This is a genomic window from Halomonas saccharevitans, from assembly GCF_900116405.1.
GTDB lineage: Bacteria > Pseudomonadota > Gammaproteobacteria > Pseudomonadales > Halomonadaceae > Halomonas > Halomonas saccharevitans.
This window is the reverse complement of sequence record NZ_FPAQ01000001.1, coordinates 20293-132379: the sequence shown is the minus strand read 5'-3', so window position 1 is coordinate 132379 and position 112087 is coordinate 20293. Positions and strand designations below refer to the sequence as shown.

Below are 112087 nucleotides of genomic sequence, written 5' to 3'. Positions count from 1 at the left end.
CCCTCCATGCGGGCGGTTCCGCCGGTCAGGACGACTCCGGCGGCGACGAGATCCTCGTAGCCACTGCGCCGAAGCTCGTCGCGCACCAGGGTGAAAAGTTCCTCGTAGCGCGGCTCCACCACCTCGGCCAGCGACTGGCGGGAGAGGTCCCTGGCCGGTCGGTCGCCGACGCTCGGTACCTTGATCATCTCGTCGCTGGCGGCGAGCTGGGTCAGCGCACAGGCGTACTTGACCTTGATCTCCTCGGCATGCTGCGTGGGCGTGCGAAGCGCCATGGCGATGTCGTTGGTGACCTGATCGCCGGCAATGGGGATCACCGCCGTGTGGCGAATGGCCCCTTCGGTGAATACCGCGATGTCGGTGGTGCCGCCGCCGATGTCGACCATGCAGACGCCGAGCTCTCGCTCATCCTCGGTCAGCACCGCATGGCTGGATGCCAGCTGCTCGAGGATGATCGAATCCACCTCGAGCCCGCAGCGCCGCACGCATTTCTCGATATTCTGAACGGCGTTAAGGGCGGCGGTGACCAGGTGCACCCGCGCCTCGAGGCGAACCCCGGACATGCCAAGCGGTTCGCGGATACCGCCCTGGGTATCGATGGCGAACTCCTGGGGAAGGACGTGCAACACCCGCTGCCCCTCCGAGATGGCGCGCGCCCTTGCGGAGTCAATGACGCGATCGATATCGGTGGAGGCAACCTCGCGCTCCTTGATCGCCACCACGCCATCGGAATTCATCGAGCTGATATGACTGCCGGCGATGCCGACGTAGACCGAGTGGATATCACAGCCGGCCATCAGCTCGGCTTCTTCCACGGCGCGCTGAATAGACTGCACCGTGGACTCGATATTGATCACCACGCCTTTCTTCATGCCGCGCGACGAATGTGAGCCGATACCGGCGATTTCGATCCCGCCATCGTCGGTGGGCTGCCCCACGATCGCCACGACCTTGGATGTTCCGATATCCAGCCCGACTACCATATTGGACGCATTGGATGGACCTGCCATGAGTCGGGAAGTCTCCTAGAACCTGACCCCGAAGGGGAAGATTAATCCTGAAAAGTTGGCCTGGGGCAATTATAGGAACAACATCGCGTGCTCCACCAGCCCGATTGTTAAAACACCGGACACGATACGGCGATTTTGCCGCGAAAGAAACACCCAAAACACCCCCCTAAAGGGGTGGTTATTCCATCGATCGTTTACCCGTCGTTTGCCGACTTACCCTCGAGCGGTTCGGTTTCACCGTGCCATGCCACGGCGACACCGTTGGGGTAACGCAGATCGATATAGCGGATATGCGACGCCAGAGGGCCCAGCTCGCGTTGCCAGGCGGCGACAAGACGCCCCAGGCGAGAGGCCCGGTCGTTGCGCCCCAGCATCACCCAGACGCCGCTATCGAGCTGAAAGCGCCATGCCCCGCGCGCCTCGAGGCGCAGCTGGCGCACCTCGAGGCCCAGAGGGGCGAACTCCCGAGCCAGTCGGGCCCGGTACTCCAGGACCTCGGCACCGCTGTCGGGCGGGCCGGCCAGATCCGGCAGGTCGCCGGGCGGCGACACCGATCCGGCGGCGAAGGGGGTACCCGCTGGATTGAGCAAGCGCCCGTCGCTCCAGCGCGCCACCGGCACCTGCTCGACGAGCGTGAAGGTCAAGGCATCGGGCCACTCGCGGCTGACGCGCACCTCCTTCAGCCAGCCGATCTCCCGTGCCTCCCGGCGCAGCACCGAGAGATCGACGGAGAGCCAGCTCTGACCCTGGATCAGCGGCGCCAACCGGCTGCGCAGGTAGTCGGCACTGACGTACGTGAGCTCGCCGCGCACCGAGACCCGCTCGATGGGGCGATCCAGCCAGACCCACAGGGCCCGGCCTCCGGCGCCCAGCAGGAGCGCCAGCAGCAGCACCCCGACGAGGCTTCCACGCGCCGCCATGGGCTAGCGTCGCTCCCCGGCCGTGGCGAGGATACGCAACACCAGGGCATCGAAATCGATGCCGGCATGGGCCGCCGACTGAGGCACCAGGCTGTGGTCGGTCATGCCCGGCACGGTATTGACCTCAATCAGCCAGAAGCGACCTGTTCCATCGCGCATCACGTCGATGCGCCCCCAGCCTTCGGCGCCGATGGCCGCGAAGGCGTCGCGACAGAGCATGGCGAGTTCGGCCTCTTCGTCGGCGGAGAGGCCGCACGGCAGGTGGTAGCGCGTATCGTCGGAGACGTACTTGGCCTCGTAGTCGTAGAAGCCGCCGGGCACCTCGACGCGGATGGCCGGCAGGACCTCGTCGCCGAGCAGCGACACGGTGTATTCCGCCCCCTCGATGAAGCGCTCGGCCATCACCCGAGCATCGAAACGCGCCGCGTCGCGGTAGGCCGCCTCGAGGGCATCGCGGCTGTCGACGATGCTGATCCCCAGGGTCGAACCCTCGTGGACCGGCTTGACGATCAGCGGCAGGCCGAGCCGATCGACCACCGCCTGCCAGTCGGCATCGGGGCCGAGCATCACGCTCTCTGGGGTCGGCAGGCCCAGCGCCTGCCAGACCAGCTTGGTGCGCTGCTTGTCCATGCCCAGCGCCGAGGCCAGCACGCCACTGCCGGTGTAGGGAATATCCAGCAGTTCAAGCGCCCCCTGCAGGGTGCCGTCCTCGCCACCGCGGCCATGCAGGGCGATGAAGACGCGGTCCGGCATCAGCGCCTCGAGGCCCACCAGCCCGCCGTCGGCGGGATCAAAGCCGATGGCATCCACGCCCTGGCGCTTGAGGGCCGCCAGCACGGCGGCCCCGCTCTTCAGCGACACCTCGCGCTCAGCGGACTCGCCGCCGAAGAGCACCGCAACGCGGCCCATGTCGCGGTTCATAGCGTCACCTCGTCGAGATTCAGGGCGGCATCGCTCAGGCGCTGGGCGATGCCGCCCACGTCACCGGCTCCCTGGGTGATCAGGATATCGTCGGGACGCAGCACCCGCGCCAGCAGTCCCGGCAGCTCGCTCTTGTCCTGCACGAAGATCGGATCGACCGCGCCACGCTGGCGAATCGAGCCGGCCAGGGTGCGGCCATCGGCGCCGGCCAGCGGCGTCTCCCCCGCGCTGTAGACATCGAGTAGCAGCAGGGTATCGACCCCGGCCAGCACGCGCACGAAATCCTCATAGAGGTCGCGGGTGCGCGAGTAGCGGTGCGGCTGGTAGACCATCACCAGGCGCCGGTCGGGCCAGCCCGCCCGAACCGCGTCGATCACCATCTCCACCTCGCGGGGGTGGTGGCCGTAGTCGTCGACCAGCATCACCTGGCCCTCGCCCTCGGGGGCGAGATAGTGGCCATGCACCTGGAAGCGACGCCCCACGCCCTCGAAATGCCGCAGCCCGCTGAGGATGGCGTCGTCGGAGACGCCGGCGTCGCTCGCCACGACGATCGCCGCCATGGCGTTGAGCGCGTTGTGGCGGCCCGGCATGGCCAGGCGCACCTCGAGGGGCGCCAGCCCCTCGGGGCGCACCGCGGTGAAACGCACCTCGCCGGCCCGCTGATCGAAGTCCTCGATACGGTAGTCAGCGTCCTCGCTGAAGCCGTAGGTCACGAAGCGTCGGCTGACCCGGTCGAGCAGGCCGCGCACGTGGGGATCGTCGATGCACAGGATCGCCAGGCCGTAGAACGGAAGGTTGTGCAGGAACTCGATGAAGGCGCCCTTGAGCCGCTCGAAGTCGCCGCCATAGGTAGCCATGTGGTCGGCGTCGATGTTGGTGACGATGGACACCATGGGCTGCAGGTGCAGGAAGGAGGCGTCCGATTCGTCGGCCTCCGCCACCAGATAGTCGCCCTCGCCCAGCCGTGCGTTGGTACCGGCGCTGGTCAGCTTCCCGCCGATCACGAAGGTGGGATCGAGCCCACCCTCGCCGAGCAGGGTCGCCGTGAGGCTGGTAGTGGTGGTCTTGCCGTGGGTGCCGGCCACGGCGATGCCGTGGCGAAAGCGCATCAGCTCGGCAAGCATCTCGGCGCGACGCACCACCGGCACGCGGTGCTCGTGGGCCCAGCGAATCTCGGGGTTGGTCTCGTCCACCGCGGTGGAGACCACCACCACATCGGCGCCCGCGGCATTGTCGGCGGCGTGGCCGAGGGCCACGCGGATGCCGCACTCTCGCAGCCGGGCCACCACTGGCGAGGCCTTCAGGTCGCTGCCGCTGACCGCATAGCCTTGGTTGGCCAGCACCTCGGCAATGCCGCACATGCCGGCCCCGCCGATGCCGACGAAGTGGATGCGTCGGATCCGACGCATGCCAAGCCCACGGCCGGGGTGCGGGGGTGTCGCCTGGCCGGGAACCGGCCCGAGGGTCTCATCACTCAAAACCTGTCTCCATGCAACCGGCCACCAGGCGCTCGACGGCGTCGAGATGGGCACCGGCTCGGGCCCGTGCCGCCATGGTGGCGAGAGTGTCGGGGTCCAGCAGCGTCGCCAGGCACTCGGCCAGCGTCGCTGCGCTCATTTCCTGCTGGGGCATCAGTCGGGCCGCCTGCTGCTCGACCAGGGCCCGGGCGTTGGCCGTCTGGTGATCGTCCACCGCGTGGGGGAAGGGCACGAAGAGCGCCGGCTTGGCCGCGGCGGCGAGCTCCGCCACGGTCAGGGCGCCGGCCCGACAGACCACCAGGTCGGCCCAGTCATAAGCCGCCGCCATATCATCAATGAAGGCCGACACCTCGGCCTCGACGCCCTGCGCCTCGAAGGCCTCGCGGGTCGCCTGATCCTTGTCGCGCCCGGCCTGGTGACGCACCTCGGGCCGGCGCTCTTCGGGCAGGGTAGCCAGCGCTTCGGGCAGGCACTCGTTGAGGGCCTTGGCGCCCAGCGAGCCGCCCACCACCAGCAGGCGCAGGCGCCGTCCCACCATCTCGGCGGCGTTTCTCGGTACCCGGCCAAGCTCCGCGATCTCGGCGCGCACCGGGTTGCCGATCACCTCGGCCCGGCCGGGAAAGGCCTGGGGAAAGGCGGCGTAGACGCGGCGCGCCAGGCGCGAGAGAGCGCGATTGGTCAGGCCGGCCACAGCGTTCTGCTCATGGATCACCAGCGGGAGGCGCATCAGCCAGGCCGCGAGCCCGCCGGGGCCGCTGGCGAAGCCGCCCAGGCCGACGACCAGCTGGGGGTCGACCTCGCGGATGACTTGCCGCGCCTGCCAGACCGAGCGCGCGAGGTTCAGCGGCGCCAGCAACCAGCCGGCCAGGCCGTTGCCGCGCAGGCCGCTCACCGCGATCCGCGACAGGGGTATGCCGGCCTCGGGAACCAGGCGATTCTCGATGCCGCGCGGGCTGCCGAGCCAGGCGACCTCGATGCCCTCCTCGGCAAGTCCACGGGCCAGCGAGAGCGCGGGAATGACGTGGCCGCCGGTGCCGCCGGCCATGATCAGGACACGACGTCCTGGCTGTCGATTCATGAGGTACTTCCTTGTGTCTTGCCGCCGCGGGGTGTCTTGCCTGACGAGGTCCGCCGGGCCGTGGGACGCCCACGCCGGCGGACCTCGCGGGTCTCGATGTCGGCGCGCAGCAGCAGGGCGACCATCGCGCTGCTCACCACCAGGCTCGACCCCCCGTAGCTGAGCAGCGGCAGGGTCAGCCCCTTGGTGGGCAGCATACCGGTGCTCACGGCAATATTGATGAAGGCCTGGGCGCCGATCACCAGGGCGAAGCCGTAGCTCACGTAGGCGGCGAAGGCCAGGCCGGCGAGCTCGGCGCGGCGCCCCACCGCCATGGCGCGCCAGATCAGCAGGGCGAATAGCCCCACCACGGCGATGGCGCCGACCAGGCCGAGCTCCTCGGCGAGCACCGCGAAGACGAAGTCGGTATGGGCCTCGGGCAGGTAGAAGAGCTTTTGCACGCTGTTGCCGAGCCCCATGCCCAGCCAGTGGCCCCGCCCGAAGGCGATCAGCGCCTGGGTCAGCTGGTAGCCGCTGGCAAACTGATCGGCCCAGGGGTCGGCGAAGCTCGTCAGGCGCGCCATCCGGTAGGGCTCGGCCACGGCGGCCAGGGCGCCGAGCAGGCCCACCAGTAACAGCAGCACCAAAAAGCGTCCCCAGGGCGCGCCGGCCATCAGCAGCATGCCCATCACCGCGCCGGTCATCACCACCACGGCACCGTAGTCGGGCTCGAGGATCAGCAGCCCCGCCACCGCGGCCATTACCGCCAGGGGGCGCAGGAAGGCGCCCCACTCGCGGCGCACCAAGGGCAGGAAACGCTCCAGATAGCCGGCCACATAGATGATCAGGCAGAACTTGGCGACCTCGGAGGCCTGCAGGTTAACGGGCACGCCGGGCAGCGAGAGCCAGCGACGGCTGCCGTTGACCTCGCGGCCCACCAGCAGCACCAGCACCAGCAGCGAGAGCCCCAGCAGCAGCAGCAGCGGGCCGTTGGCCTTCCACCAGGCCAGCGGCACGCGCAGGGCCAGCGCCCCGACGGCCAGCGCCGCCAGCAGGAAGGTCCCGTGACGCAGGCTGAAGTACCAGGCGTTGCCGGTCAGGCTCGAGGCGACCTCGCTGGAGGCCGAGGTCACCATCACCCAGCCGATCAGCAGCAGCGACAGCGCGGCCAGCACCAGCCAGCCATCGAAGGGCTGGTCGGCGGTACTCAGGCGCTGGCGAACACGCGCGAGCCGGCTCATGGCGTCGCCTCCACCCGCTCGAGCACCGCGCGTCGGAAGGCCTCGCCGCGGGCCTGATAGTCGCGGAACTGGTCGAGGCTCGCGCAGGCCGGCGAGAGCAGCACGCAGTCGCCCGGCTCGGCGATCTCGGCGGCACGGGCCATCGCCGCCTCCAGGTCGTCGACCCGCGTCAACGGTAGGCCACCCGCCAGCACGGCCTCGAGGCGCGAGGCATCCTCACCGAAGAGGATCGCCTCGCGACCGTGCCGGGCCAGCGGTGCCGCCAGGGGTCGGAAATCGGCGCCCTTGCCTACCCCGCCGGCCAGCAGGATCAGCCGTCCCTCGAGGGTCGGCCCCAGGCCCGCGATGGCGGCCAGGGTCGCCCCGACGTTGGTGCCCTTGGAGTCGTTGATCCAGCGCACGCCGTCAAGCTCGGCGATCAGCTCGCCGCGGTGGGGAAGGCCCGGAAAGCGCCGCAGCACCTCTATCATCGCGGCATGCGGCAGCCCGAGACGGGTACCCATCGCCATGGCGGCGAGTGCATTGGCCTGGTTATGGCGACCCGGCAGTCGCATCTCGGCGGCGGGCATCAGCAGCGTGTCACCGTACATCAGCCAGTCGGCCCCCTGGTGGCGACCGATCCCCCACTCCCCCTGCTCGGGGTCTCCCGTGGTAAAGCGCGCCTCAGCAGGCAGCGTTGTGGCCGGCCAGGTCATGGGGTCCTCGGCGTTGACCACGCCGTGTCGGGCGCCGCGGAAGATACCTAGCTTGGCGGCGCGGTAGCCGGCCATGTCGCCGTGACGGTCGAGGTGATCCTCGGAGAGGTTGAGGAAGGCCGCCGTCTCGGCGCCGAGCCGCGGCGTGGTCTCGAGCTGAAAGCTGGAGAGCTCCAGCACGAAGAGCTCGGCATCGGGCGCCTCGAGCAGCAGGTCCAGGGCCGGGGTGCCGAGGTTGCCGCCCACGGCGACACGGCGTCCGGCCTCGCGGGCCATCTCGCCGACCAGGGTGGTGACCGTGGACTTGGCGTTCGAACCGGTGATGGCGGCGATGGGCGAACGGGCCGCGCGCACGAAGAGTGCGATCTCGCCGACCAGCAGCGGCTCGCCGGTGGCCTCTCGAGTTCGCCCGGAAAGCACGGCGAGCCCCGGCGTGGCCGGATCGACCCCCGGGCTCAGCACCACCTCCTCGACCCCTGAGAGGTCGAGGTCGGTGAGCGGCCCGCCGTGGAAGGCGACGCCCGGATGGGCAGCGCGAAAGTCCTCCAGCCCGGGCGGCGCGGCACGGGTGTCGGCGACCATGAAGGGCACGCCGAGCCGGCTCAGGTGACGACAGATGGCCCGTCCGGAGAGCCCGAGCCCGACCACCAGCGTCACTCCGTTCGGTACCTTGAGCATGTTGCGCTCCTTGCGGATGGCGGTTCGGCCCCGAGGGGCGATCAGCGGACCTTGAGGGTGGCCAGGCCGATCAGCACCAGCACCACGGTGATGATCCAGAAGCGCACGATGACGCGCGGCTCCGGCCAGCCCTTGAGCTCGTAGTGGTGGTGCAGCGGCGCCATGCGGAAGATGCGGCGCCCGGTCAGCTTGTAGGAGCCCACCTGCAGGATCACCGAGACGGTCTCCATGACGAAGATACCGCCCATGATGAACAGCACCACCTCCTGGCGCACGATCACCGCCACCACGCCCAGGGCCGCGCCCAGGGCCAGCGCACCCACGTCGCCCATGAAGACCTGGGCCGGGTAGGTGTTGAACCACAGGAAACCGAGGCCCGCCCCGGCGATGGTGGCACAGAACACCGCCAGCTCGCCGGCGCCGGGAATGAAGGGGATCTGGAGGTAGTCGGAGAACACCGTGTTGCCGCTGGCATAGGCGAACACTGCGAGCCCCATGGCCACCAGCACGGTGGGCATGATCGCCAGGCCGTCGAGGCCGTCGGTGAGGTTGACCGCGTTGGAGCTGCCGACGATGACGAGGTAGGTCAGCACCACGTAGAAGACGCCCAGCGGCAGCACGAACTCCTTGAACACCGGCACGATCAGGCTGGTCTCCACCGGCGAGGCCGCCGTGACATAGAGCAGCACGGCCGCCGAGAGGCCGATCAGCGACTGCCAGAAATACTTCCAGCGGGCCGGCAATCCGCGCGGGTTCTTCTCCACCACCTTGCGGAAGTCGTCGACCCAGCCGATGGCGCCGAAGCCCAGCGTCACGGCCAGTACCAGCCATACATAGTGGTTGGTCAGGTCACCCCACAGCAGGGTGCTTACCGCGATGGCCATCAGGATCATCGCGCCGCCCATGGTCGGGGTGCCGGCCTTGGAGAGGTGCGACTGGGGACCGTCGTCGCGTACCGCCTGGCCGATCTGGCGCTCCACCAGGCGACGGATCATCACCGGACCGAGCCACAGGCAGAGCACCAGGGCGGTCAGGGTCCCCAGGATCATGCGCAGGGTCAGGTAGTCGAAAACGTTGAAGGCACTCTGGAATTGCGCCAGGAAGTCAGCCAGAAAGAGCAGCATGTATTGCGTTCACCTTGAAGCATCCGCGCGCAGGGCGGCCACGACGTGTTCCATGCCGGCACTGCGCGAGCCCTTGACCAGCACGCTGGCCCCGGGCGGTAGATGGTGGAGGACGTGGCGCGTGAGCGCCTCCCGATCGTCGAAGTGGGTCCCGCCTTCACCGAAGGCCTGGCTGGCCGGTCGTGCCGGCTCGCCCAGGGTACCCAGGAAGTCGATTCCCCGTTCCCGCGCATAGTGTCCGAGCTCGGCGTGCAGCCGGTCGGACTCACCCCCCAGTTCTCCCATGGCGCCGAGCAGGCACCAGTGCGGCCCGGGCAGCGTCACGAGGACATCGAGCGCCGCCTTCACCGCGCCGGGGTTGGCATTGTAAGTATCGTCCAAGAGTCGGGTGGACTTGAGGCCCTCCACGGCGCTCAGTCTGCCCGGCATCGGCACTACCGCCTCGAGCCCGGCCAGCACCTCGGCCTCGGCAAGCCCCATGGCCAGCGCCGCGGCCGCGGCGGCCAGGGCGTTAGCCACGTTGTGGCGCCCCATCAGGGCCAGCCGCAGCCGACCGATCTCGCGGCCGTCCCGGACAAGCGTGAAAGCATAGCGGCCATGGGCGTCGCAGGCCAGCGCCTCGGCGCGCACCCGCGCCAGGGAATCCAGCCCGAAGTCGAGCACCTCCCGGGGCGCGGCGAGGCACGCCCAGGTGGAGAAGAAGGCGTCATCGCGATTGAGCACCGCCACGCCGTCGTCGGGCAGGCCGGTGAGGATCTCCGCCTTGGCCTGGGCGATGCGCCCCGTGCCGCCGAACTCGCCGACGTGGGCGCCGGTGACGTTGGTGATGATCGCCACCCGGGGCGCGGCCAGCGCCGAGGTCCAGGCGATCTCGCCAAGATGGTTGGCGCCGAGCTCCACCACCGCTTGGCGATGGGTCGCCTCGAGGGCCAGCAGCGTCAGCGGTGCGCCGATATCGTTGTTGAGGTTGCCCTGGGTGGCGAGCGTCGCGCCGCGGCGACTCAGCAGGGTCGCCAGCATCTGCTTGACCGTGGTCTTGCCGCTGTTGCCGGTGACGGCGACCAGGTCCCCGCCCCAGGCCCGGCGGCGTACCCGGGCGAGCAGCCCCAGGGCGAGCCGGGTGTCGGCCACCACCAGCTGAGGCAGCGGGTCGTCCACCGGGCGCTCGACCAGCGCCGCCACGGCGCCGGCCTCGCGCGCCTGGGCCACGAAGTCGTGGGCGTCGAAGCGCTCGCCGACGAGCGCCACGAACAGCGCCCCGTGGGCGAGTCGCCGGGTATCGGTGACGATCGCGCCGATGTCGACATCCTCGACGGGCTGGGGCAGCCCGAGGGCCGCCGCGACCTTGCCCAGCGTGCCCAGGCCGATGCCGCTCATCGCGCGCGCTCCTCGACTCGGCGCTCCAGGGCGCGCTCGGCCTCGGCGAGATCCGAGAAGCCGTGGCGCACGCCTGCCACCTCCTGATAGTCCTCGTGGCCCTTGCCCGCGATCAGCACCACGTCGTCGGGAGCGGCCTCGGCCAGCACCCGAGCGATGGCCGCACCGCGACCGTCGACCTCGAGCACTTCCCGCGACGGCCCGTCGTGAAGGCCCGCGAGGATCTGGGCGCGAATCGCCTCGGGCGCCTCGCCGCGCGGATTGTCGTCAGTCACCACCAGCACATCGGCATAGCGTGCCGCGGCCTGGGCCATCAGCGGACGCTTGCCGCTGTCGCGATCGCCGCCGCAGCCAAACAGGCACCACAGCCGCCCCTCACCCGGCAGGTGTGCGCGCAGCGCCGCCAGGGCATTGTCCAGGGCGGCCGGGGTATGGGCATAGTCGATGACCACCGTGGGGGCGCCCGCACGCGTCAGCGGCTCCATGCGCCCCGGCACCGGGGCAAGCTCGGCCGCCGCCGCGAAGAGCGCCTCGAGGGAGTGCCCCAGGCCGTGCAGGGTGGCGATGGCCAGCAGCACGTTGTCCAGGGTGAAGCGACCCATCAGCGCAAGCTCCAGCTCGCGCTCGCCGTCGGGGGTGGCGATCAGGGCGCGCTGGCCGCCGGGCTGGGCGAGCCAGTCGACGACGCGCAGGGTCACCGCCTCGTCCTGACCGACCGCCAGCACGCGCACGCCGCGGTGCACGCCGGCGAGCATCAGCCGCGCCAGGGGATCGTCGGCGTTGACCACCGCGAGCTCGAGCTCGTGGCGGCGGAACAGCCGCGCCTTGGCGGCGGCGTAGGCCGCCATGCTGCCGTGGTAGTCCAGGTGATCGCGGCTCAGGTTGGTGAACACCGCCGCCCGCACGCTTGCGCCATCGAGACGCCCCTGCTCCAGGGCATGGGAAGAGGCCTCCATGGCGACCCGCGTCACGCCCTCGGCGGCCAGCTCGCCCAGCGCCGCCTGCAGCGCCAGGGGGCCGGGCGTGGTCAGGCTGCCCGCCGTCAGGGCGCCGGGGCGGCCGTGGCCCAGGGTGCCGATCAGGCCTGCATCCACGCCGAGGGTTTGGCTCAGCGCGGCAAGGTAGTGCGTCACCGAGCTCTTGCCGTTAGTACCGGTCACCCCGATCAGCGCCATCTCCTTGGGAACGCCGAAGAGCACCCGGCCCAGCTCGCCCTGCGCCTCGCGCAGCCCGGCAAGCCACAGCACCCGGTCGCTGTCCGGCCCGGGCGTGCCGTCATCGTGGGCCAGCACCAGCACCGCCCCGGCGGCCAGCGCCTGGTTGATGAAGTCGCGACCGTCGACCGTCACGCCGGGCACTGCGACGAAGACATCGCCCGCGGCGACTCGGCGACTGTCGAGGACCAGGCGAAGCGTGTCGGGCAGGCGGACGCCTGCCAGGGCGTGGCGGCAGTCTGGCCAGAGGCCGATCAGGCCCGCTTCGAGTCGCTCGGCACTCAGCTGCATCTCGTCTCTCCTGGCGTTGCCATCATTCATCTTGCGCCCGGGCATCCGGGGGCACGTCGAGCAGGCGCAGGGCGTTGCCGGCCACCCGCGAGAAGACCGGGGCCGCCACCGCCCCGCCGTAATAGCTGTCGCCCCGCGGGTGGTCGATCATCACCACGGTGACGATCCGCGGGTCCGAGACCGGGGCGATACCGACGAACAGGCCGCGATAGGCCTTCTCCTGATACCCCCCGGCGGTGTTCTTGCGCACGGTGCCAGTCTTGCCGGCGACCCGGTAGCCCGGCACCAGGGCCCGCCGGGCACCGGTGCCCGGCGCAACGACCCGATCCATCATCCCGAGTACCCGTCGGGCCACCTCCGGGTCGATGACCGGCTCGCCGGCCGGTGGCTCGGCGAGCTTGAGCAGCGAGGGCGGCAGCCGCCGCCCCTCGTTGGCAATGGCGGTGAAGGCGCTGGCCAGCTGCAGTGCCGAGGTCGACAGGCCGTAGCCGTACGCGAGCGCCGCCCACTGACTGCTCGACCAGCGCACGGGCGCCGGGATGCTGCCGGTGGCCTCGCCGGGAAATCCGGTACCCGGGCTCTGCCCCAGGCCCAGGGCGCGATAGGTAGCGGGGATCACCGGCTCCTCCAGGCGCAGGGCCAGCTTGGACATGCCGACGTTCGAGGATTTCCTGAGGATGCCGGCCAGGTCCAGCTCACCGTAGTTGCGGATGTCCTTGATGGTAAAGCGGTCGATGACCATCCAGCCGGGCGAGGTGTCGACCACCGTGTCCGGCGAGACCGCGCCGTGCTCGATCATCGACGCCATGGCCAGCGGCTTCACCACCGACCCCGGCTCGTAGGTATCGACGATGGCCCGGTTGCGCAGCCCCTGGGGATCGAGCCCGGCCCGGTCGTTGGGGTTGTAGGAGGGCTGGTTGGCCATGGCCAGCACCTCGCCGCTGCGGGCATCGAGCATCACCACGCTGCCGCCGTCGGCATCGTGCTCGGCGACCGCGGCCTTGAGCTCGCGATAGGCCATGTACTGCAGGCGCTGATCCAGCGCCAGGGTCAGATCGCCGCCGGGCTGCGCCTCCTGCAGCAGCTCCAGGTCACGCACCAGACGACCGCGACGGTCCTTGAGCACCCGGCGCTTGCCGGGCACGCCGGCAAGGTAGGACTGATAGGCGAGTTCGAGGCCCTCCTGACCCAGATCATCGATGTTGGTCACCCCCAGCAGCTGGGCGCTCACCTCGCCCGCCGGGTAGTAACGCTTGTACTCCTCGCGGGCGTGAACGCCGGGCACGCGCAGGGCGAGCACCCGCTGGGCCGCCTCGGGGGTCATGCGGCGCCGCAGGTACATGAACTCACGTGTCGAGTAGCGCGCGATACGCTCGTTGAGGGTGTCGAGCTCCTGCCCCAGGGCGTTGGCCAGCATCAGGCGCTGGATGTCGTCGTCCGGCAGGTCCTGAGGATTGGCCCAGAGGGTCACCACCGGCGTAGAGATGGCAAGCGGCTCGCCGTGGCGGTCGGTGATCATGCCACGATGGGCGGGGATGGTATCGGTGCGCAGGGTGCGGGCATCGCCCTGCCCCTGCAGGAAGGGGCGGTCGAAGACGTGCAGGTCGACGATGCGCCCGGCCAGCAGGGCCAGCCCCAGCAGCACCAGGGTCATCATCACCCGATAGCGCGCCTTGCCCATGGGGGCCGTGGGCGGGGGGCGACGCGGCGTCACGCCGCTGCGCGCGTCGGCGCTCATGGCTGAATGACCTCGACCTCGTCGATATCGGGCAGGCGCATCTCGAGGCGTTCCTGGGCCAGGCGCTCGATGCGCGCCGGTGAGGACCAGGCGCTCTCCTCGAGCAGCAGCTGTCCCCACTCGGTCTGCAGCTGCTGCTGCTCGCGCTCGAGCTCCTGCAGGCGGGCGTACTGATCGCGGGTCAGGTGGCTGGTGGTGATCACCGCCAGGGCCGAGACCAGGCAGACCGCCATCAGCAGCGCGACCAGCACCAGCGCCGGCGACGCGCCGAGGCGCAGGGGCCACCCGAAGGAAGAGGTTACCGCGAAGCGTCCCGGTGCCATGGCGAGCCTCAGTATCGCTTGCGCGCTACACGCATCACCGCGCTACGCGCCCGGGGATTCTCCTGAACCTCCTCGGCGGAGGGGCGACGCGCCTTGCCCAGCGACTCGAGGCGCCGCTTGAGCTGATCGTCGCGGACCGGGATGCCCCGCGGCAGGTCGGTATCACCGCGCACGTGGTCGCGGATGAAGCGCTTGACTCGCCGATCCTCCAGCGAGTGGAAGCTGATCACCACCAGATGCCCACCCGGTGCAAGGGCCTCGAGGGCCGCATCGAGAGCGGCATCAAGCTGGTCGAGCTCGCCATTGACCTGGATGCGCAGCGCCTGGAAGACGCGGGTCGCGGGGTGCTTGCCCTTCTCCCAGGCGGGATGGGCGGACTTGACCACCTCGGCGAGATCCGCGGTGCGCTCGAAGGGACGCTCGACGCGCCGCGCCAGGATGGCTCGGGTCAGGCGGCGAGCGAAGCGCTCCTCGCCGTAGCTCTTGAAGACGCGCACGATCTCACTTTCACTGGCGCGCGCCAGGAAGTCGGCGGCACTCTCGCCGTGCTCGGGATCCATGCGCATGTCCAGCGGGCCGTCGCGCAGGAAGCTGAAGCCGCGCTCGGGGTCGTCGAGCTGGGGCGAGGAGACGCCGACGTCGAGCAGCACCCCGGAGAGCCGACCGTGCAGGCCACGGTGTTCGGCGATCTCGTCGAGTCGGGCGAACTCGCCGCGCTCGATGGCGAAGCGGGGATCGGTGATGGTGCCGGCCTCGGCGATCGCCTGGGGATCGCGGTCGATGGCCAGCAGCTGCCCCGCGGGGCCGAGCCGCTCGAGGATGGCGCGGGAATGGCCGCCGCGACCGAAGGTGCCATCGAGATAGATCCCGTCGGCATCGTGGATCAGCGCCTCCACGGCGCCATCGAGCAGCACGCTGGCATGGCAAAAGCCGCGGACGGGCTGTTCAGGGGCGGATGGCGGCATGCACTTCTCGATGGTGGGATGCTTGAAGGGCCGTTCGCGACGGCAATGTTCGGAGTGGGAGTCGGCCGATAAGCCGGGTTCTGTCGTGGACAGTCATTCCTCTAGGGACCGCGTCACCACGGCCCTCCAGCAACCTACCCGAACCCAGCGCGGGCCACGCCATGGGGTTCCTATTTGGTCTTGCTCCGAGTGGGGTTTACCGTGCCACGCACTGTTGCCAGGCGCGCGGTGCGCTCTTACCGCACCCTTTCACCCTTACCGGCCTCCCGAAGGAGACGTAGGCGGTCTACTCTCTGCTGCACTTTCCGTCGGCTCACGCCGCCCAGGCGTTACCTGGCACTCTGCCCTATGGAGCCCGGACTTTCCTCCCCCACCGCCGACCCGGAGATCGGCGATGGCGGCGACTGTCTGGCCAACTCCCGCGGCAAGGATACCAGCGCCTGGGCGCCGCCTCAATGACCGTCCTTGAGCGCCTGGGCCCTGGCATACCACTCCTTCTTCACGCCGCCCAGCACCCGCGAGGCCACCGCGGCGACCTGTTTGACCCCCACCCCCTCGGCGAGCAGGGCCTTGAGCAGGGCCTCGGCCTCCACCGCCGTCTGCTCGGCATCATCGCGGCGAGCGGCGCCAGCGATCATCACCACGAACTCGCCGCGGGCCTGATCCGGGTCCGCCTCCATGCGGGCGAGCAGCTCCCGGGCACTGCCATCGAGGAAGGTCTCAAAGGTCTTGGTCAACTCCCGGGCCAGCACCACTCGGCGCTCGCCCAGCACGCTTCCCAGATCGGCCAGGGTGTCGCGGATCCGGTGGGGCGACTCGTAGAACGCCAGGGTCTCCTCCCGGTCGGCGAGCGCCTCCAGCCGCGCACGCCGAGCCCCTCCCTTTGCCGGCAAGAAGCCCTGGAAGAGGAAGCGGTCGGTGGGCAGCCCCGCCGCACAGAGGGCCGCGACCAGAGCACAGGGCCCCGGCAGCGGGACGATACGGCGCCCCCGCGCCCGGAGCTCGCGCACCAGCACGAACCCCGGATCGCTGATCAGCGGCGTGCCGGCATCAGAGATCAGGGCGACGTCCTCGCCAGCCGCGAGCCGGGCGTCCAGGGTGTCCACTCGCGCCGCCTCATTGTGCTCGTGCAGCGAAAGCATCGGGCGCGACAGCCCCAGGTGGCGCAGCAATCGACCGCTGTGACGGGTATCCTCGGCGGCAATCAGCGCCACCTCGCCGAGCACCCGGGCGGCCCTCGGGCTCAGGTCGTCCAGATTCCCAATCGGCGTGGCGACCACGTACAATGAACCGGCAGGCGTATCGGACATCTCGACTCCTCGATGCTCTGGTGGGATGTTCTGGATCATGGAAACAAGGGAAGGAATCATGAAGATCTCGTTACGCGGCCCGCTGGCCGTTGCGCTGACCGCGCTGCTCCTCGCGGGCTGCAGTTTCCAGCCGGGCATCATCGAGCGACAGCCCGACGTCGATCCGCAGCGCCTGCTCGAGCAGGCCGCACAGCAGACCCCCGAGCAGGCAGCCGCGTCGCGCCTGGAAGCGGCCGATATCCTAGCACGCCGGGGCAATCGCACCCAGGCGCTGGAGGTCGCCAAGCAGATCGACGACAGCCGCCTGAAACGCCAGGCCCGTGTGCGCTGGGCCCTGCTGCTCTCCGAGCTGGGCGAGACCGAAGGCGACCCCTGGGCGGTCATCCAGGCCGGGCAGCTTCTCGATGAGATCGAGCTGCCCCGCGAAGCCTCGCTGACCCTGCGCGAACGCCTCGGCCTGGCGCTTGGCGAGGCAGACGAACCCCTCGCCGCCGCCCGGGCGCTGCTCCGGGTCCAGGCCGAGACCGAGCGCGAAAACCTCAACGATCCGATCTGGGCACAGCTCTCCCGGCTGGATCGTCGCGAGCTCGGCGCGCTGCGCGACGACGGCGACGACCTGACTGACGGCTGGATCGCCCTGACCGAGCTGGTGCGCTCCACCGGCAGCGACATACAGCGTCTGTTCGCGCGCCTGGACGACTGGCGCGAGCGCTACCGCGGCCATCCGGCGGCGCGGCGCCTGCCCGCCGAGATCACCGCCTTGAGCGAGCTGCGCGGGCAGCGAGTGGATCATATCGCCGTGCTGCTGCCGGAGTCCGGCCCCCTCTCGAGCATTGCCGAGGCGACCCGCCAGGGCATCCGCACCCACCATCTGGCGGGCGTCGACAGCGGCGCCCAGTTGAGCTTCATCGACAGCAGCAGCGGCAACATGGAAGCCTTGTATCAGGAGGCTTCCGCCCTCGGTGCCCAGGTGGTGATCGGCCCGCTGGACAAGGACGTCGTCAGCCGACTCGAGCAGCGCGAGCGGGTAGCGATGCCGACCCTTGCGCTCAACTATGGTCGCAGCGAGCGCAACAGGGCCAAGGGACTCTTCCAGTATGGCCTTTCCGCCGAGGACGAGGCGCGCCAGGCCGCGCAGCGCGCCTACGGCGACGGCCATCGCCTGGCCTCGCTGCTAGTCCCGAATAACGGCTGGGGACGCCGCGTGGGCGATGCCTTCACGGACAGCTGGCAAGACCTGGGCGGCGACATCGCCAACGCCGTCCACTACAGCCCGCAGGCGCCGGCTACCGAAAGCGCCAAACGAGCGGCCACGAACCCCAAACCCGACATGCTGTTCCTGCTGGCACTGCCGGACTACGCCCGCCAGGTGCCACCCAACCTGGACTACGCCTACAGCGGCGACCTGCCGATCTACGCCACCTCGCACCTCTTCGAAGGCCGACGCCAGCCACGCCTGGACGCCGACCTGAACGACGTGATGTTCGCCGACATCCCCTGGCAGATTCCCGATGCAGCGGTGGGCGGCGTGGAGGCCCTGCCCTTCCTCGCCAGCTACCGCGAGCTGCGCGACGAGTCCGATTCGACGATGTTTCGCCTGATGGCCATGGGCGTGGATGCCTATGAGCTGGCCCTGCGCATGCCACAGCTGCAGGCGATCGGCGGCACCGAACTGTTCGGCGCCACGGGGACCCTGAGCGCGCAAGCTGACGGCCGCATCCAGCGCCGCCTGCCCTGGGCCCGCTTCGTTGACGGCGTGCCCCAACCCGTGCTGAGCCCTGGCGTGTTAGGCGATGACCGGACCCCGTGACGCCCGCGCCCGCGGCGGCGCCATCGAGCGACTCGCCGCCCGCTGGCTTGTCGACCGCGGGCTAGCTCTCGAGGCCAGCAACCAACATGCCAGGGGCGGCGAGATCGACCTGGTGATGCGCGACGGCGAAGTGCTGGTATTCGTCGAGGTTCGCCACCGCGCCGACAGCCGTCACGGCCACCCGCTCGAGACCATCACCCCCACCAAGCAGCGCCGCCTGATCAAGGCGGCGCGTTTTTATCTCCAGCGCAACCGGCTATCATGTGCCTGCCGCTTCGACGTGCTGGCCGTGACCGGCACGCCGCCCGACCTCGAGATCGACTGGGTCGCGAACGCCTTCGAAGCCCCCTGACCGGTCAAGCCACTTTGCCAAAGGACCCGGAACCCGCATGGATTTCCAGCAGCGCATACTCGGCCACTTCAACGCCAGCATCGACACCAAGACCTACGCCAGCGAAGTGCTCCCCCCCTTCATCGAGGTCGCCAGCCAGATGATGGTCCAGTGCCTGGTCAACGAGGGCAAGATCCTGGCCTGCGGCAACGGCGGCAGCGCCGGCGACAGCCAGCACTTCTCCTCTGAGCTGCTCAATCGCTTCGAACGCGAGCGCCCCAGCCTGCCGGCCTTGGCCCTGACCACCGACACCTCGACGCTGACCTCCATCGCCAACGACTACAGCTACAACGAGATCTTCTCCAAGCAGATTCGCGCCCTGGGCCAGCCCGGCGATGTCCTGCTGGCGATCTCCACCAGCGGCAACTCCGCCAACGTCATCCAGGCCATCCAGGCTGCTCATGACCGCGACATGACGGTGATCGCCCTGACCGGCCGCGATGGCGGCGACATGGCCTCGCTGCTGGGCCAGGACGATTGCGAGATCCGCATACCGGCGACCTCCACGGCGCGCATCCAGGAGGTCCACCTGCTGGCCATCCACTGCCTCTGCGATCTTATCGACGAGCAACTCTTCGGCACGAGCGAGTAACCCCATGACCAAGACCTCCCTGCTGACGCCCCTGCTGCTCAGCCTGGCCCTCGGGCTTGCCGGCTGCACCACCGTGACCGGCGTCACCAATCCCGGCACCATCGACGAGAACTACGGTGAGCGCACCTTCGGTACGCAGGTCGAAGATCAGAGCATAGAGACCAAGGTCGCCCACAACCTCGGCCGCACCGATGCCCGACTGAGTGATGCCCGCATCAACGTCGACAGCTTCAACGGCGTGGTGCTGCTGACCGGCCAGGTGCCCAGCGACGAGCTGAAAGCCAAGGCCGAACGCGTCGCCGGCGCGGTACGCAACGTGCGCGAGGTGCACAACGAGCTCGCCATCGCCGCCAATCTGCCGGCCAGCCAGCGCCTCGCCGACACCTGGCTGCGCACCCGTATCAACTCTCATCTGGTCGCCAACCAGGAGATCGACTCGGGACGCCTCCAGGTGATCACCGAGAACGACAGCGTCTACCTGATGGGCATCGTCACCCGCAGCGAGGCCGAGCGCATCGTGCGCTCCGTCGCGGGCCTGGGCGGCATGCAGCGCATCGTCAAGGTCTTCGACTACCTCGACTGAACGCCCCGAATGACTAGGCGTGAAACGCAAGACGGCAGGCCCATGGCCTGCCGTCTTGCGTTGTGTCTCAATTCTGGCTTTCGCTGGACGCTCTGCCCGCGCCGACGGATCGTCCGCCGCGTACGGACGAACGGCCTACTTGACGACGCGCAGGGAGGGGCGCCCCTTGCGCGGCCGCGACGCTTCGTCGCTGGCCGATTCGTCACCGACCTCGTCACCAGACTCGACCGAGCTTTCCACCTCACTGAGGGGAGGCGCGTCTTCCGCCTCGTCGGCCTCGACCGGCATCACCGGCTCGTGACCGAACACCATGCCGACGCCATTCTCGCGGGCGTAGATGGCGATCAGCGCCTCCATGGGCACCATGATTTGCATGGGCTGTCCGCCGAAGCGAGCCGAGAAGCTCACCGCCGCGTTCTCCATGGCGAAGTCACGAATGGCGCTCGGCGCGAGGTTCAGCACGATCTGACCGTTCTGAACGAACTGGCGCGGCACCTCGACACCCGCCTGCTCGGCGTCGACGACGATATAGGGCGTCAGCTCGTTGTCCAGCAGCCACTGGTACAGCGCCCTGGCCATATAGGGACGGCTCGAGTGCATAGTTAGCCCTCCTGGGGTAGACCCCCGGGCATGCCGGGGGATGCAGAGTAGATCAGGCGCGCATCTCGCGCTCGTTCTCACTGAGAGACGCCTTGAAGCCATCGCGGTCGAAGACCCGCTCCATGTAGCCGAGCAGCGGCTTGACCTGCTTTTCTGGCAGCTCGATGCCGAGCGCCGGGAGGCGCCAGAGGATCGGCGCCAGACAGCAGTCCACCAGCGTGAACTCGTCGCTCATGAAGAAGGGCATGTCCTCGAAGATCGGTGAGATGCCGACGAGGCTCTCGCGCAGCTCCTTGCGGGCCTTCTCCACGTCCTTCTTGGCACCGTTCTGAATCTGCTCGACCAGCGGGCACCATTCGCGCTCGATGCGATGCATCCACAGCCGGCTCTTGGCACGGGCCACGGGATAGACCGGCAACAGCGGCGGATGCGGGAAGCGCTCGTCCAGGTACTCCATCATCACCTTGGACTCGTAGAGCACCAGGTCGCGGTCGAGCAGCGTGGGCACGCTGTTGTAGGGATTGAGGTCGGCAAGCTCCTCGGGACGCTGCTCGTCGCTCACCTCGACGATGTCCACGGCGACACCCTTTTCGGCGAGCACGATGCGCACACGATGGCTGAAATGATCATCTCCTCCGGAATAGAAGATCATCGACGACCGCTTGGCCACTACACCCATGAAACAATCCTCGCATCAGTTCGTGCCGGGATGATAACACGATCACCCCCATCTTGAGGCCGATCGTGCTGCCCGGTATCGGGCAAAAAGCATCGGGGCGCACGGCCTGTGACCGTGCGCCCCGAGGTTCACTGTCGCTGGCGGATCAGTGAATGTCGCGCCAGTACTCACGTTTGAGCAGGTAGCCGATGACACCGAAGATGAAGATGAAGATCAGCACCTTGGGCCCCAGTGACTGAGCCTGCAGCTTGGAAGGCTCGCCGGCATAGGCCATGAAGTTGGTGAGGTCGTAGATCGCCTCTTCGAACTCCTCAGGCTCCATCTGGCCGGGCTGCGTCACCTGCAGCGTCTCGCAGGACTGGTACTTGCCGGTCAGCGGATCGAGCTCGGCCCCAGGGACCGGCTTGTCGCTAGCGGCGCAGACCTTCTCCTGCACCCCCTGCAGCGGCTCCAGGACGTTGGGCATGGCCACCAGCGGGAAGACCGTGTTGTTGACCCCGGTGGGACGTTCCGGATCCTTGTAGAAGCTCAGCAGGTAGGTATAGATCCAATCCGTGCCGCGCAGACGCGCCTCGAGGGTCAGGTCCGGCGGCGGCGCCCCGAACCAGCCCTCGGCATCGCCGCTATCCATGGCGATGTGCATCTGATCATTGAACCTCAGGGCATCCGAGAAGATCAGGTTGTCCTCGACCAGCCCCTGGGGCATGTCCAGATCCTCGGCCGCCCGCGAGAAGCGCTGGTGCTCCATGGAGTGGCAGCCCATGCAGTAGTTCACGAAGAGCTTCATGCCGTTCTGCAGCGAGGCCTTGTCCTCGAGGTCCGGGTTCATCTCCTCCAGGTGGACGCCTCCGCCTCCGGCGGCGAACCCGACCATCGGCACCAGCGCGAAGAGCAGTGCGAACAGTTGCTTTTTCATTAGCCAGTCACCCTTTCCGGAACGGGTTTGGTCTTCTCCAGCCGGGTGTAGATCGGCATCAGCAGGAAGAAGGCGAAGTAGAGCGCGGTGCACAGCTGGGCGACCAGGGTCCGGGTCTCGGTGGTCGGCAGCACGCCGAGCACGCCGAGGATCACGAAGCTGATGGCGAACAGCAGCAGCATCACCTTGGAGATCCACCCCTTGTAACGCATGGAGCGCACCGGGCTCTTGTCCAGCCAGGGAAGCACGAACAGGATGGCGATCGCCCCCCCCATCACGATGACCCCCAGGAACTTGGCGTCGAGACCGAACAGGCTGAAGGTGATCGCCCGCAGCATCGCGTAGAAGGGCGTGAAGTACCACACCGGCGCGATATGGTCCGGCGTCTTCAGCGGGTTGGCCGGCTCGAAGTTGGGCTTCTCGATGAAGTAGCCGCCGCCTTCCGGGAAGTAAAAGATCACCACCGCGAAGACGAACAGGAACACCGCCACGCCGACGATATCCTTCACCGTGTAGTACGGATGGAAGGGAATGCCGTCAAGCGGCTTGCCGGTCTCGTCCTTCTTCTTCTTGATGTCGATGCCGTCGGGGTTGTTGGAGCCGACCTCGTGCAGGGCGATGATGTGCAGCACCACCAGCGCCAGAATCACGATGGGCAGCGCCACCACGTGCAGGGCGAAGAAGCGGTTCAGGGTGATGCCGGAGATCAGGAAGTCACCGCGCACCCACTGCGCCAGGTCCGGGCCGATGGCCGGAATGGCAGAGAACAGCGAGATGATGACCTGGGCACCCCAGTAGGACATCTGGCCCCAGGGCAGCAGGTAGCCCATGAAGGCTTCGGCCATGAGCGCCAGGTAGATGGTCATGCCGAAGATCCACACCAGCTCGCGGGGCGCCTTGTAGGAACCATAGAGCAGGCCGCGGAACATGTGCAGATAGACCACGACGAAGAAGGCCGAGGCGCCGGTGGAGTGCATGTAGCGGATCAGCCAGCCCCATTCCACATCGCGCATGATGTACTCGACCGAGGCGAAGGCGCCCTCGGCGGAGGGGTTGTAGCTCATGGTCAGCCAGACACCGGTCAGGATCTGGTTGACCAGCACCAGCAGGGCCAGCGAACCGAAGAAGTACCAGAAGTTGAAGTTCTTCGGCGCGTAGTACTTGGCCAGGTGTTCTTCCCACATCTGAGTGGCGGGGAAGCGGTCGTCGACCCAGCGCATGAAGCCGCGCTCCGCCTTGGCCTTGTTAGGATTACCCATCAGGCAGACTCCTCATCTTCGCCGACAGTGATCAATACATCGCTGTCGAAGCGGTAAGGTGGCACTTCGAGGTTGGTCGGCGCCGGCACGTTGGCGAACACGCGACCTGCCAGGTCAAAGCGTGAGCCGTGGCAGGGGCAGAAGAAGCCGCCGGGCCAGTCTCCGACGTCGACGCTGCCAGGCTCCGGCCGGAACACCGGCGAGCAGCCCAGATGGGTGCAGATGCCGATCAGCACGCCGATCTCAGGCTTGATGGAGCGCAGCGTTCCCTCCACGTAGGCCGGCTGCTGCGGCACGCTGGAGTCCGGATCCGCCAGCTCCGAGGGATCGATTGCCTCGGTTCGCTCGATCATCTCCGACGAGCGATTGAGGATCCACACCGGCTTGCCACGCCATTCGACCGTCATGCGCTGCCCGGGTTCGAGCTTCGACACGTCTGCCTGCACGGGCGCACCCGCGGCTCTCGCCCTGGCGCTCGGCTGCCAGGAAGCTACAAAGGGGACCGCAACCCCGACGGCACCCACCGCACCCACGACGGTGGTGGCACCTACGAGGAAACGGCGCCGACCCTTGTTTACGCCGTTATCTGCCATTTTCAGATTTCTCCCATCGACTTACCCGCTGTTCCATCACGGGCAGTGAATCCCCCGCGACCACGGATATCAAATGCGCACTATCTTAAAAAATCGCGTCGCCCCGCACAAGGAAAGGTTCCCTGCCCTCGGAGCAAACCGGCGACAAATTCTTGATCCGAAACAAGAAACGCCCAGGTCGCAGGACCTGGGCGTATTCGAGCGGCAATACGTGCGTATCAGCGCTTGGAGAACTGCGGACGACGGCGCGCCTTGCGCAGGCCGATCTTCTTACGCTCGACCTTACGGGCGTCACGCGTGACGTACCCGGCTTCGCGCAGCTGACCGCGGAAGTCCTCGTTGTACTCCATCAGGGCACGGGTGATGCCGTGACGAATGGCGCCGGCCTGGGCGCTGCCGCCGCCGCCCTTGACGGTGACGTAGACGTCGAACTGGCCGAGGGTCTCGGTCAACTCGAGAGGCTGACGAACCACCATGCGGCCGGTGACGCGACCGAAGTACTGGTCCAGCTCACGGCTGTTGACGGTGATCTTGCCGGTGCCCGGCTTCAGAAAGACGCGCGCGGTAGAGGTCTTGCGGCGCCCGGTACCGTAATACTGCTGTGTCATGGCGAAGACTCCCTCAGATGTTCAGTTCTTGCGGCTGCTGGGCAGCGTGCGGATGCTCGGTGCCGGCGTAGACCTTGAGCTTCGAGTACATGGCACGACCCAGGGGACCCTTCGGCAGCATTCCCTTGACGGCGGACTCGATGACACGCTCCGGTGCGTGGGCGATCATCTTCTCGAAATTCATGGAGCGCAGACCGCCCGGATAACCGGTGTGGCGGTAGTAGGTCTTGGCGTTGACCTTGTTGCCGGTGACCTTCACCTTCTCGGCATTGATCACGACGATGTAGTCGCCGGTATCGACATGCGGGGTGAATTCCGGCTTGTGCTTGCCACGCAGGCGGCGAGCGATCTCGGTGGCCAGACGACCGAGTGTCTTGTCCGCAGCGTCGACGACGAACCAGTCGCGCTGGACGGACTGCGGCTTGGCAGTGAACGTCTTCATGGGTGAATCACCATTAGGATGTATTGGGTTCTGTTGCCGGATGGCCGGCATCGAACCGTCCCTATTCTTCTTGGTTGCCCGCCCCGAGGGACGACGCAACGGTCGAGCGAGCGCGCATTCTACACGACCCGCGCCCCAGAGGGGAAGGGGCGTCAGCGCTTGCGGGTCAAGGCTTGTGGGGCAGCGCCAGGTAATCGTGGGACTGCATCTCCTGCAGGCGTGAGAGCGTGCGCTGGAACTCGAACTCCAGGCGCCCGTCGCGATAGAGCTCCTCGGCCGGCACCTCGGCGGACATCAGCAGCTTGACGCCGCGGTCGTAGAACTCGTCGACCATGTTGATGAAGCGCCGCGTGCGATCATCGGTGGCCCCGCTCATGCGGGTGACATTGGAGACCAGCACGCTGTGGAATTCCCGCGCCAGTTCGATGTAGTCGTTCTGGCTGCGCGGCCCGTCGCAGAGCTCGCTGAACTCGAACCACACCACGTCGTCGTGTAGCCGGCGGGTATGCAGCACGCGGTGATTGATCTCGATGGGCGCGCCCTCCTCGCCCTCGTGACCGGCGATCTCGCGAAAGCTGCGGGCGAGCTGCGTCTCGGCCTCCGCATCGAGCGGGGCGTGGAAGATCTCGGCGCGCTCCAGCACGCGCAGCCGGTAATCGACGCCCGAGTCGACGTTGACCACCTCGCAGTGACGCTCGAGCAGGTCGATGGCCGGCAGGAAGCGCGCCCGCTGCAGACCATCCTTGTAGAGTTCCCCGGGAACGATGTTGGAGGTCGCCACCAGCACCACGCCGTGTTCGAAGAGCGATTCGAGCAGGTTGGCCAGAATCATCGCATCGGTGATGTCCTTGACGAAGAACTCGTCGAAGCAGATCACCCGCACCTCGGCGGCGAACTTGGCGGCGATCAGCGCGAGCGGATTCTTCTCGCCCTTGTAGTGCTCGAGCTCGTTGTGCACCCGCTGCATGAAGCGGTGGAAATGGGTGCGCATCTTCTCGGGAAAGGGCAGCGTCTCGAAGAAGGTGTCCATCAGGTAGGTCTTGCCGCGCCCCACGCCGCCCCAGAAGTAGAGCCCGTTGACGGCAGGCAGCGCCGGCTCGGCGGGCGCGTCGCTCCTGCCCCGCCCGAACAGCCCCGCCACCCGCGAGGCAAGCCCACCGCCGCGCTTGGGTGGAGCCACCCGCGAGGGCGGGGTGGCCACCAGGTCGTCATAGAGGCGCTGCAGGTGCGCCACCGCCTGCTCCTGGGCGGCATCGTGCTGAAAATCACGGCGCTTTAGATCGGCACGGTAGCGAGTCATCGGCGACTCGCGGTGGGCCTTGGGGGGGTGCGGCTCGCTCATGGGGTTTCCTGATGGCCTGTCCTCGGGCATGGGGATGAGCATTATACGCATCCCGTCGGTCGTTAGCATGCGCACTCGCCCGCATTGACCCGGCACACGGGCTCGCCCCTATAATGGAATCCCCGGCCAGAAGCGGCCTCACGACGGCCCCGGCGGCCCCCACGCCAGGGCCATTGCTCCAGGGAGACGTACAACGTGGATGAGACCAACATCAGCTGGGTACTGGCCGCCGCTTGCCTGCTGGCCGGCATCGGGATCGGGGCGCTGGGCTACCACCTGCTCAACGCCAGCGCCGGCAACACTCAACGGTTGCGCCAGCGCCTCGCCGAGCGTGAGCGGACACTTGCCGAACTCAAGGATGGCCTGGGCGACAGCCTGGAGCGTATCGGCCAGCTGGCCGAGGGCCTGCGCCGGGAGAGCCAGAGCCTCGAGCAGGAGGCCGCGTCGGCCAGCACCACCCTAGGCGCCCCCTCGCTGCGCCGCCAGGCCATGGACGCCGCCACCCCCGCGCCCGCCAAAGATGAGGCCACCGAACCGGCCGTGCCTCGCGACTACGCCGACGGCAACCGCGGCACCCTCTCCGAGGACTTCGGCCTGAAGCAGGCCAACGACAGCGAGGCTCCGCAGCCGCCGCGCTACTGAGCCGACGCGCGCTCGTCGCGCACCTCGGCAACGGACACCCGCCTACGCCCCGGCCCACTGCCGGGGCGTCGTCATTTCGATCAGGCCGGATTATCGATATCGACGAAGCGGTACTCGACAGCGAACTCTGCGGCCAACCGCTCGCCCAGCGCCTGCACCCCGTAGCGCTCGGTGGCATGGTGGCCCGCCGCCAAATAGTGAATACCCATCTCGCGGGCCAGGTGGGTGGTGCGCTCGGAGATCTCCCCGGAAATGAAAGCGTCGGCGCCGGCCTCGACGGCGGTCGCGATCATGTCCTGAGCGCCGCCGGTGCACCAGGCGACCCGCCGGATCTCGCCGCCACCCGGCGCCTCGATCAGCAGCGGCTCGCGCCCCAGGCAATCGCCCACCTTGCGTGCCAGGCCCAGGGCATCGAGTCCGGGCGACGGCTCGCCGAGCCATACCAGCCCCTCGCCGAGCGCGCCGTCGGCGCAGCCGGTGACGGTGAACCCCAGCCGTCGGCCGAGCTCGGCGTTATTGCCAAGCTCGCGGTGGGCGTCCAGCGGCAGGTGGTAGGCCAGCAGGTTGATGTCATGGGCCAGCAGCGTCGCCAGGCGTCGGCGCTTCATGCCGGTGATGGCGACCGGCTCGTTCTTCCAGAAGTAGCCGTGATGGACCAGCAGCAGATCCGCTTGCCAGGCCACGGCCTCGTCAAGCAGCGCCTGACAGGCCGTCACGCCACTCATCACCCGGGCCACCCGGTCGCGGCCGGCCACCTGCAGGCCGTTCAGGGTGTAGTCCTTGAAACGCTCGGGCTCGAGCAGGCGATCACAGGCGGCGACTAGGTCGTCTCGATTCGTCATTCGGCCTCCAGGCGCGGTCGGGTTGGCAATGTTACAATCCGCACAGTGTAACCAGCGGGCGGATGCCCCGCGACCCAGCATCGTCGACAAGGACCCCCGCCGCATGCGACGCACCCTGCTCCCCTACCTCTGGCCCGTGCTCATCGGCGTACTGGGGGCCATCGTGCTGCTCAACGCCTTCCCACAGCTGATCGGACGCCCCCCGCCTCCTGCGCCTGCCACAGCGCCCTATGAGACCGCCCCGCGTGCGCCCGAAGAGCCGGCCGAATCCCGCGACGCCCCCGAGGTGCGCCAGGCCGAGCCGCTGACGAGGCAGCAGGGACCGGTGAGCTACGCCCAGGCGGTGGCAAGGGCCGCGCCCGCCGTCGTCAACGTCTACTCGTCCCGAGTGGTCGAGCGGGAGGAGCACCCGCTGATGTCCGACCCCTTCTTCCGACAGTTCTTCGGCGACGAGACGCCCCGTCGACAGCGCATGCTCTCGAGCCTCGGCTCCGGGGTGATCGTCAGCGAGGACGGCTACGTGCTGACCAACCACCACGTGATCCGCGGGGCTGACCAGATCCAGGTCGCGCTGCGCGACGGGCGCGAGACCCTCGCCGAGGTAATCGGCACCGACCCGGAGAGCGATCTCGCCGTGCTGCGCATCGAGCTCGACTCACTGCCGGTGATCGAGCTGACCGACACCACCCAGATCGCCATCGGCGACGTGTCACTGGCCATCGGCAACCCCTTTGGGGTCGGCCAGACGGTCACCATGGGCATCATCAGCGCCACCGGCCGCAGCCATCTGGGCCTCAACGCCTACGAGGACTTCATCCAGACCGATGCCGCCATCAATCCCGGCAACTCCGGTGGCGCCCTGGTCAATGCCGAGGGCGCGCTGGTCGGCATCAACACCGCGATCTTCTCGCGCTCCGGCGGCTCCCAGGGTATCGGTTTCGCGATCCCCGCCAACCTGGCCCGCAGCATCCTCGAGGAGCTGGTCGTCAAGGGCCGCGTCATCCGCGGCTGGATGGGCATCGAGGCTCAGGAGCTCAATCGTGAGCTCGCCGCCTCCTTCGGGCTCAAGAACCCCATCGGCGTGGTGATCGCCGGCGTGGTGCCGGACGGCCCCGGCGACCGGGCCGGCCTGCAGCCCGGCGACGTGCTGCTGGAGGTGGACGGCGAGCCGGTGCTGGATCCCCGACAGACCATGAGCGACATCGCCGCGGTGGAGCCCGGCACCCGCCTGCCGCTGACGGTGGTGCGCGGCGGTGAGCGCCGCGAGGTGACCATCGAGCTGGGCGAGCGGCCGACGCCGAGGCTGCGCCGCCCCGAGCAGCGCTGAGGGCGACGCGCCCGTTCCGCCTGAGCCAGCGGCCCCAAAACGCCGAGGGCCCCGCCGAATGGCGGGGCCCTCTCTGCATGGTCGCATGGCCGGCGCCTCGGCGCCGCCCGGCCTTTCAAGGCTTGAGGCGATACTCCGCGGAGCGCGCGTGGGCGGTCAGCGATTCGCCCCGGGCCAGGGTCGAGGCGATCTTGCCAAGCTCGCCGGCCCCCTCGGCTGAGCAGTGGATGATCGAGGAGCGCTTCTGGAAGTCGTAGACTCCCAGCGGCGAGGAGAAGCGCGCCGTGCCCGAGGTCGGCAGCACGTGGTTGGGTCCGGCACAGTAGTCGCCCAGCGCCTCGGCGGTGTAGCGCCCCATGAAGATGGCGCCGGCGTGGCGCACATCACCAAGCCAGCCCTCCGGGTTAGCCACCGAGAGCTCGAGGTGCTCCGGGGCGATGCGATTGATCAGCGTTGCCGCCTCGTCGCGATCCCGGCAGCGGATCAGCACCCCGCGACGCGACAGCGACTCGCGCACGATCTCCGCCCGCTCCAGGGTCGGCAGCAGCCGGGCAATAGAGGCCTCCACCGCCGCCAGGTGCGCCTCGTCCCAGCTGACCAGGATCGCCTGGGCATCCTCGTCGTGCTCCGCCTGGGAGAAGAGATCCATGGCCAGCCAGTCGGGATCGGTGCCGCCGTCGGAGACCACCAGGATCTCCGAGGGGCCGGCGATCATGTCGATGCCCACCTGACCGAACACCGCCCGCTTGGCGGTGGCGACGTAGATGTTGCCCGGCCCGACGATCTTGTCGACCCGTGGCACCGTCTCGGTGCCGTAGGCCAGCGCCGCCACCGCCTGGGCCCCGCCGAGGGTGAAGACGTGATCGACGCCGGCCAGATAGGCCGCCGCCAGCACCAGCTCGTTGAGCACCCCGTCGGGGGTCGGTACCACCATAACGATCTCGCGCACGCCGGCCACGTGGGCGGGAATGGCGTTCATCAGCACCGAGGAGGGATAGGCCGCCTTACCGCCCGGCACGTAGATGCCGGCGCGATCCAGCGGGGTGACCTGCTGGCCGAGCACGGTGCCGTCCGCCTCGGTGTACTGCCAGGAGGCCGGCTTCTGATGCTCGTGGTAGACCCGGATGCGCTCAGCGGCCGCCGCGAGCGCCTCGCGCTGCTGCGCCGGCAGGCCCTCGTAGGCCTCGCGCAGGCGCGGCTCGCAAAGCGTCAGCTCGGCCATGGAGGTCACGGCAAGGCGGTCGAAGCGATTGGAGTACTCGATCAGCGCCGCATCGCCCTGCGCCCTCACCGCGGCGAGGATCTCGTCGACGCGTTGCTGAATCGCGGCATCGGAGACGCCCTCCCAGGCCAGCAGGTGATCCAGGCGGGCATCGAAGTCGTCCTGCTCGGTCGACAGCCGGGCGATGTCGACGGCGACAGTGGGGGATTCGCTCATGAGAAGGCTTCCTCTCGCATCAAGGTTCGTCGCATCGGGGTGATCGCAAGAAACGGGGCGCCCGCGGCGGTTCGCCGCGGGCCGGGCCGGCGGGCTACGACGCCGACAGCGGCGCGTCGTCGCGACGCGCCGCCACGGCCTCGTTGAGGCGGGCGAGCAGCGGCTTGAGCCGGGCGTGCTTCATGGTCATCGCGGCCTTGTTGACCACCAGCCGGGTACTGACCGGGGCGATCAGCTCGCGGGGCTCCATGCCGTTGGCGCGCAGGGTGTTGCCGGTATCGACGATATCGACGATCTCGTCGGCCAGGTTCATCAATGGCGCCAGCTCCATGGCGCCATAGAGTTTGATCACCTCGGCCTGGATGCCCTGCTCGGCGTAGTAGCGGCGCGCCACGTTGACGAACTTGGTGGCCACCCGGCGCCGCGCCCGAGCCGGCTCGGCGCCGGTGATGCCGGCGGTCATCAGCTTGCAACGGGCGATCTCCAGGTCGAGCGGTTCATAGAGCCCCTCGACGCCATGCTCGAGCAGCACGTCCTTGCCGGCCACCCCGAGATCCGCCGCGCCGAGCTGCACGTAGGTCGGCACGTCGGTGGCCCGGATCACCACCAGCTTGACGTCCGGCAGATTGGTGTCGAACAGCAGCTTGCGGCTCTTGCCCAGGTCCTCGGCCGGGGTGATCCCGGCATCGGCCAGCAGGGGCAGGGTCTCGTCGAGAATACGGCCCTTGGAGAGGGCCAGGATCAGTTGCTTGCTCATGGGTCTCGCCTGTTGTCGGCTCAGCCGGGAATGCGCCGGATGCGCGCGCCCAGCAGCTGCAGTTTTTCCTCGATGCACTCGTAGCCACGGTCGATGTGGTAAATGCGATCGACCAGGGTCTCGCCCTCGGCCATCATCGCCGCGATCACCAGCGAGGCCGAGGCTCGCAGGTCGGTGGCCATCACCGGTGCGCCGGAGAGCGTCTCCACGCCGGTGATCATCGCCGTATTGCCCTCCAGGGCGATGTCGGCCCCCATGCGGTTGAGCTCCTGCACGTGCATGAAGCGGTTCTCGAAGATAGTCTCGACCACCCGGGAACTGCCCTCGGCGACGGCGTTCATGGCCACGAACTGCGCCTGCATGTCGGTGGGAAAGGCCGGATAGGGCGCCGTGCGCAGGTTGACCGCCTTGGGCCGGCGCCCCTGCATGTCGAGCTCGATCCAGTCGTCCCCGTGGCGGATGGTAGCGCCGGCCTCCTCGAGCTTGGCCAGCACCGCATCGAGAATGTCGGCGCGGGTCCGGCGCACCTTGACCCGGCCCCGTGAGAGCGCTGCCGCCACCAGGAAGGTGCCGGTCTCGATGCGATCCGGCATCACGTCGTGATAGGCGCCGTGCAGGCGCTCGACGCCCTCGACGACGATGGTATCGGTGCCGTGGCCGCGAATGTTCGCACCCATCTTGATCAGGCACTCGGCCAGGTCGACGACCTCGGGCTCCTTGGCCGCGTTCTCAAGCACCGTGGTGCCCTCGGCCAGCGTTGCCGCCATCAGCAGGTTCTCGGTACCGGTCACGGTGACCGTATCGAAGAAGATGGTGGCGCCGTGCAGCCGGCCATCGACTCGGGCACGGATGTAGCCGCCCTCGACGCTGACCTCGGCCCCCATGGCCTCTAGGCCACGGAGGTGCAGGTCCACCGGGCGCGAGCCGATGGCGCAGCCGCCGGGCAGCGAGACGTCCGCATGGCCGAAGTGGGCCAGCAGCGGCCCGAGCACCAGGATCGAGGCGCGCATCTTCTTGACCAGCTCGTAGGGCGCGTGACAGTCGGTCACCTGGGAGCCGTCGAGCTGGATGCACATCTTGTCACCCATCACCGGCTGCACGCCCATGTGGCCAAGCAGCTCCAGGGTGGTGGTGATGTCCTGCAGGTGCGGCAGGTTGCCGATGGTCACCGACTCGTCGGCCAGCAGGGTCGCGCAGAGGATCGGCAGGGCGGCGTTCTTGGCGCCGCTGGCCCAGACCTCGCCGTCGACGGGGCCGTTGCCGGTAATGATCAGCTTGTCCATGAAAGGTCGCCCTCAGGCCCCCTGCTGGTCGGTGGCCGCCTGCCACTGCTGTGGCGTATAGGTCTTGATGCTCACCGCATGCAGGGCGCCGGAGGCGATCTCCTCGGTCAGGGCGCCATAGATCATCTGCTGGCGCTTGACCGGCGAGAGGCCCTCGAAGACCTCGCCGACGGCGATCACCTGAAAATTGCAGCCTTCGCCCTGGATGTGAAACTCGCAGCCGTCGAGTCGGTTCTCGAGCAGCGCCTTGACGTCACTGGGTTGCATGGAACCGGCACTCCTGTGGTTCATCGATTCGTCGCGGACACGCCCGCCGGGCCCGCAAGGGCCGGCGGGGGCGTCCAGTCATGGCAGAACATGGTAAAGAAAAGCACCGCGCTTGGCGATGGGGAGGACGCGGGCCGCCGTCAGGCGGGCTCGACGCTTCCCAGGGGCAGCAGGGTGTCGAGCCCGGCGACCCGGGTCAGGCGCTCCAGCGGTGGCGAGAGGCGCACGCAGGCGACGTGCACCCCCGCCCGGCGGGCCCGGCGCGTCCACTCCAGCAGCACGCTGAGCGCCGCGCTGCTGACGCGGCCGACCCCGCTCAGGTCGAAGGTCACCTCGCTGCCCGCCGGCCGGGCCGCCAGCCAGTCACGGCCGGCCTGGGCCAGCGCCGAGGCCACCCCGAAGCCGACCTCCCCGGTCACCGCCAGACGCCGTTCATCGGCCTCCAGGCGGGAGCCGTGCCGCTCCAGCAGCAGGCTCACGCGCTGCCGCCCTCTTCCAGCTCCTCGACGGCGAGGTCGGGCGACCAGCCGTCGATCACCGCGTCATAGTCGCGGCCGTGGTCGCGCATGGCCTGGTCGAACTGGTTGCGGAAGGTCAGCCCGAGGTTGATGCCGTTGACGATCACGTTGACCACCTTCCACTGGCCGTCGTCGAGGCGCAGCGAGTAGCTGACCGGGTAGACGGTGCCGTCGTTGGCCACCACCTCCATGGCCACGCTGGCCTGGTCCTCGTACCGCGAGGCCTGCTGGTTGTCGAGCACGCGGATCTCGCGGTAGTCGAAGGTCACCAGCCCCTTGGCGTAGGTGTCGATCAGCGTCTTGCGGAAGGTCTCGACGAAGCGCGAGCGCTGCTGCGGGGTGGCGTTGCCGAAGTAGCGGCCCATCACGCTGGCGCCGATGTAGCGGAAGTCGGCCACGTCCTCGAGGCTGTCGTCGACGATGGCCTCGAGCTCATCGAGGTGATCGGCGAAGTACGCCTCGCGCCCCTCGATGCGGGTCATCAGGTCGTCGATGCTGTCGCGGATCATCTGCTCGGGGCGCTGATCGGTCTGGGCGGCCATCAGCGGCAGGGCCGCCAGCAGCAGGCCGAGCCCGAGGAACAGGGCGCGCAGGGGAATCGTCTTCATGTCGTTACTCCTTGACCATGCTGGTCACGAACTGCTGGATGAGTTCCTCCAGCACCAGGGCCGATTGGGTGTCGCGCAGGGTGTCGCCGTCGCCGAGGGTCTCGGGGGCGCCGCCCACCGAGAGGCCGACGTACTGCTCACCCAGCAGGCCCGCGGTGAGGATGGCGGCGGTGCTGTCCTCGGGCAACTGTCCCTCGAGGTCGCCATCGAGCTCCATCACCACCCGCGCATCGTACCAGTCGGTATCCAGTTCGATGCTCTCGACCCGCCCCACGGTGACCCCGGCCATGGTGACCCGGGCACGCGGCTTCAGGCCGCCGATATTGGCGAAGTTGGCCTCGAGCCGAAAGGTCTCGCTGGGCACGCTCAGGCTGAGTCCGCTGACGCGCAGCCCCAGGAACACCAGGCCCAGGATACCGGCCAGCATGAACAGGCCGACCCCGAGCTCCATCGTCTTGCTGCGCTTCATCCGTTTGCTCCGAACATCAGGAAAGCTCTCCGAACATCAGGGCGGTGAGCACGAAATCCAGGCCCAGGACCGCCAGAGAGGAATAGACCACCGTGCGGGTGGTGGCACGCGAGATGCCTTCCGAGGTGGGAATCAGGTCGTAGCCCTGGAAGACCGCGATCCAGGTCACCACCAGGGCAAACACCAGGCTCTTGATCAGGCCGTTGACGACGTCGTCGACGAACTCGACGCTGGCCTGCATGTTCCCCCAGTAGGAGCCCTCGAACACCCCCAGCCACTCGACGCCGACCAGCTGGCCGCCCCACACCCCCACCACGCTGAAGCCGATGGTCAGCAGCGGCAGGGCCACGAAGCCGGCCCACAGGCGCGGGGCGATAATGCGACGCAGCGGATCGACGCCGATCATCTCCATGCTGGTCAGCTGCTCGGTGGCCTTCATCAGGCCGATCTCGGCGGTCAGGGCGGAGCCGGCTCGCCCGGCGAAGAGCAGCGCCGCTACCACCGGGCCCAGCTCGCGCAACAGCGAAAGCGCCACCATCTGGCCCAGCGCCTGTTCGGCCCCGAAGTCGACCAGGATGGTGTAGCCCTGCAGGGCCAGCACCATGCCGATGAAAAGTCCCGAGACCAGCACGATGGCCAGCGACATCACGCCGACGAAGTGCATCTGGCTGACCCACAGGCGCAGCCCCTCGCGGCTCGGCACCCCCACCGCCGACTGGCCGAGGAAGATCCCGGCCCGCCCCAGGGATTCCATCACCTCGCAGCCGCGATGTCCCAGGCGGCGAATTCGCTCGATCATTGCGGCCCTCCGCTGCCCAGGATATCGGCGTGGAAGTCCATCGCCGGGTAGTGGAACGGCACCGGTCCGTCCGGCTCGCCGTGCATGAACTGACTGACCCGCGGGTCGCGATCCGCGTCGAGGCTCGCCGGGGTGCCGTGGGCCATCACCTGGCCGTCGGAGATCACGTAGACGTAGTCGGCGATGCTCAGTGTCTCCTTGATATCGTGTGAGACCACCACCGCCGTCAGCCCCAGCGCATCGTTGAGGCGCTTGATCAGCTGCACCAGCACGCCCATGGAGATCGGGTCCTGCCCCGCGAAGGGCTCGTCGTAGAGGATCAGCTCCGGGTCCAGGGCGATCGCCCGGGCCAGCGCCACGCGCCGCGCCATGCCGCCGGAGAGCTCCGAAGGCATCAGCCCGCGAGCACCGCGTAGCCCCACTGCCTGGAGCTTCATCAGCACCACGTCGCGGACCATCGCCTCGGGCAGGTCGGTATGCACCCGCAGCGGGAAGGCCACGTTCTCGTAGACATCCAGGTCCGAGAACAGCGCCCCGCTCTGGAAGAGCATGCCCATCCGCCGGCGCAGGCCGAACAGGTCCCGGCGCGACAGCGCATGGACGTCCTGGCCGTCGATGCGCACGCGACCGGCGTCGGGAGTGAGCTGGCCGCCGATCATCTTGAGCAGCGTGGTCTTGCCGGTGCCGCTGGGCCCCATGATGGCGGTGATCCGCCCTCGCGGAATGGCCAGGTCGACGCCACGGAAAATCTCCTTCTCGCCGCGGGAGAAGTGCAGGCGCTCCACCTCCACGAAGGGGGAGTCCGTCATTTCGTCAGCTTCCTTCGCAAAATTAGCGTCCTTCGCAAAATTGTCGAACATCGTATCCTAACCCTGCCCCGGCGCGCCAGCGCCCCGACGGCGCCCTTGCACCGCCGGGGCCCGCCATGTTCAATGTGCGCCCTTCATTCCCCGCTCGGATCTCGCCATGCTGGTTCCCCTGCTGATCGTGTCGCTCGGTTTCATCGGCCTGCTGTGGAGCGCCGACCGCTTCGTCGGCGCCGCCGCCGCCACCGCGTGGCGGGCCGGCATGAGCACCCTGCTGGTCGGCATGACCGTCGTCTCGCTGGGCACCTCGGCGCCGGAGATCGTGGTCTCGGTGATGGCCTCCCTGGACGGGGTGCCGGACCTCGCCGTCGGCAACGCGCTGGGCTCCAACATCGCCAACATCGGCCTGGTGCTGGGCGTGACCGCCCTGGTGGTGCCGATCCCGGTACGCTTCTCCATCGTGCGTCGCGAACTGCCGCTGCTGCTCGGCGCCACGGGCCTCGCCGGCTATGCGCTGGCCAACGGCCATCTCGATCGCCTCGACGGCGCGCTGCTGCTGGCGCTGCTGGTGTTCAGCCTGTGGTGGCTGTTTCGCGCCGACGCCCCGGACGACGAGAGCGGCGGCGAGATCCCCGGGATGCCGCTGGGCCAGGCCCTGGCCTGGCTGATCGGCACCCTGGTGATCATGGTGGCCAGCTCTCGGGCGCTGGTGTGGGGCGCCAGCGAACTGGCCCGCGGGCTCGGGATCAGCGAGCTCACCATTGGCCTGACCGTGGTGGCCATCGGCACCAGCCTGCCAGAGCTCGCCGCCTGCGTCGCCAGCGCGCTGAAGCGCCACCACGACCTGGCCATCGGCAACGTCATCGGCTCCAACCTCTTCAACATGCTGACCGTGCTGCCCGTGCCCGCCCTGCTGGCGCCGGGTGCCACCGACCCCGCCGCGGCCGCCCGCGACTATCCGGTAATGCTGCTGCTGACCCTGGCGCTGGGCGCGCTGCTGCTGTGGAATCGGCGCGGCCGGCTGGGACGGCTGCCCGGGGCCCTGCTGCTGCTCTGTTACCTCGCCTATCTGACCTGGCTGGGAAGCGCAGGCCTTTCCCCCGCGGCCTGACCCCTTGAGTGAAACCTCACAACGGGCAACAATCACTGCCATGACCAACGACACACCCTCCGCGGCCGGCACCTCCCTCCTGCGCGACAGTGCCCGCCGCACCCTGGAACTGGAACAGCAGGCCGTGGCGGCCCTGGCCGAACGCCTCGACGACGCCTTCGACCAGGCCTGCCGGCTGATACTCGCCTGCCGCGGCCGCGTGGTGGTCACCGGCATGGGCAAGTCGGGCCATATCGCCGGCAAGATCGCCGCCACGCTAGCGAGTACCGGCACGCCGGCCTTCTTCGTGCATCCCGGCGAGGCCAGCCACGGCGACCTGGGCATGATCACCCGCGGCGACGTGGTGCTGGCGCTCTCCAACTCCGGCGAGACCGCCGAGGTCACCGCCCTGCTGCCTCTACTCAAGCGCATGGGCACGCCGCTGATCAGCATGACCGGTCGCCCCGACTCGACCCTTGGACGCCACGCCGACGCTCATCTGGACGCCGGCGTCGAACGCGAGGCCTGCCCGCTGGACCTGGCGCCGACCTCGTCGACCACCGCCGCCCTCGCGCTGGGCGATGCCCTGGCCGTGGCGCTGCTCGAGTCACGCGGCTTCACCGCCGAGGACTTCGCCCTCTCCCACCCCGGCGGCAGCCTCGGCAAGCGCCTGCTGCTGCGGGTCGCCGACCTGATGCACCAGGGCCACCGGCTGCCCGCGGTGCCGCTGGGCAGCCCGCTGCGTGACGCCCTGCTAGAGATCACCCGCCAGGGCCTGGGCTTCACCTGCGTGGTCGGCGAGGATGGCCGCCTGGCCGGGGTCTACACCGACGGCGACCTGCGCCGCACCCTCGATCAGCACAGCGACCTCTCAGGGCTCACCGTCGATGACGTCATGACCCGCCCCGGCAAGCGCATCGCCCCCGACACCCTGGCCGCCGAAGCGGTGCGCCTGATGGAGGACGGGCGCATCTCGGCGCTGGCCGTGGTCGACGCCGACGGCCGCCCGATCGGCGCCCTGCACATGCACGACCTGCTCGCCAGCGGCGTCATCTGATCCCTTGCGACCATCCGCTACCGCCGACCCTCGACCGGAGACACCATGAGCCTCGTCCCACCCCAGCCACACCGCCCCCTCAACGACGGCCAGCTGGTCGACCGCCTGCGCCATGTCCGCCTGCTGGCCATGGACGTGGACGGCGTGCTCACCGACGGGCGTCTGTACTTCCAGGCCGATGGCGTCGAGATCAAGGCCTTCCATACCCTCGACGGCCACGGCATCAAGCTCGTGCAGCGCGCCGGGATCGTGGTGGCCCTGATCACCGGACGCGACTCGCCGATGGTCAGCCGCCGCGCCGCCGCGCTGGGCATCCAGCACGTCTTCCAGGGCGCCGAGAAGAAGCTCAACGTGCTGCGCGAGCTGTGCGCCCACCTGGAGCTGGAACTCGAGCAGGTCGCCTACTGCGGTGACGACATGCCCGACATGGCCGCCATTCGCCGTGCCGGGGTCGGCATCAGCGTGCCCGGCGCGCCGCTCTATATCCGCGACCAGGCCGACTGGGTCACCGAGGCCGAGGGCGGCCACGGCGCGGTGCGCGAGATCTGCGACACCCTGCTGCAGGCCCAGGGGCACTGGGACGCCGTGCTCGATACCTACCTCCACGGCGTGAGCTGAGCCATGGGCCTGCCGCGCCCCGGCTTTCGCACCGGGCTTCTGCTGCTGCTGCTCGCCCTGGGCGGCGGGCTGGCGCTGCTCGACCTGCAGGACGCACCGGCTCCCGGCCCGGTACCGGGAGACGTCTCCGGCGAGCCCGACTACTACCTCAAGGACGCCCGGCTGACGCGCTTCGATGCCACGGGCGAGCCTCACCAGCGCCTGGACACGCCGCGCCTGACCCATACCCCCCACGACGACGTCACCCGCCTCGAGCAACCCGACGCGCGCCTGGTCGACGCCGCGGGCCGGGTCTGGCTGGCCAATGGCGACCACGGCACCCTGGGCGCGGGAGGCAACCCGCTGACCCTGACCGGTGACGCGCGCCTGCTGGCCCCGGCGGAGCGCTGGCAGCTGGACACCGAGATCCTGCACTTCGACGCCGACAGCGGCCATGCCTGGAGCGAGACCCCGGCGATGCTGCGCCAGCCCCCCCAGCGGATGCGCGGCGAACGCTTCGACGCCTGGATCCATGACAACCGCGCGCGACTGACCGACAATGTGCGCGGACACCATCCGCCCGACACCCGCGAGGATCCCGAGTCATGATGCGAACTCCCTTCGCCCCCCTGCTGACCTTCGGCGTCATTGGCCTGCTGCTCGGCAGCGCTCCGGCCCTGGCCCTGGAGGGTGATGCCAGCGCCCCGATCCAGGTCGAGGCCGACCGCCTGGACCTCGACGACCGCGCGGGCACCGCCGTCTACACTGGCGACGTGGAGATCCAGCAGGGCAGCATGCAGCTGACCGGCGCACGGGTGGAGATCCGCCGCAACGACCAGGGCCAGCTCACGCTCGCCACCGCCACCGGCGAGCGCGCCTACATCGAGCAGCAGCCCGCCCCGGATGAGCCCATGGTGCGCGGCTGGGGGCGTACCGTCGTCTATCATGTCGCCGAGCGGCGCATCGAATTGATCGACCGTGCCGAGCTTCACCAGGGCGGCGACACCTTCGACGGCGGCTACCTCGAATACTTCCTCGATCGCCGCGTCGTCCAGGCGCGCTCCGACGCGCAGGGCGTCGAGGAGCGCCAGCGGGTGCGGATGACCCTCGAACCCGAACAGCAGGACGGTCCGTGATGAAGACCCTGAGGGCCGAACACCTGGCCAAGAGCTACAAGCGGCGCCGGGTGGTGCAGGACATCAGCCTCTCCATCGAGCAGGGCCGGATCGTCGGCCTGCTCGGCCCCAACGGGGCCGGCAAGACCACCTCCTTCTACATGATCGTCGGCCTGGTGCGCGCCGATGCCGGCACGGTACATATCGATGAGCGGGACCTGTCGACGGCGGCCATGCACGAACGTGCCCGGGCCGGCATCGGCTACCTGCCCCAGGAAGCCTCGATCTTTCGCAAGCTGTCGGTCGCCGACAACATCATGGCGATCCTCGAGACCCGCCGCGACCTCGACCGACGTGGCCGCGAGCACCGGCTCGAGGAGCTGCTCGAGGACTTCCACGTGACCCACATCCGCGACAACCTCGGCATGAGCCTCTCCGGGGGGGAGCGGCGGCGGGTCGAGATCGCCCGGGCGCTGGCCACCGAGCCTGCTTTCATCCTGCTCGACGAGCCCTTCGCCGGGGTCGACCCGATCTCGGTAGGCGAGATCAAGGGCATCATCCGCCAGCTCAAGGCCCGCGACATCGGCGTGCTGATCACCGACCACAACGTCCGCGAGACCCTTGATATCTGTGACACCGCGTACATCGTCGGCGACGGCCAGATCATCGCCGAGGGAGATGCCGAGGCGATACTGGCCAATCAGCGCGTCCGCGACGTCTACCTGGGCCAGGATTTCCGCCTCTGACCGCCGCCGCCTGAAAACCATCATGATTCACCAGCGACATCATGCCCGAGAATGGCACGATTGTTGCTAATTCTCCGGTTGCACCCCCCGCGCCCAGCGGCTAGGGTGGAATTTTAGGCACGTCGAGGGAACTCCTCTCATGGCCATGAAGGCTTCCCTGCAGCTTCGCGTCGGCACTCAACTGACCATGACGCCCCAACTGCAGCAGGCCATCGCCCTGCTGCAGCTCTCGACCCTGGACCTGCGCCAGGAGATCCAGCAGGCGCTGGAATCCAATCCTCTGCTGGACGTGGAGGAGGAATTCGGCGAACAGGCGGCGAGCGAGACGCCCGACGACGACTGGGCCAGCGAGATTCCCGCCGAACTCACCACCGACAGCGACTGGTCCGATACCTACCAGGATCTGGGCAGCTCGCCCGCCGGCGGCGAAGCCCCCGACTTCGAGCGCCAGTCCGCGGGTCAGAGCCTCCAGGGCCACCTGACCTGGCAGCTGGCGATGACCGACCTCGACGAGCGCCAGCGGCACATCGCCGAGAGCCTGATCGATGCCGTCAACGGCGACGGCTACCTCACCCAGCCCCTGGAGGAGATCCGCGACGGCCTCAAGGCCCAGGGCCTCGCGGGGCTCAGGAGCCGGGAGGTCGAGCAGGTGCTGATGCGCCTCCAGCAGTTCGAGCCTACCGGCGTCTTCGCCCGCGACCTGCGCGAGTGCCTGCAGCTGCAGCTCGCTGTACTGCCCGACGACACCCCGCTGCTGCCCCAGGCGCGCCGCCTGGTGCGCCAGTTCCTCGAGGCGCTGGCCGGCGATGATCGCCGCCTGCTCAAACGCCGCCTCGGCCTCGACGACGAGGCCCTCGACACGGCCATCGGCCTGGTGCGCTCGCTGGATCCGCGCCCCGCCAGTGCCTTCGGCGAGGGCGACAGTGACTACGTGATTCCCGATCTCGTCGCCCGCCATACCCGCGAAGGGTGGCAGGTGGAGCTCAATCCCGAGGCCATGCCACGCCTGCGCATCCAGCCGGACTACGCCGCGCTGATTCGTCGCGCCGACAAGAGCGCGGACAACCAGTTTCTCAAGGATCACCTGCAGGAGGCGCGCTGGCTGATCAAGAGCCTATCCAGCCGCAACGACACTCTGCTGCGGGTGGGTCGCGAGATCATGGTTCGCCAGCTCGACTTCCTGGAGCGCGGTGAGGAGGCCATGAAGCCGCTGATCCTGGCCGATATCGCCCAGGTCGTGGAGATGCACGAATCGACCATCTCAAGGGTCACCACCCAGAAATTCATCCACACCCCGCGCGGTATGTTCGAGCTCAAGTACTTCTTCTCCAGCCAGGTGGGCGGTGGCAGCGGCGAAGGCGATGCCCACTCCAGCACCGCCATTCGCGCCCGGATCCGCAAGCTGATTCAGGACGAGCCCCCGCGCAAGCCGCTCTCGGACAGCCGGCTGGTCGCCCTGCTCGACGAGGCGGGCATTGCCGTGGCGCGACGCACGGTCGCGAAATATCGCGAGGGGATGGGCATCGCCTCCTCCAGCGAGCGCAAGCGCCTTCGTTGAACGCCACGCATGGCGTATCGACGCGCCCGGATGCCGGCGTCCGATGCGGGCGCAAGCGGTTGAATTGACGCCGTTCGAAGAGTGTCTTGCCACCCCCGGCCGAGGGGGTATGCAGGGCGCTAAAAAGGGTTACAATCGACTCACACCCCGTAAGAGCAAGGAGCGTGTCATGCAAGTCAACATCACCGGCCATCATGTGGAACTGACCGACGCACTGCGTGACTATGTGCAGGAAAAGCTGACCCGCGTCGAGCGTCATTACGACAACATCACCAACGTGCAGGTCACCCTCTCCGTGGAGAAGGAGCGCCAGCAGGCCGCCTGCACCCTGCATGCTGCCGGTGCCGACCTCCATGCCGAGGCCATGGAGAATGACATGTACGCCGCCATCGATGCGCTGGCCGACAAGCTCGACCGTCAGCTGGTCAAGCACAAGGAAAAGGCCCAGGCCCGCGCCCAGGGCGCCGGCGCGCGCTGATTCCGTCATGACACTGGACGCCATCCTGCCCCCCGAGCGCGCGCTCTTCGACGTGCCCGGGGGAAGCAAGAAGCGGGTGCTGGAGTTCTTCAGCACCTTCATCGCCCAGAACACGCCCAGCCTCGACAGCCAGGAGGTGTTCAGCCGCCTGATCGGGCGTGAACGGCTGGGCAGCACCGGTATCGGCAACGGGGTCGCCATCCCGCATGCCCGAAACCCGCACTGCAAGGCGCCCATCGCCGGCTTTCTGAAGCTGGCCGAACCGGTCGACTTCGATGCCATCGACGGGGAGCCAGTAGATCTGGTCTTCGTACTGCTGGTTCCCCAGGAGGCCGACGAGGCGCACCTCGCGCTGCTGGGACAGGTAGCCGGCGTGATGAACGACGCCGATACCCGCGGACGCCTGCGGCATAGCTCTAGCCAGCGCGAGCTTCATGAGCATCTCATGGAGGCAATACGGCAACAGGCCTCAGACGGCCGCCAGGACGGCTGACCCCCTTGGGACACCGCCCGCCCCTTTCACGACCAGGAGGCCCGCATGCAGCTCGTGATCATCAGTGGTCGGTCGGGTTCCGGCAAGTCGATCGCGCTGCAGGCGCTGGAAGACCTGGGCTACTACGCCATCGATAACCTGCCGGCCATGCTGCTCGGGCCGCTGGTCGACGAGCTCCAGCAGGGCCGCAGCGTGCGATCATCGATCGCCGTCAGCATCGATGCGCGCAATCTGCCCGACGCCCTCGCGCGCTTTCCCGAACTCCTCGACGACCTGCGCACCCGCGACCTCGAGTGCCAGGTAGTCTACCTGACCACCGATGCGCGCATCCTGCTGGAGCGCTACTCCCAGACCCGACGTCGCCATCCGCTGACCCGCGGCAGCGACATGACCCTGGCCGAGGCCATCGATACCGAGGAGCAGGCGCTCTCGGAGATTCGCGACCTTGCCGACCTGGTGATCGACACCTCGAGGCTCTCGGTACACGAGCTGCGTGGACGCATCACCGATCAGGTGGCGGGTCATCGCGCCGAGCAGATGACCCTGACCGTGGAATCCTTCGGCTTCAAACGCGGCGTGCCGCTGGATGCCGACATCGTGTTCGACGCGCGCTGCCTGCCCAATCCTTACTGGGACCCGGCCCTGCGCGATGCCACGGGACGCGACCCCAGCATCATCGCCTTCCTCGACGGCTACCCGGTCGTGGCCGAGATGCACGACGATATCCTCGCCTGGGTGGAACGTTGGCTGCCACGCTATCGCACCAGTCAGCGCAGCTACCTGACCGTAGCCGTCGGCTGCACCGGCGGCCAGCACCGCTCGGTCTACCTGGCCGAGCGGCTAGCCGCCCGCCTGGCCGAGCGACACGCCGGCGTCAGGCTGCGTCATCGCGAGCTCGGCGTGCAGATCAGCCTGCCCGGCGAGCGGGCATCGATGAATATCGACGCACCGCAGGAAGGAGCCTGAGGCGTGCCGAGCCGCAAGCTGACCCTGACCAACCGACGCGGCCTGCATGCCCGCGCCGCCACCAAACTCGTACAGTGTTGCCAGCCCTTCGATGCGCACGTCACCGTGCACCGCGGCGGTCAGCAGGCCGATGCCGCCAACATCATGTCGCTGTTGATCCTTGCCGCGCCCTGCGGCACCGAACTCGAGGTGCACACCCAGGGCGAAGAGGCCGACGCGGCCCTCGACGCCATCTCCGCGCTCTTCGAGGCCCGCTTCGACGAGGACGCCTGAGAGACGCTGACAGCGAGTCGCCGGGCACTCGCAATTGGTCAGGCGAGCGCCTGCCGTGCTGGGGAATCGAGCGGATGTTGGATGTGAGGACCGCCCCAGCAGGGGCAGGCCCTCACGAGCGCTGCGAGGATCAGCCGCCGGCCACCATCATCTCGTCGATCAGCCAGCTGCCGGTGTGGATGCTGCCGCGAGTATCGGTATCGCTACCCACACCGACGAGGCCTTGGAACATCGTCTCGAGGTTGCCGGCGATGGTGAACTCCTCCACCGGGTGCTGAATCTTGCCGTCCTCGACCCAGAAGCCGGCCGCCCCGCGGGAGTAATCGCCGGTCACGCCGTTCACACCCTGCCCCATCAGCTCGGTGACCAGCACGCCGCGGCCCATCCGCTCGAGCAGCGCCTCGCGGCTCTCGAGCGGCGCGCTGATGCGCAGATTGCGCGCGCCGCCGGCATTGCCGGTGGTCTGAAGACCCAGGCGACGCGCGCTGTAGGCCGAGAGCATGTAGCTTGCCAGGCGACCATCGCGGATAAAGACGTTGTCGCGAGTCTGCACGCCGTCGTTGTCGAACGGCGAGCTCGCCATGGCGCCGACCTCCATGGGGCGCTCGCCGAGGCTGAACCACTTCGGAAAGAGCGGATCGCCCAGGCGATCACAGAGGAACGAGGCCTCGCGGAACAGCGCCCCCCCGGCGATGGCACTCATCAGGTGGCCGACCAGGCCGCTGGCCAGGGTCGGATCGAAGAGCACGGGCATGCGCCCGGTGGCCGGGCGCCGGCCGCCGAGGCGGCTCAAGGTGTGCTGCGCGGCGCTCTCGCCCACCGCCTCGGCGGCGAGCAGGTCGCGGGGGTCGCGGGCGCTGGTGTAGTCATAGTCGCGCTGCATGCCATTCTCGTCTTCGGCGATCAGCAGGCAGGAGAGCGAGTGGCGGCTGCCGCGCTGACTGCCCAGGAAGCCGTGGCTGTTGGCGTAGACGCGCACCCCCTCGCCGCTGGAGAGGCTTGCCCCGTCGGAGCTCTTGATCCCCGTCACGCCGCGCCCGGCCGCTTCGCAGCGCAGGGCGAGCTCGGTGGCCTCGTCGATGGAGAGCGGCCAGGGGTGGTGGACATCGAGGTCGGGCAGCTCTGTCGCCATCAGCGCCGCCTCGGCCAGGCCCGAGGCCGGGTCCTCGCCGGTATGGCGGGCGATGGCCAGCGCCTTCTCGACCACGGCGCGCACCGAGGCCTCGCCGGCATCGCTGGAGGAGGCGCTGCCCTTGCGTTGGCCCACATAGACGGTGACGGCGATCCCCTGATCCCGGGACAGCTCGACTGTTTCCACCTCGCCCTCGCGAACGCTGACGCCGACGCCCTGATCGACGCTGGCCCCCACCTCGCAGGCCTCGGCCCCGAGCTGGCGGGCCAGGTCCAGGGCCATCCGGGCGCGACTCTCCAGCAGGGCCTGCTGGGCGGCGGCATCGAAAGCCTGTGTCATGAACGTCTCTCCTTACTCGGCCGGCCTGTCGCCGGCCCTCAAGATGGTGCATTGTCCAGCCCCGTGCCGCAGGCTGATATACTGGCGCGATTCGACCCCGACGAAGTGGAACCGGCATGACCCAGGATGACCTCTCCCCGGCCGACGAGCGGCCCAGCAAGTCCCAGCTCAAGCGCGAGATGCAGTCCCTGCAGCAGCTCGGCGAGCAGATCATCGCCATGAGCGATGCCCAGCGCGCGCGTTTCCCCCTTTCCGACGACCTGCTGGCCGCCGTCGAGGAGACCGGGCGCATCAAGGCTCGCGAGGCCCGCCGTCGCCACATGCAGTACGTCGGCAAAGTGATGCGCGGCGAAGACCTCGACGCCATTCAGGCGGTGTTCGACGAGATCGAGAACGAGACGCTGCGCCGCGATCATGCCTTCCACCGCCTCGAGAAGTGGCGCGACCGGCTCATCGAGGAGGGCGACGACGCCGTCGAGGCCTTCGTGGTCGAATTTCCCGATGCCGAGCGCCAGGCCCTGCGCCAGCTGATCCGCAACGCTCGCCGCGAGCGCGATCAGGGCAAGCCGCCGACCAGCGCTCGCCGGCTGTTCAAGCTGATCCGCGACGGCGCCGGCCTCTGACGCTCCCCTCGCGGCATCTCCTCACCGGCGAAGCCAGCGAGCGACGACGAGGCCAGGCAGCGGCGAACGAGCCAGCGGAGTTTAGCGACGCCTAAATGAGCATGGCGAGTTCGCCGCCAACGCCGCCTCGTCGAGCGCAGCGGCTTCCCTGTTACGACTGGGTGCCGCCCACGGTCAGCTCATCGAGCTTCAGCGTCGGCTGGCCGACGCCCACCGGCACGCCCTGCCCCTCCTTGCCGCAGACGCCGATGCCGGTGTCGAGTTCCATGTCGTGGCCGATCATCGAGACGCGCCCCATGGCCTCGGGGCCGTTGCCGATCAGGGTCGCACCCTTGACCGGCGCGGTGATCTTGCCGTCTTCGATCAGGTACGCCTCGCTCGCCGAGAAGACGAACTTGCCTGAGGTGATGTCCACCTGGCCGCCGCCGAAGCTCACCGCGTAGATGCCGCGGCTGACGCTCTTGAGGATGTCCGCGGGGTCGTCGCTGCCCGCGCGCATGTAGGTGTTGGTCATGCGCGGCATCGGCAGGTGGGCGAAGGATTCGCGGCGCGCGTTGCCGGTGGGCGCCATGCCCATCAGCCGCGCGTTCAGCTTGTCCTGCATGTAGCCGGTCAGGATGCCATCCTCGATCAGCGGCGTGCACTGACCCGGCGTCCCCTCGTCGTCGACCGACATCGAGCCGCGGCGATCGGCCAGGGTGGCATCGTCGACCACTGTGACGCCCTTGGAGGCGACCCGCTCGCCCATGCGCCCGGCGAAGGCCGAGCTGCCCTTGCGGTTGAAGTCGCCCTCCAGGCCGTGACCCACCGCCTCGTGGAGCAGGATGCCCGGCCAGCCCGGGCCCAGCACTACCGGCATCTGGCCGGCAGGGGCGTCGACGGCCTCCAGGTTGACCAGCGCCTGGCGCACGGCCTCCTTGGCATAGCGCTCGGCGACGTTGTCGTCACGCAGCCGAGACATGGGGAAGCGTCCGCCGCCGCCGGCGCTGCCGCGCTCGCGACGCCCGTTCTTGACCGCGATCACGCTGACGTTGAAGCGCACCAGCGGGCGGATATCCGCCGCCAGAGTGCCGTCGCTGGCGCGCACCAGCACCACCTCATGGACACCACTGAGCGAGGCGCTGACCTGGGCTACCGAGGGGTCCGCCGCTCGCGCCACCCGGTCGGCCAGCTTGAGCATGGCGATCTTGTCCTCGGCACTGAGCCCGGAGAGCGGATCGATCCCGGCATAGCGGGCCGCGGAGGTCGTGGCCACGCCCGGGGCCACACGCTGGCGAGCGCCCGTGCGCACGATGCCGGCGGCGGTGCGCCCGGTCTCGGCCAGGGCGTCGGCGCTGATCTGGTTGGAGTAGGCGAAGCCGGTCTTCTCCCCGGCCAGGGCGCGCACGCCGACGCCGCCGTCGATGTTATAGCTGGCCTCCTTGACCTCGCCATCCTCCAGCACCCACCCCTCGTGCCAGCTGCGCTGGAAATAGAGATCCGCATAGTCGATGCCTTGGCCCATGGCATGACCGAGTCCGGCATCCAGGGCCGCCAGATCGAGGCCGCCCGGCGTCAGCAGCAGGTCAGAAGCATCGGCAAGCATGTCGTGAGTCTGTGATGTCATTCGGCACTTTCCAGAGCGATCCGCGGCGAGGTCCAGGGACCCTGCACGCGATAGTGGATTCGGGTCACGCGGTCGATGGCATCGCCGAACAGCTTGTCGGCGATGAACAGGGCACCGCCCACCATCGGGGCGCCGGCCAGCACCGCCGCCAGCGGCAGGTTGTTGCTGACCGGAACAGTGACCGACAGACGCTGATCGAGTTCCCGGCGCGCCAGGTCGACGCTGCCGTTCAGGGTGAAATGGGTCGCCGGCCCCTCGATCTCCACCGGACCACGGGTTTCCAGTACCCCACCATACAGGGTGGCGGCACCGCTGACACGATCGAAGGCGGTCCCCCGGCCGGTGACGTCGGAGAAATCCAGGCGCAGGCGACGCAGTAGGTTGTCGACGTTGAGCAGTCCGACGACGCGCGCCGAGGGCGATTCCAGGTTGATGAAGCGACCGTCGCGCATCGTGACCTCGAGGCTGCCCTGGGAGCGCGGCAGGGCGAATTGCCAGGGCGCACCGGGCCAGGCCAGCTGGCTATTCACTCGAGTCTCGGCGCTCTTTACGGCGACCGGCTGGTCGAGCGCCGCCAGGGCGCTGCCCAGGTCGCCGCCGTTCAGGTCGAGCCGGGCGCGAGTCAGGCTATCACCGGGCCCGCTCGCCTCCCAGATCAGCTGGCCGCGGGCCTCGATCTCGCCGAGCGCAAGCGAGAGGGGATCGATCACCAGGCGATCGCTCGTGGCGTGCCAACGACCGTCGAAGGGGCCGAGCCGCGCGCCTCGCCAGGCGAGGTCGGCGATGCGCAGGCGACCGTCCGGCAGCGCCGCCAGCCCCGCCGGCAGCGGCGCCGCCTCGACGGGCAGCGCCAGTTCCTTGAGCAGCTGGCCACCGTCGGTCGCCGGAGGCACCAGCGCGTCCAGCGAGAGGCGATCCAGCGCGATGTCCAGCGGCGCCGCCAGGCCGGGCCGATAGCTGAGGCGCCCACCGGCCAGGCTGCCGTCCACGGCGAGCCGCCAGCCGTCGGCGGCGGCGCTGCCCTCCAGGGACAGCGAGCCCAGGCAGCGCTCATCGACCTGCAGGCAGTCGGTCTCGAGGGCTAGCGCGGAGAGCGCGGTCGACGCGCCGCCGGCCGAGGAGGGCTCGGCCGCCGCCATCAGCGGAGAGAGGGCGCGCCCCCAGGGCGCCACGGCCAGGCGCGGCAGGTAGGCCGCCACCGCCCAGCCCGGCCGGCCGGCCCAGTCAGGTGCGGTCAGATGACCGAGCCACACCTGCCCTCGCCCGTGGCCGCCGCCGGCGGGCGCGCGCCAGCGCAGCCCCAGGCGATCGCCCAGGCGCCCCTCGAGCCGCCCCTGGGTCAGGTCGAAGGTCAGCCGTAGGGGCCGGCGGGCCTCGCGGCTCTTGCCTAGCGGCGCCGGCAGGTCGATGGCAAGCCCTTCCAGGCGGCTGTCGAGTCGCAGCGAGGCGCCCGCCTCTCCGATCGACAGGCGACCCTGCCAGGGCAGCCGACCGGCGATCAGGGTCTCGAGGGCCGGCACGCCGCTCCAGGCGGCGAGGGCCGGCGCCTCGGCCGTGCCGGAGAGATCGAGCCCGCCGGCTCGGGTATCGATCTCGGCCACCACCGGGCCGCCGAGCAGGCGAGCGCTCACTCGCCCTTCGAGGCCCCCCTGCTCGCCGCGCTGGCGCCAGGCGAGCGGCCCCTCGATGCGCTCGAAGGCAAGCCGCAGGGGCTCATGGACCAGGCGCGAGAAATCCGCCTCGGTCTCGATATCCAGCGCCAGGGACTCGGGCGCGTCGAGGTTCATGGTCAGGTCCAGGCTACCGGCCGCCCGGCCCTCGGCCCGCCAATCCGCCAGCGCCTGCATGCCCTCGACGGGCAGCGCCAGAAGATAGCGACGCAGGGCCGTCGCCGAGGTCGCAAGCTTAGCCGTGACCGCCAGCCGCTCACCCTCGAGCGTCACCTCCCCCGCCGTGGCCTCGACCCCGAGGCTCTCGGCCGCCTCGACGCGTGCCGTCAGCGTCTCGTCGATCATCGACAACCGCCCGTTTATCCTCTCGAGGACCGGCCAGCCGGGCGCGATGGGCAGGCGCCCCTCGACGACCTCGAGATCGAGCTGCAGGGTGGGGTCGATCGACTGCCCCTCGGGAGCCACCGGCACATGCAGGCGCAGCGCGCCCTCGGGCACGCGTCCGGCGACGCCATCGGCCAGCCAGCCGGTCAACGCCGGGGGGAGAATGCCCACCGGCAGCCAGTCGGTGAGCGGCGTGTCGACCGCGTCCACGTCCGCGAAGTCGAGCTGCAGCCCGAAGCCGCCGCGCCGCTCGCCGCCGATCGAGAGCCCGAAGCCGCCCTCGATCCGCGCCCCGTTCCACTCCACCTCGAGGTCCCGACCACTGACGAAGCTGCGCGGGCCGTCGTAGGCCCAGTCGATCACGCCGCTGGCGCGGGAGAGCGCCATCGGCGCGCCGAACACCTCTGGGAAGTGCAGCCGAGCATCGCGGCCGGTAAACTCGACGTGGCCCGACAGGTCCTCGGACTCCACCCAGACGTCCAGCGGCCCGCCGCCGGGCGCCTGCTCCCAGGGCGACACGGCCACCTCGGTGGCCGCCGCCCGGGCTCGCCAGTGGCCGTCCTCGCGACCCAGCGCCAGCCCAGTGACACGCCCTTGGGGGTCGAGGCTTTCGATTACTCGCACCAGCGCCTCGGGCAGCGGCAGCCGGTCGCGCCAGGCGGCGAGTGCGCCCAGATCGAACTCGCTGGTGGTGAGCCACCAGCCGTCGTCGCGGCTTCGCATCTGCCAGTAGCGCGGCAACGCCGGCCCGGCGTCATCACGCTGCCCTTCGGGGCGGGACCAGTCGGCGCTCTGCGCCTCGGTCTCGATCCACGCCTGCCATCCCGACTCCTCGCGCAGCCACTGGGCGCTCGCGGCCGCCTGCTTGAGCACGATGGCCTGGGTCGCTTCCTCGGCGCTCGAGCCCCGCTGCCCCAAGGCCAGCAGGGGCGCCGCCAGGTCGACGCGCAGATCGGCCAGGGCGCCCCGATGCCAGCGCCCCCAGAGCCGTGCATCGCCGCTGACGGTCTCCAGGCGCAGAGCGCTGCCGTAGCCCAGCACCTCGGAGAGCGCCACCAGGCTCTGAAGGCGCATGTCGGCCTGCAGCGCCGCGCTGAAGTCGCCGAGCCCCGACGGCCCGGGCTGAAGCTCCATCACCGCCCGGATGGCATGCGCCTCCTGACCCTCGACGAACACCTCCCCTTCGAGGTGGGTGCGACGCTCGTCGCCGGTCATCACCAGGCGCGGCGCCTTCAGCACCGCGCGCTGCTTGCGGCCGTGCAGCACCAGGCTGACGTCTTCCACCCAAGCGCTCTGGCGCAGCAGCATGCCGACCCAGAAGTCGAGGCGATCGAGATCGAAGGTGCGCTCGGGGATCAATTCGGGGGGCAGCTGCGCGGGATTTGGCCACTGCCAGCGCCCGGCCTGATCCTGGTAGAGGTGCACGGTGACGCCCTGCAGCCGCGCCGCGGCCACCCGCGGCAGGCCGGCGGCGAGGCTGGCGCTGCTGTCCAGGCGCAGCCTGGCCCGCTCCACCTGGAGCAGCGGAGCGTGGCCGAGCCCCTCACGGGAACGGATGGTCAGGCCCTCGACCTCGAGGAAGGGATCCAGCTGGGCGAGGCCCGCCGTCACGTCGTCCAGCGCCACCACCGCATTAAAGCGCGTCGAGAGCAGCCGCTCCAGGGGCGCGGTCTGCTCGTCCAGCAGCAACGGCAGCAACCGCAGCACCACGACCAACACCGCCAGCAGCGCCAGCGGCACCGCCATCAGGGTCAACAACCAGCGAAGGATCAGGCGCGTCACGGACATGGGCTCACATCAGCACGATGTCGTACTGCTCCTGGGAGTAGTGAGTCTCGACCTGGAAGCGGATCGTCTTGCCGATGAACTCTTCGAGATCGGCCACGGCGGACGACTCCTCATCGAGCAGCCGATCGACGACCGACTGGGAGGCCAGCACCGCGTAGGTCTCGGCGCTGTAGGCCCGCTCCTCGCGCAGGATCTCGCGAAAGATCTCGTAGCAGACCGATTCCGGCGTCTTCAGGGTGCCTCGACCGGCGCAGGTCGGACAGGCCTCGCAGAGCGTCTGCTCGAGGCTCTCCCGGGTGCGCTTGCGAGTCAGCTGCACCAGTCCCAGCTCGGTGACGCCGGTGCACTTGGTCTTGGCGTGGTCGCGCTCCAGCGACTTCTCGAGCATGCGCAGCACCTGGCGCTGATGCTCGGGCTCGTCCATGTCGATGAAGTCGATGATGATGATGCCGCCGAGATTCCTGAGCCGGAGCTGGCGAGCGATCGCGGTGGCGGCCTCGAGGTTGGTCTTGAAGATCGTCTCCTCGAGATTGCGATGCCCCACGAAGCCGCCGGTGTTGACGTCGATGGTGGTCATCGCCTCGGTGGGATCGATGACCAGATACCCGCCCGACTTGAGCTGCACCTTGCGACCGAGCGCCTTCTGGATCTCGTCCTCGACGCTGAACAGGTCGAAGATCGGCCGCTCGCCGGCGTAGTGCTCGATGCGCTCTACCGCCGTCGGCATGAACTCCTTGGCGAACTCGATCAGCTTGACGTAGTTCTCCCGCGAGTCGATGCGCACCTTCTCGATATCGTCGCGCATCACGTCGCGCAGGGTGCGCATGAACAGCGGCAGATCATCGTAGACCACGCTGGGCGCCGCCGCCGTCACCTTACGCTCGCCGACCCGGCGCCACAGGCGCAGCAGGAAGTGCATGTCGGCGGAGAGCTCCTCGAGGGTGACCCCTTCCGCAGCGGTACGCACGATGAAGCCGCCGGCGACCTCCAGCCGCTGCTCGGCGGCCGCCGCCTCGACCAGGCCGCGCAGACGGTCACGCTCGGCCTCGTCCTCGATCCGCTGGGAGACCCCGTGGTGAGGCGAGTCGGGCATGTAGACCAGGTAGCGCGACGGCACCGAGAGGTGGGTGGTCAGCCGTGCCCCCTTGGAGCCGATGGGGTCCTTGGTGGCCTGAACCACCAGCGCCTGGCCCTCGTGGAGCAGCTGCGCGATGGAGACCTGCTCGTCGGCCGGCGTGCCCGGCGGCATCACCTCGTGGGCGTGGATGAAGGCGGCGCGATCGAGGCCGATGTCGATGAAGGCTGCCTGCATGCCGGGCAGCACCCGCACCACGCGGCCCTTGTAGATATTGCCGACGATGCCGCGTCGCCGGGCACGCTCGATGAAGGCCTCCTGCAGCACGCCGTTCTCGACGACGGCCACACGGGTTTCCATCGGTGTCAGGTTAATGAGTACTTCACCGCTCATGCGGATATCCTTGTCCAGAAAGATCTGCCGCCATTATGACATAGGGGGCCGGGCCGTCCTGTGCCTCGATCAACGCCCCCTCTCCTCCCCAGGGCTAGGCCTCGTGCCACAGCGGCACGCCCTGGCGTGCCAGCAGATCCGCGGTTTCAAAGAGCGGCAGGCCGACTACCGCCGAGTGGCTGCCCTCGATGTGCTCGACGAACACCGCGGCCAGGCCCTGAATGGCGTAGCCGCCGGCCTTGTCGGCCGGTTCGCCGGTGGCCCAGTAGGCGGCAAGCTCGGCCGTTGTAAGCTCACGCATGAAGACCCGGGTCGTCACACAGGCCGTCAGCACGCCGGCGGGGCCGCTGACAGCGACCCCGGTGAGCACCTCGTGGCCACGACCGGAGAGCGAACCCAGCATGCTCGCGGCATGATCGCGGCTGGCCGGCTTGCCGAGAATCTCGCCGTCGCGCACCACGGCGGTGTCCGATCCCAGGGTCGGCAGTCGCGTGAGACGGGCTCCGGCCAGGGCCTTCTCGCGCGCCAGGCGCACCACGTAGTCAGCTGCCGACTCCGAAGGCCGCGGCGTCTCGTCGATGTCCACCGGACGCACCTCCACCGTCACGCCGATCGAAGACAGCAGGTCGCGACGGCGCGGAGAGGCCGAGGCCAGGCACAGCACGGGATCGTGGGTCATGGCGGCTCCAGGGAAAATGGCGAAGGGGTCAGTCGCGGGCGTGCCGGCGGCCCAGTGCCTCGAACAGGGTGGTGAGCCAGGGCCACAGCAGCGCCCCGATCAGCGCCGGCAACAGGAAGGAGAGTTGCATCAGGAAGGGCCCGAACAGGGTGCGCAGCCACTGCTCGGCCAGCTGGATCATGCCCAGCAGCACGAAGATCAGCACCGCCTGCTGGACCAGCGAATAGGCCCGGAAGCGCCCATAGACCAGCGCGCAGAGGAAGGCCAGCAGCGACAGCAGCAGCGCATTCTGACCCAGCGGCGCGCCCTCGATGAGATCCACCAGCAGGCCCAGCACGAAGCCATGCAGGACGCCGACCCGCAGCGGATCGCGCATGCACCAGTAGATCAGCATCAGGCCGAGCCAGTCGGGGCGCCATACCTGCCAGCCGTCGGCCAGCGGCATCACCTGCAGGCACAGCGCCAGCAGCAGGGTGAACCAGACCCACAGCAGGTTGGCGGGCGAGGACGTGGCCATCAGCGCGTCTCCTCGTTGGCCAGGGCTCCGCTCACGGCTCGGGCCGCCTCGAGGGCCGGAGCAGCCAGCTCACCCTCGGGCGGGGCGAGGGGCGTCGCGGGGGGAAAGAGCAGCAGGAAGTGGCGCGAGCGCTGCAGCTGGGCGACCGGCTCGGCGGTGACCCGGGCGAAGGGCTCGCCCGGGTCATGGACCACCGACGAGACCCGTGCCACCGGATAGCCCGGCGGAAAGCGCCCGCCCAGCCCCGAGGTGGTCAGCAGGTCACCCTCGCTGATATCGGCCGTGTCAGGGGCATGCTTGACGCTGAGGGCGTCGTAGCTGCCCATCCCCTGGACGACGAAGCGCAGCCCGTTGCGGTTGACCTGCACCGGCAGCGCATGACTGGCATCGGCCAGCAGCAGCACCCGACTGGAGTAGGCCGAGGTCGCGGTGACCTGACCCACGAGTCCCGCAGCGTCCAGCACCGGCTGGCCCACGTAGGCGCCGTCGCGACGGCCGCGGTCGATCACCATCTGATGGGTGAAGGGGTCGGGGTCCAGCGACAGCAGCTCGGCGGTGATGTAGGGGATGTCCCGCTCGCGGGTGGCCGCGAGCAGCTCGCGCAGCCGCACGTTCTCGGCCGTCAGGCTGGCCATGCGCTGCACCCGATGCGAGAGCGTCAGGATCTGCTCGCGCAGGCGGCGGTTCTCGTCGACCAGGGCACGCTGCTCGGAGAGCGCCAGCGACCCCCAGTTGAGGACGTCGCTGGGCAGGCTGACCGCCCACTGAATCGGCGCCACCAGGGTCGACAGCTGGGCACGCACGGGCTCCATGCGAGTAAAGCGCGCATCGGCATACATCAGCGCCGCGGCCAGCATCGCACACAGCAGCATGCGATAACCCGGCAGCGGTCCGTGCGAGAACAGCGGTTTAATGAGCGACCCCCTGCATCAGGCCAGCGCCTCCGTCAGTCGCTGGAGAGCAGCTCGAAGGTGTGCTGGTCGATCATTTCGAGTGCCTTGCCGCCGCCCCGGGCGACGCAGGTCAGCGGGTCCTCGGCGACGATCACCGGCAGGCCGGTCTCCTCGGCGATCAGCTTGTCGAGATCGCGCAACAGCGCGCCGCCGCCGGTCAGCACCAGGCCACGCTCGGCGATGTCGGAGGCGAGCTCGGGGGGCGACTGCTCCAGGGCGCTCTTCACCGCGGCGACGATGGAGCCCAGGGTTTCCTGGAGGGCGTCGAGGATCTCGTGGGAATTCAGCGTGAAGCTGCGCGGAATGCCCTCGGCGAGGTTGCGGCCGCGCACGTCGATCTCGCGCAGTTCACCACCCGGGTAGGCACAGCCGATCTCTTCCTTGATGCGCTCGGCGGTGGCCTCGCCGATCAGGCTGCCGTAGTGGCGCCGCACATAGGCGATGATCGCCTCGTCGAAGCGGTCGCCGCCGACGCGGATGGATTCGGAGTAGACCACCCCGTTGAGCGAGATGATGGCAATCTCGCTGGTGCCGCCGCCGATGTCGACCACCATGGAGCCCTGGGCTTCCTCCACCGGCAGGCCGGCGCCGATGGCCGCGGCCATGGGCTCCTCGATCAGGAACACCTCGCGGGCCCCGGCGCCCTCGGCAGATTCCTTGATGGCGCGCCGCTCGACCTGGGTCGACATGCAGGGCACGCAGACCAGCACGCGCGGGCTCGGCGTCAGGAAGGTGCTCTGGTGCACCTTGCGGATGAAGTACTGGAGCATCTGTTCGGTGACGGTGAAGTCGGCGATGACGCCGTCCTTCATCGGGCGAATGGCGGTAATGTTGCCGGGGGTCCGACCGAGCATACGCTTGGCATCGGCACCCACCGCTGCCACGCTGCGCATGTTGCCGGACTGGCGAATCGCCACGACCGACGGTTCATCGAGCACGATGCCGCGGCCGCGGACGTAAATCAGCGTATTGGCCGTCCCCAGATCGATCGATAGATCGCTGGAAAACAGCCCCCTCAAGCGTTTGAACATGGAGTCGTTACCTAGTGCAGTCCGGGAACCCTGTGCGGACGCAAACGGTATCACCGAGCCCCCCCAGCAGCAAGCAGAACACCCCCCATTACCGGGCTTTGTTGGACCTGCCAGCCGGGCGGCGGATGTGGTACCTTCTGCGGTCATTTCCATGACCCACCCCCTCTCGAGGACATCCGATCATGGCGCTTGAACACGCAGACGTTCTCAAGGCCGCCCATCTGGCACGGCTCGGCCTGAACGATGACGAGGCCGCCCATTACCTTGACGACCTGGGCCGCATCCTGGCGATGGTCGACCAGCTTCAGACCCTGGACACCGAGGGCGTTGCCCCCCTGGCGCACCCCCTGGAAACCACCCAGCGGCTGCGCGCCGACGAGGTCACCGAAGCCGACCAGCGCGAGGCCTTCCAGCGCTGCGCTCCCGCCGTAGATCAGGGGCTCTACCTGGTTCCCCGGGTCGTCGAATGATCCGCGTCACTCCCATCCGTTACCGGCAAGCCATCACGGAGCCCAGGGCCCATGCATGACAAGACTCTGACGGAGCTCGCCGCCGGCCTCGCGGCCGGCGAGTTCTCCAGCCGCGAGCTCACCGCGAACCTGCTCGCGCGCATCGACCGCCTCGATGGCGACCTCAACAGCTTCATCACCGTGACGCCGGAACAGGCGCTGGCCGCCGCCGACGCCGCCGATGCCGCCCGAGCCCGAGGCGAGGCCGGCCCGCTCACCGGCGTCCCGCTGGCGCTCAAGGACATCTTCTGCACCACCGGCGTCAAGACCAGCGCCGGTTCGAAGATGCTCGACAACTTCGTGGCGCCCTATGACGCCACCGTGGTCGAGAAGCTCAAGGCTGCGGGCACCGTGAGCCTGGGCAAGACCAACATGGACGAGTTCGCCATGGGCTCGTCCAACGAGAACAGCTTCTATGGCGCGGTGAAGAACCCCTGGGACGGCGCCGCGGTTCCGGGCGGCTCCTCCGGCGGCAGCGCCGCCGCCGTGGCCGCGGGCCTGGTGCCCGCCGCCATGGGCACCGACACCGGCGGCTCGATCCGCCAGCCGGCCGCCTTCTGCGGCATTACCGGCCTCAAGCCCACCTACGGGCGCGTCTCGCGCTACGGCATCATCGCCTACGCCTCGAGCCTCGACCAGGCCGGCCCCATGGCGCGCACCGCCGCCGACTGCGCCCACCTGCTCGGCGCCATCGCCGGCCACGACCTGCGTGACTCCACCAGCGTGGCGCGCGGCGTGCCGGACTACACCGCCGAGCTCGACGCGCCGCTCGCCGGCCTCAAGATCGGCCTGCCGACCGAGTACTTTGGCGACGGCCTCGACCCCGAGGTCGAGAGCGCCGTGCGCGAGGCGATCCGCGTGTACGAGTCGCTGGGCGCCACCGTGCGCGAGGTAAGCCTGCCGCACACCCACTACGCCATCCCGGCCTACTACGTCATCGCCCCCGCGGAGGCCTCCTCCAACCTGGCGCGCTACGACGGCGTGCGCTTCGGCCACCGCTGCGAGGCCCCCACCGACCTCACCGACCTCTACCTGCGCAGCCGCGCCGAGGGCTTCGGCGAGGAGGTCCAGCGGCGCATCCTGATGGGCACCCACACCCTCTCCGAGGGCTTCTTCGACGCCTACTACAAGAAGGCCCAGCAGGTCCGCCGGCTGATCCGCCAGGACTTCCTCGACGCCTTCGACGAGGTCGACGTGCTGATGGGCCCGGCCTCGCCGACCCCGGCCTTCGACCTGGGGGCGAAGAAGGATCCGGTCTCGATGTACCTGCAAGACATCTACACCATCGCCATCAACCTGGCGGGCATCCCCGGCATCAGCGTGCCGGCCGGCTTCGCCGGCGGCCGCCCCGTGGGTCTTCAAATCCTCGGCACCCACTTCGCCGAGGCGCGGCTGCTCAACGTCGCCCACCAGTTCCAGCAGGCCACCGACTGGCACCTGCGTCGTCCCGGGATCATTGAGGAGACCGCCTGATGCAATGGGAAACCGTGATCGGGCTGGAGGTCCACGTCCAGCTCGCCACCCGTTCCAAGATCTTCTCCGGCGCCTCGACCGCCTTCGGTGCCGAGCCCAACAGCCAGGCCTGTGCCGTCGATCTGGGCATGCCCGGCGTGCTGCCGGTCCTCAACGAGGCCGCCGTGGCCATGGCCGTGCAGTTCGGCCTGGGCATCCACGCCGAGATCCCCGAGGTCTCGGTGTTTGACCGCAAGAATTACTTCTATCCGGACCTGCCCAAGGGCTACCAGACCAGCCAGATGTATCACCCCATCGTCGGGCCCGGCGAGGTGGAGATCACCCTGGACGACGGCAGCACCAAGGCCATTCGGGTGCATCACGCCCACCTCGAGGAGGATGCCGGCAAGTCGCTCCACGAGACCTTCTCCGACGGCATGGGCCAGGCCATGACCGGCATCGATCTGAATCGTGCCGGCACGCCGCTGCTGGAGATCGTCTCCGAGCCGGACATGCGTTCGGCCAAGGAGGCCGCGGCCTACCTCAAGGCAATCCACTCCATCGTCACCTACCTGGGGATCAGCGACGGCAACATGGCCGAGGGTTCGATGCGCTGCGACGTCAACGTCTCGGTGCGTCCCAAGGACCAGGCGGCCTTCGGCACCCGCGCCGAGATCAAGAACGTCAACTCCTTCCGCTTCGTCGAGCGCGCCATCGCCTTCGAGGTGGAGCGCCAGATCGAGCTGCTCGAGGACGGCGGCGAGGTGGTCCAGGAGACGCGCCTCTATGATCCCGAGCGCGACGAGACCCGCAGCATGCGCACCAAGGAGCAGGCCAACGACTACCGCTACTTCCCCTGCCCCGACCTGCTGCCGGTGGTGCTCGACCAGGCCTACGTCGACCATCTGCGCGACAACCTTCCGGAGCTGCCCGCCGACAAGCGCGCCCGCTTCCAGGAAGAGATGGGCCTCTCGGCCTATGACGCCGGCGTGCTCTCGGCGAGCCGCGAGATGGCCGAGTTCTTCGAGCAGGTCAATGATGTCTGCGGCGATGCCAAGCAGGCCGCCAACTGGGTGCAGGGCGAGCTTTCCGGCGCGCTGAACCGCGAGGGCCTGCCGATCCAGAGTAGCCCGGTCTCGGCGCGTCAACTCGGCGAACTGGTCGCTCGGATCATCGATGACACCATCAACGGCAAGGCCGCCAAGCAGGTTTTCCAGGCGCTGTGGAACGGCGAAAGCGACAGCGCCGACGCGGTGATCGAAGCCAAGGGCCTCAAGCAGGTCACCGACACCGGCGCCATCGAGGCGATGATCGACCAGGTGATCGCGGACAGCCCGGCCCAGGTGGCCCAGTACCGTGACGCAGAGCCCGACAAGCGCGGCAAGATGATCGGCTATTTCGTCGGCCAGGTGATGAAGGCCTCGCGGGGCACCGCGAACCCCCAGCAGGTCAACGGCCTGCTCAAGGAAAGGCTCGACGCCCTGTGCTGAGCGCCGGGGCGGGCGCCCTCAGCGCCCGCCCCTTCAATGTCAAAGGACAACTCCCCATGGCAGACGATGTCGGCGCGCGCCTACGTGCCTTGCGCACCCTGAGAGGGGTCTCCCAACGCGAGCTAGCCAAGCGCTGCGGCGTCACCCACTCCAGCCTGTCGCTGATCGAGCAGGGCAAGGTCTCGCCCTCGGTAAGCTCACTGAAGAAGATCCTCGACGCCATTCCCATGAGCGTCGGTGACTTCTTCACCATGGATCTGGAGAGCCGCAACCAGGTGTTCTATTCGGCCGACGAGCTGGCCGACGTGGGCATCGGAGACGTCATTTACAAGCTGGTGGGCGCCAACCGCGCCAGCCGCGCGCTGGCCTTCATGATAGAGACCTACCCCCCCGACGCCGACACTGGCCGCGAGATGATCGCCCACCAGGGCGAAGAGGCCGGCGTGGTGCTGGAGGGGCAGATCGAGATCACCATCGGCGCTGAGACACGACTACTCTCGGTCGGCGAAGCCTACTACTTCGACACCAACGTGCCCCATCGCTTCCGCAACCCGGGTGATGCACCCTGCCGCCTGGTCAGCTGCGCCACCCCGGCGCGGACCTTCTGAGCCCCCGGCTCAGGCATTCTTCAACTTCTCGATCTTGTCGCGCAGCGCCTCCGCCTCCTCGGTCAGCGAGGCGTTTGCGCGCATGTCGCCATTGCGGGCGGCCAGCATCGCCTGTTCGAGTTTCTGCTCATACTGTTTCTGGAGTTTCTTTACCGGATCCTTCTTGAGCCAGTTCAACATGCAAATTCCTCCACGGATCATCGTTGCCTGCACAACACTCGGACAAACATTGTACAAGAAAAACTCCATGCGCGCCCGTCGCGTCGTTTTGACAAGCGCTGCGTGCTCGGAAAGAATGATTTTGAAAAATATTTCCACCAAAACGGAGGCCGCATGCCAATCATCAACGTCCAGCTCATCGAAGGGCGCAGCGCAGAACAGAAGGAAGCCCTGATCGAGAAGGTCACCGCCGCCTGTGTCGACGCCATCGACTGCACCCCGGAGAGCGTGCGCATCCTGCTCTCCGACGTTGCCACCCAGGACTTCGGCGTCGCCGGCGAATCTGTCAAGCGCCGTCGCCAGGCCCAATCGTAAACGCACCGCCGCCCCGGTCACCTTGAGCCGGGGCCTCGCCACTCTCCCCTTTCCCCGCCCCACCGCACCCGGCTTTTCTCCTCACGCCAGCAGTGGCGAGCCCTTACAAGGAGCGTCCCCAGCCGCCCGCCGACGCCAGCCCTCCTCTCCTTTTGCCCCCTCCGTCTTCGCCGCCCTTTCTTCGACTCTGATGCAGCGCCTCCTGGCGAAATAACGACACATCACTCCAAGGCCACCATCTCATTAGAAATTATTTGTACAAGAATCATATAAGAATTACCCTACGGTGACGTTAAGGCCGCATCCCCGCCGAGCCCGCTCCCGACGCCCTCCCACAAGGAACCCTCCACTCATGCCACTCTCGAAAGGCCGAACCGCCCGCCTCGGCATTCGCGCCCGCCTCGCTGGCGGCTTCGCCGCCGTCCTTACCCTGATGGTCCTGCTCACTGCCATCGGCATCGATCAGGTCAAGCGCATCGACCGCAACCTGACCACCATCAACGACATCAACGGCGTCAAGATGCGTCACGCCATCGATTGGCGCGGCAGCGTCCATGACCGCGCCATCCTGCTGCGCGACATGACGCTGGTGACCGATCCCGACGAGCTGCAGGATATCCAGGCTCACTTCCAGCGACTGATCGACGACTATCAGGAGGCCAGCCAGGGCATGAACGGGGTGGTGAGCGACCACGGTGCCAATGCGAGGGAGGCACGCCTGCTCGAGATCATCGACGACCAGGCGAACCAGACCAATGCCCTGGCCGGCAGGATCATCGGCGAGCGCAACCGCGACAACGTTGCGGCGGCGCGCCGAATCTTGCTCGACGAAGCCGGTCCGGCGTTCTTCCAGTGGCTCGACGACATCAACGCCTTCATCAACTATCAGGAGGCGGAAACCGCACGCGACACCGCCAGCGCTCGGGACACCGCCTCGGGCTTCCAGCTCCTGATGCTGGCCCTGTGCCTCGCAGCCTTGCTGATCGGGACCCTGATCGCCTTCTTGCTGTCGCGCCAGCTGCTGCGCGAACTGGGCGCCGAACCCCACGAAGTAAAGGCCTTCGCCGAGGCCATCGGCCGCGGGGAGCTGGTCGTCGACGGCAAGCTACGCGACGGTGACCGCCGCAGCATCATGGCCGCCCAGGTCGCCATGGCCCGGCAGCTGCAGGATATCGTCGCCCAGGTACGCACCGCCGCCGAGTCGGTGGCGAGCAACAGCGAGCAGATCGCCTCGGGCAACGGCGAGCTCGCCTCGCGCACCGAGCAGCAAGCCAGCGCCCTGTCCCAGACCGCCTCGGCGATGGAGGAGCTCAACGCGACCGTGAGCCAGAACACCAGCAACGCCGAACAGGCCAGCCGAGAGAGCGAGGAGGCGGCGAGCCTGGCCACCCGAGGCGGCCAGGCTGTCCAGCAGGTGACCGAGACCATGGCGAAGCTTGACGAAAGCGCCGGCGAGATCGCCAGCATCACCTCCACCATCGACGAGATCGCCTTCCAGACCAATATCCTGGCACTGAACGCCTCGGTGGAGGCGGCGCGCGCCGGCGAGCACGGACGTGGCTTCGCCGTGGTAGCGTCCGAGGTACGCAACCTCGCCCAGAAGAGCGCCACCGCAGCCCAGGAGATCAGCGATCGCATTGCTCGCAACGGCGAGCGCGTCAAGCACGGCAACGCCCGCGCCGCCGAGGCCAGCCAGGCCACCGAGGAGATCGTCGCTACCATCGAGCGAGTCAGCAGGATCATGCAGGAGATCAGCGAGGCGAGCGCCGAACAGCGCGCCGGTGTGCAGGAAACCGGAACCGCCGTGACTCAGATGGACCGCGTCACGCAGCAGAACGCCGCCCTGGTGCAGGAGAGCGCTTCCTCGGCCGACAACCTCAGCCAGCACGCTCGACAGCTGATGACCGCCATGTCGGCCTTCCGCCTGCCCGGGCAGCCACCGGCGGACGCTCGAGACGACGCGCCCCGGGCGGGCAGCGCGCAGACTACATCACGCGACGCCTCCCACCCCGCAACGTCACCCCGGCGCGAACCTGACTGGGCCGACTTCTGACCGCCCTCTCGTGAAGGCCTAACGTGAAGGCCTAATGCGAAGACCTAATGCGAGGGCCAACGACGAACGGTGCCCGCCTGAACAGGCGGGCACCGTCGTCATGGGCTGTGTCGGGCTCAGGCCATGCCGACGGCCCGGTCCGCCGCGTTCAGGTCGCGAGCGTCATCCATACGCTCTTCAGGTCGGAGTACTCCTCCAGCGAGTGGTGGGACTTGTCGCGGCCGTTGCCCGACTGCTTGACCCCGCCGAAGGGCACCGTCTGGTCCATGTCCGCCCAGTTATTGACGAACACCTGGCCCGAGCGCAGCCTCCGGGTGATGCGCATGATGCGATCGATGTCCTGGCTCCACAGCCCGGCCGCGAGGCCATAGTCGCTGTCGTTGGCGAGCCGCACCGCCTCCTCCTCACTATCGAAGCCGAACACCGCGAGCACCGGGCCGAAGATCTCCTCGCGGCCGATGGCCATGGTCTCGGTGACGCCGTCGAACACCGTCGGCGGAATAAAGAGCCCCTTGCCGTCGACCTCGGTGGCTTCACCACCGGTGCGCAGGGTCGCGCCCTCCTCCACGCCGCGACGGATGTAGTCGAGCACCCGCTCGTGCTGGGCGCGATCGACCATGGCGCCCATGAAGCTCGCCGGATCCAGCGGGTCGCCGGGCTGCATGGCCTCGGCGGCGGCCAGCACCTTGTCGACGAAGGCCTCGCGGATCGAATTCTCGACCAGCAGCCGAGAGCCGGCGATGCACACCTCGCCCTGGTTGTGGAAGATCGCCGCGGCGGCGTGCTTGGCCACCCGATCCAGGTCCTTGCAGTCGGCGAAGACCAGGTTCGGGCTCTTGCCGCCGCACTCCAGGAACACCTTCTTGAGGTTCGACTGACCGGCGTACTGCATCAGCTGCTTGCCGACCCCGGTGGAGCCGGTGAAGGCCAGGCAGTCGACCTCCATGGAGAGCGCCAGCGCGCGGCCCACGGTGTGGCCGAAGCCCGGCAGCACCTGGAAGACGCCCCGCGGCAACCCGGCCTCCTGGGCCAGGCTCGCCAGGCGCAACGCCGAGAGCGGCGACTTCTCCGAGGGTTTGAGGATGACGCTGTTGCCGGCGGCCAGCGCCGGGGCGATCTTCCAGGCGGTCATCATCAGCGGGAAGTTCCAGGGCACGATACAGGCCACCACGCCCAGCGGCTCGCGCAGCACCAGCCCCAGGGCGTTGTCGCCGGTGGGCGCGACCTCGCCGTAGAGCTTGTCGATGCACTCGGCCTGGTAGCGCAGGCAGCCGATGGCGCCGGCCAGGTCGCCCAGCGCGCTCGAGACCGGCTTGCCCATGTCCAGGGTGTCGAGCAGCGCCAGCTCGTGCCTGTGCGCCGCCATCAGGTCGGCCAGCTTGAGCAGCACGGCCTTGCGCCTGCCCGGGGCGAGGCGCGACCAGGCGCCGCCGTCGACGGCGGCCCGGGCGGCCGCCACGGCGACCTCGGCATCGGCGGCGTCGCAGCTCGCCACCTCGGCGAGCGCCGCGCCGGTGGCCGGGTTCACGGTGGTCAGGGTCGCGCCGTCGGCGGCATCGACGAAGGCGTCGTCGATAAAGGCGCGGGTCTCGAGACCCTTCTCGACGGTCAGCTCGGCGGCCAGCGCCTGCCAGGCGGCGTGGGTAGTCGAGTGCGATGCGAGGCTCATGCGCGAGTCTCCTCTGAGTGAAGGGCATCGGTCGGCGCCGCGACGCGCTGGTCGGCCAGGCGGCGGGCGGTCTCGTTCAGGGCCTGGCGCGCCAGGCACACCAGTTCGTCGATCTCGTCGCGGGTGATCACCAGCGGCGGGGCGATGATCATGGTATCGCCCACCGAGCGCATCACCAGTCCGGTGGCGAAACAGATGTCCCGGCACAGATTACCGGCAGACAAGGCCTTGTCGAAGCGCTCTTCCGTGGCCGGGTCGATCAGCTCCAGCGCGCCCATCAGGCCCAGCGAGCGCGCCTCGCCGACCAGGGGGTGGTCGCCAAGCTCGGCCCAGAGCTCGGCCAGATAGGGGCCCAGGTCGTCGCGGACCCGCTCGACGATCGCCTCGGCCTCCAGCAACTCCAGGTTCTTGAGCGCCACGGCGGCGCAGGTCGGGTGCCCCGAGTAGGTGAAGCCGTGACAGAACTCGCCGCCCTCCTCGATCAGGGTGTCCGCCACGCGGTCGCCCACCAGCACGCCACCGATCGGCAGGTAGCCCGAGGAGAGCCCCTTGGCGATCGGCATCAGGTCAGGCGCAAGGCCGAAGTGCTGGCTGCCGAACCAGGCGCCGAGGCGCCCGAAGCCGCAGATCACCTCGTCGGCGATCAGCAGGATGTCGTACTTGGCGAGCACTGCCTTGACCGCCGGCCAGTAGCTCGCCGGCGGCATGATGGCGCCGCCGGCCCCCTGCACCGGCTCGGCGATGAAGGCCGCGACCTTATCCTCGCCGAGCTCGAGGATCTTCTCTTCCAATGCCGCGGCGCAGGCGCGCCCGAAGGCCTCCGGCGACTGATCCTGTCCTTCACCGAACCAGTAGGGCTGGCGCACGTGGGTGATGCCGGGCACGCAGGGACCGCCCTGATCGTGCATCGGCGCCATGCCCCCCAGGCTCATGCCCGCCACGGTGGAGCCGTGATAGCCATTCTCGCGACCGATGATCCACTGCTTCTCGGGCTTGCCCTTAAGCGCCCAGTAGCGACGCACCATGCGCAGCACGGTGTCATTGGCCTCGGACCCGGAGCCGGTGAAGAAGACGTGGTTGATGTGGGGCGGCGCCAGCGCACAGAGTTTCTCGGCGAGGCGCGCGACGGGCGGGTGGGTCGTATTGAAGAAGGTGTTGTAGTAGGGCAGCTCGGTCATCTGCACCGCGGCCGCCTCGACCAGCTCGCGGCGGCCGTAGCCGAGGTTCACGCACCACAGGCCGGCCATGCCATCGAGGATGCGATGGCCCTCGCTGTCGTGGACGTAGACGCCCTGGGCATGGGTGATGACGCGACTGCCCTGCTCGCCCAGTGCCTTGAAGTCGGTGAAGGGGTGCAGGTGGTGGGCCCGATCCAGGTCCTGACAGGCTTGAGTCTGCATGGTGCGTCTCCGTTGTCGCGGGCCCTCAGGCCGGCAGGGGCTCGATGCGCGCCTGGCGCTGCATGCAGGCCTGGGCGAAGGCGGTGAACAGGGCGTCGTAGAGCGGGTGCTCACGGGGACGCCACTCGGGGTGCCACTGCACCGCCAGGGTGAAGGCCGGCGCGTCGGTGACCGAGATCGCCTCGATCAGGCCGTCCGGCGCCATGGCCTCGGCGGTGAGGCCTTCGCCGAGTCGCTCGACGCCCTGCTGGTGCAGGGAGTTCACCCTGGCCTGCCGCTCGGGGTAGAGGGCCGCCAGCCGACCGCCCGGAAGGATCTCCAGGTCGTGGCTGGGGGCATACTGGGTCTCGCGATCGCCGGCCGGTTCCCGGTGATCGAACCTGCCTGGGACATTCTGCACCGCCTGGTGGAGGCTGCCGCCGAAGGCCACGTTGAGCTCCTGGAAGCCTCGGCAGATGCCCAGCAGCGGCACGCCAAGGTCCAGGGCCACCGGCAACCAGGCCATGGCTGCGGCATCGCGGCTCGGATCGTCCCGGGTGTTCTGCGGCTCGCGCTCGGCCCCGTAACGCTGCGGCACCACATTGGTGTAGCTGCCGGTCAATACCAGACCATCCAACCGGGTCAGCAGGAGCTTGATGTCGGCCCCCTCGACGGTCTCCCAGACCGGCAGCACCACCGGTTCGAGGCCATACTGCCGCAGGGCGGTGAGATACTTGTCGGTCACCATGTGCGCGGGGTGGCCTTCCACCTCGCGGCGACAGGCGATCACCCCCACCAGGGGTCGAGTCTGCATGGCAGCCTCCTTGAAAGGTTCAGCGTCGGGGTTGTTAGGCTTTTCTCAACATAACGTGGTTGATTAATCTTGCCAACCTATGCAGCGCCACCCTCGGGCATGACAAAAATAAACTGATTACTTTCAATTGCTTACTATATTAGTATAAGAGTATAGACAGGAAACGCCGAAACAGGCGTAAATTATTTGACAACATATGCGCTTCACTCAAAGATGACCACAACGCCACCACCCCAAGAAAACAGGTGTCATCATGCCGCCCCTTCCCGTCGACGAAGCCCGTGACTTCCTGGAACGCCACCCCGACATTGCCAGCATCGACCTGCTGATCAGCGACCTCAACGGCGTACCGCGCGGCAAGCGCATCCCGCGCGAGAACCTGGAGAAGGCCTATCGAGACGGGGTTAACCTGCCCGCCTCGGTGTTCGCCCTGGACATCCTCGGCAACACCATCGAGGAGACCGGGCTGGGGCTCTCCAGCGGCGACGGCGATCGGGTCTGCCGCCCCATTCCTGGCACGCTGATGCCGAGCCCCTGGCTTCGCAATGGCCGCCAGGCCCAGCTGCTGATGACCATGATCGAGGTCGACGACGCCCCCTTCTTCGCCGATCCTCGCCAGGTGCTATTCCGCGTGCTCGAGCGCTTCCGCGGGGCGGGCCTTAGGCCGGTGGTCGCCGTGGAGATGGAGTTCTACCTGGTCGACCGTCAGCGCGACGGCCTGGGCATGACCCAACCGCCCTGCTCGCCGGCGAGCGGCGAGCGAGCCACCCACAGCCAACTCTACTCGATCAGCGAACTCGACGAGTACGCCGACTTCCTCGAGGAGATCCACTCGGCGGCTCGCACCCAGGGCCTGCCGCTGGATACCGCCCTCAAGGAGTGCGCCCCGGGCCAGTTCGAGATCAACCTGATCCATTGCGACGATGCCCTGACGGCCTGCGACAGCGCCGTGCTGCTCAGGCGACTGATCAAGGGCGTGGCACTGAGGCATGGCTTCGAGGCCACCTTCATGGCCAAGCCCTATGGCGAGGAGGCCGGCAGCGGCACCCATGTCCACATCAGCCTGCTCGACGAGGCGGGACGCAACGTCTTCGCGGCCGAAGATCAGGACCCGCTGGGCACGCCTCGGCTCAAGCAGGCCGTGGCCGGGTTACTGGCGCTGATGCCGGCCTCCATGGCGCTGTTCGCCCCCAATCTCAACTCCTTCCGCCGCTTCCAGCCGGGCCTCTACGTGCCCATGGCCCCGACCTGGGGCTACGACAACCGCTCGGTAGCGGTGCGCATCCCCTCGGGGCCCAACGAGGCGCGGCGCATCGAGCACCGGGTGGCCGGCGCCGACGTCAATCCCTACCTGCTGATGGCGACGCTGCTGGCCGCCATCGACCATGGCCTGCAGCATCGCGCCACGCCGCCCCCGGCGATCACCGGCAACGCCTACGACCAGGTAGCGCCCAGCCTGACCAATAGCTGGTGCCAGGCGCTGGCCCTGCTAGAGGACAGCGAGGTGCTCGCCGAGGCCCTCGGACGCGACTTCCTCCACGTTTTCTTGGCCAATCGCCGCGCCGAGCGCGACCAGGCCATGCAGGCGGTGAGCAAGCTGGAGTACGACTGGTACCTGCGCCAGGTCTGAATAACGACATCAGCGCCTGCTTCTGCTCGGACTCCTCGGTGCTCTCCTCCCAGGGCAGCGGCTGACAACCGATGCAGCACGCCTTGACTCACTTCGCCTACGCGCTGATCGGGGCCTGGCGCTGGGCGTTCTGCTGGCCTGAGGCGACTGACCTGGGACGCTGCCCGGCCGCATCGCCCACCCTCAACGACCGCGCCCCAGCCAGAGATGGCCGGGGCGCGGTCGTTGGGGATAGTGACGCCGAGATGGGGCGCGATGGCGCTCAGGTCTCCTGGGCGACGTCGTCCCGGGAAGAGACGGCGTCCCACTGGGGACGCCCCTCCTCGAGCAGCACCCGGTCACCCTCAGGGGGGGTGTCCAGGCGAGTGGTCTCGACCCGCTCGCCGCGGCGCCAGGTGACCTCATAGCCCTCGGTCTCCTGACGGGTGTCGACCACGGTGCGGCACTCCTGGCGAGTGGTGGTGCGCGGCTGGGACGCCGCCGCCTGGGCGTGCTGGCGCGCCTCCACCCGCTCCTGAACCTCACGGCCGGCCAGGCCGCCGCCGATGGCCCCGGCCACGGTGGCGATCTTCTTGCCGCTGCCGCCGCCGACCTGGTTGCCCAAGAGCCCACCGACGATGGCGCCGGCGGCGGTGCCCAGCACGCGGTGGGGATCGCGGCTGGCACCCTGTCCCGCCGGGGCCTCCTGGGGCGGCAACTCCACGACCACCTGCTCGCAGACCTCGCGGGGCGTTTCCACGGTGCGCGTCAGGGTCTCGACGTTGGTGATCTGGGCGTATTCGGGCCCGCGCTGCGCCTCCTGGACCTGCCAGGCCCCGAGGGCGATGCCGCCCAGCCCCAGTACGGCCAGGGTGGAGCCCACCACGATCGACTTGCTCATCTTTCACCTCCTGGAAGACGCGGCTGCGCCTCATGACTGTCACGGACGGTTGTCACGGTCACCGGGAGATGCGTGACGAAAAAAGGGTGCGATGGCGATGACGCCTCCTGCGTCACTCGCTGATCGCACCCAGTATACGGTGCCGGCTCCCCGGACTTCAGTACTCCCCCGCTGGTTTCACAATCCCTGCCCCGCTGTCGGCAGACGCCGACAGCGCAGGCTTCGCCGCCTTACCGGCGTAGTGGGTCGCACCCAGCGACCGGGACGATGGCCCAACACCCGATGCCCAGGGCCGCCGACGCCAAAGGTCGTTCACGAATCAGCCCTTGGGAATGTCCTTGCGCGGATCATGGAACGGCTTGGGCACCACTACCGCATCCTGCACGCCGGTGTTGGCCTCGATGCGCAGCGACGTGCCGAGTTCGGCGTGGGAGACCGGCACCATGGCGTAGCCGATGTTGCGCTCCTGGCGCGGCGAGCGGGTGGCCGAGGTCACCTTGCCGATCACTGCCCCACTGCTGTCGTGGACGGGGAAGAAATCGACCATCGAGCCGTCGGTGAAGTAGCCGATGCTCGGACCGTCGATCTCCACGCCCACCAGCTTGCGGGAGACACCCTCGGCCTTGATGCGCTCCAGGGCCGCGCGCCCGACGAAGTCGTCGTCGCCGCGCAGGTCGACCATCCAATCGTAGCCCATGCCCACCTCGAAGGGGTTGGTGTCGTACCAGATGTCGCAGCCGAAGGCGAGGATACCGCCCTCGATGCGACGGATATGACAGGGGCCGATCACCTGCATGCCGTGGGGCCGCCCCGCCTCGAAGACCCGCTGCCAGAGGGCCTCGCCGTGGCGGGTCGCCTCGCGCAGATAGATCTCGTAGCCGATCTCGCCGGAGTAGCCGGTCCGCGAGATGACCACCGACATGCCGTCGAGTTCCGCCTCCATGAGGTGGTAGTAGGGAATCTCCAGCACCCGCTCGCCAAACAGGTCCACCATCACCGCCTTGGCATGGGGCCCCTGGACCTGCACCGGCGCCACGTCCACCTCGCGGATGGTGACGTCCAGCCCGGCGTGGTAGGCCAACCCCTGGCACCACAGCAGCACGTCGCTGTCGGCCAGCGACAGCCAGAAGCGGTTCTCCTCGATGCGCAGCAGCACCGGGTCGTTGATGATGCCGCCGTCATCCGCGGTGACGAAGACGTACTTGCACTGGCCGACCTGGCAGTGGCGCATGTCCCTCGGCACCAGCCGCTGGGTGAAGGTGAAGGCATCGGGACCCGAGATCTCGATCTGGCGTTCCACGCCCACGTCCCAGAGGGTGACGCCCTCCACCAGCGCCCAGTACTCGTCGACGGGGTCGGTGTAGAGGCGCGGATGATAGTGATGGTTGTAGACGCTGTACTTGCGCACCCCGTGGCGCCGCGAGGCGTAGAAGAACGGCGACTTGCGGATCCGCGGGTAGAGCAGGATCTCCGGTGCCGTCTGGGTGTGGTCGATGCGTTCGATGACCTGGGACATGATCGTCTCTCCTGTGCTGATGCGGGGCCCTGCCATGCGACCTCGAGGCGAATGCCGGAAGGCCGTTCATGCCCTCGAAACTAGTCCCCCGGGCTCGCCCCCGCGGCACCAGCGGCGACTGCCACTTTGGTCTCAGCGACAGCCGGGGCATGGCGCCCGGCTCCGCTCACCGCGCGGCGCCCGTCACGGTCGCCGCGGGCAAAGAACCGGTCGGCCAGAGCAAACGGGCCGCGCCGGCCTGGCTTATGGTGAAGCCAAATGCGGCGAGCGCATCGGCATCGGAGAGCGGCCATGACAACACTACCCAAGCACGCAGACGCGGTGATCATCGGCCAGGGCGGCATCGTCGGCGCCTCGGTGGCCCACCACCTGATCGAACTGGGATGGACGAACCTGGTGGGTCTCGAGAAGTCCGCCATTCCCTCGGACATCGGTTCCACCTCCCACGCCTCGGACTTCTGCTACATGACCGCCCACGACAAGATGTCGTGCTACACCACCACCTACAGCCGCGAGTTCTACGAGCGCCGTGGGCACTATCAGCGGGTGGGAGGCATCGAGATCGCCCGAGTGGGCGACGAGGCGCGCATGGCGGAGCTTAAGCGCAAGGTCGCCTCGGGCAAGGCCTTCGGCACCAACGCGCGGCTCATCGGGCCGGACGAAGTCGTCGAGCGCTTCCCGCTGCTCGAGCGCTCGATGATACTGGGGGGCCTCTGGGACCCCGACGCCGGGCTGGTGGTGCCCCGCTCGCAGCAGGTCGCGGGGGAGCTGATCGAGCAGGCGGTGGCCTCGGGCAGTCTCCAGGCCTTCGCCGACACCCCGGCCACCGACATCGACGTCCAGGACGGCCGGGTGCGTGGCGTCATGACCGCCCGGGGCTATATCGCCACCCCGGTGGTGATCGTCACCTCGGGAATCTGGGGCCCGATCCCCGCGGCAATGGGCGGCGCCAGCCTGCCGCTGATGCCGGTGGAGCACCCGCTGATGTTCTTCGGCCCCTTCGACGCCTTCGCCGGCACCGGCAAGGAGATCGGCTATCCGCTGCTGCGCGATCAGGGCAACTCGGCCTACCTGCGCGACACCGGCGATCCCAAGAGCACCGAGGGCGGACAGCTCGAATGGGGCTACTACGAGGCCTCCGCGCCGCGCCTGGTCGCCCCCACCGACATCCTCGAGCGTGAGCAGGCACGGCTCTCGCCCTCCATGCGCGACCTGGAGATCGACCAGGTGATGGAGGCCTTCGAGCGCGCCATCGAGCTGACCCCGATACTCGGCGAGCTGGGCTGGGACGAGAAGCACTCCTTCAACGGCCTGCTCTCGGTCACCACGGATGGCGGCTCGCTGGTCGGCGAGGCGCCGGAGACCCGCGGCCTGTGGCTCTGCGAGGCGGTCTGGGTCAAGGACGGCCCCGGCATGGGCAAGGTGCTGGCCGACTGGCTGACCCACGGCCGCCCGACCCTCGACCCCCACGGCATCGACATCGCCCGCTTCTACCCGGTGCAGAAGACGCCGCATCACGTCGTCGGACGCTGCCGGGAAATCGCCCAGAAGATCTACGATCCGCCGGTGCACCCTCGCGAGCCCTTCGCGACGGGCCGCAACCTGCGCCGCAGCCCCTTCTGGCCTCGCGAGGAGGCCCTCGGCGGCCACTTCATGGAGGTGGTGGGCTGGGAGCGCGCCCACGGCTACGGCGCCAACGAGGCGCTGCTGGAGCGCTATGGTGACCGCGTGCCCGAGCGGCCCGACGAGTGGGATGCCCGCCACTTCTGGCGCGTCTCCAACGCCGAGCATCTCGCCCTGAGCGAGGGCGTGGGCATGATCAACCTCTCCCACTTCGCCATCTTCGACGTCACGGGCATTGAGGCCGAGGCGCTGCTGGAGTATCTCTCGGTGGCGCGGGTGGGGGGCGAGACGCCGCTGGGCAAGGGGATCTACACCCACTTCCTCGATGATGCCGGCGGCGTGCATTCCGACCTCACCGTGGTGCGCCTCGCCGCGGACGGCTTCCGGGTGATCTGCGGCGGCGACACCGGCCACCGGGACCTCATGTGGATGACGCGGATGGCCGAGGCCCGGCAGCTGACGCGCCTGCACGTCGAGGATCGCACCGACGGCCTGGCCACCCTGGGGCTCTGGGGCCCGGAGGCGCGGCGCACCCTGCAGGCGCTCGCCGACGATCCCGCGGCACTGGAGGATGACGCCTTCCCCTTCGCCACGGCCCGCGAGATCCGGGTACGGGGCCTGCCGATCTGGGCCTTTCGCATCTCCTACGTCGGCGAGCTGGGCTGGGAGCTCTACCTGCCGTTCAGCTACGGGCTGACCCTCTGGGACCTGCTGTTCGAGCAGGGTGTGACGCCGGTAGGCATCGAGACCTACGCCAACAGCCGGCGTCTCGAGAAGAGCCTGCGGCTGCAGAACGTCGACCTGCTGACCGAGTACAACCTGGTCGAGGCGGGCCTGGCGCGTCCCAAGGTCAAGCCGGTGGAGTTTCATGGCAAGGCCGCCTACCTGGCCCATCGCGAGCGCCCTCAGCAGCCGGCTTACCTCTGCACCCTGACCATGACGGATCACCATGACGCCCGGGGCGTGGCGCGCTACCCGGTAGGACACTCGCCGATCCTCGACCCGGACAGCGGCGAGGTGCTGGTGGATGCCCTGGGGCGCCGCTCCTACGTGACGAGCATCGCCTACGGCCCTTCAGTTCAGAAGATCATCGCGCTGGGCTATCTGCCGGTAAGCCACGCCCGGGTCGGCCAGACGCTGAGCATGGAGTACTTCGGCGAGCGCTATCCGCTGAGGGTCGAGGCGGTCGGCTATCGTGCCCTCTACGACCCGGACAACCTGCGACCCAAGAGCTGACAACGAGCAACGACGAGCCGGGGGGACGACGTCTCCCCGTAACCTTTACAACCCTTAGACTTCCTCGACCCGCGGCGCGTCGGGGCGACCCTCGCCCGGCGACTCCGCCGTGCCGACCGCGCGATCACTGCGCCGCGAGCGCTCCCGGCTGGGCGAGTGGCCGAAGCGATCGTGGTAGCACTTGGTGAAGTGCGGGGGCGAGATGAAGCCGCAGGCCAGGGCCACGTCGGTGATCGGCATATGGGTCTGGCGCAGCAGCAGGCGGGCGCGCAGCAGGCGCAGGTCCATGTAGTACTTCAGCGGCGGACAGCTCACGTAGCGCTGGAAGAGCCGCTCCACCTGGCGGCGCGAGAGATCGGAATAGCGGGCCAGCTCGTCCAGGGAGAGCGGCTCCTGCAGGTTCGCCTCCATCAGCGTCGCCAGCTCCTCGAGCTTGGGATGGGTGCGGCCGAGGCGCACCCGCAGCGGGGTCCGCTGGCGGTCGCCTACCTCGCGAATCCGCTCATGGATGAACTCCTCGGCAATCGCCTCGGCCAGCGCCAGGCCCTGCTGGCGGCCGATCAGGGTCAGCATCATGTCCAGGGGCGCGATGCCGCCGGAGCAGGTGTAGCGGTCGCGGTCGATGACGAACAGCTGCGGGGTGAAGGTTACGGCGGGAAACATCAGCGCCTCGTGGATGCTCGAGATGTGCTCCCAGTGCAGGGTACAGCTGTAGCCGTCGAGGACCCCGGCCTGGGCGAGCACATAGCCCCCGGTGCACACCCCACCCAGCGGGATGCGACGCCGGGCCAGCCGGCGCAGCCAGGCGAGGGTATCGCGATCGCAGCAGTGCTGGACGTCCATGCCGGCGCACACCAGCACCAGATCCAGCGACAGTCCATCCTCCATGGCGCAGTCCACCGCCATCTCCAGGCCACTGCTGCCCCGCACGGGGCGACCATCAGGGCTGACCAGATGCCAGGTATAGAGCCGGCGGTCGGCGAGGTGGTTGGCCATGCGCAGGGGCTCCAGCGCCGAGGAGAAGGCGAGCAGGGAGAACCCCGGCAGCAGCACGAAGCCGATGTCGTAGTGGTCCTTGTTCGGGGCATGCAGATTCGGGGAATGCAGGGATTCCATCGATTGCCCTCCTCACCATCGTCGCCTACCTGGACTCTAGTCAGAGTTTCTTCCCCGCAACAGCGCCGCGGCTTGCGCATCGACGACGCGCACTTTGCTCGCGGCGCCGCGACTCGCCCAACGAGGCCCTGCGCCCGGCCTTGAGGTGTCGCTGCGGCCAAGCCTGCTGACGCCCACGGGCAAGCTCTCGGCCCGGCGGACACGAATACTGTAACTAAAGACGACTGAGGCGATCGACGTCCCGGTAGATGCCCCAGGTGAATGACCCAGGAGACGCGGCGATGACGAGCCAACCGCACGACCTCGGCCAGGCGCGAGCCTGCCCCCCCAGCAACCTGGCGATCGCCCGAGACGCCCGGCTGTGGCCCATCGAGGAGATCGCCCACCGCCTGGGCGTGCCCGGAGAGACGGTGGAGCCCTACGGGCGGGGCATCGCCAAGCTGGACCTGGCCGCCGTAGACGCGCTGGCTGAGCGTCCCCGGGCGCGCTACGTGGTGGTCTCGGCGATCACTCCCACGCCGCTGGGCGAGGGCAAGACCACTACCGCCATCGGCCTCGTCCAGGGCCTCCAGCAGCTCGGCCACGCCGCCACCGTCACCCTGCGCCAGCCCTCCATGGGCCCGACGCTGGGCATCAAGGGCGGCGCCGCCGGCGGGGGCTACAGCCAGGTGGTGCCCATGGAGCGCATCAACCTGCATCTGACCGGCGACATCCATGCGGTCTCCGCCGCCCACAACCTGCTGGCGGCGATGATCGACAACCACCTCTATCACCGTCTGGGCAGCGACCTGGACCCGCAGACCATCACCTGGCCGCGGGTGATGGACATCAACGACCGCGCGCTGCGCCATGTCGTCACGGGACTCGGCCCACCCGCCGACGGCCTCCCCCGCCAGAGTGGCTTCGAGATCACCGCAGCCTCCGAGGTCATGGCGATCCTCGCCCTGGCGACATCACTACAGGACCTGCGGCGCCGCCTGGGGCGGATCCGCGTCGGCACGACCCACGACGGCGAGCCGGTCACCGCCGAGGAGATCGGCGCGGCGGGCGCCATGACCGCGCTGCTCAAGGAGGCGATCAAGCCCAACCTGCTGCAGACCCTCGAGCACGCGCCGGCACTGATCCATGCCGGCCCGTTCGGCAACATCGCCCATGGCAACTCCTCGATCGTCGCCGATCGCATCGGCCTGCACGGCGGCGACTATCTCGTCACCGAGGCGGGCTTCGGGGCCGACATGGGGGCGGAACGCTTCTTCAACATCAAGTGCCGCGCCTCGGGGATGGTCCCGGATGCCGCGGTGCTGGTGGTCACGGTGCGGGCCCTGAAGTTCCACTCCGGGCGCTATGCCGTGACGCCCGGCCGGCCGCTGCCCATGGCGATGCTGGCGGAGAGCCCCGAGGACGTGCACGCGGGCGGCGCCAACCTCGTCAAGCAGATCGACAACCTGCGCGCCCACGGCGTCACCCCGGTGGTGGCGATCAACGCCTTCCCCTCCGACCATGCCAGCGAGCACGCCGCGATTCGCGACATCGCCGAGGCCGCCGGGGTGCGGGCCGCGGTATCCACCCACGTGCGTGACGGGGGCATCGGCGCGCTGGAGCTTGCCCAGGCCGTGGAGGCCGCCGCCGAACAGGGCAGCGACTTCCACCTGCTCTATCCCGACGAGATGCCCCTGGACGCCAAGATCGAGCGCATCGCCACCCGCCTCTATGGCGCCGCCGATGTCACCTTCAGCCCCGAGGCCCGCCGCCAGCTCGACCTCTACCAGCAGCAGGGGCAGGGACACCTGCCCGTGTGCATCGCCAAGACGCATCTCTCGCTGTCGTCGGATCCGACCCTGCGCGGCGCCCCCACCGGCTGGACCCTGCCGGTGCGCGAGGTGCGCCTCTCCGCCGGCGCGGGCTTCGTCTATGCGCTGTGCGGCGATATCCGCACCATGCCGGGCCTCGGAAGCGACCCGGCCGCCGCGCACCTCGACATCGACGACCACGGCGAGATCACCGGACTGTTCTGAGCGTGGCGATCGCGGGGGCCGGACGCCAGCGGACGGCGTCCGGCGATCACATGCAGCGGTGGAACAGCGTCCTGAGATCCTCGACGGTCAGCGCCACCGGATTGCCGCCGCAGCTGGGGTCCTGAATGGCCATCTCGGCCAGCTCGTCGATGCGCTCGGGGGTGGCGCCGAGTTCGGCGAGGGTGCGCGGGATGCCCATGCGGTCGTTGAGATCCTGCACGAAGGCCTGGAACCCCTCGAAGCCGCCCTCGATGCCCAGGTAGGCGGCCGCACTGTCGAAGCGCTCGCGGATCGCCTCGGCGTTGAAGGCAAGCACCGCCGGCATGCAGACCGCATTGGTGGTGCCGTGGTGGGCATTGAACACCGCGCCGATGGGGTGGCTCAGGGCATGGATGGCACCCAGCCCCTTCTGGAAGGCGGTGGAGCCCATCATCGCCGCGCTCATCATGTGGGCCCGGGCCTCGAGATCGGTGCCGTCGGCGTAGGCGCGCGGCAGGTACTCCTTGACCAGCCGCATGCCTTCCAGGGCGATGCCCTGGCTCATCGGGTGATAGTGCGGGCTCGAGAAGGCCTCGACGCAGTGGGCGAAGGCATCGAGCCCGGTGCCGGCGGTGATCGCCCGGGGCATGCCCACCGTCAGCTCGGGATCGCAGAGCACCACCCGGGGCAGCACCCGGGGATGGAAGATGATCTTCTTCTCGTGGGTCTCGGAATTGGTGATGACGCTGGCCCGCCCCACCTCGGAGCCGGTCCCGGCGGTGGTGGGCACCGCCACGATGGGGGCGATCGCCTCGGCATCGGCCCGGGTCCACCAGTCGCCGATGTCCTCGAAGTCCCACACCGGGCGCGTCTGGCCGGACATGAAGGCCACCATCTTGCCCAGATCCAGCCCCGACCCGCCGCCGAAGGCGATCACCCCGTCATGGCCGCCCGCCCGAAACGCCTCGACGCCCGCCGCCAGGTTGCGCTCGTTGGGATTGGGGTCGACCTCGGCGAAGAGCCCCCGGCCGAGGCCCGCGGCCTCGAGGATATCCAGCGCGGCGGCGGTGATCGGCAGGTCGGCCAGGCCGCGATCGGTCACCAGCAGCGGCCGCGCCATGCCCGCCTCGGCACAGGTCTCGGGCAGCTCCTTGAGCCGCCCCGCGCCGAAGCGGATGGCGGTGGGATAGGTCCAGTTGCCGGTCAGCGTCATCTCGTCACCTTCTTTAGCATGATGTTGTTTTCTTTAAGCTGTTGTTTTCTCTAAGCTGTTGTTTTCTTTAAATAGTAGGACTTGGGTCGCGTGAGGTTGTGATAGCCGATCACCGAGAGGCTGCCGCCGCGCCCGGTCTCCTTGCAGCCGGTCCAGCACAGGCCCGGGTCGAGGTAGTCGGCGCGATTCATGAAGACGGTGCCGGTCTCGACCCGGTCGCCGACGCGCTGGGCACGCTCGATATCGGCGGTCCAGAGGCTCGCCGTCAGGCCGAACGGGCTGTCATTCATCAGCCGGATCGCCTCCTCGTCGTCGCTCACCCGCATGATGCCGACCACCGGCCCGAAGCTCTCGTCGCGCATCACGCGCATGTCGTGGGTCACCTCGGTCAGGATCTGCGGGGTCAGGTAGGCGCCTCCGTCGTCGGCGGGCTTTCGCGGGATATGCGCCCTCGCCCCGTCGGCCAGGGCCTCGTCGATCTGGGCGCGCACCTCGGCGGCGAAGCGCACGTGGGCCATCGGCCCGATGTCCGTCTCGGCGTCCAGCGGGTCGCCCAGGGTGTAGGCCTCGACCACCGCCACGGCCTTCTCGACGAAGGCATCATAGAGGCTCTCATGCACGTAGATCCGCTCGATCCCGCAGCAGCACTGCCCCGAGTTGAACATCGCCCCGTCAATCAGTGTCGCGACGGCGGCCTCGAGGTCGGCATCCTCCATGACGTAGCCCGGATCCTTGCCGCCGAGCTCCAGGCCCAGCCCGGTGAAGGTGCCGGCCGCCGCCTGCTCCATGGCGCGCCCTCCGCCCACGGACCCGGTGAAGTTGACGAAGTCGAAGGCGCGCTCGGCGATCAGCCGTGAGGTGGTGTCGTGATCCAGGAAGACGTTCTGAAACACCGCCTCGGGCACGCCGGCCGAGTGGAAGGCACGCGCCATCCGCTCGCCGACCAGCAGGGTCTGGGTGGCGTGCTTGAGCAGCACGCTGTTGCCGGCGATCAGCGCCGGCGCCACGCAGTTGATCGCCGTCATGTAGGGGTAGTTCCAGGGCGCCACCACCAGCACCACGCCGTGGGGCACGCGCTTGATATAGCGCTTGACCGTGGCGTCCTCGCCGACCGAGATATCGGCCAGCGCCTCCTCGACGATAGCCGCCATGTGGCCGCCGCGCTCCTCGACGCCGCCGAACTCTCCACCGTAGCGCACCGGGCGGCCCATCATCCGCGCCAGCTCCGGCACCACCTCGTCGTTCATCGCCCCCAGCGCGGCGATGCCGGCGCGCACCAGGTCGATGCGCTCCTCGAGGGGCCTGGCCGCCCAGTCGCGCTGCGCCGTGCGGGCTCGGGCGGCCGCCTGCCGGGCGGCCTCGATCGAGAGCGCGTCGCGCTCGGCGAACACCGATCCGTCGATCGGCGAGATACATCTCAAGGTGTGACCCATCATTCTCTCCTGTTGGTGCCCGCTCGCCGCCGACATCATGAGCGCTCGAAGCCGCGCGCCACCTCGTAGTCGGTGACCACGCGGGCGAAGTCCTCCATCTCCACCTCGGCGGCCCGGGCGTAGTGATCGACCACCGCGTCGCCCATGGCCTCACGCAGCATGGCCGACCCGTATAGGGCCTCACGGGCATCGCGCAGGGTCTGCGGAATCAGCCCCGACTCCCCCTCGTAGGTGTCGCCCTCGGCGGGCGGCGGCAGCGCCAGGCGCTCCTCGATGCCCTTGATGCCGGCGGCCAGCTGCCCGGCCATGGCGAGGTAGGGATTGAGGTCCGAGCCGCCGATGCGACACTCGATGCGCACCGCCCGGGTGCTCTCGGCGCAGAGGCGAAAGCCCGCGGTGCGATTGTCCACCGACCAGACCGTGCGCGTGGGCGCGAAGGAGCCCTTCTGGAAGCGCTTGTAGCTGTTGATGTAGGGCGCCAGGAAGTAGGTGAAGTCGGGCGCGTACTTCAGGAGCCCGGCCAGGTAGTGCTGCATCAGCGCCGACATGCCCCGCGCCTCGCCGTCGTCGTGGAAGGCGGGCACGCCCTGGCGCCACAGCGACTGGTGAATATGGGTGGAGCTGCCGGAATGGTCGTGGTGCCACTTCGGCAGGAAGGTGACCGCCCGCCCCTGCTGCCAGGCGATCTCCTTGGTCGCGTGCTTGGCGATGGTGTGGTAGTCCGCGGTGTCGAGGGCCTTGGCGTAGCGGATGTTGAGCTCCTCCTGCCCAGACCCGGCTTCCCCCTTTGTGCCCTCTACGGGAATACCCGCCGCGTAAAGGTGATTGCGCAGCGGGCGCAGCACGTGCTCTTCCTTGGTGGTCTGAAAGAGGTGATAGTCCTCGTTGTAGCCGCTGATCGGCTGCAGGTCGCGAAACCCCTCCTTGCGGATCTCGTCGAGGGGCTTCTCGAACAGGAAGAACTCCAGCTCGGTGGCCATGATCGCGTCGAAGCCCATCCCCTCCAGCCGCTCGAGTTGACGCTTGAGGATGGCCCGCGGCGCGTGGGCCACCGGCTCATGGGTATGATGGTCCAGCACGTCGCAGAGCAGCATGACCGTGCCCTCGAGCCAGGGCACGGGCCGCAGCGTAGCGAGATCCGGCTTCATGATGTAGTCGCCGTACCCCGCCCGCCAGGAGGTGCTGGCGTAGCCGTCGGGGGTTTCCATCTCGAGGTCGGTGGCCAGCAGATAGTTGCAGCAGTGCGTCTCCTCCCAGCCATGCTCCACGAAGTGGCGCGCGTGGAGCCGCTTGCCCATCAGCCGTCCCTGCATGTCGACGATGCACACGAGCACGGTGTCGACATCGCCACTCTCCACCTGGACCCTCAGGGCCTCGAGGGCGTCCAAAGCCTGCGCGTTGGTCATTTCTGAACTTCCTCACTGATCACCACGACGGGGCCCGTACTCGGCCGGGCCCCCTCCCTGAACGGCATGCCCCGACAGTCGCCGGGGCATGGGAGCGACTCACGCCTGGCCGTAGCGATAGGGTCGTCCGGCCTTGCGCATGTCGGCGTTGTACTGCTTGAAGATCTCGACCACGCGGGCCTTGGTCTCGGATTGCGCGGCGATCTCGTCCCAGAATTCCTGGGCCGCCGCTTCCACCTGATCCCACTCGGCATCGGGAATCGTGGTCAGCTCGAGCTTCTCACCGTGCACGCGCAGTCGCGCCTCGCCGCCCCAGTACCAGTGCTGGCGATAGTAGTGGGACTGCTCGCAGCACACCTCGAACAGCAGCCTGAGGTCTTCCGGCAGCTCCTCCCAGCGCTCCATGTTGACGAAGAAGTGACCGATCCAGGCACCCGAGATGTTGTTGGTCAGGAAGTAGTTGGTGACGTCCGCCCAGCCCACCGTGTAATCCTCGGTGATGCCCGACCAGGCGATGCCGTCGAGCTCACCGGTCTGCACGGCCACCTCGATGTCCTCCCAAGGCAAGGTCACCGGCACCACGCCGAACTGCGACAGGAAGCGCCCGGCGGTGGGGAAGGTGAAGATGCGCTTGCCCTCGAGGTCCTTGAGGCTGCGGATCGGCTCCTTGGTCACGAAGTGACAGGGATCCCAGGCCCCGGCGCTGACGTGCTTGACGCCGACCTTGGCGTACTCCTCCTCCCAGATCTCCTTGAGGCCGTACTGGTTGAAGAGCACCGGCACGTCGAGGCTGTAGCGCGAGCCGAAGGGGAAGTAGCCGCCGAAGACGGTGACCTCGGTGGGCGAGGCCATGGAGTCGTCGTCCGACTGCACCGCATCGATGGTGCCGCGCTGCATCGCCCGGAAGAGCTCGCCCGTCGGCACCAGCTGATCGGCGTAGTAGAGCTCGATCTGCATGCGATCCCCGGCGATGCGGTTGAACAGGTCGATGGCCGGCTTGGCGACGTGTTCGGCCAGGGCCGCGCCGGCATAGGTCTGCATCCGCCACTTGATGGTGGGCTCGGACGACGACTGAGCCATGACCCTCGATGCCAGCGGGGCGATGGCCGCACCGGCCGCGGCGGTGATCAGAAACTTGCGTCTTGTTGTCATTGTGTCGCTCTCCTGGTGGTGATACCGGATGGTGCGTGGATGCGGCCCCTGTCGAGGCTCTTGTTGTTGTGGCTGCTGATATGGCTGTTGTCGTGACTGACGTGACTGACGTGGGTGTCGCCGACGGCGGCCGTCGACTGCCCGGCCCCCTTTCCCACATCAGTGCCCATAAATGTAGCCCGGAAGCCAGAGTGCGATCTGCGGAAAGAGCATCACCAGGCTCAAGGCGACGGTCATCACCAGCACGAAGGGCAGAATCGACAAGTAAATATCGCGAAGTCCGATCTGGGGCGGCGCCATGGCGCGCATCAGGAAGAGGTTGTAGCCGAACGGCGGCGTCATGTAGGCGATCTGGGTAGTGATGGTGTAGAGCACGCCGTACCAGATCAGGTCGAAACCCAGCGCGTCGACCAGCGGCACGTAGAGCGGCGCCACGATCACCAGCATGGCGGTGTCGTCGAGGAAGGTGCCCATGACGATGAAGCTGAGCTGCATCAGGATCAGGATCATCCAGGGCGAGAGCCCCAGGCGATCGGTGAACAGGTCCTCAATGGCCTTGACCGCGCCCAGGCCGTCGAAGATGGCGCCGAAGGCCAGCGCCGCCAGGATGATCCACATGAACATGCAGGAGATGGCCAGGGTCTGGCGCACCGAGACCTCGAACACCCGTCGCGTCATGCGCCCCTTGAGGATGGCGGCCAGCAGCGCGGTCATCGCCCCGACGGCGGAACTCTCGACCAGCGATGTCCAGCCCTTGACGAAGGGCACCATCATCACCGCGAAGATCACCAGCGGCAGCAGCCCGGCCCGCAGCAGGCGCAGCTTCTCGGCCCAGGAGACATCGCGCTCCTCGATGGGCAGCGCGGGCCCCAGGGACGGCTGCAGGCGACAGCGCACATAGATGTAGATGATGAAGAGCGTCGCCATCATCAGCCCCGGCAGCACGCCGGCCAGCCACAGTTGCCCCACCGGCTGGCGGGCGATCATCGCGTAGAGCACCAGCACCACCGAGGGCGGCACCAGGATGCCCAGGCTCGACCCCGCCTGGATGACGCCGGTGACCATGATCTTGTCGTAGCCGCGCCGCAGCAGTTCGGGCAGGGCGATGGTGGCGCCGATGGCCATGCCGGCCACCGAGAGCCCGTTCATCGCCGAGATCAGCACCATCAGCCCGATCGTGCCGATGGCGAGACCACCCCGCACCGGCCCCATCCAGACGTGGAACATCCGGTAGAGATCGTCGGCGATACGGCTCTCCGAGAGCACGTAGCCCATGAAAATGAACATCGGCAGGGTCAGCAGTGGGTACCATTTCATCAGCTTCATCGCCGAGGAGAACGGGATATCGACCCCGCCGGTCCCCCACAGCAGCACCCCTGCCAGGGCGCCGACGAAGCCGATCGCGCCGAACACGCGCTGGCCGGTGAACAGCATCAGCATCATCGAGCCGAACATCACAATGGCGATCATCTCGTAGGGCATCAGTCGATCACCCCGCGCAGACGGCCGATATCCCGGAAGAACTCGGCAGAGGCTTGAAGGATCATCAGAAATACCCCGAGGCACAGAATGGTCTTGATCGGCCACAGCCACGGCCGCCAGGCCGTCGGGCTGCGCTCCAGGAAGCCGAGCTCCTCGCCCGCCGCCGAGGGCCCTTGGGTCACGAAGGTGCCGACGAGGTCGAGGAAGAAGCGGAAGGGTTCATCGCCGAAGTAGCCGAGGGAGTAGGCCGTCGACACCAGCCCACCGTAGAGCAGGACGCCGAGGTAGAAGATCAGGAAGAACACCGTGATGGCATCGACCCAGGCCTTGGTTCGTGGGCTCCACTCGCCATAGAAGAGGTCCATGCGCACGTTGGAACCCAGCTGGATCGAGTAGGGACCGCCCAGCACGAAGTAGGCCACCATGACGAACTGCGCGACCTCCAGGGTCCACATCGAGGGGGTCATGAACACCTTGGAGGCCGACGACCACAGCAGCACCCCGATCAGCACGAAGATCAGGTACATCGCCATGCGCCCGATGGCGCGGTTCATGGCATCGATGGCGCCGATGTAGCGCAGGATGACCTTAGGCATCGGGCGCGCCCTCCCCTAGGCTTGACGCGACACCGAGAGTGGCCAGCGCCGGATGGATCAGCCGACACAGCTCCTCGGCGATCGCCTGTTGATCCTCGGGGGTGGCCAGCAGGTCGTTGCGCACTTCGATCATCACGTTCGCGATGCCCTGACCGATGCCGTGAAGCTTGAGAGAATGGGTCACGCCGTCCTCGGGACCGTAAGGATCGTTGCGCCGAATGCACCGGTGGGACAGGCGGTGCGCCTCGGCCAGCATCGCGTCGGCCAGGCGTCGATCGGCATCGTGGAGGATGCCGATCTCAACCTCGCGGCGCTCACCGTGAAAGCTCGGCGTGAAGCTGTGCAGGGTGATCAGCACGCTGGGGATGGCGCGCGCCCGCCGGTCGGCCAGCACGCCCGTCACGGCATCGCAGAACGGCCGGTAGACGGCCTCGACCCGAGCGGCGCGCTCGGCCGCATCGAGGCCGCGATTGCCCGGCACGTCGATCACCTCCACGCGCGCCGGCATGGCGGTTTCCGCCTCGGGAGGCCGGTTGCAGTCGTAGACCAGCCGCGAGACCCGGCTCGCCACCAGCGGGGCATCGAGCCACTCACAGAGCGACACGGCCACGCCGCGAGCGCCGGGGTCCCAGGCGGCGTGACTGCGCCGATGCGCGGGCGCGAGGCCGAGCCCCTGATAGCAGGCGGGGATGTGATGCGAGGCATGCTCGCACAGCAGCACCACGGGGCCTTGGCCGTGCCGATGACGGATCTCGACGCTTGGGTTGGACGGTTCGCTTACGCTTGACATCTGGGCTCCTCCACGCTCCTGTAAAGATATAGACGCGTGAATGTCAGCGTGTCAATATTTCTTCAGAGCCCGCGTCAACGCTGCTTCGCCACGCGCATCGTCGCCTGGGGGCAGGCGAAACCGCAGGACATACGGGAAGGAAGCGCCTTGACGAACCTCGATTCCAGCGCCACCGTGCGCGCACTGATCCGCCAGCACTACTCGGCGCTGACGCCCTCGGAGCGAAAATTCGCCGATGCGCTGCTCGACAACTATCCCGCGGCAGGGCTGGCCTCGATCACCATCGTGGCAAGCAACGCGGGGGTCTCCTCCCCCACCGTGGCGCGGATGGTCAAGAAGCTGGGGTTCAAGGGCTATCCGGAGTTTCACAAGGCGCTGCTGGGCGAGCTGGAGGCGAAGGGCGTCGGGCCCACCCAGCGACGCGACAACTGGTCGGCCGAGGCGCCGGAGACCCACCTGCTGAATCGCTTCGCCCAGGCGGTCACCACCAACCTGCAGCTGACCTTCTCGCATATCGAGACGGCGAGGTTCGATGGGGCGACGCGCCAGCTGGCCGATGCCGAGCGGCGCCTCTACATCGTCGGCGGGCGCATCACTCAGGCGCTGGGCGACTATGCCTTCACGCACTTCCAGGCGGTGCGCCCCGGCGTCACCCACCTGACCTCGTCCTCGGGCACCTGGCCGCACTACGTGCTCGACATGCAGCCGGGCGACACCCTGCTGATCTTCGATATACGCCGCTACGAGACCAACCTGCTGCGCCTGGCGGAGATGGTGCACAAGCGCGGGGTGACCATCGTGCTGTTCACCGATCAGTGGGGCTCGCCGATCGCGTCACTGGCCGACTTCACCTTCCACTGCTGGGTAGAGATTCCCTCGGGGTGGGATTCCAACGTCTCGACCATGATGCTGCTGGAGACCATGATCGCCGCCGTCCAGGAGCAGCGCTGGCCAGAGGCTCGGGAGCGCTACGAGCGCCTGGACGAGCTGTTCGACATGACCCATTTCTTTCGCAAGTTCACCTGAGCGACGCCACTCGGCGCCGACGCTGCCTCTCGATCAGACGCCCAGGCGATCCCGGACCTGGTAGTACCAGGCGCCGACGGCGGAGAGCGGCACCCGCAGCATCCGCCCGCCGGGGAATGGCAGGTGCGGCAGGTCGGCGAAGGCGTCGAAGCGTGCCTCGCGACCGGTCATCGCCTCGGCGATCAGGCGCCCGGCCAGGTGAGTGCAGGTCACGCCGTGGCCGGAATAGCCCTGGGCGTAGTAGACGTTGTCGTTGAGCACGCCGAACTGCGGTAGCCGGTTGAGCGTCATCAGGAAGGTGCCGCTCCATGCGTAGTCGACCCGCACGTCCGAAAGGCCCGGGAAGGTCTTCTCCATCTTGGAACGAATCACCGCCTCGATGTCGGCCGGGTCCTGGCCGCCATAGTTGACGCCGCCGCCGTAGATCAGGCGGTGGTCGGCGGTCAGCCGATAGTAGTCGAGCAGGTAGTTGCAGTCCTCGACGGCGAGGTCGTTGGGCAGCAGCGATCGGGCCCGCTCCTCACCCAGCGGCTCGGTGGCGATGATCTGGGTGCCGCAGGGCATCGACTTGCCCTCCAGCGCCGGCATGATGCCCTGGTGGTAGGCGTTGCCGGCCATCACCACCCGCTCGGCCCGCACCATGCCGCGAGGCGTGGAGAGGCGCACCGGCTGGCCGTGCTCGACGGCCGTCACCGGGGTGTATTCATGGATCACGCCGCCCAGAGACTCCACCGCGGCGGCCTGGCCCAGCACCAGGTTGAGCGGATGCAGGTGGCCGCCGGAGTGATCGACCAGCGCGCCCACGTAGCGCTCGGAGGTCACCTCGCGCTTGACCGCCTCTCCTTCCAGCAGTTCGAGCTCACGGTGGCCATAGCGCTCCCAGAGCGCCTTGTGCTCGACAAGCCCCTTGAACTGCTTGTCGTTGCAGGCGGCGAAGAGGTTGCCGTCGCGCAGGTCGCAGTCGATGCCGTAGCGCGCGATGCGCTCGCGAATGATGCGGTTGCCCTCGAAGGCCATGTCGCCCAGCGCCAGAGCGGTCTGCTCGCCATACCTCGCCTCGATCACATCCATGTCGCGGCTGTAGCTGTTGACGATCTGCCCGCCGTTGCGCCCGGAGGCGCCGAAGCCGACTCGGGCCGCCTCCAGCACCACCACCCGATGGCCCTGCTCGGCCAGGTGCAGGGCCGCGGAGATGCCGGTGAAGCCGGCGCCCACCACGCACACGTCGCACGCGATCTCGCCTTCGAGGGCCGGGCGCGCCGGGGCGGGATTGGCCGAGGCGGCGTACCAGGATGCCACGTGGTCGGTGGTGGGAGAGTCGCTCATGAAGGCCTCCGGAGTGGATGTTTTATTCAACTATTTTTTCCATGATAAGAGCACGAACGCCGCGAAGACAATTATTGTGGTATTAAATAATCAACACTCAAGAGTGCCGAGGAAAGCCCCGGCGTTATCGAAAAACCATGCAGGACTCAGCGACTGCGCGCCTCGCTCCACAGCTCCTGGAGCAGCTGCAGCTGATCGCCGCTTGCCGAGGGGGTGAAGTGCAGCCGTGCACGATCCGCCTCATCGGGCATCACCGGCGGCTGGCGCAGCGCCTCGTCCACCATCGGCAGGGCGGCCTCGTTGGGCGTGGTGTAGAAATTATAATTGGCCAACTGCGCGGCGACCTCCGGGCGCAACAGGTACTCGATGAAGGCACGAGCGGCCTCGGGGTTGGGGGCGCGCGCCGGGATCGCCAGCACGTCGACCCAGCGCTGGGAGCCCTCCTCGGGGATGAAGAAGCCCAGCGAGCCGTAGGTCGCCGGATCCTCGGCGCGCTTGGCGGCCAGATCGCCGTTGTAGGCGATGCCGGCCCGGATCACGCCGCTGGCGACCTGCTCGATGGCCGCCGTGGCGCCGACGAAGCCGACGAAGTTGTCGCGACCCCGGGTCTCGATGACCAGCCGCGCCGCCTCGACCCAGGGCGCCTGGCCCACGCAGTCAAAGCCGGCGCCCTGGAAGGCACAGGCGGTGCCGAAGGTGAACTGGGCATCGCCCTTGAGCAGCGCGAAGGGGTAGTCGGCGTTGACCTCGGGATCATAGAGCAGGCCCCAGCTGGGGTCAGGGTTCGCCCAGGTGTCGGTGTCATAGACGATGCCGGTCGCGCCCCACAGGTAGGGCACGGTGTAGTCACCGCCGGGATCGAAGCTCGGCGTGCGAAACTCCTCGAGGATATGATCGTGGCCCGCGAGGGTCTCGCCCGGCGCGGTCAGCGGCTGGATAAGGCCGGCATCGATCAGGCGCGGGACGAAATAGTCGGAGGGCACGATCAAGTCGTACTGAGCATCTCCCCCCGCGGTCAGCTTGGCGAAGAGTTCGGCATTGGCGTTGTAGTAGTTCTGCACCACCTCGAGCCCCGTCTCCGCCTCGAAGGCCTCGATGATCTGCGGATCCATGTAGCTGGACCAGTTGAACAGCCTGAGCTTGCCGTCGTCGGCCGCCGCGGCGGCGCCAAGCGTCAGCAGCCCCAGGCCGGCCAGCGCCGCAGCGTATCTCGGTTTCAGCATCATCACTCTCCCTGATGGTCTTGGCGCACCAGGCGGCACGCCCTTTCGGCCCGGAGGGCACTCGTTCTCGAGTACCCGATCAAGCATGCTCGGATCGCTCTCTCGCCTAGACGCGCAGCAGCAGGTGCTCGCGCTCCCAGGAGCTGATGACCTGGAAGTAGGCGCGGTGCTCGGCGCGCTTGACCGCCAGGTAGCTGTTGACGAAGCGCTCGCCGAGGATGTCGGCCAGCGGCTGGCAGTCGTGGAGCATGTCCAGCGCCGGGCCGATGTCGTCGGGCAGCTTGTTGCCGCCGGACCAGGCGGAGCCGACCATCGGCGGCCGGGGCTCGAGCCGGCCCAGCATGCCCAGGTAGCCGCAGGCCAGCGAGGCCGCCATCACCAGATAGGGATTGGCGTCGGCCCCCGCCAGGCGGTTTTCCACCCGAGTCGCCTCGGGGGTGGAGACCGGCACGCGCAGCCCCACGGTGCGGTTGTCCATGCCCCACTCGACGTTGATCGGCGCCGAGCCGCTGGTCTCGGTGCGCATCAGCCGCCGATAGGAGTTGACGTTGGGCGCCAGCAGCGGCATCACCGAGGGCAGGTAGCGCTGCTGCCCGCCGATGAAGGCGTGGAAGAGGCGGCTGGGCTGGCCGTCCTCGTCGGCGAAGACGTTATGCCCCTCCTTGCTGTCGAGCAGGCTCTGATGGATGTGCATCGAGCTGCCCGGCTCGCCCGCCATGGGCTTGGCCATGAAGGTGGCGTACATGCCGTGGCGCAGCGCCGTCTCGCGCAGGGTGCGCTTGAACATCACCACCTGGTCGGCCAGGGCGAGCGGATCGCCGTGCTGGAAGTTGACCTCCATCTGGCCGGCGCCCTCCTCGTGAATCAGGGTATCCAGGTCCAGGTTCATGGCGTCGCAGTAGTCGTACATCTCCTCGAACAGCGGATCGAACTCGTTGACCGCGTCGATGGAGAACGACTGGCGGCTGCTCTCCTGGCGCCCGGAACGCCCGACCGGCGGCTCCAGCGGATAGTCGGAATCGGTGTTGGTCTTGACCAGGTAGAACTCCACCTCCGGCGCCACCACCGGCCTCCAGCCGCGAGCCGCATAGAGGTCCAGCACGCGCTTGAGCACGTAGCGCGGCGCCAGCTCCACCGGCTCACCGGTCAGGTAGAAGCAGTCGTGGATGATCTGCACGGTCGGATCCTCGGCCCAGGGCACCGGATAGATGGCGCTCGGGTCGGGCACCAGCTCCATGTCACGCTCGGCGGGGTTCCAGAAGCGGATGTCCTCGTCATCGGGATAGCCGCCGGTGACCGTCTGGATGAAGATCGAGTCGGGCAGCCGCGGGCGACCGCCCTTGAGGTACTTGCCGGCGGGCATGATCTTGCCCTTGAGGATGCCGGTCAGGTCGGAGACCAGGCATTCGACCTCGGTGATGCCGTGCTTCTCGAACCAGTCGTTGAGGAGCGGCTGCTCCTGTCGGTTACTCATGGGATATTCCTTGCTCGCAATGGCGAGCCCCCGGCCCGATGCCGGGGACTCTTCGCTCAGCGGGACTGGACCTCGGACCACAGCTGCTGGAAGGTCTGCAGGGCATCGCCTTCCAGGCTCGGGGTGAAGCGCAGTCGCTCCATGTCGGCCTCGCTCGGCTGGACGGGGGGCTTGGTCAGCACCTCGTCGAGATACGGCGTGGCGGCGGCATTGGGGCTGGCGTAGTAGTTGTAGTTGGAGAGCTGGGCGCCGACCTCGGCCTCGAGGATGAAGTCGATGAACTTGTGCGCCATGTCCGGGTTGGGCGCCTCAGAGGGAATCAGCATCGAGTCCACCCACATCTCGGCGCCCTCGTCGGGAATCATGAAGTCGAGGGTAGCGAAGGAGTCGGGGTCCTCCTCCTTGAAGAACAGGTAGTCGCCGTTGTAGGAGAGCCCCACGTGGGTCACGCCGCGGGCCAGCTGCTGCAGGGCGGGGGTGCCGTCGGTGAAGCCGCTGAAGGTCTCGCGTCCCTTGGTCTCGATGAGCAGCCGCGCGGCCTCTTTCCAGGCGTTCATGTCGGTGCAGTCGTAGCCGTGGCCGAGATAGGCGCAGGCGCCGCCCATGCTGACCTGACCGTCGCCCATCAGCGCGAACGGGTGCTCGGGATTGGCCTTCGGATCGAACATCAGCGACCAACTCTTGGGTGCCTCCGGGAAGGTCTCGGTGTTGTAGACGATCCCGGTCGTCCCCCACTGGTAAGGCACGGTGTACTCGGCGCCGGGATCAAAGGCCGGGTCCTGGAACTGCGCCATGATATTGTCGAGATTCTCGAGCTTCGACTTGTCGAGTTTCTGCACCAGGCCGGTCTGAATCAGCCGCGGCACGAAGTAGTTGGAGGGCACGATAATGTCGTACTGGGAGACCCCGCCGGCATTGAGCTTGGCGAACATCTCGGGCAATGAGTTGAAGTAGTTCTGCACCACCTCGACGTCGTAACGCGCCTCGAAGGCCTCGATGATCTCGGGGTCCATGTACTCGGTCCAGTTGAACAGATAGAGCTTGTTCTCCTGGGCCTGGACGCTGCCGGCGAGCAGCAGGCCGCCCAGGGACAGGGCCAGGATCTTCTTGTTGTTGGGCATGTCGACTCTCCTCGTTTCCCGCGGGAAGGTGCGCCGGCTCAGGCGTGCCGGCGACGGCTGAACAGCAGGCTCATGATGGCGGCAATGGCCACCGCGCCGATCATCAGCGTGGCGATGGCGTTGATCTCGGGGGATACCCCCTTCTTGATGGCGCCCCAGATGTAGATCGGCAGGGTCGCGCTCTCGGGACCGGCGGTGAAGAAACTGATCACGAAGTCATCCACCGACAGCGTAAAGGAGAGGAAGAAGGCCGAGATCAACGCGGGCTTGATGGTCGGCAGCATGAAGTGGACGACCCGTTTGAACGGCGAGGCGTAGAGATCCTTGGCGGCCTCGAACAGCGTCGGGTCTAGCCCCACGAAGCGCGAATAGATGATCAACGCCACGAACGGAATCTGGAAGGTCACGTGGGCGATGATCATGGTCCCGAGTCCCGGCTGCAGCAGCCCGGTCAGGCGGTGGATCTGCACGAAGAAGGCCATCTCCGAGATGCCGAAGACAATATCCGGCAACACGATGGGCAGGTAGATCAGCACGATCAGCCAGCCGAGCTTGCGGTGGCGATGGCGATACATGCCGTAGCCGATCAGACAGCCGATGACGAGGGCAATCACCGAGGAGGTGATCGCCAGCACCAGGCTGTTGGCGAAGGCCGAAAGGATCGCCTCGTTGCCCATCAGCTGGTAGTACCAGCGCAGCGAGACGCCGGTGAAGCTGGCGGCACTGTTGGCGGCATTGAAGGAGAACAGCACCACCACCGCCAGCGGAAGGTAGAGAAACGCCAGGGTGGCCCACCAGAAGGCGGTCAGGCCGCGCTTGAGCGTGCGCTTTCTCATATCACCACCTCCTCGCCGCCACCCAGGCGCTTGCCGATGCGACGCATGGCGAACAGCCCGATGAAGGTGGCGATCAGCATCAGGATCGCGCCGGCCGCGCCGAGCGGCCAGTTGGCGCCGCCCGAGAACTGTGTGGCCACCAGGTTACCGAGCATCATGCCCTTGCCCCCGCCCAGCAGCTCAGGGATCACGTACATGCCGAAGGCGGGAATCGCCACCAGCACGATGCCGGCCAGCAGCCCCGGCAGGGTCTGGGGGAAGACCGCGTGCCAGAAGGCGCGCACCGGCGAGGCGAAGAGGTCCTGAGCGGCCTCGACCTGGGCGGTATCGAGTTTCTCGAAGGCGGCGTAGAGCGGCAGCACCATGAAGGGCAGGAAGTTGTAGACCAGGCCCAGGGTAACCGCGAAGTTCGAGGGATAGAGCCCCATGTTGGGCGCGATCAGGCCCAGCCCCTCGGCCAGGCCGGAGAGCGGCGTGCCGGGGGCCAGCAGGTTCATCCAGCCGAAGGTGCGGATCACCTGGTTGGTCCAGCTCGGCACCACCACCAGCAGCAGCATGATCGGCCGCCACTTCTCGCGGCAGGTGGTGATGTAGTAGGCGATCGGATAGGCCACCAGCACCACGAGGCCCGTGGAGACGGCCGTCTGCCACAGCGAGCGCAGCAGGGTGTAGAGGTTGCCGGGGCTCCAGCCAAGGAAACCGAAGCCCGCCAGGCGCTCGAACGACGCAAGCGAGAGCGGCATCTCCGGCAGCCCGTAGGGACCGTTGGTCATGAAGGCCACGCCCATCAGGTAGGCGCCGGGCAGCACCAGAAAGATCACGATCCAGATCGCCCCGGGGGCCACCGTGAACAGCAGGTGGCGCGCCTCGCGGACCATGGCGCGGCTGCGGGCGGACGGCATCACACCGTTGTAGGCCATGCTCGTCTCCTCATTCGCTCAGGGTGACCAGGTCGTGCGGCGCCACCGTGACGGTGACCCGATCGCCCACCTCGGGCAGGTGCCGCCCGCGATTGTTTAGGGTCGCCTGCAGGGTGGTGTCGCCGACCTCCAGGCGGTACTCGGCATGGCTGCCGCGGTAGAGCCGTTCGGCGACCACGGCCGGCAGGTGGTTGTTGCCTGCCACCTCGCCGGGCAGCAGGTCCAGGGTCTCGGGGCGGATCAGCAGCAGCTCGCCCTCCCCCGCCTCGGCGATGATGAGCTCCCCCAGCGCCGTGGCAAGCCGGCTGCCCTGCCGGCCAGTGACCGAATAGAGGTTGTCATGGCCCATGAAGCGCGCCACGAAGGCGTTGACCGGATGCTCGTAGACCGCCCGGGGTGGCCCGACCTGTTGGATCACCCCGCCGTTGAGCACGGCGATGCGGTCCGACATCACCATCGCCTCCTGCTGGTCGTGGGTGACGAAGACGAACGTCATGCCGAGGCGCTTCTGCACCCGCAACAGCTCCACCTGCAGCTGGCTCCTGAGCCCCGCGTCGAGCGCCGAGAGCGGTTCATCGAGCAGCAGCACGTCGGGCTCGCAGACCAGGGCGCGGGCCAGGGCGATGCGCTGGCGCTGGCCGCCGGAGAGCTGGTCCACCCGCCGGTCGACGAGGTCACCGAGCTTGATGAAGTCGGCGATCTCGTCGACCTTGGCGTGGCGCCCCGCGGCGGCCATGCCGCGCATCTTCAGGCCGAAGGCCAGGTTCTCGCGCACCGAGAGGTGCGGGAAGAGCGCGTAGGACTGGAAGACCGTATTCACGCTGCGCCGGTGGGGCGGCACCTCGGTGATGTCGCGGCCGCCGATGGCCAGGCGACCGTCGTCGGCATCCTCGAGGCCGGCGAGGATGCGCAGTAGCGTGGTCTTGCCACAGCCCGAGGGGCCAAGCAGGGTAAAGAACTCACCGGCCTCGATGGTCAGATCGACGCCATCCAGCGCCACGGTATCGCGCCCGAAGCGCTTGTGCAGGCCCTGCATCTCGATGGCCGATGCCTGACGCGACGTCGCGCCCTGCTCCGCCCCGTCCGCGCGGGGACGGGCCGCGGCGGCGTCCGCCGTGATGGTCTCATTCATGGGGTGCCCTCTCGGTTCTCGATGGCCCGGTTACAGCCGGTCCCGCAGTTGATAGTAATGCGTGGCCAGCACCAGCAGCGGCTTGCGAAGCAGGCGGCCGCCGGGAAAGCGGCGATGGGGCATGGCCGCAAAGGCGTCGAAGCGCTCGCCCTGCCCGGCGATGGCCTCGGTCAGCAGCTGACCGGCGAGCCCCGCCAGCGCCATGCCGTGGCCGGAGTAGCCCTGGGCGTAGTAGACGTTGCGGCCCAGCCGGCCGAAGTCCGGCGCACGATCCAGGGTGATCGCCACGTCACCGCCCCAGCGATACTCGATGGGCACGCCTTCGAGCACCGGGAAGATGCGCGCGATCTTGTCGTCCATGCGGGTCGTGAGGTTGCGCGGCTCCCGGCCGTCGTAGCTGACCTCGCCGCCGAAGATCAGGCGGCGATCGGCGGAGAGGCGGTAGTAATCGAGCACGAAGTTGGCGTCCGACAGGGCGTCGTTTTTCGGCAGTACCTGGGCCACCTGGGCCTCGCTGAGCGGCGCGGTGGCGATCATGTAGTTGGCGGCGCGCATGATGCGTCCGGAGAGCTCAGGCACCAGGCCCGCCTGGTAGGCGTTGGTGCCGAGCACCACGAAGTCAGCGGCCACCCGCCCCCGGGCGGTGGCCACGGTGGCGGGATCGCCGTGGCGGATCTCGACGGCAGCGCTGTGCTCGTGGATGGCCACGCCGGCGCGACGCGCCGCCCGGGCCAGGCCCAGGGTGTAGTTGAGCGGGTGAAGGTGACCGCCCTCGGCGTCGAAGAGGGCCGCCGGATAAGCATCGCTCACCACGTGCTCGCGCAGGGCATCGCCCTCGAGCAGGGTGAGGGCCGAATAGTCGTAGTCGCGGGCCATGCGCTCGCGAAACGCCTCGAGCTCGCGGACGTGACGCGGCTTTACCGCGGCATGCAGGTAACCCCAGGAGAGTTCGCAGGGGATATCGTGACGCTCGATCAGCGCGGCCGTCAGGCGCACCGCCTCGCGACTCATCTCCCAGATCTCCCGGGCACGCTCGCGGCCCAGCGCCTTTTCCACGGTGGCGATGTCGGTGCCCAGGCCCGGCAGGATCTGCCCGCCGCTGCGCCCGGAAGCCCCATGGGCGATCTCCCCGGCCTCGAGCAGCACCACCGAATAGCCGCGCTCGGCCAGGTGCAGGGCCGCCGAACAGCCGGTGATGCCGCCGCCGATCACGCAGACATCCGCGCGTTGCTCTCCTTCGAGCGGGGGACAGTCGCCGAGCTCGACGGCGATGGACGCGCGATACCAGGACGCCGGATGCTCCGGCCGAGGCGGGATCGTCATACGAGAACCTGTCTGTTGTGCGCAGTGCGCTGATTGTTGTTGGTCGAAGCGATCGATGAAGGGCTCGCTCCGGCAGGCTCAGTGTGGCACCAGCACCACAATAGCTGTCAAGTATTTGACACCTGAAGAAATGATGCATTAAACGAACCGCCAACAAGTCAGTTCCAATAAAACCACTAAGACATTGTTTTTAAGCATTAAAATCTACAGCTACGAGCAGGCGCGGGCGAAGCCGCCGCACGAAACGGCCACCAGATACCGTCAAGTAATCACCATCACTCGGAGCCATCAACGACCGAAGAGGCGTCCGCTCCCTGCGCTCGTGAGGCGAGCGCAGGGAGCGGCACGGCAGAGCGTGGACGGCGGGTCAGATCGCGTGGCAGACCGGGCAGGCGGGATCGCGCGGCACCCCGAAGTGGCGCCACTGGCCGGTGAGGCCATCGAAGGTGGAGAGGCCGCGATGGGGCGTGCCGGCGCCGCTGACGAGCTTGATCGCCTCCAGCGCCTGGAAGCTGCCGATCAGTCCCACCAGCGGGGCGATCACGCCGTTCTCGGCGCAGCGCAGCTCCTCGTCGCCCTCCTCCCCCGGCGGGTAGAGGCAGGCGTAGCAGGGGGCATCCGGGTCGCGGGGGTCGAAGACGGCGAGCTGGCCGGAGAAGCGGATCGCCGCGCCCGACACCAGCGGCACGCCGGCCGCCCGGCAGGCGGCGTTGATGGCATAGCGGCTGGAGAATCGGTCGGTGCAGTCGAGCACCACGTCCGCCTCGGCGGCCGCCCGCGCCAGGGCCTTGCCATCGAGATGGTCGTCGATCGCCTGGATCACGCAGCCGGGATTGAGGGCGAGCGCCGCCTCGCGGGCCGACTCGGCCTTGTTGCGTCCGATGTCCGCGGTGGCGTGGGCGATCTGGCGCTGCAGGTTGGAGAGCTCCACCGCATCGGCGTCGGCCAGGGTCAGCCGACCCAGCCCCGCGGCCGCCAGGTAGAGGGCCACCGGCGAGCCCAGCCCGCCGGCGCCGATCACCAGGGCGTGGCCGGCCAGCAGGCGCTGCTGGCCGTCGATGTCGACCTGTTCGAGCATGATCTGCCGGCTATAGCGCAGCAGGGACTGATCATCCATGGCGGGGCTCACTTTTCCTCGAACTCCTCGATGTCGGGCACGTGGAGGCTGAAGCTCTCCTTGACCTCCTCCATCACCACGTAGCTCTTGGACTCCTTCACCCCGGGCAGCGTCAGCACCACGTCGCCGAGCAGCTGGCGATAGGCCGACATCTCCGGAATGCGGCACTTGAGGATGTAGTCGAACTGCCCCGAGACCAGGTGGCACTCCTGGATCTGCGGCAGCTTGGCCACGGCGCGGCGAAATTCGTCGAACACCGCGGGCGACTGGGTCTCCAGGCTGATCTCGACGAATACCAGCAGGTTAGCCTTGAGCGCCCGGGGATCGAGCAGCGCCTTGTAGCCACGGATGATGCCGGCGCGCTCGAGGCGCTTGACGCGCTCCAGGCAGGGCGTGGTCGAAAGCCCGACCTGAGAGGCCAGGTCGACGTAAGAGATGCGGGCATTGTCCTGCAGGCAGCGCAGGATCTTGAGGTCGATGCGGTCGAGCGAGCGGGTCTTGGCTTTCATTGTCGTTGGCAGGCCGATCTGGGTGGGGCTTTCACGCCGTCGCGACAGTACGATCACCTGTAAAACACCCCTCCTCGGGGGCCTCGGTGGGCTTCACGCATGCAAAGGCGACGAGACGTGGCGTTTTATTCTGCTGAAAGATGTACCACATCACGGCCGTTCGGCTCCAGTCTCGTCGTCAACTCGCCGCCCCAGGCTGACCCGCGCATGACCGCCCAGATCGACGCGGCTCGCCACCTCGACGTAGCCCGCGGCCTCGAACACCCCGCGCACCGCCTCGGCCTGCTCAAAGCCGTGCTCGAGCATCAGCCAGCCGCCGGGGAGCAGGTGCCGGCCGGCCTCGCGCACCAGGTGGCGCAGGTCAAAGAGGCCCCCGTCGGCCGCCACCAGGGCGCTGTGCGGCTCGAAGCGCACGTCGCCCTGGGCCAGGTGCGGGTCATCCGCGGCGATGTAGGGCGGGTTGGAGACGATCAGATCGAAGCACTCGTCATCGGTCAGCGCGGCAAACCAGTCGCTCTCGCGAAAGGCGGCGTTGGCGATGCCGAGTCGCGTGGCGTTGTGCACGGCCAGGCCCACGGCCTCGGGACGGATATCCACCCCGAGCACCGACCAGCCGGGCCGCTCGCTGGCAAAGGCCAGGGCGATGGCCCCGGTGCCGGTGCCCAGATCCAAAAGGCGACCCTCGGGGGCCGCGGCACGGGCCAGGGCCGCCTCCACCAGGCACTCGGTGTCCGGCCGGGGGATCAGCGTATGCGGCGAGGTGGCAAGCGCGAGGCCCCAGAACTCCCGCTCGCCGGTCAGATAGGCAATCGGGCGGCCCTGGGCGCGGGCCGCCACCAGCGCCTCGAAGCGAGCCCGCTCGATGCTCGGCGCCTGGCGATCGCCCCAGGTATAGAGCCAGGTGCGATCCACCCCCAGCGCGTGGCAGAGCAGCACCTCGGCATCGAGGCGCGGGCTCGGCGACCCGGCGGCCGCAAGCCGAGAAGCGGCGCGGGCCAGCAGGTGATCGAGGATCATCCGGCGTCCTGCTGCAGGGCCGCCAGCTGCTCGGCCTGATACTCGTGGATCAGCGGCTCGACCACGTCGTCGAGCCGCTCGCCGCTGACCACCTCGCCCAGCTTGTAGAGCGTCAGGTTGATGCGGTGATCGGTGATCCGCCCCTGGGGGAAGTTGTAGGTGCGGATGCGCTCGCTGCGATCCCCGGAGCCGACCAGGGAGCGCCGGGCATCGGCCTGCTGCTGGCGCTGGCTGGCCACGGCCGACTGCTTGAGCCGGGCGGCGAGCAGCGACATCGCCTTGGCGCGGTTCTTGTGCTGACTGCGCTCCTCCTGACACTCGACCACCACGCCGCTGGGCAGGTGGGTGATGCGGATGGCGGAGTCGGTGGTGTTGACGTGCTGGCCGCCGGCACCGCTGGAGCGGAAGGTGTCCACACGCAGGTCGCTCGGGTCGATGTCGATGTCGCCGACCTCGTCGGCCTCGGGCATCACCGCAACGGTGCAGGCCGAGGTGTGGATGCGGCCCTGGGACTCGGTGGCCGGCACACGCTGCACCCGGTGGGCGCCGGACTCGAACTTGAGGCGCGCATAGACCCCCTCGCCCTTGACCCGGGAGATGATCTCCTTGTAGCCGCCCATGTCGCCGTGGCTGGCGCTGACCACCTCGACCTTCCAGCCGTGCTGCTCGGCGTAGCGGGAGTACATGCGGAACAGATCACCGGCAAACAGCGCCGCCTCGTCGCCGCCGGTGCCGGCGCGGATCTCGAGGAAGACGTTGCGGCGATCATCGGGGTCCTTGGGCACCAGCAGCTGCTTGAGCCGCACCTCGAGGGCCTCGAGCCGCTCGCGGCCCTCGTCGCGCTCGAGCTCGGCCAGCTCGCGCATCTCGGCGTCGGCATCGCCCAGCAGCTGCTCGGCGGAGGCGATGTCGGCCTCCACGGCGAGGTACTCGCCCCAGGCCTCGACCAGGGGCTCGAGCTCGGCATATTCCCGCGAGTAGTCGCGAAAGCGGGTCTGGTCGCTGATCACCTCAGGCTCGGCCAGCAGGGCGGCAAGCTCCTCGAAGCGCTCGATGAAGGCATCGAGGCGCTGGCGCAGGGTGGCTTTCATCGGCGCATCCTATCGGGAGTGGTCAGTGGATTCATCCAGCAGCAGGGTCGTGGCGGCATGAAGCAGGTCGTGCTGCTCATGTGAAGCCGCGTCGCGCATCGCCACGGTAGGGCGATGCAGCAGGCGGTTGGTGAGCTGATGGGCCAGCCGGCGGATCACCGCTTCGGGGTCCTCGCCGCGGGCCAGGCGCGCCAGCGCCTGCTCTTCGGAGAGCTCGCGCAGCGACTCGCCGCGGGCGCGCACGTCGCGAATCAGCTCACCGCCGCTGCGGATGCGTCGCTCGTGCTGCCAGTTGCCCACGCCGTGCTCGATCAGCGACTCGGCCTGGTCGGCGGCCACCTGGCGATGGCGGCGATTCTCCTCGATGACCTCCTGCAGATCATCGACGGTATAGAGGAAGACGTCGGCGAGCTCCCCCACCTCGGGCTCGATGTCCCGGGGCACGGCGATATCGACCATGAAGACGGGACGGTGGCGCCGTTTCTTGAGCGCCCGCTCGACCATGCCCTTGCCCAGGATCGGCAGCGGCGCGGCGGTAGAGGAGATCACGATATCGGCCTCGACCAGGGCGTCGGGGATCGCATCGAGGGTGATCGCCTGGCCGCCCAGCGGACCGGAGACCACCTCGGCCCGCTCGCGGGTGCGGTTGGCCACGGTGAGCTGGCGCACGCCGGCCTCGTGGAGGTGGCGCGCCACCAGCTCGATGGTCTCGCCGGCGCCGATCAGCAGCGCCCGGGAGCGGGTGAAGTCGCCGAAGATGCGGCTGGCCAGGTTAACGGCCGCGTAGGCCACCGACACCGGATTGCGGCCGATGCCGGTCTCGGTGCGCACCTGCTTGGCCACGGCGAAGGTGTTCTGGAACAGGCACTCGAGCTCACCGCCCAGGCTGCGCGCGTGGCGGGCCGACTGGTAAGCGTCCTTGAGCTGGCCCAGGATCTGCGGCTCGCCGAGCACCATGGAATCGAGCCCCACGGCCACGCGCATCAGATGGCGCGCCGCCTCATTCTCGCGATAGTGGTAGGCGCAGCGGGTAAGATCCTCCACTTTCAGACCGTGGAAGCGCCCCAGCCAGTCGAGGATCTCGCCTTCGCCGCCGGAGCCGGTGGCGCAGTAGAGCTCGGTGCGATTGCAGGTGGACAGCACCGCCGCCTCACGCACCTCCGGCAAGGCACGCAGCTCGGCCAGCGCCGACTCCAGCTGAGTGGGCGAGAAGGCGACCTGCTCGCGCACCTCGATGCTGGCGGTCCGGTGGTTGATTCCCAGGGCAAGAAGCGTCATGCGTTCGGCATCTTCGCGAGTCGTGGTTCCGGCAAGGGCGACATGGTGATATCCGACGGCGCGGACCGCCCATCCTCGAAGCGCCGCATTCTAGCACAGGCCAGCCGCCGGAAGCGCCCCGGCATGCCGTGACGGGGATCACGCTTTGCCCGGACGGGTCGAGCCGTTATGCTGGCGGCTCGGCCTCCAGCACGAGACGCGCATGCCCCGCGGAACGCTCCCCCGACTCTCTCGCCATACGCCCCTGGTTCCCCTGACGCTGGCCTTCCTGCTCGCCGGCTGCCAGGGACTGCCGGGAGCCTCGTCGGCCGCCGAGCCCGGGCGGGATCCGCTCGCCGGGGCGCCCCCGATCACCCGCGGCCTGGACGCCCAGGGCCTCGCCGGCCTGCTGCAGGCCGAGATGGCCGGCCAGCGCAGCGACTACACCCGCGCCGCCCAGGGCTTTATCGAGGCCGCCGAGCGCTACGACTCGGTCGCACTGGCCGAGCGCGCCACCCTGGCCGCCCGCTTCAGCGAGGATCCCGCGCTGCTCGAGGAGGCGGCACAGCGCTGGCAGGGCCTGGCCCCGGGCAGCGACGCCCCCTCGCGGCTGCTGGCAAGCCTCGCTCTCCAGCGCGGCGACTGGGCCGCCGCCCTGGGCCATCGCCTCGATGTAATCGAACAGGGCGTGAACGAACAGGGCGCCGGCGAGCAGGAGGCGAGCAACGCGCTGCTCGGGCTCGTGGAGACCGCCCTCGACGCCGGGGCCGATCCGACTCCGCTGCTCGACCGCCTGCGGGCCCACCTGGCGCGCCCCGCGGCCACGAACCGCATCGATGCCGAGCTCGCCACCGCCTTGCTGGAGGCCGCCGCGGGTCAGCCGGCGGCGGCCGAGCGTCGCCTGATGCAAGTCGCCCGACAGGCCTCCGAGCGGCCGGAACTGTGGCGACTGCGCGCACGCCTCGCGCTCCAGGCAGAGGCCCCCTCCGCGGCGCGCGAGCACGCCCGCCGGGGCCTTGAGGTATCGCCCGGCGATCCCCGCCTGATGCTGCTGCTCGCCCGGGCCGAGCTTGCGATGGGCAGCGTCGAGGCCGCCGAGGACGCCATCGAGACGCTGCTCGCCGACCACGGCGACGATGCCTCGCTGCGCCTGGGCCTGGCTCGCCTGTTTCTCGAGCGCGAGCACCTGGCGCCGGCGCGCCGCCTGCTGCTGCCGCTGGTCGGCGACGACGAGGCCCCGCCGATGGCCTTCCTGCTGCTCGGCGCCATCGCCGAGGAGCGCGGCGAAATCGGCAACGCCCTCCTCTATTACCGCCAGGTGCCGGAGGGCGAACAGTTCCTGCCGGCGCGGGTGAGCGCGGCCTCGATGCTGATGGCGGCCGACCGGCGACTCGATGCGCGCGCCTTCCTGCGCCTGGAGCGGCTGCGTCACGAGGCCTACGAGAGCGAGCTGGCCTCCGTGGAGGTCGAGCTGCTGGACGAGGCGGGCCTCGCCGAGCAGGCCGAGGCCCTGCTCGACAGCGAGCTCGCGCGGCGCCCGGACGACGAGCGGCTGCGCTACCAGCGCGCCATGCGCGCCTTCGCCGACGGCGATCTCGCCGCCATGGAAGCCGACCTGCGCCACCTCATCGAGCACGACCCGGAGAACGCCACCGCCCTCAACGCGCTGGGCTATACCCTCGCCGATGCCGATATCGAGGGTCGCCTGGACGAGGCGCGAGCGCTGATCGAACGCGCCCATGAGCTCGCGCCGGACAACCCCGCCATCCTCGATAGCCTCGGCTGGGTCTACTATCGCCAGGGCGAGCCCGCCCGTGCCCTGCCCTGGCTCAGGCGCGCCTGGGCGGCGATGCCCGACCAGGAGATCGCCGCCCACCTGATCGAGGTGCTCTGGGCGCTGGGCGAGAAGGCCCAGGCCCGCGCTTTGCTCGAGGAGGCTCGAGAGCGCTTCGAGGCGCGCCCGCTGATCGACGAGCTGCTGCGGCGTCAGCCCGAACTGGACGCTGCCGGCGCGACGACCTCCCCCTGACAAACGGAAGCTTCCAACACGGATCTTTCCATAACGGAAAATTCCCTGAAGGAACTCTCAATAACGGAACGCCCCATGACGCACCTCACGCGACTGCTGATTCCCCTGCTGGTCCTCGTCCTGATGGCCGGCTGTGCGAGCCGCCCCACGCCGCCCGAGGGTGAGCGCGCCGCCGGACAGTGGTCGGCGCAGCAAGCGCGCCTCACCGAGCTCGACACCTGGCTGCTGGCCGGCAAGGTCGGCCTGCGTACCCCGAAAGACTCCACCAGTGCCAATCTGGATTGGAGCCAGCATCCCCACTACTACCGCCTGCTGATCAGCGGCCCTTTCGGCAGCGGCCGCAGCACCCTCGAGGGGCGCGAGGGGCGCTTCTCGCTGACCACCGCCGAGGGGCGCTTCGAGGCCGAGACGCCGGAGGCGCTGATGACCCAGCAGCTGGGCTGGTCGCTGCCAGTCAGCGCGCTCTCCGACTGGGTGCGCGGCCTGCCCTCCCCGCAGGGCACCTATCGGCTCGAGCGCGACGAGCTGGGCTTCCCCCAGCGCCTCGAGCAGGACGGCTGGGAGATCGGCTACCGCGACTGGACCCGCGTCGACGGCCTCTGGCTGCCGCGGCGGATGGTGATGACCTATGGCACGCTGCGGGCGACCCTGGTGGTCACCGAGTGGCGCCCCACCCTCGATGAGTGACGTCATGCCCCGCACCCCCCCCCGTTCTGCGATCCGTTCTGCACACTATTCTTCATCCCGAGCCGAGCCGCTGGTGCTGCCCGCGCCAGCCAAGCTGAATCGCCTGCTGCACATCACCGGGCGCCGACCAGACGGCTACCACGAGCTGCAGACGCTGTTCCAGTTCCTCGACGCCGGCGACACCCTCACCCTGCGTCGCCGCACGGACGGTGAACTGAACCTCTCACCGAGCCTCGACGGCGTCGCGCCCGCGGACAACCTGATCCTGCGCGCCGCGCGCCTGCTGCAGGGCGAGAGCGGCCGTCGCCTGGGCGCCGACATCCACCTCGACAAGCGCCTGCCCATGGGCGGGGGGCTCGGCGGCGGCAGCTCGGATGCCGCCACCGCCCTGCTCGGCCTCGATGCCCTCTGGGGGCTCGGTATGGAGCTGACCGAGCTCGCCCGCCTCGGCCTTCGCCTCGGCGCCGACGTGCCGGTCTTCGTGCACGGCCACGCCGCCTGGGCCGAAGGCATCGGTGAACGCCTGACTCCGGTGACCCTCGACACCCCCTGGTTCGTGGTCATCCACCCCGGCGTCACGGTCTCCACGCCGGCCGTGTTCGGGGCGCCCGAATTGACACGCCATACCCCCCCGATTACCATGGCGCGCGCACTGCAGGGGGGAGCGGCGAGCTGGCGCAACGACTGCCAGGACACCGTCCGGAGGCACTATCCCGAAGTGGCGCGCGCACTCGACTGGCTGGCCCAGCGGGCACCGACCATGCTGACCGGCACCGGCGCCTGCATCTTTGCCCGTCTCGAGAGCGAGTCACGGGCAGATCGTCTCCTGGCCGAAGTTCCCGAGGGCTGGCACGCCTTCACGGCGCGCGGGCTGAACCGCTCACCTCTTCATGCTGCGCTGGGTCGATGACCCTCGCCGCCCCCGGGCGTCGAGACATGTCCGACATGCCGGCGCGGAGCTGATCCTGGGGCATAGCCAAGCGGTAAGGCAGCGGTTTTTGGTATCGCCATGCGCAGGTTCGAATCCTGCTGCCCCAGCCATGCCGACCGGATCCCCGTCGACCCCAACCCCTGAAGACCCAACACAGCAAAGGTGGCTGCGCGTGTCAAAATTGATGGTTTTCGCCGGGAATGCCAATCCCGATCTCGCCCGTAAAGTCGCCGAGAGCCTGGATACCCGCCTGGGCAACGCCACGGTGGGGCAGTTCAGCGACGGTGAAGTCGCGGTCGAGATCAACGAGAACGTGCGCGGCAAGGATGTCTTCGTCCTGCAGCCCACCTGTGCACCGACCAACGACAACCTGATGGAACTGATCCTGATGGTGGACGCGCTGCGCCGCGCCTCCGCCACTCGGATCACCGCCGTGGTCCCCTACTTCGGCTACGCCCGTCAGGACCGCCGCGTGCGCTCCGCCCGCGTGCCGATCTCCGCCAAGATCGTCGCCGACATGATGGTCAAGGCCGGCGTCGACCGGGTCATGACCATGGACCTGCACGCCGATCAGATCCAGGGCTTCTTCGACGTGCCGGTGGACAACGTCTACGGCTCGCCGATCCTGCTCGACGACATCGAGCGCCAGAACTACGACGATCTCGTCGTCGTCTCGCCCGACGTCGGCGGCGTGGTCCGCGCGCGCGCCATCGCCAAGCAGCTCAATGCCGACCTGGCGATCATCGACAAGCGCCGCCCCTCGGCCAACCAGGCGCAGGTGATGCACATCATCGGCGAGATCGAGAACCGCACCTGCGTGGTGGTGGACGACATGATCGATACCGCCGGCACCCTGTGCAAGGCCGGCGAGGCCCTCAAGGAGCGCGGCGCCCGTCGCGTGGTGGCCTATGCCACCCACCCGATCCTGTCCGGCCCGGCCGTCGACAACATCTCTGGCTCGGTGCTCGATGAAGTGGTGGTGACCGACACCATCCCGCTCGGCGAGGCCGCGCGTCGCAGCGGCAACATTCGCCAGCTCAGCGTGGCCGGGCTGATCGCCGAGGCGATCCGCCGGGTCAGCAACGAAGAATCCGTCAGCGCCATGTTCCACTGAGGCCGACCCGCCGAGCAGCGCTCGGCGGACGGCACAGCGGGACGAGGCGTCGGAGCAGCGCCCCACGGGGCTCCCGGAAACGCCGCGGTCTGGTCGCGGGCCACGGCGTCTTCCTTACCTTCAGAAAGAGGCAATTCCATGTCCGATTACACACTCAATGCCAGCGTTCGCAACGACCTGGGGAAAGGTGCGAGCCGCCGCCTGCGTCGTGCCAACGCACAGGTGCCGGCCATCATCTATGGTGGTGAGCAGGCGCCGCAGCCGATCTCCGTCGACAAGACCAGCTTCTACAAGGCGCTGGAAGACGAGGCGTTCTTCTCCTCCATCATCAACCTGCAGGTGGACGGCAAGGCCCAGCAGGTCGTGGTGCGTGACCTGCAGCGTCACCCGTTCAAGCCGCTGGTGACTCACGCCGACTTCCTGCGCGTCGACGCCACCCACGAGCTGACCCTGAACGTGCCGCTGCACGTGACCGGTGAAGACGCCTGCGTGGCCATCAAGGACCACGACGGCGAGCTGCACCAGCTGGCCTCCGAGGTCGAGATCAGCTGCCTGCCGAAGGACCTGCCGGAGTACCTGGAAGTCGACATCAGTGCCGTCGAGATGGGCACTACCCTGCACCTGTCCGACCTCAGCGTGCCGGCCGGCGTGACCCTGGTCGCCCTGACCCATGGTGAGGACCACGACAACGCCATCCTGAGCGTCACCAAGGCCAAGGTCCGTGGTAGCGAAGCAGAAGAAGGCGAAGAAGAAGCCGGTGGCGAAGAAGCCGCGGGCGAGGGCGACGCCGAGTAATCGGTTTTGCCCGGCGGGCATGTCGGAGCCTCGACATGCCCGCTTCGTCGTCAGGAATCAAGCGCCTCGGCGCTTGATTTTTTTTGCCATCACGCCGCACGCGAGGAGACCGGCATGAGCCAGTTGAAAGCGATCATTGGTCTGGGCAACCCCGGCGCCGACTATGAGGCCACCCGCCACAACGCCGGCGCCTGGCTGGTGCACGCCGTGGCGAGGGCGGCGGGCAGTGAACTGCGTCCCGAGCGCAAGTTCCTGGGCCGCCATGCGCGAGTCCGGCTGGACGGTCGGGAGCTGCACCTGCTCGAGCCCACCACCTTCATGAACCGCAGCGGCGGCGCCGTGGCGGCGCTCTGCCAGTTCTTCAAGATCGCCCCCGACGAGCTGCTGGTGGCCCACGACGAACTCGACATGCCACCGGGCACGGCGCGCTACAAGACCGGCGGCGGACACGGCGGTCACAACGGCCTGCGCGACATCATCCGCGCCCTGGGCAACGACAAGTCGTTTCACCGCCTGCGCATCGGCATCGGCCACCCCGGCGAGGCCCGCCAGGTGACCAACTACGTGCTGGGTCGCCCCGGCAAGGCGGAGCGTGGCGCCATCGACGCCGCCATCGACGAGTGCCTGGCTACCCTCCCCCAGGCCGTCGACGGCGACTGGGCGAAGGCCATGAATCGGCTGCACAGCTTCAAGGGCTGAGCGCTGCGAGCGTCGCCGGCATCACCGATCAAGCCGAGCCGCTGTCGGCACGACGCTCTTTTCGCGTAGAATGCCGGCCATTCTCCATTCCCGAACTCGCTTTCCAGGAAGATCCCATGGGTTTCAACTGCGGTATCGTCGGCCTGCCCAACGTCGGCAAGTCCACCCTCTTCAATGCCCTGACCAAGTCGGGCATCGACGCCGAAAACTTCCCCTTCTGCACCATCGAGCCCAACGTCGGTATCGTGCCGATGCCGGACCCGCGCCTCGACAAGCTGGCCGAGATCGTGGGTCCCCAGAAGGTGCTGCCCACCACCATGGAGTTCGTCGACATCGCAGGCCTGGTGGCAGGCGCCTCCAAGGGCGAGGGGCTCGGCAACAAGTTCCTGGCCAACATCCGCGAGACCGACGCCATCGCCCACGTGGTGCGCTGCTTCGATAACGACAACGTCATCCACGTGGCCAACCAGGTCGATCCCGAGGCGGACATCGAGATCATCAACATGGAACTGGCGCTGGCCGATCTGGACACCGTCGAGCGCGCCATCCAGCGCCTGGTCCGCGTGGCCAAGGGCGGCGACAAGGAAGCCATCGCCACCAAGGCGATCCTCGAGCGCATCCATCCCCATCTGGCCGAGGGCCAGCCGCTGAGAAGCTTCGGCCTCGATGACGACGACAAGCAGCAGCTCAAGGGCTTCGGCTTCCTGACGCTCAAGCCCACCATGTACATCGCCAACGTCAACGACGACGGCTTCGAGGACAACCCCTACCTCGACACGGTGCGCAGGATCGCCGCCGCCGAGGATGCCGTGGTGGTGCCGGTCTGCAACCAGATCGAGGCCGAGATCGCCGAGCTCGAGGATGAAGAGCGCGCCATGTTCCTCGACGAGTTGGGCATGGAAGAGCCCGGGCTCGACCGGGTGATTCGCGCCGGCTACGCACTGCTGGGCCTGCAGACCTACTTCACCGCCGGCGTGAAGGAGGTTCGCGCCTGGACGGTCAAGGTCGGCGCCACCGCCCCCGAGGCGGCCGGCGTGATCCACACTGACTTCCAGAAGGGCTTCATCCGCGCCGAGGTCATCGCCTACGACGACTTCGTCAGCCTGGGCGGCGAGCAGGGTGCCAAGGATGCCGGCAAGTGGCGCTTGGAGGGCAAGGAGTACATCGTCAAGGATGGCGACGTCATCCACTTCCGCTTCAACGTCTGAGCCGCCGGGGCACCCCGAAAGCGCTCATGACGCCGCTTGGGCTTGACGCGGGCGAGTCAGGTACGTAGAATTCGCCCCCGTTGTTCGGCTACGTAGCTCAGCTGGTTAGAGCACATCACTCATAATGATGGGGTCCCCTGTTCGAATCAGGGCGTAGCCACCAAACATCGAAAAGCCCGCCTGGCTCGCCAGGCGGGCTTTTTCGGTGCGCGCTATCTGGGCGCCAGGATCGCCGGCGAGACCGCACGGACGGCGGCCCTGCCGGCGATCAAGACGCTCAGGGAAGCTCGGCGCGATTGACGAAGGCGGTCAGCACTCGCACCAGATAGTCCACGTCCCGGGCGCCCGCGGTCTCGCGGATCGAGTGCATGGCCCACTGGGGCGCCCCCACGTCCAGGGTCGGCACCCCAAGCTCGGTGGCGGTGATCGGGCCGATGGTGCTGCCGCACCCCATATCGGCCCGGGTCACGAAGGTCTGCACCGGCACCTCGGCCTCGCGGCACAGGTCGCGGAACAGCGCCGCGGTCGCGCTGTTGGTGGCATAGCGCTGGCTGGCGTTGACCTTGATCACCGGCCCACCGTTGAGCGCCGGGCCGTGGGCGGCGTCATGCTTGTCCTGAAAGTTCGGATGCAGGGCATGGGCGTTGTCGCAGGAGATCAGCCGCGAGGCCTGGATCAGGCGAATGAAGCCCTCCTCCCCCGCCTCGCCGAGCTGGGCATTCACCCGGCGCAGCACGTCGCCGAGGAAGGGCCCCTGGGCACCGCAGGCACTGGCGCTGCCAACCTCCTCATGGTCGTTGGCCACCAGCACCGCGCCCTGGCGGCCATCGCTCTCGAGCAGCGCCTCCAGGCCGGCGAAGCAGGAGAGCAGATTGTCGAGCCTGGCGCTTGCGACCAGCTCGCCCTCGATGCCGACCCGTGCCGGCGCCTGCATGTCGCGAAACGCCAGCTCGAAATCGAGGACCTCGACCTCGGTCAGGCCGTGCTGCTCCTCGAGCCAGCGGGCGAGCAGCCGCTCGAGATCGGGCCGGCCGCCGTCCTGGAGGAACACCGGGGCCATCTCGGTCTGGGCATTGATGGTTCGGCCGTTGTTGGCCTCGCGGTCCAGATGGATGGCCAGGCTCGGAATGATCGCCACCGCCCGCTCGACATCAATAAGCACGCCCTCGATGCGGCCATCGGCATGGCGCACGTGGACCCGACCGGCCAGACCCAGGTCGCGATCGAACCAGGGCGCCAGCAGCGCCCCGCCATAGACCTCGACGCCCAGTTGCAGCCAGCCCGCCGCACACTGGGCGGCGTTGGGCTTGAGGCGCAGGCCGGGGCTGTCGGTATGGGCGCCGATCAGGCGCAGGGCCTCGAGCCCCTCGCGGGGCAGCTGCAGGGCGATGATCGAGGAGTCGTTGCGGGTCACGTAGACTCGCTCGCCGGGCGAGAGCTGCCAGGAGGCAGTCTCTTCCAGGCGCCTGAAACCGGCGGCCTCGAGTCGCGCGGCCATGTTGGCCGTAGCATGCCAGGGCGTGGGGGATCGATGCAGAAAGTCGAGCAGACGCTCGAGGCGGGCATCCTCGGACATGGAATTCCTCTATCGCGGGACGTTTCGGGGGTCTTGACGACACGGCCAAGCTGATACAATGGCAAGTCTGTCCATGCAACTCGACGGCCGGGTCGGGGTCTGGATGAAGAGTGAGTGTACACGAATCGGGGAGTGCTTCATCGATGAGCCTGTTAGTCACCCTTGGGCGAGCGGCGGTTCTAGGCCTGCTGCTGGCCACGCCGCCGGCCCTGGCCAGTCTCGAGCCGAACGATGATCAGCGCCAGGCGGCTACTGAAGTGGCAGAGTCGCTGCGCTACGGCCACTACGCCGACGTCAGCCTCGACGATGCCTGGTCGCGGCGGTCCTTCGAGCGCCTGCTGGAGATCCTCGATGGTCAGCGCGCCTACCTGCTGGACCGCGACGTAGCCGCCTTCAGCGACCTGCGAACCGGCATGGATGAGGCACTGCTTGACGCCGAACTGGCCCGCCCCTTCGCCCTCTACCAGCGCTATCACGAACGCGCCGAGCAGCGCCTCGAATGGCTGCTGGCACGGATCGACGAGGGCATCGACTTCAGCTTCGATAGCCAACAGCGCCTGGAGCTGGAGCGCAAGGACAGCCCTTGGGCCGGCAGTAAGGCCGAGCTTGATGAGCTGTGGATGAAGCGTCTCAACAACGCCGCCCTTAGCCTGACCATCAGCGACCAGGACCCAGAGCAGGTGACAGATACCCTGCGTCAGCGCTACGAGGGGCAGCTCTCGCGGCTGCGCCAGACCAACGCGGCCGATGTCTTCGGGCTCTTCATGGCCGCAGTGACCGGCAGCGTCGACCCGCATAGCGAATACCTCTCGCCGCGCCAGGGCGAATCCTTCGACATCCAGATGCGGCTGTCGCTGGAGGGCATCGGCGCCCTGCTGCAGGCCGACGGCGAGTTCGTCAAGGTCTCGAGCCTGGTGGCCGGCGGCCCGGCCGAGCGCGACGGCGCCCTGCAGCCCGCCGACCGCATCATCGGCGTGGGCCAGGAGGACGGCGAGATCGTCAACGTGGTGGGCATGCGGCTCGACGACGTGGTCGATCTGATCCGCGGCCCCAAGGGCTCGGTGGTGCACCTGGACGTGGTGCCCGCCCAGGCCATCGACATGACGCGCTCCACGGTGATCGACATCACCCGCGACACCGTGGACCTCGAGGATCAGGCCGCCCAGGGCGAGGTGATCGAGGTCGAGCGCGATGACGGCACGCATCGTCTCGGCGTGATCGAGATCCCGACCTTCTACGTGGATTTCGATGCCTGGCAGGCCGGCGAGGAGGACTTCCGCAGCACCACCCGCGACGTCGCCCGCGAGGTCGAGCGCCTCCAGGCCGAGGGTGTCGAGGGCATCGTGCTCGACCTTCGCAACAACGGCGGCGGCGCCCTGCAGGAGGCCAACTCGCTGATCGGGCTCTTCATCGACCGCGGCCCCACCGTCCAGGTCCGCGACGCCCGCGGGCGCATCAGCCTCTACGGCGACACCGAGAGCGGCGCCCTCTACGACGGCCCCCTGGCCGTGCTGGTCAATCGCCTCTCCGCCTCGGCCTCGGAGATCTTCGCCGGTGCCATTCAGGACTATGGTCGCGGCCTGGTGGTCGGCAACGACACCTTCGGCAAGGGCACGGTGCAGACCCTCAACGAGCTCAGCCACGGCGAGATCAAGCTGACCCGCGCCAAATTCTACCGCATCTCCGGCGAGAGCACCCAGCACCGCGGCGTTGAGCCGGATATCAACTTCCCGAGCCTGATCGACCCCGAACTGATCGGCGAGAGCAGCCTCGACAATGCCCTGCCGTGGGACACCGTGCGCGAGGTGCAGTACCGGACCTACGGCGAACCCCACCGGCACCTGGAGACGCTGCGCGCCCGCCACCTGGAGCGCGCCGAGAAGCAGCCGAACTTCCACTACCTCGAGCAACGCTCCGAGCTCGCGCGTCAGCTTCGCGCGCAGCACACCAGCGTCAGCCTCAACCGCGAACAGCGCAAGCGTGAGGTCGAGGCACAGGAAGCGGAGCAGCTGGCACTAGAGAACGAGCGCCGCCGGGCCCTGGGCCTGGAGCCGCTCGAGGACTGGACCGATGCCCGCGACGAGGACGAGACCGCGGATGCCGACGCCGAGGACGAGCCGATCGACCGTGCCCAGGTCCTCGAGACCGCCCAGATCCTGCTGGACTACCGCCAGCTGGAGGACGGCTGGCACTACGCGGAGCTTAACTGAGAGCTCAACTGAGGCGCTGAATCACACCACCCCGTGACGATGATGCCGGACCCCTGTGGTCCGGCGTCTTGCTATCCGCACGGCTCGAATGGCGGCCCGGCCTCACGTCGCGGCGACGCTGCGGCGTGGCGAGAGCCCTTGCAGATGCGAGACTCCATACCTCTGAGACGGCAAAGAGAAGACGGTAAAGACGCGGCCTGGGGTGCAGCAACGCGAGGCAATACGGCACGCATGGATGCGACCGGCTGGCGAAAATGGCGCTGAGGAGAAACGACCGACGGAGAAAGGACGAGCTAGGAAAGCGAGAAACAGCACCGGACAGAATTACCGGACAGGACTGGCTCCCCGAACAGGACTCGAACCTGTGACCCAATGATTAACAGTCATTTGCTCTACCAACTGAGCTATCGGGGAA

General features: G+C 68.4%; 104 protein-coding genes, 3 tRNA genes and 1 other RNA gene (1 of these 108 cut by a window edge). 38 read left to right on the top strand and 70 right to left on the bottom strand.

All coding sequences use genetic code 11. The features are described from left to right. The 15 genes from ftsA to rsmI all read right to left on the bottom strand — a co-directional run. Positions 1 to 1010, bottom strand: the 5' portion of a protein-coding gene (gene ftsA / locus BM388_RS00620) for a cell division protein FtsA (RefSeq protein ID WP_089846129.1). It extends 280 nt beyond the left edge of the window; the window shows 1010 of its 1290 coding nt (coding positions 1–1010); its start codon is at positions 1008 to 1010; its stop codon lies off the left edge, out of view. Positions 1011 to 1204: 194 nt separating this feature from the next. Continuing rightward, positions 1205 to 1930 (bottom strand): cell division protein FtsQ/DivIB, encoded by a 726-nt coding sequence (locus BM388_RS00615; protein ID WP_089846127.1) that lies wholly within the window; start codon positions 1928 to 1930, stop codon positions 1205 to 1207. 3 nt (positions 1931 to 1933) lie between these two features. Beyond that, positions 1934 to 2851, bottom strand: coding sequence for a D-alanine--D-alanine ligase (locus BM388_RS00610; RefSeq protein ID WP_089846125.1), 918 nt, complete (start codon positions 2849 to 2851; stop codon positions 1934 to 1936). Continuing rightward, positions 2848 to 4260, bottom strand: coding sequence for a UDP-N-acetylmuramate--L-alanine ligase (gene murC, locus BM388_RS00605; RefSeq protein WP_089846123.1), 1413 nt, complete (start codon positions 4258 to 4260; stop codon positions 2848 to 2850). Before murC ends, BM388_RS00610 begins: the two co-directional genes overlap by 4 nt. Before the next feature lie 61 nt (positions 4261 to 4321). After that, entirely contained in the window at positions 4322 to 5407 is a 1086-nt protein-coding gene (gene murG / locus BM388_RS00600) for an undecaprenyldiphospho-muramoylpentapeptide beta-N-acetylglucosaminyltransferase (RefSeq protein ID WP_089846121.1), read from the bottom strand. Beyond that, complete coding sequence (gene ftsW / locus BM388_RS00595) at positions 5404 to 6627, bottom strand: putative lipid II flippase FtsW (protein WP_089846119.1); 1224 nt, start codon at positions 6625 to 6627, stop codon at positions 5404 to 5406. The genes murG and ftsW overlap by 4 nt, the downstream gene beginning before the upstream one ends. Further along, entirely contained in the window at positions 6624 to 8000 is a 1377-nt protein-coding gene (gene murD / locus BM388_RS00590) for a UDP-N-acetylmuramoyl-L-alanine--D-glutamate ligase (RefSeq protein ID WP_089846117.1), read from the bottom strand. Before murD ends, ftsW begins: the two co-directional genes overlap by 4 nt. A 41-nt stretch (positions 8001 to 8041) precedes the next feature. Further along, entirely contained in the window at positions 8042 to 9124 is a 1083-nt protein-coding gene (gene mraY, locus BM388_RS00585) for a phospho-N-acetylmuramoyl-pentapeptide-transferase (RefSeq protein WP_089846115.1), read from the bottom strand. A gap of 9 nt (positions 9125 to 9133) precedes the next feature. Beyond that, positions 9134 to 10501 carry a UDP-N-acetylmuramoyl-tripeptide--D-alanyl-D-alanine ligase gene (locus BM388_RS00580; RefSeq protein WP_089846113.1) on the bottom strand — a complete coding sequence of 456 codons (1368 nt, stop codon included), beginning with the start codon at positions 10499 to 10501 and terminating at the stop codon, positions 9134 to 9136. Further along, positions 10498 to 12006 (bottom strand): UDP-N-acetylmuramoyl-L-alanyl-D-glutamate--2,6-diaminopimelate ligase, encoded by a 1509-nt coding sequence (locus BM388_RS00575; protein WP_089846110.1) that lies wholly within the window; start codon positions 12004 to 12006, stop codon positions 10498 to 10500. Before BM388_RS00575 ends, BM388_RS00580 begins: the two co-directional genes overlap by 4 nt. Before the next feature lie 22 nt (positions 12007 to 12028). Continuing rightward, positions 12029 to 13744, bottom strand: coding sequence for a peptidoglycan D,D-transpeptidase FtsI family protein (locus BM388_RS00570; protein WP_089846108.1), 1716 nt, complete (start codon positions 13742 to 13744; stop codon positions 12029 to 12031). Further along, a complete protein-coding gene (gene ftsL, locus BM388_RS00565; protein WP_089846106.1) occupies positions 13741 to 14067 on the bottom strand; it encodes a cell division protein FtsL in 327 nt (108 codons plus the stop codon). Before ftsL ends, BM388_RS00570 begins: the two co-directional genes overlap by 4 nt. An 8-nt stretch (positions 14068 to 14075) precedes the next feature. Continuing rightward, a complete protein-coding gene (gene rsmH / locus BM388_RS00560) occupies positions 14076 to 15032 on the bottom strand; it encodes a 16S rRNA (cytosine(1402)-N(4))-methyltransferase RsmH (protein ID WP_089846335.1) in 957 nt (318 codons plus the stop codon). Between the two features lie 53 nt (positions 15033 to 15085). Next, positions 15086 to 15452: RNase P RNA component class A (rnpB, locus tag BM388_RS00555), an RNA gene on the bottom strand. Between the two features lie 32 nt (positions 15453 to 15484). Continuing rightward, the gene (gene rsmI / locus BM388_RS00550) at positions 15485 to 16342 is read right to left on the bottom strand and encodes a 16S rRNA (cytidine(1402)-2'-O)-methyltransferase (RefSeq protein WP_089846104.1); all 858 of its coding nucleotides are present in this window, start codon (positions 16340 to 16342) and stop codon (positions 15485 to 15487) included. A gap of 58 nt (positions 16343 to 16400) precedes the next feature. Between rsmI and BM388_RS00545 the strand changes: the two genes are divergently transcribed. The 4 genes from BM388_RS00545 to BM388_RS00530 are packed head-to-tail and all read left to right on the top strand — an operon-like array spanning position 16401 to position 19718. Then, positions 16401 to 18152 carry a penicillin-binding protein activator gene (locus tag BM388_RS00545; protein WP_089846101.1) on the top strand — a complete coding sequence of 584 codons (1752 nt, stop codon included), beginning with the start codon at positions 16401 to 16403 and terminating at the stop codon, positions 18150 to 18152. Beyond that, positions 18136 to 18504, top strand: coding sequence for a YraN family protein (locus BM388_RS00540; protein ID WP_089846100.1), 369 nt, complete (start codon positions 18136 to 18138; stop codon positions 18502 to 18504). The genes BM388_RS00545 and BM388_RS00540 overlap by 17 nt, the downstream gene beginning before the upstream one ends. Positions 18505 to 18541: 37 nt before the next feature. Next, complete coding sequence (locus BM388_RS00535; RefSeq protein ID WP_089846098.1) at positions 18542 to 19135, top strand: phosphoheptose isomerase; 594 nt, start codon at positions 18542 to 18544, stop codon at positions 19133 to 19135. Between the two features lie 4 nt (positions 19136 to 19139). Further along, positions 19140 to 19718, top strand: a complete 579-nt coding sequence (locus BM388_RS00530; RefSeq protein WP_089846096.1) for a BON domain-containing protein — start codon at positions 19140 to 19142, stop codon at positions 19716 to 19718. 135 nt (positions 19719 to 19853) lie between these two features. On the opposite strand, the gene BM388_RS00525 is transcribed toward BM388_RS00530, so the two are convergent. From BM388_RS00525 to zapE, 8 genes are all read right to left on the bottom strand, one after another. Further along, positions 19854 to 20318, bottom strand: coding sequence for a ClpXP protease specificity-enhancing factor (locus tag BM388_RS00525; protein WP_089846094.1), 465 nt, complete (start codon positions 20316 to 20318; stop codon positions 19854 to 19856). A 52-nt stretch (positions 20319 to 20370) separates the two neighbouring features. Beyond that, positions 20371 to 20997, bottom strand: coding sequence for a stringent starvation protein SspA (sspA, locus tag BM388_RS00520; protein WP_089846092.1), 627 nt, complete (start codon positions 20995 to 20997; stop codon positions 20371 to 20373). Between the two features lie 145 nt (positions 20998 to 21142). Next, entirely contained in the window at positions 21143 to 21913 is a 771-nt protein-coding gene (locus BM388_RS00515) for a cytochrome c1 (RefSeq protein ID WP_089846090.1), read from the bottom strand. Beyond that, entirely contained in the window at positions 21913 to 23172 is a 1260-nt protein-coding gene (locus BM388_RS00510) for a cytochrome b (protein WP_089846089.1), read from the bottom strand. The genes BM388_RS00515 and BM388_RS00510 overlap by 1 nt, the downstream gene beginning before the upstream one ends. Continuing rightward, a complete protein-coding gene (gene petA, locus BM388_RS00505) occupies positions 23172 to 23765 on the bottom strand; it encodes a ubiquinol-cytochrome c reductase iron-sulfur subunit (RefSeq protein WP_089846087.1) in 594 nt (197 codons plus the stop codon). The genes BM388_RS00510 and petA overlap by 1 nt, the downstream gene beginning before the upstream one ends. A 218-nt stretch (positions 23766 to 23983) precedes the next feature. After that, positions 23984 to 24373 carry a 30S ribosomal protein S9 gene (gene rpsI / locus BM388_RS00500; protein WP_089846085.1) on the bottom strand — a complete coding sequence of 130 codons (390 nt, stop codon included), beginning with the start codon at positions 24371 to 24373 and terminating at the stop codon, positions 23984 to 23986. Positions 24374 to 24386: 13 nt separating this feature from the next. After that, positions 24387 to 24815, bottom strand: coding sequence for a 50S ribosomal protein L13 (rplM, locus tag BM388_RS00495; RefSeq protein ID WP_071941796.1), 429 nt, complete (start codon positions 24813 to 24815; stop codon positions 24387 to 24389). A 166-nt stretch (positions 24816 to 24981) separates the two neighbouring features. Then, positions 24982 to 26157: a cell division protein ZapE gene (zapE, locus tag BM388_RS00490; protein ID WP_089846082.1), complete on the bottom strand. Its 1176-nt coding sequence runs from the start codon at positions 26155 to 26157 to the stop codon at positions 24982 to 24984. A 195-nt stretch (positions 26158 to 26352) separates the two neighbouring features. On the opposite strand from zapE, the gene BM388_RS00485 reads away from it, so the two are divergent. Then, positions 26353 to 26799 carry a Z-ring associated ZapG family protein gene (locus BM388_RS00485; RefSeq protein ID WP_089846080.1) on the top strand — a complete coding sequence of 149 codons (447 nt, stop codon included), beginning with the start codon at positions 26353 to 26355 and terminating at the stop codon, positions 26797 to 26799. A gap of 80 nt (positions 26800 to 26879) precedes the next feature. On the opposite strand, the gene BM388_RS00480 is transcribed toward BM388_RS00485, so the two are convergent. Beyond that, entirely contained in the window at positions 26880 to 27641 is a 762-nt protein-coding gene (locus tag BM388_RS00480; protein ID WP_089846078.1) for a Nif3-like dinuclear metal center hexameric protein, read from the bottom strand. A 103-nt stretch (positions 27642 to 27744) separates the two neighbouring features. Between BM388_RS00480 and BM388_RS00475 the strand changes: the two genes are divergently transcribed. Continuing rightward, on the top strand, positions 27745 to 28968 hold the full coding sequence (locus tag BM388_RS00475) for a S1C family serine protease (protein ID WP_089846076.1): 1224 nt from the start codon (positions 27745 to 27747) through the stop codon (positions 28966 to 28968). A gap of 115 nt (positions 28969 to 29083) precedes the next feature. Here BM388_RS00475 and hisD read toward each other — a convergent pair whose 3' ends face one another. The 9 genes from hisD to BM388_RS00430 all read right to left on the bottom strand — a co-directional run bounded on the left by hisD (position 29084) and on the right by BM388_RS00430 (position 35916). Then, entirely contained in the window at positions 29084 to 30406 is a 1323-nt protein-coding gene (gene hisD, locus BM388_RS00470) for a histidinol dehydrogenase (RefSeq protein WP_089846074.1), read from the bottom strand. Positions 30407 to 30500: 94 nt separating this feature from the next. Further along, entirely contained in the window at positions 30501 to 31163 is a 663-nt protein-coding gene (hisG, locus tag BM388_RS00465) for an ATP phosphoribosyltransferase (RefSeq protein WP_089846071.1), read from the bottom strand. Positions 31164 to 31183: 20 nt separating this feature from the next. Then, positions 31184 to 32446, bottom strand: coding sequence for a UDP-N-acetylglucosamine 1-carboxyvinyltransferase (gene murA, locus BM388_RS00460; RefSeq protein WP_089846069.1), 1263 nt, complete (start codon positions 32444 to 32446; stop codon positions 31184 to 31186). A gap of 12 nt (positions 32447 to 32458) precedes the next feature. Next, complete coding sequence (locus BM388_RS00455; protein WP_245781416.1) at positions 32459 to 32713, bottom strand: BolA family protein; 255 nt, start codon at positions 32711 to 32713, stop codon at positions 32459 to 32461. Positions 32714 to 32853: 140 nt separating this feature from the next. Then, on the bottom strand, positions 32854 to 33192 hold the full coding sequence (locus tag BM388_RS00450; RefSeq protein WP_089846065.1) for an STAS domain-containing protein: 339 nt from the start codon (positions 33190 to 33192) through the stop codon (positions 32854 to 32856). Further along, on the bottom strand, positions 33189 to 33839 hold the full coding sequence (locus BM388_RS00445) for an MlaC/ttg2D family ABC transporter substrate-binding protein (protein ID WP_089846063.1): 651 nt from the start codon (positions 33837 to 33839) through the stop codon (positions 33189 to 33191). The genes BM388_RS00450 and BM388_RS00445 overlap by 4 nt, the downstream gene beginning before the upstream one ends. Before the next feature lie 4 nt (positions 33840 to 33843). Beyond that, the gene (gene mlaD / locus BM388_RS00440; protein ID WP_089846061.1) at positions 33844 to 34308 is read right to left on the bottom strand and encodes an outer membrane lipid asymmetry maintenance protein MlaD; all 465 of its coding nucleotides are present in this window, start codon (positions 34306 to 34308) and stop codon (positions 33844 to 33846) included. Between the two features lie 16 nt (positions 34309 to 34324). Then, entirely contained in the window at positions 34325 to 35107 is a 783-nt protein-coding gene (mlaE, locus tag BM388_RS00435; RefSeq protein WP_089846059.1) for a lipid asymmetry maintenance ABC transporter permease subunit MlaE, read from the bottom strand. Then, positions 35104 to 35916, bottom strand: coding sequence for an ABC transporter ATP-binding protein (locus tag BM388_RS00430; RefSeq protein WP_089846057.1), 813 nt, complete (start codon positions 35914 to 35916; stop codon positions 35104 to 35106). Before BM388_RS00430 ends, mlaE begins: the two co-directional genes overlap by 4 nt. A 157-nt stretch (positions 35917 to 36073) precedes the next feature. Here BM388_RS00430 and BM388_RS00425 point away from each other — a divergent pair, with 157 nt between their 5' ends. From BM388_RS00425 to BM388_RS00375, 11 genes are all read left to right on the top strand, one after another. Beyond that, positions 36074 to 37024, top strand: coding sequence for a calcium/sodium antiporter (locus tag BM388_RS00425; RefSeq protein WP_089846055.1), 951 nt, complete (start codon positions 36074 to 36076; stop codon positions 37022 to 37024). Between the two features lie 40 nt (positions 37025 to 37064). Next, the gene (locus BM388_RS00420) at positions 37065 to 38060 is read left to right on the top strand and encodes a KpsF/GutQ family sugar-phosphate isomerase (protein WP_089846053.1); all 996 of its coding nucleotides are present in this window, start codon (positions 37065 to 37067) and stop codon (positions 38058 to 38060) included. Between the two features lie 45 nt (positions 38061 to 38105). After that, positions 38106 to 38678, top strand: a complete 573-nt coding sequence (locus BM388_RS00415; protein ID WP_089846051.1) for a KdsC family phosphatase — start codon at positions 38106 to 38108, stop codon at positions 38676 to 38678. 3 nt (positions 38679 to 38681) lie between these two features. Next, the gene (gene lptC / locus BM388_RS00410) at positions 38682 to 39266 is read left to right on the top strand and encodes an LPS export ABC transporter periplasmic protein LptC (RefSeq protein ID WP_089846049.1); all 585 of its coding nucleotides are present in this window, start codon (positions 38682 to 38684) and stop codon (positions 39264 to 39266) included. Next, positions 39266 to 39793 (top strand): lipopolysaccharide transport periplasmic protein LptA, encoded by a 528-nt coding sequence (gene lptA / locus BM388_RS00405; protein WP_089846333.1) that lies wholly within the window; start codon positions 39266 to 39268, stop codon positions 39791 to 39793. Before lptC ends, lptA begins: the two co-directional genes overlap by 1 nt. Next, entirely contained in the window at positions 39793 to 40518 is a 726-nt protein-coding gene (lptB, locus tag BM388_RS00400; protein ID WP_089846047.1) for an LPS export ABC transporter ATP-binding protein, read from the top strand. Before lptA ends, lptB begins: the two co-directional genes overlap by 1 nt. Positions 40519 to 40657: 139 nt before the next feature. Next, positions 40658 to 42076, top strand: a complete 1419-nt coding sequence (locus BM388_RS00395; protein ID WP_089846045.1) for an RNA polymerase factor sigma-54 — start codon at positions 40658 to 40660, stop codon at positions 42074 to 42076. A 169-nt stretch (positions 42077 to 42245) separates the two neighbouring features. Beyond that, the gene (gene hpf / locus BM388_RS00390; RefSeq protein WP_089846043.1) at positions 42246 to 42554 is read left to right on the top strand and encodes a ribosome hibernation-promoting factor, HPF/YfiA family; all 309 of its coding nucleotides are present in this window, start codon (positions 42246 to 42248) and stop codon (positions 42552 to 42554) included. Between the two features lie 7 nt (positions 42555 to 42561). Continuing rightward, on the top strand, positions 42562 to 43047 hold the full coding sequence (gene ptsN / locus BM388_RS00385) for a PTS IIA-like nitrogen regulatory protein PtsN (protein ID WP_089846042.1): 486 nt from the start codon (positions 42562 to 42564) through the stop codon (positions 43045 to 43047). Positions 43048 to 43092: 45 nt separating this feature from the next. Then, positions 43093 to 44013 carry an RNase adapter RapZ gene (rapZ, locus tag BM388_RS00380; protein WP_089846040.1) on the top strand — a complete coding sequence of 307 codons (921 nt, stop codon included), beginning with the start codon at positions 43093 to 43095 and terminating at the stop codon, positions 44011 to 44013. Between the two features lie 3 nt (positions 44014 to 44016). Further along, positions 44017 to 44286, top strand: coding sequence for an HPr family phosphocarrier protein (locus BM388_RS00375; protein WP_089846038.1), 270 nt, complete (start codon positions 44017 to 44019; stop codon positions 44284 to 44286). Positions 44287 to 44416: 130 nt separating this feature from the next. Here BM388_RS00375 and pmbA read toward each other — a convergent pair whose 3' ends face one another. Beyond that, the gene (gene pmbA, locus BM388_RS00370) at positions 44417 to 45757 is read right to left on the bottom strand and encodes a metalloprotease PmbA (RefSeq protein ID WP_089846035.1); all 1341 of its coding nucleotides are present in this window, start codon (positions 45755 to 45757) and stop codon (positions 44417 to 44419) included. 116 nt (positions 45758 to 45873) lie between these two features. Here pmbA and yjgA point away from each other — a divergent pair, with 116 nt between their 5' ends. Beyond that, complete coding sequence (yjgA, locus tag BM388_RS00365; protein ID WP_089846034.1) at positions 45874 to 46380, top strand: ribosome biogenesis factor YjgA; 507 nt, start codon at positions 45874 to 45876, stop codon at positions 46378 to 46380. A gap of 151 nt (positions 46381 to 46531) precedes the next feature. Here yjgA and tldD read toward each other — a convergent pair whose 3' ends face one another. The 7 genes from tldD to BM388_RS00330 all read right to left on the bottom strand — a co-directional run bounded on the left by tldD (position 46532) and on the right by BM388_RS00330 (position 56476). Beyond that, positions 46532 to 47986 carry a metalloprotease TldD gene (gene tldD, locus BM388_RS00360; RefSeq protein WP_175535007.1) on the bottom strand — a complete coding sequence of 485 codons (1455 nt, stop codon included), beginning with the start codon at positions 47984 to 47986 and terminating at the stop codon, positions 46532 to 46534. Further along, positions 47983 to 51828 (bottom strand): YhdP family phospholipid transporter, encoded by a 3846-nt coding sequence (locus tag BM388_RS00355; RefSeq protein ID WP_089846032.1) that lies wholly within the window; start codon positions 51826 to 51828, stop codon positions 47983 to 47985. The genes tldD and BM388_RS00355 overlap by 4 nt, the downstream gene beginning before the upstream one ends. A gap of 4 nt (positions 51829 to 51832) precedes the next feature. Further along, positions 51833 to 53296, bottom strand: a complete 1464-nt coding sequence (rng, locus tag BM388_RS00350; protein WP_089846030.1) for a ribonuclease G — start codon at positions 53294 to 53296, stop codon at positions 51833 to 51835. A 94-nt stretch (positions 53297 to 53390) separates the two neighbouring features. Continuing rightward, complete coding sequence (locus BM388_RS00345; protein ID WP_089846028.1) at positions 53391 to 53975, bottom strand: Maf family protein; 585 nt, start codon at positions 53973 to 53975, stop codon at positions 53391 to 53393. Positions 53976 to 54003: 28 nt separating this feature from the next. Continuing rightward, a complete protein-coding gene (gene mreD / locus BM388_RS00340) occupies positions 54004 to 54492 on the bottom strand; it encodes a rod shape-determining protein MreD (protein ID WP_089846026.1) in 489 nt (162 codons plus the stop codon). Further along, positions 54492 to 55364: a rod shape-determining protein MreC gene (gene mreC / locus BM388_RS00335; protein WP_089846025.1), complete on the bottom strand. Its 873-nt coding sequence runs from the start codon at positions 55362 to 55364 to the stop codon at positions 54492 to 54494. The genes mreD and mreC overlap by 1 nt, the downstream gene beginning before the upstream one ends. A gap of 74 nt (positions 55365 to 55438) precedes the next feature. Further along, positions 55439 to 56476: a rod shape-determining protein gene (locus tag BM388_RS00330; RefSeq protein ID WP_089846023.1), complete on the bottom strand. Its 1038-nt coding sequence runs from the start codon at positions 56474 to 56476 to the stop codon at positions 55439 to 55441. 182 nt (positions 56477 to 56658) lie between these two features. On the opposite strand from BM388_RS00330, the gene gatC reads away from it, so the two are divergent. From gatC to BM388_RS00310, 4 genes are read left to right on the top strand one after another with little or no spacing between them, the layout of a single operon-like run. Next, the gene (gene gatC, locus BM388_RS00325) at positions 56659 to 56946 is read left to right on the top strand and encodes an Asp-tRNA(Asn)/Glu-tRNA(Gln) amidotransferase subunit GatC (protein ID WP_089846021.1); all 288 of its coding nucleotides are present in this window, start codon (positions 56659 to 56661) and stop codon (positions 56944 to 56946) included. Positions 56947 to 56997: 51 nt separating this feature from the next. Then, on the top strand, positions 56998 to 58458 hold the full coding sequence (gatA, locus tag BM388_RS00320) for an Asp-tRNA(Asn)/Glu-tRNA(Gln) amidotransferase subunit GatA (RefSeq protein ID WP_089846019.1): 1461 nt from the start codon (positions 56998 to 57000) through the stop codon (positions 58456 to 58458). Continuing rightward, the gene (gene gatB / locus BM388_RS00315) at positions 58458 to 59927 is read left to right on the top strand and encodes an Asp-tRNA(Asn)/Glu-tRNA(Gln) amidotransferase subunit GatB (RefSeq protein ID WP_089846017.1); all 1470 of its coding nucleotides are present in this window, start codon (positions 58458 to 58460) and stop codon (positions 59925 to 59927) included. The genes gatA and gatB overlap by 1 nt, the downstream gene beginning before the upstream one ends. Before the next feature lie 56 nt (positions 59928 to 59983). Next, positions 59984 to 60535, top strand: a complete 552-nt coding sequence (locus BM388_RS00310; RefSeq protein WP_089846015.1) for a cupin domain-containing protein — start codon at positions 59984 to 59986, stop codon at positions 60533 to 60535. Positions 60536 to 60544: 9 nt separating this feature from the next. Here the strand turns inward: BM388_RS00310 and BM388_RS17490 are convergent, their stop codons facing one another. Beyond that, a complete protein-coding gene (locus BM388_RS17490; protein WP_139233880.1) occupies positions 60545 to 60715 on the bottom strand; it encodes a DUF6435 family protein in 171 nt (56 codons plus the stop codon). A 153-nt stretch (positions 60716 to 60868) separates the two neighbouring features. Between BM388_RS17490 and BM388_RS00305 the strand changes: the two genes are divergently transcribed. Further along, positions 60869 to 61069 carry a tautomerase family protein gene (locus tag BM388_RS00305; protein WP_089846013.1) on the top strand — a complete coding sequence of 67 codons (201 nt, stop codon included), beginning with the start codon at positions 60869 to 60871 and terminating at the stop codon, positions 61067 to 61069. Positions 61070 to 61421: 352 nt separating this feature from the next. Beyond that, positions 61422 to 63122 carry a methyl-accepting chemotaxis protein gene (locus BM388_RS00300; RefSeq protein ID WP_089846011.1) on the top strand — a complete coding sequence of 567 codons (1701 nt, stop codon included), beginning with the start codon at positions 61422 to 61424 and terminating at the stop codon, positions 63120 to 63122. 148 nt (positions 63123 to 63270) lie between these two features. Here the strand turns inward: BM388_RS00300 and BM388_RS00295 are convergent, their stop codons facing one another. The 3 genes from BM388_RS00295 to BM388_RS00285 are packed head-to-tail and all read right to left on the bottom strand — an operon-like array spanning position 63271 to position 66984. Continuing rightward, entirely contained in the window at positions 63271 to 64791 is a 1521-nt protein-coding gene (locus tag BM388_RS00295) for an aldehyde dehydrogenase (protein WP_089846009.1), read from the bottom strand. After that, on the bottom strand, positions 64788 to 66191 hold the full coding sequence (locus BM388_RS00290) for an aspartate aminotransferase family protein (RefSeq protein WP_089846007.1): 1404 nt from the start codon (positions 66189 to 66191) through the stop codon (positions 64788 to 64790). The genes BM388_RS00295 and BM388_RS00290 overlap by 4 nt, the downstream gene beginning before the upstream one ends. 25 nt (positions 66192 to 66216) lie before the next feature. Then, the gene (locus tag BM388_RS00285) at positions 66217 to 66984 is read right to left on the bottom strand and encodes a gamma-glutamyl-gamma-aminobutyrate hydrolase family protein (RefSeq protein ID WP_089846005.1); all 768 of its coding nucleotides are present in this window, start codon (positions 66982 to 66984) and stop codon (positions 66217 to 66219) included. 253 nt (positions 66985 to 67237) lie between these two features. On the opposite strand from BM388_RS00285, the gene BM388_RS00280 reads away from it, so the two are divergent. Next, positions 67238 to 68614: a glutamine synthetase family protein gene (locus tag BM388_RS00280; RefSeq protein ID WP_089846003.1), complete on the top strand. Its 1377-nt coding sequence runs from the start codon at positions 67238 to 67240 to the stop codon at positions 68612 to 68614. A gap of 262 nt (positions 68615 to 68876) precedes the next feature. Here BM388_RS00280 and BM388_RS00275 read toward each other — a convergent pair whose 3' ends face one another. Further along, positions 68877 to 69494, bottom strand: coding sequence for a glycine zipper 2TM domain-containing protein (locus BM388_RS00275; protein ID WP_089846001.1), 618 nt, complete (start codon positions 69492 to 69494; stop codon positions 68877 to 68879). 319 nt (positions 69495 to 69813) lie between these two features. Beyond that, positions 69814 to 71010 carry a glycine cleavage T C-terminal barrel domain-containing protein gene (locus BM388_RS00270; protein ID WP_089845999.1) on the bottom strand — a complete coding sequence of 399 codons (1197 nt, stop codon included), beginning with the start codon at positions 71008 to 71010 and terminating at the stop codon, positions 69814 to 69816. Positions 71011 to 71301: 291 nt separating this feature from the next. On the opposite strand from BM388_RS00270, the gene BM388_RS00265 reads away from it, so the two are divergent. Next, positions 71302 to 73869: a GcvT family protein gene (locus BM388_RS00265; RefSeq protein WP_089845997.1), complete on the top strand. Its 2568-nt coding sequence runs from the start codon at positions 71302 to 71304 to the stop codon at positions 73867 to 73869. A 54-nt stretch (positions 73870 to 73923) separates the two neighbouring features. On the opposite strand, the gene BM388_RS00260 is transcribed toward BM388_RS00265, so the two are convergent. After that, complete coding sequence (locus BM388_RS00260) at positions 73924 to 74985, bottom strand: GlxA family transcriptional regulator (protein ID WP_089845995.1); 1062 nt, start codon at positions 74983 to 74985, stop codon at positions 73924 to 73926. A gap of 281 nt (positions 74986 to 75266) precedes the next feature. Here BM388_RS00260 and BM388_RS00255 point away from each other — a divergent pair, with 281 nt between their 5' ends. After that, positions 75267 to 77000, top strand: a complete 1734-nt coding sequence (locus BM388_RS00255) for a formate--tetrahydrofolate ligase (RefSeq protein ID WP_089845993.1) — start codon at positions 75267 to 75269, stop codon at positions 76998 to 77000. 46 nt (positions 77001 to 77046) lie between these two features. On the opposite strand, the gene BM388_RS00250 is transcribed toward BM388_RS00255, so the two are convergent. The 7 genes from BM388_RS00250 to BM388_RS00220 all read right to left on the bottom strand — a co-directional run bounded on the left by BM388_RS00250 (position 77047) and on the right by BM388_RS00220 (position 85051). Continuing rightward, positions 77047 to 78192 (bottom strand): iron-containing alcohol dehydrogenase, encoded by a 1146-nt coding sequence (locus BM388_RS00250; protein WP_089845991.1) that lies wholly within the window; start codon positions 78190 to 78192, stop codon positions 77047 to 77049. 50 nt (positions 78193 to 78242) lie between these two features. Continuing rightward, complete coding sequence (locus BM388_RS00245; RefSeq protein WP_089845989.1) at positions 78243 to 79625, bottom strand: aldehyde dehydrogenase family protein; 1383 nt, start codon at positions 79623 to 79625, stop codon at positions 78243 to 78245. A gap of 35 nt (positions 79626 to 79660) precedes the next feature. Continuing rightward, a complete protein-coding gene (locus BM388_RS00240) occupies positions 79661 to 81031 on the bottom strand; it encodes a glutamine synthetase family protein (protein WP_089845987.1) in 1371 nt (456 codons plus the stop codon). A gap of 99 nt (positions 81032 to 81130) precedes the next feature. Beyond that, a complete protein-coding gene (locus BM388_RS00235; protein WP_089845985.1) occupies positions 81131 to 82183 on the bottom strand; it encodes a TRAP transporter substrate-binding protein in 1053 nt (350 codons plus the stop codon). Positions 82184 to 82342: 159 nt separating this feature from the next. Continuing rightward, entirely contained in the window at positions 82343 to 83665 is a 1323-nt protein-coding gene (locus BM388_RS00230) for a TRAP transporter large permease (RefSeq protein ID WP_089845983.1), read from the bottom strand. Further along, on the bottom strand, positions 83665 to 84261 hold the full coding sequence (locus tag BM388_RS00225) for a TRAP transporter small permease subunit (RefSeq protein ID WP_089845981.1): 597 nt from the start codon (positions 84259 to 84261) through the stop codon (positions 83665 to 83667). Before BM388_RS00225 ends, BM388_RS00230 begins: the two co-directional genes overlap by 1 nt. After that, positions 84254 to 85051, bottom strand: coding sequence for an N-formylglutamate amidohydrolase (locus BM388_RS00220; protein WP_089845979.1), 798 nt, complete (start codon positions 85049 to 85051; stop codon positions 84254 to 84256). The genes BM388_RS00225 and BM388_RS00220 overlap by 8 nt, the downstream gene beginning before the upstream one ends. Positions 85052 to 85198: 147 nt before the next feature. Between BM388_RS00220 and BM388_RS00215 the strand changes: the two genes are divergently transcribed. Beyond that, a complete protein-coding gene (locus BM388_RS00215; RefSeq protein ID WP_089845977.1) occupies positions 85199 to 86077 on the top strand; it encodes a MurR/RpiR family transcriptional regulator in 879 nt (292 codons plus the stop codon). A 33-nt stretch (positions 86078 to 86110) separates the two neighbouring features. Here BM388_RS00215 and BM388_RS00210 read toward each other — a convergent pair whose 3' ends face one another. From BM388_RS00210 to hemA, 13 genes are all read right to left on the bottom strand, one after another. Further along, positions 86111 to 87403 (bottom strand): NAD(P)/FAD-dependent oxidoreductase, encoded by a 1293-nt coding sequence (locus BM388_RS00210; protein WP_089845974.1) that lies wholly within the window; start codon positions 87401 to 87403, stop codon positions 86111 to 86113. Between the two features lie 146 nt (positions 87404 to 87549). Then, positions 87550 to 88626 carry a polyamine ABC transporter substrate-binding protein gene (locus BM388_RS00205; RefSeq protein ID WP_089846329.1) on the bottom strand — a complete coding sequence of 359 codons (1077 nt, stop codon included), beginning with the start codon at positions 88624 to 88626 and terminating at the stop codon, positions 87550 to 87552. A gap of 106 nt (positions 88627 to 88732) precedes the next feature. Continuing rightward, positions 88733 to 90100, bottom strand: a complete 1368-nt coding sequence (locus tag BM388_RS00200; RefSeq protein ID WP_089845972.1) for a glutamine synthetase family protein — start codon at positions 90098 to 90100, stop codon at positions 88733 to 88735. Between the two features lie 56 nt (positions 90101 to 90156). Beyond that, on the bottom strand, positions 90157 to 91221 hold the full coding sequence (locus BM388_RS00195) for an ABC transporter substrate-binding protein (protein WP_089845970.1): 1065 nt from the start codon (positions 91219 to 91221) through the stop codon (positions 90157 to 90159). Between the two features lie 38 nt (positions 91222 to 91259). Then, entirely contained in the window at positions 91260 to 92057 is a 798-nt protein-coding gene (locus tag BM388_RS00190; RefSeq protein WP_089845968.1) for an ABC transporter permease, read from the bottom strand. Continuing rightward, on the bottom strand, positions 92054 to 92977 hold the full coding sequence (locus tag BM388_RS00185) for an ABC transporter permease (RefSeq protein WP_089845966.1): 924 nt from the start codon (positions 92975 to 92977) through the stop codon (positions 92054 to 92056). The genes BM388_RS00190 and BM388_RS00185 overlap by 4 nt, the downstream gene beginning before the upstream one ends. A 10-nt stretch (positions 92978 to 92987) precedes the next feature. Continuing rightward, positions 92988 to 94109, bottom strand: a complete 1122-nt coding sequence (locus BM388_RS00180; protein ID WP_089845964.1) for an ABC transporter ATP-binding protein — start codon at positions 94107 to 94109, stop codon at positions 92988 to 92990. A 30-nt stretch (positions 94110 to 94139) separates the two neighbouring features. After that, entirely contained in the window at positions 94140 to 95432 is a 1293-nt protein-coding gene (locus BM388_RS00175) for an NAD(P)/FAD-dependent oxidoreductase (protein ID WP_089845962.1), read from the bottom strand. A 367-nt stretch (positions 95433 to 95799) separates the two neighbouring features. Beyond that, entirely contained in the window at positions 95800 to 96549 is a 750-nt protein-coding gene (locus tag BM388_RS00170; protein ID WP_089845961.1) for a HesA/MoeB/ThiF family protein, read from the bottom strand. 8 nt (positions 96550 to 96557) lie between these two features. Beyond that, the gene (locus tag BM388_RS00165) at positions 96558 to 97058 is read right to left on the bottom strand and encodes an Lrp/AsnC ligand binding domain-containing protein (RefSeq protein WP_089845959.1); all 501 of its coding nucleotides are present in this window, start codon (positions 97056 to 97058) and stop codon (positions 96558 to 96560) included. A gap of 150 nt (positions 97059 to 97208) precedes the next feature. Continuing rightward, a complete protein-coding gene (prmC, locus tag BM388_RS00160; RefSeq protein ID WP_089845957.1) occupies positions 97209 to 98075 on the bottom strand; it encodes a peptide chain release factor N(5)-glutamine methyltransferase in 867 nt (288 codons plus the stop codon). Next, entirely contained in the window at positions 98072 to 99166 is a 1095-nt protein-coding gene (gene prfA / locus BM388_RS00155; RefSeq protein ID WP_089845955.1) for a peptide chain release factor 1, read from the bottom strand. Before prfA ends, prmC begins: the two co-directional genes overlap by 4 nt. A 9-nt stretch (positions 99167 to 99175) precedes the next feature. Then, positions 99176 to 100444 (bottom strand): glutamyl-tRNA reductase, encoded by a 1269-nt coding sequence (gene hemA, locus BM388_RS00150; RefSeq protein WP_089845953.1) that lies wholly within the window; start codon positions 100442 to 100444, stop codon positions 99176 to 99178. A 202-nt stretch (positions 100445 to 100646) separates the two neighbouring features. On the opposite strand from hemA, the gene BM388_RS00145 reads away from it, so the two are divergent. From BM388_RS00145 to BM388_RS00105, 9 genes are all read left to right on the top strand, one after another. After that, the gene (locus BM388_RS00145) at positions 100647 to 102452 is read left to right on the top strand and encodes a tetratricopeptide repeat protein (RefSeq protein ID WP_089845951.1); all 1806 of its coding nucleotides are present in this window, start codon (positions 100647 to 100649) and stop codon (positions 102450 to 102452) included. Positions 102453 to 102527: 75 nt separating this feature from the next. Then, a complete protein-coding gene (gene lolB, locus BM388_RS00140) occupies positions 102528 to 103139 on the top strand; it encodes a lipoprotein insertase outer membrane protein LolB (protein ID WP_089845949.1) in 612 nt (203 codons plus the stop codon). A gap of 4 nt (positions 103140 to 103143) precedes the next feature. After that, a complete protein-coding gene (gene ispE, locus BM388_RS00135) occupies positions 103144 to 104049 on the top strand; it encodes a 4-(cytidine 5'-diphospho)-2-C-methyl-D-erythritol kinase (RefSeq protein ID WP_089845946.1) in 906 nt (301 codons plus the stop codon). Positions 104050 to 104105: 56 nt separating this feature from the next. Then, positions 104106 to 104180 (top strand) — tRNA-Gln (locus tag BM388_RS00130). 62 nt (positions 104181 to 104242) lie between these two features. Continuing rightward, on the top strand, positions 104243 to 105184 hold the full coding sequence (locus BM388_RS00125; protein WP_175535006.1) for a ribose-phosphate pyrophosphokinase: 942 nt from the start codon (positions 104243 to 104245) through the stop codon (positions 105182 to 105184). Positions 105185 to 105322: 138 nt separating this feature from the next. Further along, positions 105323 to 105979 (top strand): 50S ribosomal protein L25/general stress protein Ctc, encoded by a 657-nt coding sequence (locus BM388_RS00120; RefSeq protein ID WP_089845940.1) that lies wholly within the window; start codon positions 105323 to 105325, stop codon positions 105977 to 105979. 114 nt (positions 105980 to 106093) lie between these two features. Further along, positions 106094 to 106678, top strand: a complete 585-nt coding sequence (gene pth / locus BM388_RS00115) for an aminoacyl-tRNA hydrolase (RefSeq protein WP_089845937.1) — start codon at positions 106094 to 106096, stop codon at positions 106676 to 106678. Positions 106679 to 106794: 116 nt separating this feature from the next. After that, the gene (gene ychF, locus BM388_RS00110) at positions 106795 to 107886 is read left to right on the top strand and encodes a redox-regulated ATPase YchF (RefSeq protein ID WP_089845935.1); all 1092 of its coding nucleotides are present in this window, start codon (positions 106795 to 106797) and stop codon (positions 107884 to 107886) included. Between the two features lie 86 nt (positions 107887 to 107972). Continuing rightward, positions 107973 to 108049, top strand: a tRNA-Met gene (locus BM388_RS00105). A 114-nt stretch (positions 108050 to 108163) separates the two neighbouring features. Here the strand turns inward: BM388_RS00105 and BM388_RS00100 are convergent. Then, a complete protein-coding gene (locus tag BM388_RS00100; RefSeq protein WP_089845933.1) occupies positions 108164 to 109462 on the bottom strand; it encodes a M18 family aminopeptidase in 1299 nt (432 codons plus the stop codon). Positions 109463 to 109605: 143 nt separating this feature from the next. On the opposite strand from BM388_RS00100, the gene BM388_RS00095 reads away from it, so the two are divergent. Further along, positions 109606 to 111672 (top strand): carboxy terminal-processing peptidase, encoded by a 2067-nt coding sequence (locus tag BM388_RS00095; RefSeq protein ID WP_089845931.1) that lies wholly within the window; start codon positions 109606 to 109608, stop codon positions 111670 to 111672. A gap of 338 nt (positions 111673 to 112010) precedes the next feature. Here BM388_RS00095 and BM388_RS00090 read toward each other — a convergent pair. Continuing rightward, positions 112011 to 112086, bottom strand: a tRNA-Asn gene (locus BM388_RS00090). Position 112087: the final 1 nt, after the last annotated feature.

Bases quoted from the DNA above. Each gene is read 5' to 3' on its own strand.
- BM388_RS00420 (WP_089846053.1), top strand. From the start codon at position 37,065: ATGACCAACGACACACCCTCCGCGGCCGGCACCTCCCTCCTGCGCGAC.
- BM388_RS00310 (WP_089846015.1), top strand. From the start codon at position 59,984: ATGGCAGACGATGTCGGCGCGCGCCTACGTGCCTTGCGCACCCTGAGA.
- BM388_RS00345 (WP_089846028.1), bottom strand. From the start codon at position 53,975: ATGACCCACGATCCCGTGCTGTGCCTGGCCTCGGCCTCTCCGCGCCGT.
- BM388_RS00245 (WP_089845989.1), bottom strand. From the start codon at position 79,625: ATGGGTCACACCTTGAGATGTATCTCGCCGATCGACGGATCGGTGTTC.
- BM388_RS00170 (WP_089845961.1), bottom strand. From the start codon at position 96,549: ATGGATGATCAGTCCCTGCTGCGCTATAGCCGGCAGATCATGCTCGAA.
- BM388_RS00510 (WP_089846089.1), bottom strand. From the start codon at position 23,172: ATGGGTAATCCTAACAAGGCCAAGGCGGAGCGCGGCTTCATGCGCTGG.
- pth (WP_089845937.1), top strand. From the start codon at position 106,094: ATGAGCCAGTTGAAAGCGATCATTGGTCTGGGCAACCCCGGCGCCGAC.
- BM388_RS00285 (WP_089846005.1), bottom strand. From the start codon at position 66,984: ATGCAGACTCGACCCCTGGTGGGGGTGATCGCCTGTCGCCGCGAGGTG.
- gatC (WP_089846021.1), top strand. From the start codon at position 56,659: ATGGCGCTTGAACACGCAGACGTTCTCAAGGCCGCCCATCTGGCACGG.
- rsmH (WP_089846335.1), bottom strand. From the start codon at position 15,032: ATGCCGCCATCCGCCCCTGAACAGCCCGTCCGCGGCTTTTGCCATGCC.
- zapE (WP_089846082.1), bottom strand. From the start codon at position 26,157: ATGAGCGAGCCGCACCCCCCCAAGGCCCACCGCGAGTCGCCGATGACT.
- BM388_RS00230 (WP_089845983.1), bottom strand. From the start codon at position 83,665: ATGCCCTACGAGATGATCGCCATTGTGATGTTCGGCTCGATGATGCTG.
- ispE (WP_089845946.1), top strand. From the start codon at position 103,144: ATGCCCCGCACCCCCCCCCGTTCTGCGATCCGTTCTGCACACTATTCT.
- BM388_RS00515 (WP_089846090.1), bottom strand. From the start codon at position 21,913: ATGAAAAAGCAACTGTTCGCACTGCTCTTCGCGCTGGTGCCGATGGTC.
- BM388_RS00250 (WP_089845991.1), bottom strand. From the start codon at position 78,192: ATGACGCTGACCGGCAACTGGACCTATCCCACCGCCATCCGCTTCGGC.
- rsmI (WP_089846104.1), bottom strand. From the start codon at position 16,342: ATGTCCGATACGCCTGCCGGTTCATTGTACGTGGTCGCCACGCCGATT.
- hisD (WP_089846074.1), bottom strand. From the start codon at position 30,406: ATGAGCGAATCCCCCACTGTCGCCGTCGACATCGCCCGGCTGTCGACC.
- BM388_RS00225 (WP_089845981.1), bottom strand. From the start codon at position 84,261: ATGCCTAAGGTCATCCTGCGCTACATCGGCGCCATCGATGCCATGAAC.
- yjgA (WP_089846034.1), top strand. From the start codon at position 45,874: ATGACCCAGGATGACCTCTCCCCGGCCGACGAGCGGCCCAGCAAGTCC.
- BM388_RS00430 (WP_089846057.1), bottom strand. From the start codon at position 35,916: ATGACGGACTCCCCCTTCGTGGAGGTGGAGCGCCTGCACTTCTCCCGC.
- ftsW (WP_089846119.1), bottom strand. From the start codon at position 6,627: ATGAGCCGGCTCGCGCGTGTTCGCCAGCGCCTGAGTACCGCCGACCAG.
- ftsL (WP_089846106.1), bottom strand. From the start codon at position 14,067: ATGGCACCGGGACGCTTCGCGGTAACCTCTTCCTTCGGGTGGCCCCTG.
- BM388_RS00190 (WP_089845968.1), bottom strand. From the start codon at position 92,057: ATGAGAAAGCGCACGCTCAAGCGCGGCCTGACCGCCTTCTGGTGGGCC.
- sspA (WP_089846092.1), bottom strand. From the start codon at position 20,997: ATGGGTGTAGTGGCCAAGCGGTCGTCGATGATCTTCTATTCCGGAGGA.
- BM388_RS00330 (WP_089846023.1), bottom strand. From the start codon at position 56,476: ATGTTCAAACGCTTGAGGGGGCTGTTTTCCAGCGATCTATCGATCGAT.
- BM388_RS00395 (WP_089846045.1), top strand. From the start codon at position 40,658: ATGGCCATGAAGGCTTCCCTGCAGCTTCGCGTCGGCACTCAACTGACC.
- prfA (WP_089845955.1), bottom strand. From the start codon at position 99,166: ATGAAAGCCACCCTGCGCCAGCGCCTCGATGCCTTCATCGAGCGCTTC.
- tldD (WP_175535007.1), bottom strand. From the start codon at position 47,986: ATGACATCACAGACTCACGACATGCTTGCCGATGCTTCTGACCTGCTG.
- BM388_RS00195 (WP_089845970.1), bottom strand. From the start codon at position 91,221: ATGCCCAACAACAAGAAGATCCTGGCCCTGTCCCTGGGCGGCCTGCTG.
- hisG (WP_089846071.1), bottom strand. From the start codon at position 31,163: ATGAGCAAGCAACTGATCCTGGCCCTCTCCAAGGGCCGTATTCTCGAC.
- BM388_RS00295 (WP_089846009.1), bottom strand. From the start codon at position 64,791: ATGAGCCTCGCATCGCACTCGACTACCCACGCCGCCTGGCAGGCGCTG.
- lptB (WP_089846047.1), top strand. From the start codon at position 39,793: ATGAAGACCCTGAGGGCCGAACACCTGGCCAAGAGCTACAAGCGGCGC.
- BM388_RS00185 (WP_089845966.1), bottom strand. From the start codon at position 92,977: ATGGCCTACAACGGTGTGATGCCGTCCGCCCGCAGCCGCGCCATGGTC.
- BM388_RS17490 (WP_139233880.1), bottom strand. From the start codon at position 60,715: ATGTTGAACTGGCTCAAGAAGGATCCGGTAAAGAAACTCCAGAAACAG.
- mlaE (WP_089846059.1), bottom strand. From the start codon at position 35,107: ATGATCGAGCGAATTCGCCGCCTGGGACATCGCGGCTGCGAGGTGATG.
- pmbA (WP_089846035.1), bottom strand. From the start codon at position 45,757: ATGACACAGGCTTTCGATGCCGCCGCCCAGCAGGCCCTGCTGGAGAGT.
- ychF (WP_089845935.1), top strand. From the start codon at position 106,795: ATGGGTTTCAACTGCGGTATCGTCGGCCTGCCCAACGTCGGCAAGTCC.
- BM388_RS00095 (WP_089845931.1), top strand. From the start codon at position 109,606: ATGAGCCTGTTAGTCACCCTTGGGCGAGCGGCGGTTCTAGGCCTGCTG.
- murC (WP_089846123.1), bottom strand. From the start codon at position 4,260: ATGCGTCGGATCCGACGCATCCACTTCGTCGGCATCGGCGGGGCCGGC.
- BM388_RS00270 (WP_089845999.1), bottom strand. From the start codon at position 71,010: ATGTCCCAGGTCATCGAACGCATCGACCACACCCAGACGGCACCGGAG.
- lptC (WP_089846049.1), top strand. From the start codon at position 38,682: ATGGGCCTGCCGCGCCCCGGCTTTCGCACCGGGCTTCTGCTGCTGCTG.
- hemA (WP_089845953.1), bottom strand. From the start codon at position 100,444: ATGACGCTTCTTGCCCTGGGAATCAACCACCGGACCGCCAGCATCGAG.
- mlaD (WP_089846061.1), bottom strand. From the start codon at position 34,308: ATGAAGCGCAGCAAGACGATGGAGCTCGGGGTCGGCCTGTTCATGCTG.
- lptA (WP_089846333.1), top strand. From the start codon at position 39,266: ATGCGAACTCCCTTCGCCCCCCTGCTGACCTTCGGCGTCATTGGCCTG.
- BM388_RS00235 (WP_089845985.1), bottom strand. From the start codon at position 82,183: ATGACAACAAGACGCAAGTTTCTGATCACCGCCGCGGCCGGTGCGGCC.
- BM388_RS00415 (WP_089846051.1), top strand. From the start codon at position 38,106: ATGAGCCTCGTCCCACCCCAGCCACACCGCCCCCTCAACGACGGCCAG.
- BM388_RS00355 (WP_089846032.1), bottom strand. From the start codon at position 51,828: ATGTCCGTGACGCGCCTGATCCTTCGCTGGTTGTTGACCCTGATGGCG.
- BM388_RS00200 (WP_089845972.1), bottom strand. From the start codon at position 90,100: ATGAGTAACCGACAGGAGCAGCCGCTCCTCAACGACTGGTTCGAGAAG.
- mraY (WP_089846115.1), bottom strand. From the start codon at position 9,124: ATGCTGCTCTTTCTGGCTGACTTCCTGGCGCAATTCCAGAGTGCCTTC.
- BM388_RS00255 (WP_089845993.1), top strand. From the start codon at position 75,267: ATGACGAGCCAACCGCACGACCTCGGCCAGGCGCGAGCCTGCCCCCCC.
- murG (WP_089846121.1), bottom strand. From the start codon at position 5,407: ATGAATCGACAGCCAGGACGTCGTGTCCTGATCATGGCCGGCGGCACC.
- murD (WP_089846117.1), bottom strand. From the start codon at position 8,000: ATGCTCAAGGTACCGAACGGAGTGACGCTGGTGGTCGGGCTCGGGCTC.
- BM388_RS00615 (WP_089846127.1), bottom strand. From the start codon at position 1,930: ATGGCGGCGCGTGGAAGCCTCGTCGGGGTGCTGCTGCTGGCGCTCCTG.
- BM388_RS00165 (WP_089845959.1), bottom strand. From the start codon at position 97,058: ATGAAAGCCAAGACCCGCTCGCTCGACCGCATCGACCTCAAGATCCTG.
- BM388_RS00305 (WP_089846013.1), top strand. From the start codon at position 60,869: ATGCCAATCATCAACGTCCAGCTCATCGAAGGGCGCAGCGCAGAACAG.
- BM388_RS00540 (WP_089846100.1), top strand. From the start codon at position 18,136: ATGACCGGACCCCGTGACGCCCGCGCCCGCGGCGGCGCCATCGAGCGA.
- rpsI (WP_089846085.1), bottom strand. From the start codon at position 24,373: ATGACACAGCAGTATTACGGTACCGGGCGCCGCAAGACCTCTACCGCG.
- BM388_RS00580 (WP_089846113.1), bottom strand. From the start codon at position 10,501: ATGAGCGGCATCGGCCTGGGCACGCTGGGCAAGGTCGCGGCGGCCCTC.
- murA (WP_089846069.1), bottom strand. From the start codon at position 32,446: ATGGACAAGCTGATCATTACCGGCAACGGCCCCGTCGACGGCGAGGTC.
- BM388_RS00455 (WP_245781416.1), bottom strand. From the start codon at position 32,713: ATGCAACCCAGTGACGTCAAGGCGCTGCTCGAGAACCGACTCGACGGC.
- BM388_RS00275 (WP_089846001.1), bottom strand. From the start codon at position 69,494: ATGAGCAAGTCGATCGTGGTGGGCTCCACCCTGGCCGTACTGGGGCTG.
- BM388_RS00480 (WP_089846078.1), bottom strand. From the start codon at position 27,641: ATGACGAATCGAGACGACCTAGTCGCCGCCTGTGATCGCCTGCTCGAG.
- BM388_RS00525 (WP_089846094.1), bottom strand. From the start codon at position 20,318: ATGCACTCGAGCCGTCCCTATATGGCCAGGGCGCTGTACCAGTGGCTG.
- prmC (WP_089845957.1), bottom strand. From the start codon at position 98,075: ATGATCCTCGATCACCTGCTGGCCCGCGCCGCTTCTCGGCTTGCGGCC.
- BM388_RS00575 (WP_089846110.1), bottom strand. From the start codon at position 12,006: ATGCAGCTGAGTGCCGAGCGACTCGAAGCGGGCCTGATCGGCCTCTGG.
- BM388_RS00280 (WP_089846003.1), top strand. From the start codon at position 67,238: ATGCCGCCCCTTCCCGTCGACGAAGCCCGTGACTTCCTGGAACGCCAC.
- BM388_RS00145 (WP_089845951.1), top strand. From the start codon at position 100,647: ATGCCCCGCGGAACGCTCCCCCGACTCTCTCGCCATACGCCCCTGGTT.
- gatB (WP_089846017.1), top strand. From the start codon at position 58,458: ATGCAATGGGAAACCGTGATCGGGCTGGAGGTCCACGTCCAGCTCGCC.
- BM388_RS00205 (WP_089846329.1), bottom strand. From the start codon at position 88,626: ATGCTGAAACCGAGATACGCTGCGGCGCTGGCCGGCCTGGGGCTGCTG.
- petA (WP_089846087.1), bottom strand. From the start codon at position 23,765: ATGGCAGATAACGGCGTAAACAAGGGTCGGCGCCGTTTCCTCGTAGGT.
- hpf (WP_089846043.1), top strand. From the start codon at position 42,246: ATGCAAGTCAACATCACCGGCCATCATGTGGAACTGACCGACGCACTG.
- BM388_RS00475 (WP_089846076.1), top strand. From the start codon at position 27,745: ATGCGACGCACCCTGCTCCCCTACCTCTGGCCCGTGCTCATCGGCGTA.
- BM388_RS00240 (WP_089845987.1), bottom strand. From the start codon at position 81,031: ATGACCAACGCGCAGGCTTTGGACGCCCTCGAGGCCCTGAGGGTCCAG.
- BM388_RS00180 (WP_089845964.1), bottom strand. From the start codon at position 94,109: ATGAATGAGACCATCACGGCGGACGCCGCCGCGGCCCGTCCCCGCGCG.
- BM388_RS00300 (WP_089846011.1), top strand. From the start codon at position 61,422: ATGCCACTCTCGAAAGGCCGAACCGCCCGCCTCGGCATTCGCGCCCGC.
- rapZ (WP_089846040.1), top strand. From the start codon at position 43,093: ATGCAGCTCGTGATCATCAGTGGTCGGTCGGGTTCCGGCAAGTCGATC.
- mreC (WP_089846025.1), bottom strand. From the start codon at position 55,364: ATGCTGCTGTGTGCGATGCTGGCCGCGGCGCTGATGTATGCCGATGCG.
- rplM (WP_071941796.1), bottom strand. From the start codon at position 24,815: ATGAAGACGTTCACTGCCAAGCCGCAGTCCGTCCAGCGCGACTGGTTC.
- mreD (WP_089846026.1), bottom strand. From the start codon at position 54,492: ATGGCCACGTCCTCGCCCGCCAACCTGCTGTGGGTCTGGTTCACCCTG.
- rng (WP_089846030.1), bottom strand. From the start codon at position 53,296: ATGAGCGGTGAAGTACTCATTAACCTGACACCGATGGAAACCCGTGTG.
- BM388_RS00100 (WP_089845933.1), bottom strand. From the start codon at position 109,462: ATGTCCGAGGATGCCCGCCTCGAGCGTCTGCTCGACTTTCTGCATCGA.
- BM388_RS00220 (WP_089845979.1), bottom strand. From the start codon at position 85,051: ATGTCAAGCGTAAGCGAACCGTCCAACCCAAGCGTCGAGATCCGTCAT.
- gatA (WP_089846019.1), top strand. From the start codon at position 56,998: ATGCATGACAAGACTCTGACGGAGCTCGCCGCCGGCCTCGCGGCCGGC.
- BM388_RS00260 (WP_089845995.1), bottom strand. From the start codon at position 74,985: ATGGAATCCCTGCATTCCCCGAATCTGCATGCCCCGAACAAGGACCAC.
- BM388_RS00445 (WP_089846063.1), bottom strand. From the start codon at position 33,839: ATGAAGACGATTCCCCTGCGCGCCCTGTTCCTCGGGCTCGGCCTGCTG.
- BM388_RS00530 (WP_089846096.1), top strand. From the start codon at position 19,140: ATGACCAAGACCTCCCTGCTGACGCCCCTGCTGCTCAGCCTGGCCCTC.
- BM388_RS00535 (WP_089846098.1), top strand. From the start codon at position 18,542: ATGGATTTCCAGCAGCGCATACTCGGCCACTTCAACGCCAGCATCGAC.
- BM388_RS00120 (WP_089845940.1), top strand. From the start codon at position 105,323: ATGTCCGATTACACACTCAATGCCAGCGTTCGCAACGACCTGGGGAAA.
- ptsN (WP_089846042.1), top strand. From the start codon at position 42,562: ATGACACTGGACGCCATCCTGCCCCCCGAGCGCGCGCTCTTCGACGTG.
- BM388_RS00610 (WP_089846125.1), bottom strand. From the start codon at position 2,851: ATGAACCGCGACATGGGCCGCGTTGCGGTGCTCTTCGGCGGCGAGTCC.
- BM388_RS00570 (WP_089846108.1), bottom strand. From the start codon at position 13,744: ATGAGCGCCGACGCGCGCAGCGGCGTGACGCCGCGTCGCCCCCCGCCC.
- lolB (WP_089845949.1), top strand. From the start codon at position 102,528: ATGACGCACCTCACGCGACTGCTGATTCCCCTGCTGGTCCTCGTCCTG.
- BM388_RS00290 (WP_089846007.1), bottom strand. From the start codon at position 66,191: ATGCAGACTCAAGCCTGTCAGGACCTGGATCGGGCCCACCACCTGCAC.
- BM388_RS00175 (WP_089845962.1), bottom strand. From the start codon at position 95,432: ATGACGATCCCGCCTCGGCCGGAGCATCCGGCGTCCTGGTATCGCGCG.
- BM388_RS00545 (WP_089846101.1), top strand. From the start codon at position 16,401: ATGAAGATCTCGTTACGCGGCCCGCTGGCCGTTGCGCTGACCGCGCTG.
- BM388_RS00425 (WP_089846055.1), top strand. From the start codon at position 36,074: ATGCTGGTTCCCCTGCTGATCGTGTCGCTCGGTTTCATCGGCCTGCTG.
- BM388_RS00210 (WP_089845974.1), bottom strand. From the start codon at position 87,403: ATGAGCGACTCTCCCACCACCGACCACGTGGCATCCTGGTACGCCGCC.
- BM388_RS00265 (WP_089845997.1), top strand. From the start codon at position 71,302: ATGACAACACTACCCAAGCACGCAGACGCGGTGATCATCGGCCAGGGC.